This is a genomic window from Metabacillus arenae (genome assembly GCF_014773385.1).
GTDB lineage: Bacteria > Bacillota > Bacilli > Bacillales > Bacillaceae > Metabacillus_D > Metabacillus_D arenae.
The window spans coordinates 115,343-230,685 of the sequence record NZ_JACXAI010000001.1; the positions used below are offsets into that span (position 1 = coordinate 115,343).

At 38.5% G+C, this 115,343-nt stretch carries 113 protein-coding genes, 5 pseudogenes, 2 riboswitches and 1 other annotated feature (1 of these 121 cut by a window edge); of the genes and pseudogenes, 28 read left to right on the forward strand and 90 right to left on the reverse strand.

Annotation, left to right across the window (positions count from 1 at the left end; genetic code table 11):
• The 3 genes from IC621_RS00595 to IC621_RS00605 form a co-directional block, all read right to left on the reverse strand.
• Positions 1 to 904: the 5' portion of an NAD-dependent succinate-semialdehyde dehydrogenase gene (locus IC621_RS00595; protein WP_191155044.1), read on the reverse strand. The gene continues 506 nt to the left of window position 1, outside the view; the window shows 904 of its 1,410 coding nt (coding positions 1-904); it begins with the start codon at positions 902 to 904; the stop codon falls past the left edge of the window.
• 165 nt (positions 905 to 1,069) lie between these two features.
• Complete coding sequence (locus IC621_RS00600) at positions 1,070 to 2,236, reverse strand: TIGR00375 family protein (RefSeq protein WP_191154710.1); 1,167 nt, start codon at positions 2,234 to 2,236, stop codon at positions 1,070 to 1,072.
• 1 nt (position 2,237) lies between these two features.
• Positions 2,238 to 2,789, reverse strand: coding sequence for an NUDIX hydrolase (locus IC621_RS00605; protein WP_191154713.1), 552 nt, complete (start codon positions 2,787 to 2,789; stop codon positions 2,238 to 2,240).
• 78 nt (positions 2,790 to 2,867) lie between these two features.
• Here IC621_RS00605 and mciZ point away from each other — a divergent pair, with 78 nt between their 5' ends.
• Both mciZ and IC621_RS00615 read left to right on the forward strand, forming a co-directional pair.
• The gene (gene mciZ, locus IC621_RS00610) at positions 2,868 to 2,990 is read left to right on the forward strand and encodes a Z-ring formation inhibitor MciZ (protein ID WP_191154715.1); all 123 of its coding nucleotides are present in this window, start codon (positions 2,868 to 2,870) and stop codon (positions 2,988 to 2,990) included.
• A gap of 75 nt (positions 2,991 to 3,065) precedes the next feature.
• A complete protein-coding gene (locus IC621_RS00615; RefSeq protein ID WP_191154717.1) occupies positions 3,066 to 3,986 on the forward strand; it encodes an aldo/keto reductase in 921 nt (306 codons plus the stop codon).
• Between the two features lie 406 nt (positions 3,987 to 4,392).
• Here IC621_RS00615 and IC621_RS00620 read toward each other — a convergent pair whose 3' ends face one another.
• From IC621_RS00620 to IC621_RS00640, 5 genes are all read right to left on the reverse strand, one after another.
• Positions 4,393 to 4,977: a GNAT family N-acetyltransferase gene (locus tag IC621_RS00620; RefSeq protein ID WP_191154719.1), complete on the reverse strand. Its 585-nt coding sequence runs from the start codon at positions 4,975 to 4,977 to the stop codon at positions 4,393 to 4,395.
• Between the two features lie 37 nt (positions 4,978 to 5,014).
• Positions 5,015 to 5,251 (reverse strand): YqkE family protein, encoded by a 237-nt coding sequence (locus IC621_RS00625; protein WP_191154721.1) that lies wholly within the window; start codon positions 5,249 to 5,251, stop codon positions 5,015 to 5,017.
• 269 nt (positions 5,252 to 5,520) lie between these two features.
• The gene (locus tag IC621_RS00630; protein WP_191154723.1) at positions 5,521 to 6,189 is read right to left on the reverse strand and encodes a CoA transferase subunit B; all 669 of its coding nucleotides are present in this window, start codon (positions 6,187 to 6,189) and stop codon (positions 5,521 to 5,523) included.
• Between the two features lie 13 nt (positions 6,190 to 6,202).
• Positions 6,203 to 6,898, reverse strand: coding sequence for a CoA transferase subunit A (locus IC621_RS00635; protein ID WP_191154725.1), 696 nt, complete (start codon positions 6,896 to 6,898; stop codon positions 6,203 to 6,205).
• A 16-nt stretch (positions 6,899 to 6,914) separates the two neighbouring features.
• Positions 6,915 to 8,102, reverse strand: a complete 1,188-nt coding sequence (locus tag IC621_RS00640; protein ID WP_191154727.1) for an acetyl-CoA C-acetyltransferase — start codon at positions 8,100 to 8,102, stop codon at positions 6,915 to 6,917.
• 128 nt (positions 8,103 to 8,230) lie between these two features.
• Between IC621_RS00640 and IC621_RS00645 the strand changes: the two genes are divergently transcribed.
• Positions 8,231 to 9,145 (forward strand): hydroxymethylglutaryl-CoA lyase, encoded by a 915-nt coding sequence (locus IC621_RS00645; protein WP_191154729.1) that lies wholly within the window; start codon positions 8,231 to 8,233, stop codon positions 9,143 to 9,145.
• A 303-nt stretch (positions 9,146 to 9,448) separates the two neighbouring features.
• On the opposite strand, the gene IC621_RS00650 is transcribed toward IC621_RS00645, so the two are convergent.
• The 5 genes from IC621_RS00650 to IC621_RS00670 all read right to left on the reverse strand — a co-directional run bounded on the left by IC621_RS00650 (position 9,449) and on the right by IC621_RS00670 (position 15,461).
• On the reverse strand, positions 9,449 to 10,480 hold the full coding sequence (locus IC621_RS00650; protein ID WP_191154731.1) for a Gfo/Idh/MocA family protein: 1,032 nt from the start codon (positions 10,478 to 10,480) through the stop codon (positions 9,449 to 9,451).
• 151 nt (positions 10,481 to 10,631) lie between these two features.
• Complete coding sequence (locus tag IC621_RS00655; protein WP_191154733.1) at positions 10,632 to 11,606, reverse strand: LacI family DNA-binding transcriptional regulator; 975 nt, start codon at positions 11,604 to 11,606, stop codon at positions 10,632 to 10,634.
• A 174-nt stretch (positions 11,607 to 11,780) separates the two neighbouring features.
• Positions 11,781 to 12,620: a sugar ABC transporter permease gene (locus IC621_RS00660; protein ID WP_191154735.1), complete on the reverse strand. Its 840-nt coding sequence runs from the start codon at positions 12,618 to 12,620 to the stop codon at positions 11,781 to 11,783.
• Complete coding sequence (locus IC621_RS00665; RefSeq protein ID WP_224752251.1) at positions 12,617 to 13,879, reverse strand: carbohydrate ABC transporter permease; 1,263 nt, start codon at positions 13,877 to 13,879, stop codon at positions 12,617 to 12,619. The genes IC621_RS00660 and IC621_RS00665 overlap by 4 nt, the downstream gene beginning before the upstream one ends.
• A 256-nt stretch (positions 13,880 to 14,135) precedes the next feature.
• On the reverse strand, positions 14,136 to 15,461 hold the full coding sequence (locus IC621_RS00670) for a sugar ABC transporter substrate-binding protein (RefSeq protein WP_191154737.1): 1,326 nt from the start codon (positions 15,459 to 15,461) through the stop codon (positions 14,136 to 14,138).
• A gap of 926 nt (positions 15,462 to 16,387) precedes the next feature.
• On the opposite strand from IC621_RS00670, the gene IC621_RS00675 reads away from it, so the two are divergent.
• On the forward strand, positions 16,388 to 17,311 hold the full coding sequence (locus tag IC621_RS00675) for an alpha/beta hydrolase (RefSeq protein WP_191154738.1): 924 nt from the start codon (positions 16,388 to 16,390) through the stop codon (positions 17,309 to 17,311).
• Between the two features lie 205 nt (positions 17,312 to 17,516).
• On the opposite strand, the gene IC621_RS00680 is transcribed toward IC621_RS00675, so the two are convergent.
• The 4 genes and pseudogenes from IC621_RS00680 to IC621_RS00695 form a co-directional block, all read right to left on the reverse strand.
• On the reverse strand, positions 17,517 to 17,993 hold the full coding sequence (locus tag IC621_RS00680; protein ID WP_396652952.1) for an SgcJ/EcaC family oxidoreductase: 477 nt from the start codon (positions 17,991 to 17,993) through the stop codon (positions 17,517 to 17,519).
• 88 nt (positions 17,994 to 18,081) lie between these two features.
• A pseudogene (locus IC621_RS00685) lies at positions 18,082 to 18,499 on the reverse strand (bleomycin resistance protein).
• Between the two features lie 50 nt (positions 18,500 to 18,549).
• Complete coding sequence (locus IC621_RS00690; RefSeq protein ID WP_191154740.1) at positions 18,550 to 18,792, reverse strand: DUF2552 family protein; 243 nt, start codon at positions 18,790 to 18,792, stop codon at positions 18,550 to 18,552.
• Positions 18,793 to 18,801: 9 nt separating this feature from the next.
• A complete protein-coding gene (locus tag IC621_RS00695) occupies positions 18,802 to 19,119 on the reverse strand; it encodes an iron-sulfur cluster biosynthesis family protein (protein WP_191154741.1) in 318 nt (105 codons plus the stop codon).
• Positions 19,120 to 19,263: 144 nt separating this feature from the next.
• Between IC621_RS00695 and IC621_RS00700 the strand changes: the two genes are divergently transcribed.
• Positions 19,264 to 19,476, forward strand: coding sequence for a CDGSH iron-sulfur domain-containing protein (locus IC621_RS00700; RefSeq protein ID WP_191154743.1), 213 nt, complete (start codon positions 19,264 to 19,266; stop codon positions 19,474 to 19,476).
• 119 nt (positions 19,477 to 19,595) lie between these two features.
• Here the strand turns inward: IC621_RS00700 and IC621_RS00705 are convergent, their stop codons facing one another.
• The 6 genes from IC621_RS00705 to IC621_RS00730 form a co-directional block, all read right to left on the reverse strand.
• Positions 19,596 to 19,925: a YolD-like family protein gene (locus IC621_RS00705; RefSeq protein WP_191154745.1), complete on the reverse strand. Its 330-nt coding sequence runs from the start codon at positions 19,923 to 19,925 to the stop codon at positions 19,596 to 19,598.
• 30 nt (positions 19,926 to 19,955) lie between these two features.
• Positions 19,956 to 21,221 (reverse strand): Y-family DNA polymerase, encoded by a 1,266-nt coding sequence (locus tag IC621_RS00710; protein ID WP_191154747.1) that lies wholly within the window; start codon positions 21,219 to 21,221, stop codon positions 19,956 to 19,958.
• A gap of 382 nt (positions 21,222 to 21,603) precedes the next feature.
• Entirely contained in the window at positions 21,604 to 22,575 is a 972-nt protein-coding gene (locus IC621_RS00715; protein WP_191154748.1) for a bile acid:sodium symporter family protein, read from the reverse strand.
• A 308-nt stretch (positions 22,576 to 22,883) separates the two neighbouring features.
• The gene (locus IC621_RS00720) at positions 22,884 to 23,066 is read right to left on the reverse strand and encodes a hypothetical protein (RefSeq protein ID WP_191154749.1); all 183 of its coding nucleotides are present in this window, start codon (positions 23,064 to 23,066) and stop codon (positions 22,884 to 22,886) included.
• 132 nt (positions 23,067 to 23,198) lie between these two features.
• Positions 23,199 to 23,984, reverse strand: coding sequence for a glucose-1-dehydrogenase (locus tag IC621_RS00725; RefSeq protein WP_191154750.1), 786 nt, complete (start codon positions 23,982 to 23,984; stop codon positions 23,199 to 23,201).
• 13 nt (positions 23,985 to 23,997) lie between these two features.
• On the reverse strand, positions 23,998 to 24,852 hold the full coding sequence (locus IC621_RS00730) for a GRP family sugar transporter (RefSeq protein ID WP_191155048.1): 855 nt from the start codon (positions 24,850 to 24,852) through the stop codon (positions 23,998 to 24,000).
• Between the two features lie 284 nt (positions 24,853 to 25,136).
• Between IC621_RS00730 and IC621_RS00735 the strand changes: the two genes are divergently transcribed.
• Positions 25,137 to 25,343 carry a YqzH family protein gene (locus IC621_RS00735; RefSeq protein ID WP_191154751.1) on the forward strand — a complete coding sequence of 69 codons (207 nt, stop codon included), beginning with the start codon at positions 25,137 to 25,139 and terminating at the stop codon, positions 25,341 to 25,343.
• A 56-nt stretch (positions 25,344 to 25,399) separates the two neighbouring features.
• Here the strand turns inward: IC621_RS00735 and IC621_RS00740 are convergent, their stop codons facing one another.
• The 3 genes from IC621_RS00740 to IC621_RS27120 form a co-directional block, all read right to left on the reverse strand.
• Positions 25,400 to 26,194: an SDR family NAD(P)-dependent oxidoreductase gene (locus IC621_RS00740; protein WP_191154752.1), complete on the reverse strand. Its 795-nt coding sequence runs from the start codon at positions 26,192 to 26,194 to the stop codon at positions 25,400 to 25,402.
• A gap of 200 nt (positions 26,195 to 26,394) precedes the next feature.
• Positions 26,395 to 27,099, reverse strand: coding sequence for an MBL fold metallo-hydrolase (locus IC621_RS00745; RefSeq protein WP_396652953.1), 705 nt, complete (start codon positions 27,097 to 27,099; stop codon positions 26,395 to 26,397).
• Positions 27,083 to 27,349 (reverse strand): MBL fold metallo-hydrolase, encoded by a 267-nt coding sequence (locus tag IC621_RS27120; RefSeq protein ID WP_396652954.1) that lies wholly within the window; start codon positions 27,347 to 27,349, stop codon positions 27,083 to 27,085. Before IC621_RS27120 ends, IC621_RS00745 begins: the two co-directional genes overlap by 17 nt.
• A 392-nt stretch (positions 27,350 to 27,741) precedes the next feature.
• Positions 27,742 to 27,950: a binding site (T-box leader), on the forward strand.
• Positions 27,951 to 28,188: 238 nt separating this feature from the next.
• Here IC621_RS27120 and proC point away from each other — a divergent pair.
• A complete protein-coding gene (proC, locus tag IC621_RS00750; protein WP_191154753.1) occupies positions 28,189 to 29,031 on the forward strand; it encodes a pyrroline-5-carboxylate reductase in 843 nt (280 codons plus the stop codon).
• A gap of 88 nt (positions 29,032 to 29,119) precedes the next feature.
• Here the strand turns inward: proC and IC621_RS00755 are convergent, their stop codons facing one another.
• Positions 29,120 to 30,760: a M20/M25/M40 family metallo-hydrolase gene (locus tag IC621_RS00755; RefSeq protein ID WP_191154755.1), complete on the reverse strand. Its 1,641-nt coding sequence runs from the start codon at positions 30,758 to 30,760 to the stop codon at positions 29,120 to 29,122.
• A gap of 284 nt (positions 30,761 to 31,044) precedes the next feature.
• On the opposite strand from IC621_RS00755, the gene namA reads away from it, so the two are divergent.
• Complete coding sequence (gene namA / locus IC621_RS00760; protein ID WP_191154757.1) at positions 31,045 to 32,067, forward strand: NADPH dehydrogenase NamA; 1,023 nt, start codon at positions 31,045 to 31,047, stop codon at positions 32,065 to 32,067.
• A 104-nt stretch (positions 32,068 to 32,171) separates the two neighbouring features.
• On the opposite strand, the gene rnz is transcribed toward namA, so the two are convergent.
• The 3 genes from rnz to IC621_RS00775 all read right to left on the reverse strand — a co-directional run bounded on the left by rnz (position 32,172) and on the right by IC621_RS00775 (position 33,882).
• Entirely contained in the window at positions 32,172 to 33,104 is a 933-nt protein-coding gene (gene rnz / locus IC621_RS00765) for a ribonuclease Z (RefSeq protein ID WP_191154759.1), read from the reverse strand.
• A 193-nt stretch (positions 33,105 to 33,297) separates the two neighbouring features.
• Entirely contained in the window at positions 33,298 to 33,642 is a 345-nt protein-coding gene (locus IC621_RS00770; protein ID WP_191154760.1) for an FtsX-like permease family protein, read from the reverse strand.
• Between the two features lie 33 nt (positions 33,643 to 33,675).
• Entirely contained in the window at positions 33,676 to 33,882 is a 207-nt protein-coding gene (locus IC621_RS00775) for a hypothetical protein (protein WP_191154762.1), read from the reverse strand.
• Between the two features lie 391 nt (positions 33,883 to 34,273).
• Between IC621_RS00775 and zwf the strand changes: the two genes are divergently transcribed.
• The gene (gene zwf / locus IC621_RS00780; protein ID WP_191154764.1) at positions 34,274 to 35,767 is read left to right on the forward strand and encodes a glucose-6-phosphate dehydrogenase; all 1,494 of its coding nucleotides are present in this window, start codon (positions 34,274 to 34,276) and stop codon (positions 35,765 to 35,767) included.
• Between the two features lie 22 nt (positions 35,768 to 35,789).
• Positions 35,790 to 35,905 (forward strand): annotated as a pseudogene (locus IC621_RS00785) (YpiB family protein); the annotation flags it as partial.
• A 500-nt stretch (positions 35,906 to 36,405) separates the two neighbouring features.
• On the opposite strand, the gene msrA reads toward IC621_RS00785, so the two are convergent.
• The 6 genes from msrA to mce all read right to left on the reverse strand — a co-directional run bounded on the left by msrA (position 36,406) and on the right by mce (position 44,024).
• On the reverse strand, positions 36,406 to 36,936 hold the full coding sequence (gene msrA / locus IC621_RS00790) for a peptide-methionine (S)-S-oxide reductase MsrA (RefSeq protein WP_191154766.1): 531 nt from the start codon (positions 36,934 to 36,936) through the stop codon (positions 36,406 to 36,408).
• A gap of 200 nt (positions 36,937 to 37,136) precedes the next feature.
• Positions 37,137 to 38,549, reverse strand: a complete 1,413-nt coding sequence (gene gndA, locus IC621_RS00795; protein ID WP_191154768.1) for an NADP-dependent phosphogluconate dehydrogenase — start codon at positions 38,547 to 38,549, stop codon at positions 37,137 to 37,139.
• A gap of 216 nt (positions 38,550 to 38,765) precedes the next feature.
• Positions 38,766 to 40,016 carry a DNA polymerase IV gene (locus tag IC621_RS00800; RefSeq protein ID WP_191154770.1) on the reverse strand — a complete coding sequence of 417 codons (1,251 nt, stop codon included), beginning with the start codon at positions 40,014 to 40,016 and terminating at the stop codon, positions 38,766 to 38,768.
• Between the two features lie 886 nt (positions 40,017 to 40,902).
• Positions 40,903 to 42,027: a M20/M25/M40 family metallo-hydrolase gene (locus tag IC621_RS00805; RefSeq protein ID WP_191154772.1), complete on the reverse strand. Its 1,125-nt coding sequence runs from the start codon at positions 42,025 to 42,027 to the stop codon at positions 40,903 to 40,905.
• Positions 42,028 to 42,057: 30 nt separating this feature from the next.
• Positions 42,058 to 43,611: an acyl-CoA carboxylase subunit beta gene (locus IC621_RS00810; protein ID WP_191154773.1), complete on the reverse strand. Its 1,554-nt coding sequence runs from the start codon at positions 43,609 to 43,611 to the stop codon at positions 42,058 to 42,060.
• The gene (gene mce, locus IC621_RS00815) at positions 43,608 to 44,024 is read right to left on the reverse strand and encodes a methylmalonyl-CoA epimerase (protein WP_224752232.1); all 417 of its coding nucleotides are present in this window, start codon (positions 44,022 to 44,024) and stop codon (positions 43,608 to 43,610) included. The genes IC621_RS00810 and mce overlap by 4 nt, the downstream gene beginning before the upstream one ends.
• Positions 44,025 to 44,202: 178 nt before the next feature.
• Between mce and prli42 the strand changes: the two genes are divergently transcribed.
• The 5 genes from prli42 to IC621_RS00840 all read left to right on the forward strand — a co-directional run bounded on the left by prli42 (position 44,203) and on the right by IC621_RS00840 (position 47,194).
• Complete coding sequence (gene prli42, locus IC621_RS00820; RefSeq protein WP_191154774.1) at positions 44,203 to 44,295, forward strand: stressosome-associated protein Prli42; 93 nt, start codon at positions 44,203 to 44,205, stop codon at positions 44,293 to 44,295.
• A 285-nt stretch (positions 44,296 to 44,580) separates the two neighbouring features.
• The gene (locus IC621_RS00825) at positions 44,581 to 45,318 is read left to right on the forward strand and encodes an alpha/beta fold hydrolase (protein WP_191154775.1); all 738 of its coding nucleotides are present in this window, start codon (positions 44,581 to 44,583) and stop codon (positions 45,316 to 45,318) included.
• A 98-nt stretch (positions 45,319 to 45,416) separates the two neighbouring features.
• Positions 45,417 to 45,845 (forward strand): cell wall hydrolase, encoded by a 429-nt coding sequence (locus IC621_RS00830; protein WP_191154776.1) that lies wholly within the window; start codon positions 45,417 to 45,419, stop codon positions 45,843 to 45,845.
• Between the two features lie 762 nt (positions 45,846 to 46,607).
• Positions 46,608 to 46,775 carry a hypothetical protein gene (locus IC621_RS00835; protein WP_191154777.1) on the forward strand — a complete coding sequence of 56 codons (168 nt, stop codon included), beginning with the start codon at positions 46,608 to 46,610 and terminating at the stop codon, positions 46,773 to 46,775.
• A 239-nt stretch (positions 46,776 to 47,014) separates the two neighbouring features.
• Positions 47,015 to 47,194 carry an H-type small acid-soluble spore protein gene (locus tag IC621_RS00840; RefSeq protein ID WP_191154778.1) on the forward strand — a complete coding sequence of 60 codons (180 nt, stop codon included), beginning with the start codon at positions 47,015 to 47,017 and terminating at the stop codon, positions 47,192 to 47,194.
• Between the two features lie 49 nt (positions 47,195 to 47,243).
• Here the strand turns inward: IC621_RS00840 and IC621_RS00845 are convergent, their stop codons facing one another.
• The 7 genes and pseudogenes from IC621_RS00845 to IC621_RS00875 all read right to left on the reverse strand — a co-directional run bounded on the left by IC621_RS00845 (position 47,244) and on the right by IC621_RS00875 (position 54,782).
• On the reverse strand, positions 47,244 to 47,699 hold the full coding sequence (locus IC621_RS00845; protein WP_191154780.1) for a CBO0543 family protein: 456 nt from the start codon (positions 47,697 to 47,699) through the stop codon (positions 47,244 to 47,246).
• Positions 47,700 to 47,838: 139 nt separating this feature from the next.
• Positions 47,839 to 48,132, reverse strand: a pseudogene (locus IC621_RS00850) (L,D-transpeptidase); the annotation flags it as partial.
• A gap of 85 nt (positions 48,133 to 48,217) precedes the next feature.
• The gene (locus tag IC621_RS00855) at positions 48,218 to 49,168 is read right to left on the reverse strand and encodes an aromatic acid exporter family protein (protein WP_191154784.1); all 951 of its coding nucleotides are present in this window, start codon (positions 49,166 to 49,168) and stop codon (positions 48,218 to 48,220) included.
• A 157-nt stretch (positions 49,169 to 49,325) separates the two neighbouring features.
• Entirely contained in the window at positions 49,326 to 49,763 is a 438-nt protein-coding gene (locus tag IC621_RS00860; protein WP_191154786.1) for a BrxA/BrxB family bacilliredoxin, read from the reverse strand.
• A 66-nt stretch (positions 49,764 to 49,829) separates the two neighbouring features.
• Complete coding sequence (gene meaB, locus IC621_RS00865; protein ID WP_191154788.1) at positions 49,830 to 50,852, reverse strand: methylmalonyl Co-A mutase-associated GTPase MeaB; 1,023 nt, start codon at positions 50,850 to 50,852, stop codon at positions 49,830 to 49,832.
• Entirely contained in the window at positions 50,842 to 52,995 is a 2,154-nt protein-coding gene (gene scpA / locus IC621_RS00870) for a methylmalonyl-CoA mutase (RefSeq protein WP_191154790.1), read from the reverse strand. The genes meaB and scpA overlap by 11 nt, the downstream gene beginning before the upstream one ends.
• Complete coding sequence (locus IC621_RS00875; RefSeq protein ID WP_191154792.1) at positions 52,995 to 54,782, reverse strand: methylmalonyl-CoA mutase family protein; 1,788 nt, start codon at positions 54,780 to 54,782, stop codon at positions 52,995 to 52,997. Before IC621_RS00875 ends, scpA begins: the two co-directional genes overlap by 1 nt.
• 261 nt (positions 54,783 to 55,043) lie before the next feature.
• Between IC621_RS00875 and IC621_RS00880 the strand changes: the two genes are divergently transcribed.
• Complete coding sequence (locus tag IC621_RS00880; RefSeq protein ID WP_191154794.1) at positions 55,044 to 55,937, forward strand: diacylglycerol/lipid kinase family protein; 894 nt, start codon at positions 55,044 to 55,046, stop codon at positions 55,935 to 55,937.
• A gap of 166 nt (positions 55,938 to 56,103) precedes the next feature.
• Here IC621_RS00880 and IC621_RS00885 read toward each other — a convergent pair whose 3' ends face one another.
• The 8 genes from IC621_RS00885 to IC621_RS00920 all read right to left on the reverse strand — a co-directional run bounded on the left by IC621_RS00885 (position 56,104) and on the right by IC621_RS00920 (position 67,100).
• Positions 56,104 to 57,390 (reverse strand): dihydrolipoamide acetyltransferase family protein, encoded by a 1,287-nt coding sequence (locus IC621_RS00885; RefSeq protein ID WP_191154796.1) that lies wholly within the window; start codon positions 57,388 to 57,390, stop codon positions 56,104 to 56,106.
• 29 nt (positions 57,391 to 57,419) lie between these two features.
• Positions 57,420 to 58,403, reverse strand: coding sequence for an alpha-ketoacid dehydrogenase subunit beta (locus IC621_RS00890; RefSeq protein WP_191154798.1), 984 nt, complete (start codon positions 58,401 to 58,403; stop codon positions 57,420 to 57,422).
• A 13-nt stretch (positions 58,404 to 58,416) separates the two neighbouring features.
• Complete coding sequence (locus IC621_RS00895; protein WP_191154800.1) at positions 58,417 to 59,409, reverse strand: thiamine pyrophosphate-dependent dehydrogenase E1 component subunit alpha; 993 nt, start codon at positions 59,407 to 59,409, stop codon at positions 58,417 to 58,419.
• A 345-nt stretch (positions 59,410 to 59,754) separates the two neighbouring features.
• The gene (gene lpdA / locus IC621_RS00900) at positions 59,755 to 61,176 is read right to left on the reverse strand and encodes a dihydrolipoyl dehydrogenase (protein ID WP_191154802.1); all 1,422 of its coding nucleotides are present in this window, start codon (positions 61,174 to 61,176) and stop codon (positions 59,755 to 59,757) included.
• Between the two features lie 16 nt (positions 61,177 to 61,192).
• The gene (buk, locus tag IC621_RS00905) at positions 61,193 to 62,302 is read right to left on the reverse strand and encodes a butyrate kinase (protein ID WP_191154804.1); all 1,110 of its coding nucleotides are present in this window, start codon (positions 62,300 to 62,302) and stop codon (positions 61,193 to 61,195) included.
• Between the two features lie 433 nt (positions 62,303 to 62,735).
• Positions 62,736 to 63,830, reverse strand: coding sequence for a branched-chain amino acid dehydrogenase (gene bcd / locus IC621_RS00910; protein ID WP_191154806.1), 1,095 nt, complete (start codon positions 63,828 to 63,830; stop codon positions 62,736 to 62,738).
• A 173-nt stretch (positions 63,831 to 64,003) separates the two neighbouring features.
• Positions 64,004 to 64,903 carry a phosphate butyryltransferase gene (gene yqiS / locus IC621_RS00915; RefSeq protein ID WP_191154808.1) on the reverse strand — a complete coding sequence of 300 codons (900 nt, stop codon included), beginning with the start codon at positions 64,901 to 64,903 and terminating at the stop codon, positions 64,004 to 64,006.
• Positions 64,904 to 65,027: 124 nt separating this feature from the next.
• Positions 65,028 to 67,100, reverse strand: coding sequence for a sigma 54-interacting transcriptional regulator (locus IC621_RS00920; protein ID WP_191154810.1), 2,073 nt, complete (start codon positions 67,098 to 67,100; stop codon positions 65,028 to 65,030).
• Between the two features lie 156 nt (positions 67,101 to 67,256).
• Here IC621_RS00920 and IC621_RS00925 point away from each other — a divergent pair, with 156 nt between their 5' ends.
• Positions 67,257 to 67,511, forward strand: coding sequence for a DUF2627 domain-containing protein (locus tag IC621_RS00925; protein WP_191154812.1), 255 nt, complete (start codon positions 67,257 to 67,259; stop codon positions 67,509 to 67,511).
• A gap of 50 nt (positions 67,512 to 67,561) precedes the next feature.
• On the opposite strand, the gene IC621_RS00930 is transcribed toward IC621_RS00925, so the two are convergent.
• Entirely contained in the window at positions 67,562 to 68,293 is a 732-nt protein-coding gene (locus tag IC621_RS00930; RefSeq protein ID WP_191154814.1) for a glycerophosphodiester phosphodiesterase, read from the reverse strand.
• Positions 68,294 to 68,562: 269 nt separating this feature from the next.
• Between IC621_RS00930 and IC621_RS00935 the strand changes: the two genes are divergently transcribed.
• Positions 68,563 to 68,730, forward strand: a complete 168-nt coding sequence (locus tag IC621_RS00935; protein WP_191154817.1) for a hypothetical protein — start codon at positions 68,563 to 68,565, stop codon at positions 68,728 to 68,730.
• A gap of 167 nt (positions 68,731 to 68,897) precedes the next feature.
• Here the strand turns inward: IC621_RS00935 and spo0A are convergent, their stop codons facing one another.
• The 25 genes from spo0A to IC621_RS01060 all read right to left on the reverse strand — a co-directional run bounded on the left by spo0A (position 68,898) and on the right by IC621_RS01060 (position 92,427).
• Positions 68,898 to 69,683 (reverse strand): sporulation transcription factor Spo0A, encoded by a 786-nt coding sequence (spo0A, locus tag IC621_RS00940; protein WP_191154819.1) that lies wholly within the window; start codon positions 69,681 to 69,683, stop codon positions 68,898 to 68,900.
• A 261-nt stretch (positions 69,684 to 69,944) separates the two neighbouring features.
• Positions 69,945 to 70,586 (reverse strand): HAD-IA family hydrolase, encoded by a 642-nt coding sequence (locus tag IC621_RS00945; RefSeq protein ID WP_191154821.1) that lies wholly within the window; start codon positions 70,584 to 70,586, stop codon positions 69,945 to 69,947.
• Between the two features lie 131 nt (positions 70,587 to 70,717).
• The gene (spoIVB, locus tag IC621_RS00950; RefSeq protein ID WP_191154823.1) at positions 70,718 to 72,007 is read right to left on the reverse strand and encodes a SpoIVB peptidase; all 1,290 of its coding nucleotides are present in this window, start codon (positions 72,005 to 72,007) and stop codon (positions 70,718 to 70,720) included.
• Positions 72,008 to 72,361: 354 nt separating this feature from the next.
• Complete coding sequence (gene recN, locus IC621_RS00955; protein WP_191154825.1) at positions 72,362 to 74,062, reverse strand: DNA repair protein RecN; 1,701 nt, start codon at positions 74,060 to 74,062, stop codon at positions 72,362 to 72,364.
• A gap of 204 nt (positions 74,063 to 74,266) precedes the next feature.
• Positions 74,267 to 74,716 carry a transcriptional regulator AhrC/ArgR gene (ahrC, locus tag IC621_RS00960; protein ID WP_191154827.1) on the reverse strand — a complete coding sequence of 150 codons (450 nt, stop codon included), beginning with the start codon at positions 74,714 to 74,716 and terminating at the stop codon, positions 74,267 to 74,269.
• Positions 74,717 to 75,159: 443 nt separating this feature from the next.
• Positions 75,160 to 75,984 (reverse strand): TlyA family RNA methyltransferase, encoded by an 825-nt coding sequence (locus IC621_RS00965; RefSeq protein WP_191154829.1) that lies wholly within the window; start codon positions 75,982 to 75,984, stop codon positions 75,160 to 75,162.
• Positions 75,985 to 75,987: 3 nt separating this feature from the next.
• The gene (gene dxs, locus IC621_RS00970; protein WP_191154831.1) at positions 75,988 to 77,877 is read right to left on the reverse strand and encodes a 1-deoxy-D-xylulose-5-phosphate synthase; all 1,890 of its coding nucleotides are present in this window, start codon (positions 77,875 to 77,877) and stop codon (positions 75,988 to 75,990) included.
• Positions 77,878 to 77,887: 10 nt separating this feature from the next.
• Complete coding sequence (locus IC621_RS00975) at positions 77,888 to 78,505, reverse strand: hypothetical protein (protein WP_191154833.1); 618 nt, start codon at positions 78,503 to 78,505, stop codon at positions 77,888 to 77,890.
• A 931-nt stretch (positions 78,506 to 79,436) separates the two neighbouring features.
• Positions 79,437 to 80,333: a polyprenyl synthetase family protein gene (locus tag IC621_RS00980; RefSeq protein WP_191154835.1), complete on the reverse strand. Its 897-nt coding sequence runs from the start codon at positions 80,331 to 80,333 to the stop codon at positions 79,437 to 79,439.
• A gap of 1 nt (position 80,334) precedes the next feature.
• The gene (locus IC621_RS00985) at positions 80,335 to 80,580 is read right to left on the reverse strand and encodes an exodeoxyribonuclease VII small subunit (RefSeq protein ID WP_318152989.1); all 246 of its coding nucleotides are present in this window, start codon (positions 80,578 to 80,580) and stop codon (positions 80,335 to 80,337) included.
• Positions 80,573 to 81,925, reverse strand: a complete 1,353-nt coding sequence (gene xseA, locus IC621_RS00990) for an exodeoxyribonuclease VII large subunit (protein ID WP_191154836.1) — start codon at positions 81,923 to 81,925, stop codon at positions 80,573 to 80,575. Before xseA ends, IC621_RS00985 begins: the two co-directional genes overlap by 8 nt.
• A 21-nt stretch (positions 81,926 to 81,946) precedes the next feature.
• Positions 81,947 to 82,810, reverse strand: coding sequence for a bifunctional methylenetetrahydrofolate dehydrogenase/methenyltetrahydrofolate cyclohydrolase FolD (gene folD, locus IC621_RS00995; RefSeq protein WP_191154837.1), 864 nt, complete (start codon positions 82,808 to 82,810; stop codon positions 81,947 to 81,949).
• Between the two features lie 18 nt (positions 82,811 to 82,828).
• Entirely contained in the window at positions 82,829 to 83,224 is a 396-nt protein-coding gene (gene nusB / locus IC621_RS01000; protein ID WP_191154838.1) for a transcription antitermination factor NusB, read from the reverse strand.
• Between the two features lie 525 nt (positions 83,225 to 83,749).
• Positions 83,750 to 84,136, reverse strand: a complete 387-nt coding sequence (locus IC621_RS01005) for an Asp23/Gls24 family envelope stress response protein (protein WP_191155053.1) — start codon at positions 84,134 to 84,136, stop codon at positions 83,750 to 83,752.
• Between the two features lie 86 nt (positions 84,137 to 84,222).
• A complete protein-coding gene (gene accC, locus IC621_RS01010; RefSeq protein ID WP_191154839.1) occupies positions 84,223 to 85,575 on the reverse strand; it encodes an acetyl-CoA carboxylase biotin carboxylase subunit in 1,353 nt (450 codons plus the stop codon).
• Between the two features lie 10 nt (positions 85,576 to 85,585).
• The gene (gene accB, locus IC621_RS01015) at positions 85,586 to 86,089 is read right to left on the reverse strand and encodes an acetyl-CoA carboxylase biotin carboxyl carrier protein (protein WP_191154840.1); all 504 of its coding nucleotides are present in this window, start codon (positions 86,087 to 86,089) and stop codon (positions 85,586 to 85,588) included.
• A gap of 559 nt (positions 86,090 to 86,648) precedes the next feature.
• The gene (locus tag IC621_RS01020; RefSeq protein WP_191155056.1) at positions 86,649 to 87,359 is read right to left on the reverse strand and encodes a SpoIIIAH-like family protein; all 711 of its coding nucleotides are present in this window, start codon (positions 87,357 to 87,359) and stop codon (positions 86,649 to 86,651) included.
• A 3-nt stretch (positions 87,360 to 87,362) separates the two neighbouring features.
• Positions 87,363 to 88,037, reverse strand: coding sequence for a stage III sporulation protein AG (gene spoIIIAG / locus IC621_RS01025; RefSeq protein ID WP_191154841.1), 675 nt, complete (start codon positions 88,035 to 88,037; stop codon positions 87,363 to 87,365).
• Positions 88,037 to 88,666, reverse strand: coding sequence for a stage III sporulation protein AF (spoIIIAF, locus tag IC621_RS01030; protein WP_191154842.1), 630 nt, complete (start codon positions 88,664 to 88,666; stop codon positions 88,037 to 88,039). Before spoIIIAF ends, spoIIIAG begins: the two co-directional genes overlap by 1 nt.
• Positions 88,667 to 88,676: 10 nt before the next feature.
• A complete protein-coding gene (gene spoIIIAE, locus IC621_RS01035; RefSeq protein ID WP_318152990.1) occupies positions 88,677 to 89,915 on the reverse strand; it encodes a stage III sporulation protein AE in 1,239 nt (412 codons plus the stop codon).
• A 40-nt stretch (positions 89,916 to 89,955) separates the two neighbouring features.
• Entirely contained in the window at positions 89,956 to 90,354 is a 399-nt protein-coding gene (gene spoIIIAD, locus IC621_RS01040; RefSeq protein WP_191154844.1) for a stage III sporulation protein AD, read from the reverse strand.
• 7 nt (positions 90,355 to 90,361) lie between these two features.
• Positions 90,362 to 90,568 carry a stage III sporulation protein AC gene (gene spoIIIAC, locus IC621_RS01045; RefSeq protein ID WP_191154846.1) on the reverse strand — a complete coding sequence of 69 codons (207 nt, stop codon included), beginning with the start codon at positions 90,566 to 90,568 and terminating at the stop codon, positions 90,362 to 90,364.
• A gap of 26 nt (positions 90,569 to 90,594) precedes the next feature.
• The gene (spoIIIAB, locus tag IC621_RS01050) at positions 90,595 to 91,110 is read right to left on the reverse strand and encodes a stage III sporulation protein SpoIIIAB (RefSeq protein WP_191154848.1); all 516 of its coding nucleotides are present in this window, start codon (positions 91,108 to 91,110) and stop codon (positions 90,595 to 90,597) included.
• Positions 91,107 to 92,030 (reverse strand): stage III sporulation protein AA, encoded by a 924-nt coding sequence (gene spoIIIAA, locus IC621_RS01055; protein WP_191154850.1) that lies wholly within the window; start codon positions 92,028 to 92,030, stop codon positions 91,107 to 91,109. The genes spoIIIAB and spoIIIAA overlap by 4 nt, the downstream gene beginning before the upstream one ends.
• A 115-nt stretch (positions 92,031 to 92,145) precedes the next feature.
• Positions 92,146 to 92,427 (reverse strand): YqhV family protein, encoded by a 282-nt coding sequence (locus IC621_RS01060; protein WP_191154852.1) that lies wholly within the window; start codon positions 92,425 to 92,427, stop codon positions 92,146 to 92,148.
• Positions 92,428 to 92,690: 263 nt separating this feature from the next.
• Between IC621_RS01060 and IC621_RS26800 the strand changes: the two genes are divergently transcribed.
• On the forward strand, positions 92,691 to 92,813 hold the full coding sequence (locus IC621_RS26800; RefSeq protein ID WP_263575974.1) for a hypothetical protein: 123 nt from the start codon (positions 92,691 to 92,693) through the stop codon (positions 92,811 to 92,813).
• A 154-nt stretch (positions 92,814 to 92,967) separates the two neighbouring features.
• Here IC621_RS26800 and efp read toward each other — a convergent pair whose 3' ends face one another.
• From efp to IC621_RS01080, 4 genes are all read right to left on the reverse strand, one after another.
• The gene (efp, locus tag IC621_RS01065) at positions 92,968 to 93,525 is read right to left on the reverse strand and encodes an elongation factor P (protein ID WP_191154854.1); all 558 of its coding nucleotides are present in this window, start codon (positions 93,523 to 93,525) and stop codon (positions 92,968 to 92,970) included.
• 46 nt (positions 93,526 to 93,571) lie between these two features.
• Positions 93,572 to 94,633, reverse strand: coding sequence for a M24 family metallopeptidase (locus tag IC621_RS01070; RefSeq protein WP_191154856.1), 1,062 nt, complete (start codon positions 94,631 to 94,633; stop codon positions 93,572 to 93,574).
• The gene (aroQ, locus tag IC621_RS01075) at positions 94,623 to 95,075 is read right to left on the reverse strand and encodes a type II 3-dehydroquinate dehydratase (protein WP_191154858.1); all 453 of its coding nucleotides are present in this window, start codon (positions 95,073 to 95,075) and stop codon (positions 94,623 to 94,625) included. Before aroQ ends, IC621_RS01070 begins: the two co-directional genes overlap by 11 nt.
• Before the next feature lie 443 nt (positions 95,076 to 95,518).
• The gene (locus tag IC621_RS01080; protein ID WP_224752234.1) at positions 95,519 to 96,070 is read right to left on the reverse strand and encodes a YqhR family membrane protein; all 552 of its coding nucleotides are present in this window, start codon (positions 96,068 to 96,070) and stop codon (positions 95,519 to 95,521) included.
• Between the two features lie 468 nt (positions 96,071 to 96,538).
• Here IC621_RS01080 and IC621_RS01085 point away from each other — a divergent pair, with 468 nt between their 5' ends.
• Both IC621_RS01085 and IC621_RS01090 read left to right on the forward strand, forming a co-directional pair.
• Entirely contained in the window at positions 96,539 to 97,483 is a 945-nt protein-coding gene (locus tag IC621_RS01085; RefSeq protein WP_191154860.1) for a DUF1385 domain-containing protein, read from the forward strand.
• 31 nt (positions 97,484 to 97,514) lie between these two features.
• On the forward strand, positions 97,515 to 97,892 hold the full coding sequence (locus IC621_RS01090) for an SA1362 family protein (protein ID WP_191154862.1): 378 nt from the start codon (positions 97,515 to 97,517) through the stop codon (positions 97,890 to 97,892).
• On the opposite strand, the gene IC621_RS01095 is transcribed toward IC621_RS01090, so the two are convergent.
• From IC621_RS01095 to IC621_RS01115, 5 genes and pseudogenes are all read right to left on the reverse strand, one after another.
• The gene (locus IC621_RS01095; RefSeq protein ID WP_191154864.1) at positions 97,889 to 98,767 is read right to left on the reverse strand and encodes a patatin-like phospholipase family protein; all 879 of its coding nucleotides are present in this window, start codon (positions 98,765 to 98,767) and stop codon (positions 97,889 to 97,891) included. The two genes, IC621_RS01090 and IC621_RS01095, sit on opposite strands and share 4 nt — an antisense overlap.
• Positions 98,768 to 99,089: 322 nt before the next feature.
• Positions 99,090 to 99,521 carry a transcriptional regulator MntR gene (gene mntR, locus IC621_RS01100; RefSeq protein ID WP_191154866.1) on the reverse strand — a complete coding sequence of 144 codons (432 nt, stop codon included), beginning with the start codon at positions 99,519 to 99,521 and terminating at the stop codon, positions 99,090 to 99,092.
• Positions 99,522 to 99,728: 207 nt separating this feature from the next.
• Positions 99,729 to 101,504, reverse strand: a pseudogene (locus tag IC621_RS01105) (vitamin B12-dependent ribonucleotide reductase); the annotation flags it as partial.
• Between the two features lie 331 nt (positions 101,505 to 101,835).
• Positions 101,836 to 102,630: pseudogene (locus IC621_RS01110) on the reverse strand (ribonucleotide reductase N-terminal alpha domain-containing protein); the annotation flags it as partial.
• Positions 102,631 to 103,078: 448 nt separating this feature from the next.
• Entirely contained in the window at positions 103,079 to 103,915 is an 837-nt protein-coding gene (locus IC621_RS01115) for a lipoate--protein ligase family protein (protein ID WP_191154868.1), read from the reverse strand.
• A gap of 198 nt (positions 103,916 to 104,113) precedes the next feature.
• Between IC621_RS01115 and IC621_RS01120 the strand changes: the two genes are divergently transcribed.
• Positions 104,114 to 104,485 (forward strand): rhodanese-like domain-containing protein, encoded by a 372-nt coding sequence (locus IC621_RS01120; protein WP_396652958.1) that lies wholly within the window; start codon positions 104,114 to 104,116, stop codon positions 104,483 to 104,485.
• A gap of 274 nt (positions 104,486 to 104,759) precedes the next feature.
• Here the strand turns inward: IC621_RS01120 and gcvPB are convergent, their stop codons facing one another.
• Genes gcvPB through gcvT form a run of 3 tightly spaced genes read right to left on the reverse strand, consistent with a single transcriptional unit; the run spans position 104,760 to position 108,690 of the window.
• Positions 104,760 to 106,220: an aminomethyl-transferring glycine dehydrogenase subunit GcvPB gene (gcvPB, locus tag IC621_RS01125; RefSeq protein WP_191154870.1), complete on the reverse strand. Its 1,461-nt coding sequence runs from the start codon at positions 106,218 to 106,220 to the stop codon at positions 104,760 to 104,762.
• Positions 106,213 to 107,559 carry an aminomethyl-transferring glycine dehydrogenase subunit GcvPA gene (gene gcvPA / locus IC621_RS01130; protein ID WP_191154872.1) on the reverse strand — a complete coding sequence of 449 codons (1,347 nt, stop codon included), beginning with the start codon at positions 107,557 to 107,559 and terminating at the stop codon, positions 106,213 to 106,215. The genes gcvPB and gcvPA overlap by 8 nt, the downstream gene beginning before the upstream one ends.
• Before the next feature lie 27 nt (positions 107,560 to 107,586).
• Complete coding sequence (gcvT, locus tag IC621_RS01135) at positions 107,587 to 108,690, reverse strand: glycine cleavage system aminomethyltransferase GcvT (RefSeq protein ID WP_191154874.1); 1,104 nt, start codon at positions 108,688 to 108,690, stop codon at positions 107,587 to 107,589.
• Between the two features lie 682 nt (positions 108,691 to 109,372).
• Positions 109,373 to 109,476, reverse strand: a riboswitch (glycine riboswitch).
• Positions 109,477 to 109,759: 283 nt separating this feature from the next.
• On the opposite strand from gcvT, the gene IC621_RS01140 reads away from it, so the two are divergent.
• The 4 genes from IC621_RS01140 (at position 109,760) to IC621_RS01155 (ending at position 113,160) form a co-directional block, all read left to right on the forward strand.
• Positions 109,760 to 111,436, forward strand: coding sequence for a DEAD/DEAH box helicase (locus IC621_RS01140; protein WP_191154876.1), 1,677 nt, complete (start codon positions 109,760 to 109,762; stop codon positions 111,434 to 111,436).
• 12 nt (positions 111,437 to 111,448) lie between these two features.
• A complete protein-coding gene (locus tag IC621_RS01145) occupies positions 111,449 to 112,240 on the forward strand; it encodes a YqhG family protein (protein ID WP_191154878.1) in 792 nt (263 codons plus the stop codon).
• A gap of 229 nt (positions 112,241 to 112,469) precedes the next feature.
• Positions 112,470 to 112,560, forward strand: a riboswitch (cyclic di-GMP riboswitch).
• A gap of 30 nt (positions 112,561 to 112,590) precedes the next feature.
• Positions 112,591 to 112,728: an anti-repressor SinI family protein gene (locus IC621_RS01150; RefSeq protein ID WP_191154880.1), complete on the forward strand. Its 138-nt coding sequence runs from the start codon at positions 112,591 to 112,593 to the stop codon at positions 112,726 to 112,728.
• A gap of 96 nt (positions 112,729 to 112,824) precedes the next feature.
• Positions 112,825 to 113,160 (forward strand): helix-turn-helix domain-containing protein, encoded by a 336-nt coding sequence (locus tag IC621_RS01155; protein ID WP_191154882.1) that lies wholly within the window; start codon positions 112,825 to 112,827, stop codon positions 113,158 to 113,160.
• Positions 113,161 to 113,201: 41 nt separating this feature from the next.
• Here IC621_RS01155 and IC621_RS01160 read toward each other — a convergent pair whose 3' ends face one another.
• Positions 113,202 to 113,417, reverse strand: a complete 216-nt coding sequence (locus IC621_RS01160; RefSeq protein WP_191154884.1) for a hypothetical protein — start codon at positions 113,415 to 113,417, stop codon at positions 113,202 to 113,204.
• 386 nt (positions 113,418 to 113,803) lie between these two features.
• On the opposite strand from IC621_RS01160, the gene IC621_RS26270 reads away from it, so the two are divergent.
• A complete protein-coding gene (locus IC621_RS26270) occupies positions 113,804 to 113,941 on the forward strand; it encodes an anti-repressor SinI family protein (RefSeq protein ID WP_318152991.1) in 138 nt (45 codons plus the stop codon).
• A 346-nt stretch (positions 113,942 to 114,287) separates the two neighbouring features.
• Positions 114,288 to 114,605 (forward strand): DUF3889 domain-containing protein, encoded by a 318-nt coding sequence (locus IC621_RS01170; protein WP_191154886.1) that lies wholly within the window; start codon positions 114,288 to 114,290, stop codon positions 114,603 to 114,605.
• The last annotated feature ends 738 nt before the right edge of the window (positions 114,606 to 115,343 follow it).

Consider the following 115,343-nt stretch of genomic DNA (forward strand, 5'->3'; position numbering starts at 1 on the left):
ACTGACCAACTGCTTCTTTGAACTGAGAAATAAACTCTTCATAAATAGCTTCATGTACATAGACACGATTCGTGCATACGCATGTTTGACCGGCATTTCTAAATTTGGAAGCGACCACAGCCGCCACGGCTTTTGAGAGATCCGCATCCTCACACACAATGAAAGGTGCATGGCCGCCAAGCTCTAATGAAAGCTTCTTAACAGTATCAGCAGCACCTTTCATTAACACTTTACCTACTTCAGTTGAACCTGTGAAAGAAAGCTTTCGTACCCGTGAATCAGAGAGCCATGCATCACCAATATCTTTTGCGCCGCCAGTTACAATATTTAATACCCCTTTTGGAAATCCTGCTTCATCTGATAGTTCTGCTAGTTTTAACGCTGTAAGTGGCGTCTGTTTAGCTGGTTTTACTACAGCTGTGCATCCGGCAGCTAAAGCTGGTCCTACTTTTCTCGTAATCATTGCCGCTGGAAAGTTCCAAGGTGTAATGGCAGCGATTACTCCAACTGGCTGTTTAATGGCAAATAACCGTTTATTAGGATGGGATGCTGGAATTGTCTCCCCGTAGATTCTTTTGCCCTCCTCTGCATACCATTCTATAAAGCTGGCCGCATATTGCACTTCACCCAACGCTTCCTTAAAAGGCTTTCCTTGTTCCTTTGTCATAAGTGTCGCAATTTCCTCTTGATCCCGAATGATCAGCTCAAACCATTTTCTCAAGATAGATGAACGATCAGCAGCAGTCCGTGCAGCCCATTCAGGAAAAGCGGCATAGGCAGCATCTACTGCGTCCTTCGCTTCCGTTTTTCCTCCGTTTGGTACTGAAGCAATTGTTTCCTTAGTAGCAGGGTTGTCGATCTCAATCGTGTCCGCTAAGCTTACCCATTCATTGTTAATGTACATTGCCTTTTTTTCCACCAGCTCCTACCTCCCCTATTTTTTCTATACAATGTGGAACAGTTTTTTGTACTTTTCTATCATGATGTTATTAAAATAGTATCATCTCAAGAACTCACGTGCACAATATATGATCTAAGCTGGAGGGATTTAGGCATGTCTGCTTTTCCCTTATTCTTTTGTTACTTTCCCATAAACCCCACCGCCGCCAGCTTCCAGGGAGAGCTTCCCTTCTCTTGCAGCCTGGATAAGCTTTGCTGTTTTTTCCGGGATAACATTTTTGAGTTCATCAACTGAAACATAGTGAAGAATGTTCATTTCCGTTCCGAAATGATTTTTCAACTTTTCAAGGGTTTTCGGACCAACTCCAGGAATAAAGGACAACGGTACTTGGTGGATATAGGGCGGTCTGCTTTTTGTTTCATCCTTTTGGTCTGCCAGCTCTGCCAATCTGTTGCTTACTCCTTTAGTAAATCGTTTGCTTTGACAAATTAAACATTGAGAGGATTGTGAATCAGCTTGAGCTCCGCATTTTGCACAGGTTGTCAAATAATACTTGCCTAGAAGCGGATTTAATCCATAATTGCTTTCTATATACCTGCCTTCCCTTTGCTCTAAGGCCAGTTTGAATTCTTTAAACGTAGGCTCGTTCAATATGATCTTCTGATATTCTCTGCCAATACGGGGAAGAGAGTGTGCATCCGAATTTGTCAAAAATGGGTATCGTGACAACTCAGAGATTTTCGATGCCATTTTTGTGTCTGAACTTAATCCTAATTCAACCGCATCAATTAAATTAGGATCAAATACTTCTTTTAAAGATGCTTTTACCCCGCTGCCATATAAGCCTTTGTGGGGAGTAAAAATATGTGCAGGAATAAATAAACCATTAAGCTCTTTTACTTTACGCTGTAATGTTAGTCCGCTTTCATAAATTCTTTGCGAACTTAAATGAATGTTTTTCAACCGCTCACTCATCCAATTTGAAAATTGCTTCATTTTTTCAACGGATGGCATAAAAACGAGCGTATGTATAGGGGCAATACAGCGTTCATCATTAATTTCGATTTCTGAACCTAACAGTAAGGTTGTTTGCTCATATCTAACCCCGCCGTCCTCAAGCTCTTCATACCGTCCATCCTTTATTCCATTTTCAATCTCAATCAGCACTTCGGGCGAATGACAGTCAATGATCCCGATGATATCCATCCCTTTATTTCTACTAGCTTCGATAAGAATGTTGTCGAGCGTTAAATTATTGGCAGCCGTAATTTTTACTGCCCGGTAAGATTGGGTTCTGCCAATATGTATATGTAAATCAGCAAAATATGTTTTCATCTTATTTTTGAAGGGCTTGCTGCAGCTCTAAGTACTGAAGGGCATAAGCTGTCTTTGCATCAAATATTCTTTGATCTTTTAAAAGCTGCTGCGCCTCGTCTAAAGACACCTCCAATAATTCTACAAACTCATCCTCGTCTAATTCCGCTTTAACTTCTAGTTTCTCTATTTTTTCAGCTAAATATAAATGAACAAGTTCATCTGCAAAGCCTGGGGACGTATAAAAAGAGATCAAATGCTGCAGGGAAGACGTTGTATAGCCTGTTTCTTCTTCTAATTCTCTTTTTGCTGTATATTCCGGATCTTCTCCTTTTTCAAGCTTGCCGGCTGGAATTTCAACAATCGCTTTTTCTAATGCTTTCCGATATTGCTCTACCATTAGGATCTTTCCTTCAGGGGTTATCGCAATGACTGCCACAGCTCCGGGATGTTTAATAATTTCACGCTTGCTCGTTTTACCGTTTGGAAGTTCCACATCTTCTAAATAAAGGTCAATCACTTTTCCTGTAAATAGTTTTTCAGAATGAAGGGTTTTCTCTTTTAAATGCTCCATACAATCAGCTCCTGTTCTACTCAAATCCTAATCTTCATATATTCTATCATACACGTTGGACGAAAGCAGGGTGGAAGAATGAAGGTGTATCGTATCGAAAAAAGGGTCGTAATGGTAGGAAAAGCGTGGGAGATTCGTTATATGCTGAAAAAATACAGCCGGCAATTTAAAACGGTAAAGGAATGGATAGAAAAAACCTAATCAATTCGTTTGCTTTTTCCTCCTCGTTATACTAGTGTCAAATTAATAGTAAGACTATTTAACAGGGGTGAAAGCATGCAGAAACGACAGCTTGGTCAATCTGATCTTTTTGTTAGTGAAATTGGACTAGGGTGTATGTCACTTGGAAAAGAAGAAATAAAGGCTCTTTCTATTGTAGATGAGGCACTTGATCTAGGTATTAATTATTTGGATACGGCTGATTTGTATGATTTTGGTTTGAATGAAGAGTTTGTTGGAAAAGCGGTAAAAAACCGCCGTAAAGACGTGATTCTCGCCACAAAAGTCGGCAATCGCTGGGAAGAAGGGAAAGATGGCTGGTTTTGGGATCCTTCCAAGAATTATATTAAAAAAGCTGTGAAGGATAGCCTCCGCCGTTTGCAAACAGATTATATTGATCTATATCAGCTGCATGGGGGAACAATAGAAGACAACATAGATGAAACAATTGAGGCATTTGAAGAACTAAAGCAAGAAGGTGTCATCCGTTATTATGGTATTTCTTCAATCCGTCCAAATGTGATTAAAAAATATGTAGAAAAATCTTCAATCGTATCGATTATGATGCAATATAGCTTACTTGACAGGAGGCCAGAAGAATGGTTTTCTCTTATTCATGAGAATCAAGTGAGTGTTATTGCGAGAGGGCCCATGGCAAAAGGGCTGTTATCTGAGAGGCCATTAAATAAAGCAAGCGAAAAAATTAAGAATGATGGTTATTTAGATTATTCTTTTCAAGAGCTTGATAAGCTTCTTCCGAAAATCGATCAAGTAACACCTGGACATACGCTGACAGAAGCTGCCATTCGTTACTGTTTACAACAGGAGGTTATTGGAGCAGTCATTCCAGGGGCTAGTAAGATTCAACAATTAAAAGAAAATGTCAATGCCGTAAATGCTTCTCCACTTTCTAAAGATGAATATCAAGAGCTTCAAAGCATCACAAAAAGTTCTAAGTATGAACAGCATCGCGGATAAATAATAGACCGGAACCTATGAAGGTTTCGGTTTTTATATTTTAAGCTTTATAATTATCAATGTTCTAACCTCAGGCTTACTCCAAAGATAATCTGCATCCGCTTGTAAAAAAAGGAGAAAGCGAGAATCATGAAAATGGCACCTATAAACACTTTTACCGGACAATAAATTTCATTTAATGAAAATAAAATGGAACAATCAGATAATAAATTCTCAGAATCGGAAAGTAAATATCGTGATAGGGACAGAAAGAAGCTATTTTTGGACAATAAAAAGGCTTAGCAGCAAGTAACATTAAGACAATCATTTTTTTACATTTGAAAAAACACCGTTCCCTTAGTCCTGCTTGAAGGATACAGGTCATTGAAGGGGTTGCATAATTGCGGCTTTATCATTTATTCCTTTGTTAAAGCCGCTTTCGCTTCTCGTTTCTTTCGTACTCTTCTCTTAGAATCGAATAAACCATCACATCTCGATGTTGCCCTTTTGTATAAAGGGCTTGTCTTTCAACTCCTTCAAACATCATTCCAATTTTCTTCATCACCTTTTCAGAGGCTTTGTTTGTTGAGAAGCATCTTGCTTGGATTCGGATTAGATCCATATTGATAAATCCATATTCAATTATTTTGTTTGCCGCCTCTGTTGTTAACCCTTTATTCCAATAAAAAGGAGAAAGGACATAACCAATTTCAGCTTTTTTATGTTTTGGATGCCAGTTTACAAAATCTATCGTACCAATAAGAGAGTTTGTTTCTTTAAGCTCTATCCCCCATGGGGCTACGGAAGAGCCTTCATATTGAGCAAATGCAAAATCTAGATATTCCTCCGTATCTGAAAGTGTGAGGTGAGCATCCCATGTTACATTCCTCGCTACCTCCTCTTTAGATGCATATTGAAATATATCTTCCGCATCTTCTCTTCTTAGCTTTCTTAAAAGCAATCTGTCGGTTTCCAAAATTGGCAGCTCTTTAAAGATTTGCTGAATCTCCATTTTAATCTCCCTTACTATCTCAGTTTTCTTATGTCATTTATTTAAATTGCTTCCAATCCTGATTGCTTTCCGCTAACAATTCCTCAAAGCTTTTATTTTTCTCGCGTTCACGCTTCTCTTTTATTTTCTGTTCGCGCTCTTTTTCCGTTTTTTCAGTTTCTTTTTCCTTTAATTCCTTCTTCATCGATTGCAATTGCTGAAACAATTGATCATTAAGCGAATCCTTTAGATGGAGAGACCCTTCATTGGATTTCTTATTCTTCTTAGTTGCCATTTGATCCACCCTCTCATCCTATTTTTTCTTATTATAAAATAATACGCTGGGATTGAGAAATCTTTTACATAAAAAGAGTTGAAGCTTTAAAAAACGATGAAGTGTTATACACCTTTTTGAAAAATGGAAGGTATCTCCTAAACCGAAAGCCCTATCTTCGAAAATTTGAATAGATCGATTATTCGATATAAATCGATTATGTTAATTGTTTCAATTAATATGTTCCTTTCTGAACAAATTAAAAGAGAGAACAATAAGTTCTCTCAAAGTTAATATGCTTCCAGCTCTACATCATCTGAAATAATGAGTTCAGGTGCAGTCGATTTCTTAATATCCTCTATTGTATAGCCTTTAGCTACTTCTATAAGCTTTAGTCCTAGTTCTGTAACATCCAGCACAGCACGATCTGTGATAATCCGGTCAACAACGGCTTTTCCTGTCAACGGAAGAGTGCATTCCTTGAGAATTTTAGATTCTCCTTTTTTATTTACGTGCTCCATGATAACAATGATTTTTTGGGCACCGTGGACAAGATCCATTGCACCCCCCATTCCTTTAATCATTTTCCCTGGAATCATCCAGTTGGCAAGGTCACCTGTCTCGGAAACCTCCATTCCTCCCAGGATTGCTACGTTTACATGGCCTCCGCGTATCATCGCAAACGATTCAGCACTATGGAAATATGAAGCTCCGGGAATAGCTGTAACTGTTTCTTTACCGGCATTAATTAAGTCAGGATCAACTTCAGACTCTTTCGGATAAGGACCGATGCCAAGAAGGCCATTTTCTGATTGCAAAACAACCTGTTTGTTATCACTAATATAATTAGCCACAAGTGTCGGCATTCCGATACCTAGATTTACATAGAAGCCGTCCTCGATTTCTTTTTCTGCTCTTCTTGCAATTCGTTCACGTATCATTATTTTATCTTCAATCATCTTGGGTCACCTCTTAACCAGTTTTTTGAACCGTTAACCGCTCAATTCTTTTCTCTTGTTCGCCTATTATTAAACGTTGAACATAAATTCCTGGAGTATGAATGCGGTCTGCTTGAATGCTTCCAGTTTCAACGATTTCTTCTACTTCAGCAATCGTTATTTTTCCAGCCGAGGCAATCATTGGATTAAAGTTTTGAGCTGTTTTATTGTAAAGAAGGTTACCCATTTTATCCGCTTTAGCAGCTCTCACTAAACTAAAATCTGCAGCCAGCGCTTCCTCCAAAACATAGTCCTTTCCGTTAAAAGAACGAACTTCCTTTCCTTCTGCAATTGGTGTTCCCACTCCAGCAGGTGTATAAAAAGCGGGAATTCCCGCCCCTCCTGCCCGAATTTTTTCTGCAAGCGTTCCTTGAGGTACGAGTTCAACTTCTAACTCACCCGTTAAAACCTGTCTTTCAAATTCTTTGTTTTCACCAACATAAGAACTAATCATTTTTTTAATTTGTTTATTCTGTAGGAGCAGCCCCAGACCCCACTCGTCTACTCCACAATTATTAGAAATGATCGTTAAGTCTTTCACTCCTGTCTCTACGAGAGCGATAATAAGATTTTCAGGAATACCGCAAAGACCAAATCCTCCTACCATTAGTGTAGAACCATCTTGTATATCCTTTACAACTTCCGTAAAAGACGTGTAGATTGGCTTCATCTTTGACATCCCCCTTTTAAACATTTTCAATGATGGTAGCGACTCCTTGGCCGCCGCCAATACATAAGGTTGCCAGACCTTTATTGGCCCCGCGTCGTTTCATCTCATGAATGAGCGTGACTAAAATCCGGGCTCCGCTGGCACCAATCGGATGACCGAGAGCAATCGCTCCTCCATTTACGTTTAAAATATCATGATTCAATTGCAGCTCACGATCAACCGCAATCGTCTGAGCAGCAAAAGCCTCATTGGCTTCGATTAAATTCAGTTCATCTAAGCTTACATTTGCCTTTTTTAATGCTTTTTTTACTGCTTCAACCGGACCAATTCCCATCATGCTCGGATCCACCCCCGCATTTCCGTTCGCGACAATTTTGACTAGCGGGGTTACTCCTAGTTGTTCAGCTTTTTCTTTGCTCATTACTAATACAGCTGCCGCTCCATCATTAATACCAGAAGCATTTCCAGCTGTTACCGAACCATCTTTTTTGAAGACAGCTCTTAATTTTCCTAACTTCTCCGCTGTTGTTCCTTCGCGGGGAAATTCGTCAGTATCAAATACAAGCGGATCCCCTTTTCTTTGCGGTACTTGAACAGGCACAATTTCATCCTTGAACTTCCCTTCTTTTATGGCTGCAACTGCTCTTTGCTGAGATCTAGCTGCATAATCGTCTTGTTCCCTTCTATTAATCTCATATTTCTCACTAAGGTTTTCTGCAGTAACTCCCATATGATATTGATTAAAGACACATGTTAAACCATCAGAAATAAGGGTATCCTCAAGCTTTTGGTCTCCCATTTTAAAGCCTTCTCTTGCTCCTTTTAATATGTACGGGGCTTGACTCATATTCTCCATTCCGCCTGCAATCACAACTTCCGCATCCCCTGATATAATGGCCTGCATCGCTATATGGACAGCTTTTAACCCTGAACCGCATACTTTATTAATCGTCATAGACGGGCATGTTTCAGGTAAACCAGCATGGATTGCTGCCTGTCTCGCTGGATTTTGTCCCAGCCCAGCCTGCAAAACATTCCCCATGATGACCTCATCCACTTCCCATTCTTCTACTTCCGCCCTCGCCAATACTTCTTTGATTACAGTACCGCCTAAACTGGCAGCAGATATATTTTTTAAGGATCCCCCAAAACTGCCTAGTGCTGTCCGAACCGCGCTTACAATCACGACTTCTTTACTGCTCACTACTTCATCCCTCTTTTCGCCTGCATTGTAATATGGTTAATTATTCAAATTAGTCATTGCATTTAATTGTATTATCCTACTAAAATATAAATATGTAAACCCTTTCATTAATTGGAGAAGGTGATAAAGTGCACTTGCCAAAAAACGTTACAATTATTGAGGTTGGACCAAGAGATGGCTTGCAAAATGAGGCAAAATTTATAGAAACACCTGTTAAAATTCAATTTATTGAAAAGCTGAAAGAAGCGGGCATAAAGGAGATGGAGCTTACAGCCTTTGTTTCGCCAAAATGGGTACCACAAATGAAGGATGCCGATGACATTATTGCTTCAAACTCTGGTACCAGCCGAAACATCGTCCTTACACCGAATGAAAAAGGGGTGGAACGTGCGTTAGAGGCAGGCTGTAAGAGCATCGCTTTTTTCGTTGGTGTCAGTGACACCTTTAATCTGAAAAATATCAATAAATCGACTAAGGAAAGCATGGAAGCGATTCTGCCAATGATTAAAAAGCTGAAAGACCAAGACTTGTTTATAAGAGCTTGCATTTCAACTGCATTTTACTGCCCCTATGAAGGAAAAATGAAGGAAACGGATGTCCTTGATTTGTGCGGGCAGTTCTCAAAAGCCGGTGTCGACGATTTAAGCGTTGCTGATACGATTGGACTAGCTAATCCTCTTGAGGCTTACAGCTTATTTTCTAAGTTAAAAGCTTCCTTCTCGGAAACTTTGTTAACAGCACATTTTCATGATACACGCGGGATGGCGCTTGCCAATATTTTTGCAGCTCTTCAAGCAGGTATCGACCGGTTCGATAGTTCTGCAGGGGGGCTTGGAGGCTGTCCATTTGCCCCAGGCAGCAGTGGAAATATTGCAACCGAGGACGTTGTCTTTATGCTTGAGCAAATGAACATTTCTACAGGCATAGACCTTTCAAAGCTATTTGAAGCGATTGAACTTGTGGAAATCTCCCTTTCCAAACCTATTTTAAGTAAACAATATTCTTTATTAAGCAAACGCCTTGGTCAGCCCCGACAAGCATAAGACGCAAATGAAATGAAGGTGTTCTTTACCTTCAATTCATTTGTGGCTTATGACCTCAGGCGGGCTAGTCGCTGGAGCTAGACACGAAAACTTGGTAAAAAAACTTATACTTATCTTTGTAAAAAAACTTATACTTATCTTTGTAAAAAAACTTATACTTATCTTTGTAAAAAAACTTATACTTATCTTTGTAAAAAAACTGCACATAAAAATGTGCAGTGATTAGAAAAGCGGGGATAAGACGTCCTTCCTTGTGCGTTACCCCCGCCACCGATTAATCTATTTTGATTTTATTCATAAAAATCACTCAAAAACTTTTGCAATTGTTTTTGTTTCGTTCGATTTAATCGCTGCAAGAATGACTGCTAATGATTTCATGCCTTCCTTGCCATTGATTAGTGGCTCTGTATTATCTATGATAGAAGCTACGAAGTGATCAATGACATGTGTTGTATTTTGTCCGCCTTCTTCGTTTGATTGAATTTTGCCAAGTTCGTAGTTTACAACTTCACCATTTGTATATTGAACAACAAGCGAATATGTAGGGTTATCTTCTAAACGAATAATCGCTTTTTCACCATAAATAATCGTAGAATTATCTTCTTTTGCTGTATAAGACCAGCTTGCTGCAAGTGTTCCAATGATGCCGCTTTCAGTTTTTAATGCACAAACAGCTGTATCATCTACATCTGCAAAATCCTTTGCAGATGTTTCAATAAATGCACCAACCTCAACAATCTCTTCTCCAAGTAAATAGCGCAGTAAATCTGACTTATGGACACCTAAATCACCCATTGCACCGATATATGCCTTTTCTTTTTCAAAAAACCAGCTTTCTTTACCGTCAACACTCCATCCTTCTGGTCCAGGATGTCCGAAAGCTGTTCTAAAGCTATAAATTTTCCCAACGGCACCGCTTTCAATTAATTCGCGGGCAAGCTGATGTGAGCGAACAAAACGTTGGTTATGTCCTATCATTAATTTTTTGCCACTTTTATTTGCTGCCTCAATCATACCTTCTGCTTCTTCTTGTGAAGTTGCCATAGGCTTTTCACATAATACATGAAGTCCATTGTTTAGTCCTTCAATTGATATAGGAGCATGTAAGTAATTTGGTGTACACACGCTAATGGCATCTACTTCACCGCTTTGGATTAGCTCTTTATAATCTGTATAGATTTTCGCATTATATTTGCTTGCTACTTCCTCTGCACGATCTTCGACAATGTCACAAACGGCCACTAGCTCAACATCTTGATTTTCTGCATATTCCGGAAGATGACGATACTGTGCAATACTTCCACATCCAATAACACCAATTCTTAATTTACTCATACTTATTTCCTCCCGTTTGGATTTATATTGAAATATACTAATACTACTATAGTAGTCTATTTCCTTTACATTCTAATCGCATAAGCTTCGCATCCGGCTGAGCATTTTTCTTCAGCTTAACTTTATTATAGCGACCATTTAATTGAATTCTTCATTTTCTCCTTAATGAACGAACAGTATCTCGTTCAATAATATGATGAGGATAAACCTTATTTCCTTCCGAAGAGGGATCCAATAATAAGTGGATTGCAGATTCCCCCATATCGTATAAAGGCTGGGCTACTGTCGTCAGTGGCGGGACAGCTTTTTTTGCCGCTGAGGTATTATCAAAACCTACGATTGATATCTTTTCCGGAACACTTATCCCATGTTTATATAAACATGATAATGCACCGACAGCCATTTCATCACTTGCACAAAATACCCCTGTAATAGATGGATAATTCTCTATTAATTCGGCCATCCCTTGAACACCACTATCAAAGTGATAGTCCCCATATGTTATCATGTGATCAGTGACGGTTATTCCAGCGTCATTTAACGCATCTTTAAACCCTTTTATTCTGTCATCTCCTTTTGTGCCTGCAATCATCCCGATATGGGAATGACCCTTTTCTACTAAATATTTTATGGCATCGTAAGAAGCTTGATATTCGTTAATATTAATAGATGGAATTTTGGGATAGTTTGGTTGGGCTGCAACTACTACAACTGGTACATTCATCATTTCAATCTCTTTATAAGAATCTGGGTTAATTGCTCCACTAACCATAATAATTCCGTCCACTCGTTTCTCATAAAGGGTTCGTAAATAATCTCTCGTACGATTATTTGTTTTACATATCATTACACTGTAACCTAAGTCCTGAGCTTGTTCCTCAATCCCTGCTAAAATTTCGCCGGCAAATAAATCCGATACTCTAGGAACCAGTACGCCAATTATCTTTGTTTGACGATTAATCAAACCTCGTGCGATAGCATTGGGTTGATAACCCAGTTCTTCGATCACTTTTTCTACTTTCTGCCTCGTCTCTTCTGAATATCCCGGCAAGTTATTGAGAATACGAGAAACAGTAGACGCAGATACATTTGCTTTTTTTGCGACGTCTTTAATCGTAATTGACATATTGACCCAACTTTCTAATCGGACATTTCTAAAAAAAACCCTTTCATTCCATACACTAACTAAATTTTACAGCGTCTACTGAAATTTATCATCAATTAATTGATAAAATTTTCATTGTTCACTCCGTTTGTAAATTGCAGAACACCTCCATTCGAAGGCAGAACCATTTGCTTATTATCCCTTATTTGCTCCTGCTTTTAACCCTTCAACCAAATGATCTTGAAATAAGAAAAATAATATCGTAATTGGTAATGCAACCAAAACGGCACCTGCTGCAAAAGTCGTAAACTCAGTATTTTGACGTCCTGATACCATTTCAAACAAACCGATTGCCAGCGTTTTCTTTTCACTAGATCTTAATACAAGGCGTGCAAATATAAAGTCCATCCAAGGGCCGATAAAATTGTTTACTGCTATAAAAATTAAAATTGGTTTAGAAAGCGGCATCATAATTTTATAAAAAATTTTAACATGACTTGCTCCATCTATTTTTGCAGCTTCCTCAAGACTCTTTGGCAAACCATCAAAGTAGCCTTTTACAAGCCAGGCACCAAATGGAATTGACCCTCCGGCATATACTAAGATTAGCCCCCAATGGTTATCCAATAAATTCATCTGCAGCAATAAAATATAGATCGCTATCATTCCCATAAATCCAGGAAACATTTGTAATACTAGCATTGTCATAAGTCCTTGCTTTCTACCTGGAAAGCGGAATCTTGAAAATGCATAAGCTGCTGTAACGACTAATAGTGTTGAAAAAATCATATTCCAAAATGCTATTTTTAGTGTGTTTTTATACCATAACAAATAATCTGTTTCTTGGAATAAATGCACATAATGTTGTAATGATAATGACTCAGGTAGTAATCTTGTTGAGAATAATGAGTCTCCTGGATTCATTGATCCTGTAATTACCCAAATAACTGGGTATAGTACAAAGATTGCTGTAATAGTCAAGATTAGATAAATGATCACATTACTGATTTTTTTTCTTAAACTTAAACCCATCATGACATCATATCCTCCTCTTTAAATGCTCTTGTTTTTCTAAAATTCCAAATAGAGAAGAAAGCAATAACGACAAAAATTAAGATTGATACGACTGAAGCCATAGCAAATTGATTATTGTCCAAGGTTAATTTATAAATCCAGCTTATTAAAATATCTGTTGAACCAGCATAACTATAATCTATATTTATCGGCCCGCCCTCTGTCATAAGATAGATAATATTAAAATTATTAAAGTTCCCTGCAAAAGACATAATGGCAAGTGGAGCTGTTGCAAACATAATTAATGGGAATGTAATTTTACGGAATCTTTGGAATGGAGAAGCCCCATCTACCTCAGCAGCTTCATATAATTCTTTGTCAATACTTGTCATTACGCCGCTCATCAGAACCATCCAAAATGGAAAACCAAACCACATATTTACGATAATTAAGGTGATTTTCGCTAATAGAGGATCAGATAACCAGGGAACCGCTTCCGCTGTAATACCGAGGTCCATTAAGTACCTATTTATTGGACCGAATTGTCCATTAAAAATATTTCGCATGATCAAAATAGAAACGAACTGAGGGATTGCCCACGGTAAAATAAATATACTTCTCCAAAACTTCTTTAGTTTTATTCCCTTCTGATTGATTAATACTGCAAAAATCAGCCCTAGGAAAAACGTTGTAAGAGTTGATAAAATCGCCCAAATAACTGTCCATGAAAACACTCCATAGAAGGTAGCACTCCAGGTTTTCATCTGGAAAAGCTGGATAAATGTATCAAAACCTACCCATTCCACTAGAGCCTTAGGAGGCAAGTGATTTGGTGCAGAATAATTTGTAAAGGCTATTAAAATTCCAAAAAGTAATGGAAGGATTGTTAAGAAGGATGTAAACAGCACAGAAGGTGTTAGTAAAATATATGGAAAGCCGTTCTCCCAGATGTTCACAAACATTTCTTTAGCACTATTTGGTTTTATTCCATTTTCTTTTTTACTAGCAACCTTATATGCATCTCGGATATTCAAGTAATAAAACCAAACAAAGAGTAGGAAAGAAATCAAAAATAGGAGTCCTTCAATCATTAAAAATATAGAATGGTCACCTTGAACAATCGTAAATCCGTCTCTTTTTTGCGGGGTTTCACCTAATGTTGTTAATCCCCACATTGCCCATTGAAATGGTACTGTCCAAAAGATTAAAAGATATAGTTCTAGTAATACAAAGCTAATCCCTTTAAAATATTGGCGGTTATATAATTGACCAAAGCCCATAAAAATAAACGAGAAAAGAGCAGCTATTCTAGGCCTAGTAAAATAGGTGTTTGATGAAGGAACAGGTGGTTTTGGTTTTTTTGAAGAAACGTAATCTTTTTCTGCATTTTCATTTTTAGCGATCTTTGCAATTCCCATTTTAATACCTCCATTTTAAATAGTGAGGATGACTCATAAGGGTCAAGAGACCTAAATATCCCTTCTATAATCCGAAGTCGATAGAAGCAATTAAAGCATGAGTCATCCTCATTTCTGACTATTTAGTTTGAGAATTAATTGCTTCCTGTATTTGCTGAACCCCTTTATCTAGTGCTGGTTTAGATTCTTCATCGTTGTTCCAAATAGCCGTTAAAGCTGCATCCATGCCGCCCCAAACAGAATCCATAGCTGGGATATTTGGCATCGGAACTGTATGCTCAGCTTGTTCTATAAATGGCATTTTTAACTTATCCGATTTAAGCTTTTCATTCTCAAGCAGTGCTTTTGTTGGAGGCAGATTACCCGTTTGTTCAAAAAATTTCAAAAGCATTTCATCACTAGTAGCGAATTTCGCAAACAATGTAGCCGCTTTTGGATATTTACTATACGAATTTACATACAGACCTTTAACTCCGAGGAATGTTGTGGGCACTTTACCATTTTCAAGCTTCGGCATTACAGTTACACCTAGGTTTATGCCTGCATCAATACGCCCGTTCACACCCCAAGACCCTTCCATCGTATATAATTGTTTGCCTTCATTAAAGTAAGAGTTGATGACATCCGCAGTTAAATCTTCTTTTTTAAGCGGAAGGATCTCATCCCGAATTTTTTCTAATAATTCTGCAGCTTTCAATGCCGGTTCCTTGTTCAATCCAATGTCCTCAGGGTTTGTATTATTTTCTCCGAAAATATATCCCTCATATCCACCGATAAATGAATAATTACCATAAAAATTACCAGGTTCTAACATAAACCCATATGTACCAGGATTTTGAGCCATAAACTCTTTCGACTGTTCGATTAACTCGTCCATTGTTTCGGCAGGCTTAAAACCCATTTTGTCTAGTAGATCTTTGTTATAAGCCATGGCAACGGTTTCAATTGCTAGAGGAAATCCGTACATTTTTTGTTCTCCCTCTTCATTCAATGAACTTACAGCCTCAGCCACTCCATCAATCAACCGTTCTTTATATTCACTAGCATAATAATTATCATATATTAAACCTGCTGTAGTCATTTGCCCAACGCGGTCATGTGGAGCCATGAATACATCGCCGCCAAGCCCTGCCGGCCCGTCTGTTTCTAACTTTTTAGCTGCGTCACCATGTGCAACTTCTTCAAATGAAACTGGGACATCATATTTTTCAGTGAATTGTTCAGCGACAGATTTCATCCATTCACCTTCAGCTTCTCCGTTACCCCATATTACTAATTCTGCTCCTTCCTCTGGTTGTAACTCTTCTGCAGCAGCGTCGTCTCCCCCATTACTGGAAGCTGCTTCATTTTTAGTTGATGCTGTTTGTTGTGAACCTGGCTTACTGCATGCTGCTAATACAAAAATCAACAATGCAATCACGAAAAAATGAATACATCTTTTCATTGCAATCCCCACCCTCTTTAATTTTTTGATAAATATATGTCAATGTCTATTGGATGCTTTGACCCAAACTGACAATTGAGCATTGCTTTTTGTTGTTTTATAAACAATAAAATTTAAACTTCATAGCAAACGTTTGCGTTCATTTCAAATAACCGTGGAGATCTTTTTTGGCAAACGTTTGCGTTAATCCAAAAGATGGTTTAGAGTTTTCTTAGCAAACGTTTGCGTTTTCTCCATAAAGATAGTCTAGAGTTTTCTTAGCAAACGTTTACGTTCCTCCAATAAATTGTCTAGGGTTTTCTTAGCAAACGATTGCGTTTTCTCCAATAGATTTTTCTGGTTTTTTTAGCAAACGTTTGCGTTCACTTCAAAAAGACTATGTAGGTTTCTATCAGAAAACGCTTTCATCTAACATCTATAATCCTACCTTTTTCTGTTTTATATGTCAATAACTTTTTTTGTTAACATTTATTTCTATTATTCTTCTATTATTTTATATTACATCAATATACATAGTTAGATCCCCTTCAAACTCTGGTACCCTCCGGAATGACACAAAAAGCTGAACTAATTGACCTTACAGACGCTATCCCACATTCGTCATCTTTGTTTCCTCTTCAAATTGAAATAAGGGTTTTACTCACATTTAATGGTGGGGATAAAAGAAGCCTTTTTGTTAAAACCTAATAGGCAGAAATCTGAAAGGGGTGTGCCTATGTCTCAAAAAGGAAAGCCAAAAGCCGATACTGTAAAACAAACAATTGCTGCTGAAGATGTTGAAAAGGCTGTCCGTCCTACAAAAAGACAAAATTCTAAACAATGAAGAGCGATCATAAAGAGCCTGACTCCTGGTTTCAGGCTCTTTATTTTTAAATATGGCTTCCCTTTGATAAAATGGGAATAAATGAACTAAAGAGGGAATGTTGATGAAAAGCTCAAAGAAATGGTGGATCGGTCTCGGAATCGTATTGTCTTACATTTTTATTGTGGGATTTTTTTTCACTAATAAGATGATGTACATAAAAAAGAAAACAGATGAGGATATCCTTGATCGTGAAGTAAAAGACGGCCACTACGATCAGAAAAAATACGATGCATATAGAAAGCAGGATATATCAATCCCTTCCTCCTTCGGCTATTATATAAAAGGACACCTCATTGAGCCGAATGAAACAAACCGCTATATCATTATTTGTCATGGTGTGACAATGAATCGGTTTAACTCAGTCAAATATATGAATATCTTTTTAGAACGCGGCTTCAATGTTCTTCTTTATGATCATCGGCGTCATGGTGAATCGGGCGGTAAAACAACAAGCTATGGACACTACGAGAAATTTGATCTCCAGGCTGTTGTGGGCTGGCTTAAAGAGTATGTAGGTGAAGATCTTACCCTTGGTATTCATGGAGAATCGATGGGGGCTGTCACGACCTTATTGTATGGCTCAATGGTCGAAGACGGAGCTGATTTTTATATCGCTGATTGTCCATTTGCTGACCTTGAAGAGCAATTGCGCTACCGTTTAAAAATAGAATTCAGGCTGCCTGCCTTTCTTGTTATGCCAATTGCCAAAGCCTTTCTAAAACTGCGGGACGGCTACACATTTAGGGATGTATCTCCTATTCAAGTAATCGACCGTATTCATAAACCCATTTTATTTGTTCATAGCAAAGATGATGACTACATTCCCCTGCAATCATCTGAACTGCTGTTTGAAAAGAAGATCGGTCTAAAAAAGCTTTACGTAGCTGAAAAAGGGACACACGCTATGTCTTACACGGAAAATCGCGAACAGTATGAAAAAATTATTGATGAGTTTTTAGAGGAAGTGAATGGGATTAAAAATTAAATTCTTGACATAGATTGGGGCACATAGGGTCCGCTGTCTCAGCACCGGACATTTTCCCAACCGTTCAGAAGTGCTCCCCTTTTTTGCTTTTAATCCCACCTCTTAACAGAAATCCATCATACTATTTATTAAAATGGTTGTTCAATTTCATTATGTGTTAACTAACCCCTTTTGCTTATCAACATTTGTATTTTAGTGCGTAAACTCACTTGAGTAAATCTCTTAACTCTTCCGTCATTTGCTCGACTAACTCAGGTCTTCCATGAAACTGAGCTGGGGTATTCTGATAAAGTTGGATACGCCAATTTCCTTCATTTTTTACAGCAACAAGAGTGTGATGTGTGTTTACTTTAGGGTTAATGTCTGATTGCCCAGGCGGCACCATACTTGCAATTGCTCGTAAAATGGCTATCTCAGCGCCCAGATAACGCACATCTTTAATTTTGCTTACGAATGGAGCAGTTGGGTGGTCTTCAAAAATGGGTTGAAGGTGCGAAAAAATTTCCTCACGTCCAATCGATTGACTCCCATCAAAACCAATACTTTCACCATCCTCTGTAAATAGTTCAGCCATTCCATGGGCATCACGGTTATTCCACGCATCTATTAATTGTTGATATAGTGCTTGAATTTCATTCGACATAGTCATAATCATTCCTTCTTGAACGTTTATTTTATGCATTTTTATAAACCACGTTCCTTTAATAAAGAAGATGAGCTATACACTTCTCAACCTACACTATCGTTGCAGAAAGTACTGACATTTATCATTACCTTGTTTTTTCGGTTTTTAGGTTCTCAAAAAACGCAATCAGGTTATTGTCGGGGTCAGTTACTCCAAAATCACGTTCGCCCCACCACTGGTCACGCAGCCTGAGCATTAGGGTGTAAAATACCCAATGGCTGAGTGCGTTGATACAATTCCTCAACACCCTCTACTTCTATCCTACAGCTGGCTGTACCGGCAATAAACGATTCGGCGCCTGAAACAACTGGCACTGAGTTGCTGCGAGTACGCCAGTTCTCATCACTGGCTTCCCAAAGATGAATACGAACCTCATTGCAAAGAAGTACAGCAAAACCACCTTCTTGGTGGACTAGGGTAAAACCCAGTTTATCACAATAAAAATCTATGCTTTGTTTCATAATCCTCACCGGCAATGCTGGAATGGCTTGTATCATTCTCATATTTTAATTCCCCTTTTACAGGCATTAAAATCCTCTAATTGAAGTTCACCTTATCCTAATATATCTGATATTTCCTTCATATTCTCGCGAATCCACTCAATCGCAAGATCTATCGTTTCAAATTCCTGTGCTTCAAACGTCATTTCGTCCTGAAGCAGCCAAACATCTTTTTGATCATTATGTAAGCCGCCAATAGACCAGTGCATTAAACTATATGGATGGTTTTCATTTATAAAAGAAACCCAAGTTTTATTTAGTGCTGCATTTTTAAGTGAAGTTAGCCGATTTTTCATTCTTGCACCTCACTTTTTTATGAAGCTCATACGCGGATTTAAAATTTGAGATGGGCATTTTAGAACAAAAGTATTTACTTTATCTTGAAAGTCAATAGTCATTTGCTCATCCAAAAAGACCATTTTTGATTTTTCCACATAAATAGGAAGATCATTTGTTTCAACTAAGAGGTCATCCTCCTCCTCTTTCTCAATCGCCCATAATACGGTTACCCCGCTGACGACACATCCGCATCCATCTGTATCGTATTTTAACTTTAGCTTATGATTTTCTGTTAATTTTTCATGTATTTTTTGAATTGCTTTATCTGTCAATGTAATTTGCATAATATGACTCCTTCACATTCATCATGCGCTCATTTTATCATAAGATCGTTTATCCTGCATTTTCTAATGCTTTAGCCAAGAGTTGCTTTTCTTTGCGGAAACAATTACCATATTATCAAAAGATGAATAGGAGTGTGTTTATGTATGACAAAGGTACAAATAAAGGTAATGGATAATGGTCCGTTTCGCGTTACAGGAGAGGTTGAACTAATTGATGTAGACGGCAACAAATTTCAAACAAAACAAGCCTTCTCCCTTTGCCGATGCGGACATTCTAAAAACATGCCATTTTGTGATGCTTCCCATAAAGGATCGTTTGATTCCTGTGTGCGTGCTGAAAAAGAACTTGATGAATAATTTCCTCTGTCCTAACGGGTGATACCCCATCCTTCTATAAGGTTGGCTACTACTTTCAATGAACGATGAAGAAACCCCCTCCTGCTGGAACTTTCGCTTTATTCTAGCAGGAGGTACATTTACTTTGCTTCAATATGAACAATATCCTGAAAAGGAAGGTCTATTCGTTCATCATTTTCTGTCACAATACGAATGGTCTGCTTGATCGTATCAATATAATGTACATGTCCTGTGCAATGATGAAATTGGTGTTTGTCATAATATTTAAATTGGAGGGGATGATGAAATTCCATTGCATTGCAAATGATTTCGTTAAATTCCTCTAGCTGCTGTTCATCGAGAGCCGGCTTCGTTTGATATCGCTCCTCCTCTTTCCATTCACGTAAAAGCTTTACATGCTCCGGCAGCATCATCGATGTCCATTTGATGTTTCCTCTATCACGAATCACGGTTTTCACCTCAGGTTTCTTATTTTCCTATTACGCTTTATGACCTCCAAGAAGCTTCGCCCGCTGTTTCGCCGTCCCGGCTTTTGTATAAGAAACGGCCCGCAAAATGGCATCAGATCCATGTTTATACCGAATAGAATCCATCACATAGCCAAGTGTGCGATCTTTTTCACGCCGCGGCTGAAACAAGTCGAGCTGCATCTCCGTATCTTCTTCAATATTGGACAAAGCAATGGAAAGCTTGCGAACCGTTTTCTGTTCATAAAATGTTTCAAACAGCTCAAGGCATGTTTTATACAAATCCATGGTAATATTTGTCGGCTGCTCCATCGTCTTCGAACGATAAAATCCCCCGCCAAGCTCATCTCGGCTGTACCCCACTCCTAAGCTCACTGTACGTCCAGCCTTTTGATGACTTCGGGCTCTTCTCGCCACTTCTTCGCAAATTTCCAAAATGACATGTTTGACTTCTTCAGGGTCGGGATAGTCTCTTAAAAGAATTTGACTTTTTCCAAAACTAATCTGCCCCTGCATAATCGGCGCGCCGATATCAGAAAGATCCACACCCCAGGCGTGATAATGAAGCTGATTGCCCATAATGCCAAATTTCTTTTCCAATCGTTCAAGAGGATATTGAGCAAGCTGTCCGACTGTGAAAATTCCCATGCGGTGCAGCGTTTTTTCTACTCTGCTCCCAATCCCCCACATTTTTCGCAAAGGTTTCAAATTCCATAGCTTTTCTTGTACATCTGCATAAGTCCACTCCGCAACTCCTTTTTTCTTCGCCTCGAGATCCAGGCACAACTTAGAAAGAAGCATATTCGGACCAATGCCGATCGCGGCGGGCAGCTGGATTTCACGTTCTATGTCATCCCTAATTTTATGGGCAATTGTTTCGGCATCTCCCCATATATGCTCAACCCCATCAACTTGAATAAAGCTTTCATCTACACTATAGGTATGAATGGCATCAGCTGGGACATAGTGATGCAATAATTTCGTTAACTCAGTTGAAATACGGATAAATACCGCCATCTTTGGATTTACTAATTGGATACGAGGATCATTTGGAATTTCAAACAGTCTAGAGCCGGTTTTAATTCCAAATTCTTTTTTTAATCGTGGAGATGCCGCTAACACAACACTTCCCTGCCGCTCTGTATCCCCTACTACAGCCAAATAGCAATTAAGCGGGTCTAATCCGTACAGAACGGCTGCACAGCTTGCATAAAAGCTCTTCATATCAATACATAAAATTTTCTTCTCTGGCATTTGTGCATAGTCTACCGCAACCATAGGTCATTCTCCTCAAAACAGAATGTGTGTTCGTTTTATTATATGTTAATAGTAAGCGAATATGCGTTCGTATTCAATGGTATTTTTCACCACTAACAGTAAAAAAGATACAAAACAAGGAAAGTAATCAGTATAAAAGACCTTTTTCTAAAGTGGACAATAAACTTTTTTGGGACTATAAAGAAATCTGGTAAATCGGTGGGGAAAAATAGTGATGAATGTTTTTGAAATAATCGCATCGTTTTCCAAAATGTTGCGAGGGGGCACCTAATATAATTGCTGCTATGATGCCCGGAAATTCTTATGGTGAATATAAAAACTCACTAACAAAAAAAGAAAAGCTGACCTCCTTTATGAAGGTCAGCGCGATAAAGCTATTAGCCTAAGTTACAGGTTTATCAGTAACATGAACATCTTCCGTTTTCTTGTTAAGCCCCTTCTTGCTCCAATAGGTAGCTAACAATGGACCGGAAAGGTTATGAAATACGCTGAAAATAGCACTTGGCACAGCTGCGAGCGGTGAAAAATGTATGGTTGCCAAGGCTGCACCAAGTCCTGAATTTTGCATACCTACTTCAATAGAAATCGCCCGCTGATCGGCTTCATCAAGCTTCAGCAATTTGGCAAGAAAATACCCGATGGCCAATCCTAAAAGATTATGCAAAATAACGACTAAAAAGATCAGAAATGCTGTTTCAACTAATCGTTCTTTACTGCCTGCCACAACAGCGGCTACAATAGCAACAATTGCCACAACTGATACAAGCGGGAGAGCTTTTGCTCCTTTTTCTACTTGCTTTTTAAATAACATTTTGGCTGCTAAACCCAGGAAAATTGGGACTAAAACGATGGTAACAATCGACAAAAATAAGTCTCCTGCGGAAACGGGTAACCACTTACTCGCAAACAGCAATGTTAAAGCAGGTGTTAGAAACGGGGCAATCAAGGTGGAAACAGATGTAATCGCCACAGAAAGAGCCGTGTTTCCTTTTGCCAAATACGTCATAACATTAGAAGCCGTACCACCTGGGCAGCAACCAACTAAAATGACACCAACCGCAATTTCAGGTGGAAGCTGCAAGGCAACTGACAGCACGTAAGCTAAAAGCGGCATGATGGTAAACTGGGCAAGAACACCGATCAACACTTTTTTCGGCTGTTTAAACACTGCTTTAAAATCAGCAACAGATAAGGTCATCCCCATTCCAAACATAATCACTCCAAGCAACAAAGGAATATAAGGGGCAATCCATACGAATCCGCCCGGGAATAAAAAGCCCAAAGCAGCCAAAAGCAAAACCCAAATCGCAAATGTATCTCCAGCAAACTTACTAGCTCTTTCTAAAGCTCTCAAAAATCAACACCTCCGGGATATAGTAAAACTTCGATTGTTCTAAAAATCAGATGACAAGAGGCTCTGATTTGTTCTCACCTCTGACCTCCAACCTCCTAACCTCTTAAGTAGTCCGGCTAACTCCTTAGGTAACGGATTCTCCTGAGGCGGATGTACCAGAGGTTATTTTCTAAGGGCCAAGGCCTTTTCTCATGTAAACGAATTCTGCCATCTGGCAGAATCTCTGGAAAATAACAACAAAAGCCGCCCTTTATTTCATGATTCTTATTTACATACTGATAACAAAAATGCAGCTTGCCCTCTTCTTTTTACAATCCAACAAGGGAGCCAAATAGAATTTCACCGCCGCTGTAAGCAGCGTGAAGAAGCTTTCGTTCTTGGCAGTAATAAAAGGTTATCCTCCATGGCACTTTTTCGTTATCAGTATTAGACACCGCTCGAAAAACGTTATCATGATAGGGAGTCAAGCTGTCCGCTTTCCAATTCAACATTCAAACATTATAACTTCAAAAACTATTTTTGTAAAATAAAAATTTTTAGAATTTTCACATTTAACCTTTTCTGCACTAAAATTTCTTTAAAATAAAAAAAGCCTGCAAAAAGCAGACTAGATTCTGAGTTTTTTACCCTCTTCCAGCTTGAAAGCCTGGATATTTAGTCATTCCGCCATCAGCATAAAGAGTAATACCCGTTACATAACTGGATTCGCTTGATGCAAGCCAGGCAGCAGCAGCCGCAATCTCTTCCGGCTTTCCTATGTATCCCATGGGAATTAAATCGACCACTCCTTTTTTCAGTTCAGGATCTGAAAATTTTTCAGCATTAATCGGCGTATCGATTGCACCAGGGCCGATATTATTAACACGGATGCCTTTTGGCGCGTATTCAAGTGCTAACGTTTCTGTCATTAATTTAATTCCGCCCTTACTTGAAGCATAATGAACAAAATGCGGCCAGGGGATCATTTGATGAACAGAGGACATGTTAATGATCGATCCTTTAATATTATGGTCAAGCATGTAGTTGATCGCTTCACGACATCCTAAAAAGGAACCGGTTAGGTTGGTAGAAATTACCTTATTCCAATCGTCAAGTGATAAATCTTCCGAAGGAACCTCATTTTCAATACCTGCATTATTAATCATTACATCTAAGGAACCAAAGGTATTTACAGCATGCGAAACGATTTTTTTCACATCATCTTCTCGTGTTACATCCCCTTGAACCTTTGTCACCTCTCCGCCCATTTCCTTGATTTCTTTTACAACAGCCTCTTCCTTTTGATCTTCAGAATGAAAATTGATGACAACCTTTGCCTTTTCCTCAGCAAACCGAATGGCCATCGCTTTTCCAATACCTGTTGCTGCACCAGTTATAAGCACAACTTTCCCTTCTAAATCTTGATACATAAATCTCATCCTCCTACTCTTTTGTATAGCCTAATAACACACCGCCAGCAATAATGAGCAAACAGCCAATGATTACATATACAATTTGTTTCCTTGTCGCTTTTTCATTTAAAAGAAAAATTCCGCCTAATGTCGAAATGACAATACCTGTTTGTGATAAAGAAAAGCTTGTGGCAACTCCGACAAGGGGAAGCGAAAGCAGTAAGCCAAGATTTCCTGCTGCCCAAATAAGGCCAGTCACTATATTTCGAAAAGCATAGCGGTTATAGGGGCGATGCTTAATTGTCAGAATTGTACCAGCTGCCACCATTCCGAGCGCCTGCGGCAAAATCGCTGCCCAGCCATTTATATCAAACCACCGGATAATGACAATATAGCCTACGTAACCGATAGTTGAAATCAACAGCTTCATCATTCCCCTTTTCAAATTCTTTTTATATTCTTCATCTTCTGCTTTTTGGCCCAAGGAAGTAAACACAACCCCGATAATAATGGCCAAAATGGCTATGCTTCCTAAGATAATTGTAGTTTGATTACTCCATTCATGAAAAACGAGGACACCAAACAAAGTGGTACCAAGCAATTGCATTCCTGTTGAGATCGGTAAGGTTTTGGATACTCCCATGTATTTAACACTGGTAAATTGATTTTTTTGGCCAACTGCCCAAAACAAACCTGAAATAAAACCAATAATCCAAACAAGCATACTCATTTCAGGTTGTGAAAAAATGAACACACCTATTGAAAAAAGAAGTGCACCCAAAGTGGTGCCAACAGTCTTACTATAATCATCTCCCCCCAGCTTAGAACTTACGAGCAAAATACTTCCCCACGTAACCGCGGGAATTAACGCTAATAAAATACCAATCATAATTCTTCACACTCTCAGTCTTAGTTGTGTTTATTTTCCTCAAAGTTGATAAAACTATCCGGTAAGTTTTTCTTACCCTGTAAAAAAGGTTTTTAATCCTAAAGAAATTATGCTAACTTGAAAGTAAACCTTCCATAAGTGGGTTTTCTTGGAGCCCGCCTAAGTTAGCTAGGGAAAATCAGAAATCTGCTTGCACCACTCCACCTATCTTCACAGCTAAAGTATGAGATTTTACTCCCCCGCCTAAAAGTTGGGTACATAATAAACAGAAGGAGATCGAAATGGAACAACTGCTTCTAAAAAAGGTACAAAATTCCTTTTTACAATATGGCCGCAATCTGAATATTGATCCGCTACTGCCTGAAGAAAAACAGTGGATACTCGAGAAATTAGAAAAAGCTAAATTGAAAGATCCATCTGCAGAATGGTATGAGCTGGTAGAAGATGTGGTATATGATTATGTGACGAACCAAGACGGGGAGTTTTGAAAACTGGGTAATAAAAAGCCAGCTTTCCAAAAGGAAAACCAGCTTAATTAAAGCTGCTATTTTTTATTAAATGATTTTCTGGCTATTTTTTCAAAAAAAGCTGGCATTAGTTGGTAGACAGCACTTCCCATATTCATCCAAGTTGGGAGATTAATTTCCCGCTTTGATGTAAACATACAAGCGATAATTTTATCAGCGACGACATCAGGCTCCAGCATCCATCGATCAATGTTCTTTACATACTTACCGCTTTTGTCAGCTATATCAAAAAACTCAGTTTTGATTGGTCCTGGATTTACTGCTGTTACAAAAATATTCGTGTCATGCAGCTCCATTCGTAAACTGTTCGTAAATCCTAAAACCGCATGCTTTGTCGCAGAATATAGACTTGATTTAGGTGTAGCCATTTTCCCAGCTTGGGAGGCAATGTTAATAATATGACCTTGATTTTGCTCAAGCATTTTAGGCAGCACCATTTTTGTGCAAGCAACTAGTCCGAAAACATTTACTTCAAACATGGCTTCCATTTCTTCAAGTGTAGCATCCACTACTTGATTGAACATCCCAAAACCAGCGTTGTTTACAAGTACATCGATATTTCCTAGCTCATGAAAGATTTGCAGAAATACTGTTTCAATTGAAGCTGGCTTTCTAACGTCCAATTGGTAATAAGGACAATCCATTTTATATTGTTTTTTTATATCCTCTGCTATTGCTCTTAACCGATCCTCTCTTCTGGCCGCAAGTATCGGCCTTCCCCCGCTTGCTGCTGCTTTACGGGCAATTTTTTCGCCAATTCCGCTTGATGCTCCAGTAATCAGAACGTTTTTTCCTTTAAGCTGATGAGACAAACATCTCCACCTCGTTTACTCTAATAAAGTGAATCTTCCAACAGCAGGGTTTTCTTCATCCCGACTGATGGTTTTAAATGAGGCCCACAGGATGTGGGTCACACAGACATTGCTATGGAAGTAGTGCTTTTACTTTTTTCGGACACCTGGGGCAGTTTTTTGCTTCCACTGAAGCCTGCGCCAGAAGGTTGTACTGACCGTTATGAGTGGGATAAAGAATAATAATCTACGTTATTTATGGCTTCCTTTTTAATTTCACCTATTTCTTCTAGATAGTCAAGCTGACCGATTGTTTCCGACATTGTTAACATAAGCTGCTTTATATATTCGGATGGAAAGAGCCTTGCACAAATTTCAAACGAGGTCATTGGCTTTTCTTTTAAATATGACAGGATGCTAAACGCTCTTTCCTTTTGTCTTTTCAACCGATAACGAATCAATCCATGTGAATTTTTGACCGTTTCTCCATGTCCTGGTAAAACTGTCTTAATCGGAATAGATAATAACCTTTTGAGTGATTCGTTATATTGAAGCTGGGGCCTCGGACGATCTTTTCCCTCCATAGGCGGCTCTAATAAAGGATTAGAAGAAACTTTCGGAAGCAACAAATCTCCGCCTATCAAAAGCCCTTCATTTTTATAAAACAAACTGATATGTGATTGGGCATGCCCTGGTGTTTCGAGTGATCTCCATCCTTTAAGACCTGGAACTTCATCTCCTTCTTCCAGAAATCGATCTAAATTTCGGTTACATGAGTACGCTAATATCCGGTCCACTAGTTTTAACTTAGATAAATAGCGTTCGGCAATTCCCGATTGCTTAAATACCTTTAGAAAAAATTGATTTTGCTCTTTCATAAAAACTTCGTTCCTTGAAATCCAAGGTTCATTATAACGATGTCCCAATACAGTTACATCCTGAATCAAGCATTCCAACATGGTCAGGGTGATGATGGGTTATAATAATCTGTTCGATATCATGAGCCTCATAAGGGGTGTCTTTAAGCTGTTCTAAAAAGGCGTGATAGGCTGCATCTGTTTTTGGACCAGCATCGACTAGTGTAAGAGAATCGCCGGCTATTAAATAGAGCCTGACATCCCCGACAGGAAACGGAGTAGGTAAAGTTAACGGATAAATTTTTTGATGGCTCATCATTTTTGTTTATTCCATCTCTCTTTTTTATTATTTTTATATAAAATAATATTTCCAAAATAAGTAATTTTTATCTCTTGTTAATAGTTAGCCCGAAGCCCGCAGGAGACGGCGCTCGTAGTCTGTGTTCCTTTTCCCGGACACCATATCATCTTACTATCTCCTGTTTTACCTTAGAAGCATGTTAATACGGGTTAAAATAAGCAGCTCTTTTATCTTCTTGTATTCTTTATATTTTACCTTTAATAAAGAGAAGTGTCATTATATTCAAATAATTAGGCAAAAATAAGTTTTTAATAACACTTGACAACAGCTTGTCCTGGGGAGGATAATGAGGAACAAATCAACTCGTTTAAGGAAATTTTATAAACTGATCAGCATTATTGGACAATATAAAGTAAGCAATGATAAGGAATAGTAAATCAAAAATGGTAACAAGAGAGTGAATTTCAGAGGCTGAAAGAATTCACAACCCGCTTTTTGGTCGAACCTGCCCTTAGAGCTGTTAGGAAAACCTAAACGAATCTCCCGCGTTAAGGGAGCTAAAGTTGAGTGTTCTATACACTAATGAGGGTGGTACCGCGGAAACCTTTTCGTCCTTTTTTACAGGATGAAAAGGTTTTTTTATTTTATTGTCAGAAAGTTTAAGTTAATTAAAGTATTAACGTGGCAAAGAGAGTAATCGTTGTCAAGTTCAGAGTGCTTGCACGCCTCTGAGCTTTCGTTCTATCCTACTAAAACCCTCACCTCGGGGAGACCTCTTAACTCTTTTGATGTGATAGTCTCCGCAGCAGATAGCAACGATGTTTAAAACAAATTTTTAATAAAAGGAGGATTTAATGATGAACAAAATTGCTTTTATTGGAGCAGGCTCAATGGCTGAAGCGATTATTCAAGGATTAATTGACGGGGGCATGTACCTGCCGGAGCAAATCATCGTTACAAACCGATCAAATATAGAGCGTTTAACCTATTTAAAAGAAGAATATGGAGTCAATATATCAGCAAATAAACAGCAAGTTGTCCAAGAGGCATCGATTGTGATGCTGGCGATGAAGCCAAAGGATGTATGTGAAGGAATTGAAAGTGTTCGAGAATATATCGGGGATCAACTCGTTATATCCGTTTTGGCAGGAATATCTATCCAAACTATTCAAGAAATATTCGGCAGCAATATACCGATCATTCGGTCCATGCCAAATACATCTGCCTCTATTAGAATGTCAGCTACAGCAATTGCCGCAAGTGATCGAGTTACAATGGAACAAATAAAAATAACAAAACACCTATTTGAAACAATCGGTTTAGTTACAGTTGTTGAAGAAGACCAGCTAGATGCAGTAACAGCACTTTCAGGAAGCGGACCTGCATACATTTACTATATGGTGGAATCATTGCAGGATTCAGCAGAGAAGCTGGGGCTTGAGCGGGAAGTGGCAAATAACTTAATCCTGCAAACACTGGCAGGTGCGGCTGAAATGCTTATGCAAACAAATAAACCAGCAGCTCTTCTCCGTCAGGAAGTGACTAGCCCTGGCGGAACAACGGAAGCAGGCATAAAAACACTCCAAAGTTATCACTTTAGTGAGGCTGTTATTCATTGTGTAAAACAGGCTGCGGTAAGGTCATGTGAATTAAAGGAAATGTTTCGCGACCAAGCAATGAAGGAAAAATCTCGAAGATAAGTCCTAACATATTTCACGAGCTTAAGTCTTCAAAACCATAAATAAAGCTGTCTGGGATTATCACCACAGACAGCTTTTCTTTTGCTATTCATTCACCTGAATTAACCTTTTCAAAGAGAGTCTTTAATGTAAACGTAAGCAATTTAGGAAGTGTCTCAAATGTATAGGGCAAGTGCAGCCTTTCCGTCCATTTATGTGGATCTCTTCCGACAGGGCCAACGTTTACAATCGGGATATTTAATGCCTTCATTTCATTAATAGGAAGAAAATAATCATTCCCATATAGCGGCATATTGGAAACAAGCTGTCCAATAGCATGATCTGAATCATTTAATTGTAAAAAGCTTAAATCAGACAACCCCGCAAAATAATTTTGATTGACAAGAGGAATGGAAAATTGATTTTTTGCATATTCAATTAAGCCCTCGACTGTTTGATTAATAAGCGGATCTTGACTAGAGGATACAGCAGGATAAAACGGCGGACTGTAAAACGTAACAATCATGGGTGAATGATCTTTGCAAAGTGCAGCGACCTCAGCAACAATCTTAGTAGAGAAATCACGATCCCCTATATCTCCCCGATTTGCCGATAAATAGTTTAACCGTCTCCCTACCTCGGCCTCCCCAAATTTGCTAATGGCTAACTTGACTAATTCATCATATGAAAAAACATGAATGGAGTAATCTCTATAATCAAACTGGACGAATTCCTGCATTTCTTTCACTCTATTTTTCATATACTTTTCAATATTTTCAGCCGCCTGCTCAGCTGTAGAAAATAACATTGCGTGCAGATCCTCTGCAGACCTTTTCATAACAAGTAAGTTAAATAGAGAAACAGAAGCATGCGGAATTTGAACAGAATATTGTTCCTTTAAATCCTTTTGCATCAAATTTGTCGGCGGAGGAGTAACTTCATCCTTAACCTTTTCGCAGAATTCTGAATTAAGTTCTAATAACCGATTGATCTCTGAGACCATTAAATTTGAGTTCAAACCTGAAAATGGTTCTCCCACATGGGTTTCAACACCGCTGCAATAAAACCCTGCAAGCACCTTTCCAATTGAGCCTGTATAAACATAATAGTTTTGATCGTTAGGATACCTCGCAAACATAGGCTCAGAGTTTACACATGCTGTGTACGAGAGGTTTTCTTTCAGCTTCATATCCTCCAGAACCGGCACAGCCCCAATCATACCTGCAGAATTGGCCTCTTCATCCGGGACTGTAAGCAGAAGGATATTCCCTTCAAACTCACCTTTCATCGCTTTTTCAAGCATAGAAAGCTGAACAGTTAATCCTGCTTTCATGTCCATTGTTCCACGACCGAACAGCCATTCCTGGCTTTCTGCATCCTTTCTTGCCGAATCTGGTAAAAGTTCTTTCCTAAGCAAAAATTCGCTTGTAAGCTCATGAGGCCTGAAAGCTAAATTCTTAAACTCTCCATAGTCCAAAACCTCAACGACATCAAAGTGACTAAGCAAAACAATTGTGTCAGATGTCGCTGGTTCCTTTTTCACTAGCGCTGATAAAAAATATCTTCCGTCACGCAAAGGATGCAGCTGTAAATACTCCGGATTCTCCCCAAAATAAGGAAAGTCTTTTAAAACATAATACAAGTATTCGGCTAGAGCCACCTCTCCCTCTGAACCAGTAATACTTGCATATTGGACGAGATCTGTTAACAAATCAATCATCTGTTCTTTTGTCTGCCATTTCTCGTTCATCAAATCACTCCCCTCGCCAATATTGTTATTAATTGTATACATTTTTGGAAATTTTTCAAGTTCTGTCCCCTCTTAATGAGCATTATCCCTCTGAAAAAAGAAAGAAAAGATGAATGTAAGAAATCAGAAGATGATCGTCTAGCATATTGTATGTTCAAAATCCCCATCTTCTCTTGTCCTTACTACTTTTTTAATAAAGCTTTTAAACATAAGACAAGATAAATGACTGATAACTACCTTCCTGTTATAATCACAGTGAAAAATAATTTCCGGAGGCGAAAATCTTGAAAACAAAACTTTTTGAACCTTACCGAATAAAAAATGTCGAGGTGAAAAATCGTCTCGTTATGTCCCCAATGTGCATGTATTCTTCTCATAATGAAAACGGAGTTGTCGAGGATTTCCATATGACTCATTATATAAGCCGTGCAGCAGGGCAAATCGGTCTCATTATGGTAGAGGCAACAGCTGTTACCCCAGAAGGCCGTATCTCCTCAAAAGATTTAGGCATTTGGAATGATGAGCATGTACCAAAACTAAAAGTGCTTGTAGAGGGTATTAAACAGTATAGAGCAAAAACAGCCATTCAGCTTGCACATGCTGGACGCAAAGCAACAGTTGATGGTGATATTTATGCTCCTTCTGCGATTGCGTTTAATGATAAAATGAAAACTCCTGTTGAAATGACTAAAAAAGATATTCAAAGAACAATCACTGCTTTTAAAAAAGGAGCAATAAGGGCCAAAGAAGCTGGCTTCGATATCATTGAAATCCATGGCGCTCATGGTTATTTAATTAATGAATTTTTATCCCCTCTTTCGAATAAACGGAACGATGAGTATGGTGGAAGTAAAGAAAATCGTTACAGATTCTTAAAGGAGATTATCGATGAGGTGAAAACAATATGGGAGGGTCCTCTTTTTGTCAGAATATCTGCTTTTGATTACCATGATGAAGGATTAAATATCGATGACTATGTTAAGTATGCAGCATGGATGAAAGAACAAGGTGTGGATTTAATTGATGTTAGTTCAGGGGCCGTAGTACCAGCTCAAATTCCTGTTTACCCTGGCTACCAAGTCAAGTTTGCCGAAAAAATCCGCAAGCAGGCCAATATTGCAACCGGGGCAGTGGGTCTTATCACACACGGAGTGCAAGCGGAAGAAATTTTGCAAAATGAGCGTGCAGATTTAATCTTTATAGCCCGTGAACTTCTCCGTGACCCTTATTTTGCTAGAACAGCTGCTAAACAGCTTGGCGAGGAAATTGAATCACCTGTTCAATATGAAAGAGGCTGGGGGGTCTAGAGGGGAGAAGTTAGAGGTAGGAATTGATGAAATCGGTGAAGGAGCCGGTTTCTTTTTTTATTATAAACAACTTTGAGTTAGTAAGGGGGGCTCAAGTTTTTTCATCAAGCTTCCTCCCCTCTCCTTACCTCAAAAGAAGCAAAATCATAGGCAAGATAGCTTTCTGAAAAATGGTCTCTCGCTTCCTTAATCAATTCCTGGCATAATTCTCCTTGATAGCGCGAACTTATGTGAGTTAAGATAAGCGTTTTTGCATTAGCCTCATTTGCGATTGCTGCTGCTTGGGAAGTTGTCGAGTGAAAATAATCAAAGGCTAAAGCTTCATCTTCTAAACCAAACGTTGCTTCATGCACTAATATATCAGCATCAGATGCTAATTCCAAACTTTGACGGCAAACTCTTGTGTCTCCCAAAATAGTCACTATTCTTCCTTTTTTTGAAGGACCTATGAAATCATGGCCATTGATCATTCTTCCATCCTCTAACATGACGACCTCCCCCTTTTTTATCTTTTGATAAATGGGGCCTGGTGCTATATTCATTTTTCGCAGCTTCTCAACAAGCAGCGGACCTGGCACATTTTTCTCGACCACCCGGTACCCATATGAAGGAATTCCGTGCTCGAGTTTTTTCACAATAACCTTAAATGTGTCATCTTCAAAAATGATGCCTTCTTCTATTTCAATAATCTCAAGCGGGTATTTCACGTAAGTACAGCTGACTCTCAATGTTACCTCAACAAATTCTTTAATTCCTTTCGGTCCATAAATAGTGAGTTTCGATTCCCCCCCTTGAAATGAGCGGCTCCCAATTAGTCCCGGCAATCCATAGATATGGTCCCCATGCATATGAGTGATAAAAATCTTTTCGATTTTACGAGGTTTAATTGATGTATGTAAAATTTGATGCTGTGTTGCTTCTCCGCAATCGAACAACCATACTGCCCTTCTCTCCTCAAGCAGCTGCAAGGCTACCGAACTAACATTTCGTTCTTTTGCCGGTATCCCTGCCCCAGTCCCTAAAAATAATAAATTCACCTTAACTCCTCCACAATACGATACTAAATCGTGATAGTCCGCATTACTTTATAAAAAGCATACATGAATAGAGAGCAAAGGGCTAATAAAACAACCCTTTGCTAATCTTGTTTTTTCAGCACTTCCTGCAAGGAAACTCTAGTAAGCTTCCTCTTTGAAATCGCAAGCGAAAACCAATAAATAAAGTAGATAATCAGAAAATCTCCAAGAACATGATCGGCTGAATTTCAGCTGGCAGCGTAAAGCTTGTTTCTTCTGCGATACTCTTCATCATTGTTTCAAAACTGAAAATCCCCAATGGAACACCCAATAAATAAGCGAAAATGACAACTGGAGTGTAAAGATTAAGCATGAGGCTGGAAATTCTTTTATTTTCATATCCTATCACTTTAAGCAAGGCAATAGTTGATGTGTTTTCTTCAATCATCAAGTTGGTTACGAGGCGAATGATAATAAAGCCGATAACAAAAGCAAAGGCACTAATGATGATAATCGAATACCTCATCGGCCCGATTAAAGCCTCAAAAGCATCAATCATGGCATGCTGATCTTCAACAGTTAAAATATTTTTCTAATCATCCGGATTTTCAATAGACCAGATACCAGTATATCCATTTTCAGGAATTCCAATAAATTTATTAACAATGATTTTTTCTAAGTAAACTTGATTGCCTATATAAATATCAGCTATCCCTTTTATAATCCATGTTTCTTCTTTATTTGTCCAATCATTCTTTAGCGTAATGGAATCCACCTTGATCAGGCTTGTCGATTCCACCTAGAACATTTAATACCTGAACCAGAAGGTCCTAAAATAACTACAAATTCTCCGCTGTCAACTACTAAAGAGAGCTTTTTTAATGCTTGAACAGAGACTTCACCAGCGATACGTTTTTGAAAGTTCTTTAATTTGAATACCCAAAACTGTCACCCCATTTAAAATATGAAATAAAATAAACGATCTATTTCATTTCTTTATTTTACTCTCTTCTTAAAATGCTTCAATATATTTTGTAATATTTTTAGTTTATTATTTCAAAAAATAAATAAAATGACATTTTAAAAAATTTTTTATTTCAAATGTTTGCTTTGTTCGTAAATTACCTATAAAATTATGTAGTTGAACAGGTTACTTATTTAAATTGTCTTAAAAAAGTGAGGTACTTTCAGTGAATATTGAACATAACCCAAAGGCTGTAATAGTCATCTTCGGGGCAACCGGAGATTTAGCAAAAAGAAAATTATTTCCATCTATATACCGTTTGTTTCAAAATAAAAAAATCGGCAGAGAATTTTCTGTTGTCGGAGTAGGCAGAAGAGCCTGGACAAATGACTTTTTTAGAGAGAACGTGAAAGAGTCAATCGAAAGCTCTATTCATGCTCCTGAAGCACTTGAGGAATTTTCTTCTCATTTTTACTATCATCCATTTGACGTGACGAACCCCTCTTCTTATTTGGAACTAAAAGACGTATTACATAATTTAGATCAGAAGTACGATATCCCTGGAAACCGAATGTTCTATCTTGCGATGGCGCCAGAATTCTTCGGAACTATTGCTTCAAATCTAAAGAAAGAGGGTCTTACAGATACTCAAGGTTGGAGCCGTCTAGTCATTGAAAAGCCGTTTGGCCATGATCTGCCAAGTGCCGAGCAATTAAATAACGAAATCCGTGAAGCCTTTTCAGAGGATCAAATTTATCGAATCGACCATTATTTAGGGAAAGAAATGGTGCAAAATATTGAAGTCATCCGCTTTGCTAATGCTATTTTTGAGCCGCTCTGGAATAGTCGCTTTATCTCAAATATTCAAATTACATCAAGTGAGTCATTAGGAGTAGAAGACCGTGGACGTTATTATGAGAAATCAGGAGCATTAAGAGATATGGTGCAAAATCATCTGATACAGATGGTTGCCCTTCTTGCAATGGAACCTCCCATCAAATTAACAACCAATGAAATCCGCTCCGAAAAAGTAAAAGTGCTGCGGGCTCTCCGTTCAATTAGCGGAGGAGAAGTGAATGATTTCTTTGTTCGCGGTCAATACGGAACTGGTCAAATGAACGGAAAAGAGCTGCCAGGCTATCGTGAGGAAAACAATGTAGATGATATCTCAAATACAGAGACATATGTTGCCGGGAAATTAATGATTGATAACTTCCGCTGGGCAGGAGTACCATTTTATATTCGGACTGGAAAACGAATGGCTGCCAAATCAACAAAGATCGTCGTTCAGTTTAAAGATATTCCTATGAATCTCTATTACCGAGATGGAGAAAATTTGGATCCAAACCTTTTGGTTATTCATATTCAGCCTGATGAAGGCATTACACTGCATTTAAATGCTAAAAAAAGCGGCGGTGGTATTTTCACCCAACCAATTAAAATGGACTATTGTAATAATTGTATTGATGGAATTAATACGCCTGAAGCTTACGAGAAATTAATATATGATTCACTTTGCGGTGATGCAACAAATTTCACACATTGGGATGAAGTAGCTCTATCATGGAGCTTTGTCGACTCGATTTCAGAATATTGGCAAACGCAGATAGCTGACTTCCCTAACTATGCATCTGGTTCAATGGGCCCTAAAGCAGCAGACATGCTCTTAGAAAAAGACGGTTTTCACTGGTGGCCGATAACCGATATCGTTGAAGAATAGGCTTGTTAATGAAAAGAAGAGAATGGTTTGGATCTTAAACGATTTGATGAATCATAAATCATTGATGGAGAGAGTCCATTTTGTGAAGCAAAGCACAAATCCTGTGCAAGAGGAATCGTCATGTCAACCCATTTTGTCATTTAAACATTAATGAAAAAGACAGTGTAGTTGCTGAGAACACTCTATCCAAGCATTCCAAAAAGAGATCTTGGTGACGATGATTGACAAGCACAACGAACAGGAAAAAGCAATTATAGAACTATAAAAAAACAGAGTTTTCATTAACTCTGTTTTTTATAGCTTCCAGAAATTTTAAGTTGATCGCATTAAATGTTCAGCTGCAGCGCTACCCTCCTGGAGTCACAAGCCAATCAACACTGCACGTTTGGTTTGAGAAGGAAACCGGACAGTGATAAAGTTGAGAATTGTTACCGAAAATACAAGAACTGGGACTTATATAAGAAATCTCGCTCATTACAGAGTCGGCACAAAAAAGTTTTACTTGGCTTGTAAAAAGAGTATTTGGATCATATACATTAAAACTTCGCTCAAACCACTCAACACTGGCTCATTCGACTAGGAAACCAGACAAAAATAGCCGACCCGCTATTGAGAAATCTTGGGTCAGCTATCTTGAATTAATTTCTCCAGTGAGCCTTAATGAAATCATCCCTGCCAGACTTTTTCCGGTCTCCCTTATATTCGTTTGGCTCCTTTTTATAGAAATCTTGATGATAATCCTCAGCAGAATAAAAAGCTGCTGCATTCAAAATATTTGTAACAATTGGTTTAGTAAATTTCCCGCTCTTTTCGACCTCTAGAAGAGATTGTTCTGCTAAAGCTTTTTGCTCTTCTGAATGATAAAAAATAGCTGTTCGATATTGATCTCCACGATCATGAAATTGCCCCCCATCATCTGTAGGATCAATTTGGGGCCAGAATAATTCTAATAATTTTTGATAAGGAAAAAGAATTGGATCAAATTCAATCTGCACCACTTCATAGTGGCCTGATGTACCTGTTTTTACTTCATCATACGTTGGATTTTCAATATGGCCCCCCATATACCCTGAAGTTACCCGATTAATTCCAGGCAGTTCATCAAATGGTTGAACCATACACCAAAAACAGCCCCCTGCAAATGTTGCTAGCTGATACTTGTTTTCCATTTTGATCCCTCCCAATTTGAAAAGCGAAAAACATTAGTCCTCCGGTGACAAGCATTCGAGCGAGCTTCACAGATTCCTTTCTGTGAAGATTGTTCTTGTGACCTCATGTGGACTAAGCGCCGCAGCTGGACAACAACATCCTTTCTTACCCTATTAAAAAACAGCCAAAACCTATAATGGAATTGGCTGTTTTCATCCTATTATTTCGACATCCACTCTGTATGGAAGATACCTTCTTTATCAACTCGCTGATACGTATGAGCACCAAAGTAATCCCGTTGTGCTTGAAGCAGGTTTGCCGGCAGCGTTTCTGTTCTGTAGCTGTCATAATAGGCAAGTGCTGCAGAGAAGCAAGGTACCGGTACGCCTCTTTCAATTGCAACCGCAATCGTTTTACGTAGTGACCCTTGATAGCTTTCTACTATTTCTTTGAAGTAAGCATCTAATAGAAGGTTTGTAAGGTCACCGTCACGGTCGTATGCTTCTTTAATTTTTTGTAAAAACGCCGCACGGATAATGCAGCCGCCACGGAAAATCATAGCAATTTCCCCATATTTCAAGTTCCAATCATACTCTTCAGACGCTGCTCTCATTTGAGCAAACCCTTGAGCATAAGAACAAATCTTACTCATATAAAGAGCTTTGCGAACAGCTTCAATTAATTCTTGCTTTTCTCCGTCAAACGCTTTATGATCTGGACCGGACAGGACTTTGCTTGCTTTTACACGCTCGTTTTTCATTGCTGAAATAAAACGAGCGAATACGGATTCAGTAATAATTGGCAGAGGAACTCCTAAATCCAAAGCAATTTTGCTTGTCCATTTACCTGTTCCTTTTTGACCAGCTGTATCTAAAATCATATCAACTAGTGGCTTGCCAGTTTCTTCATCTGTTTTTGTAAAAATATCAGCCGTAATTTCAATTAAGTAGCTGTCTAATTCGCCTTTATTCCAGTCAGCAAACACTTCATGCAGCTCTTGAGCCGATAGCCCAAGAACATTTTTCAGAATAAAGTATGCTTCAGAAATTAATTGCATATCACCATATTCGATTCCGTTATGGACCATTTTCACATAATGTCCGGCTCCATCTGGGCCAATATAAGTTGTACAAGGCTCTCCGTCAACTTTAGCAGAGATTGCTTCAAGGATAGGCTTAACTAGCTCATGAGCCTCTTTCTGCCCTCCTGGCATGATAGATGGCCCTTTAAGCGCTCCTTCTTCCCCGCCAGAAACACCTGTCCCGATAAAATGGATTCCGCTTTCAGCCAGCATTCTATTACGGCGCTGAGTATCTTCGAAATATGTATTTCCACCATCAATTAAGATATCACCTTTATCTAAATGAGGAAGCAGTGAATCAATCGTCGCATCTGTTGGAGTACCCGCCTTAACCATAAGTAGAATTTTGCGAGGTGTTTCCAGTGACTGTACAAATTCTTCAATGCTGAATGTACCTACAACGTTTTTGCCCTCTGATTCTTTTAGAAACTCTTCTGTTTTTTCAGAAGATCGGTTGAATACGGAAATGGAAAATCCTCGGCTTTCAATATTTAAAGCTAAGTTTTTACCCATTACAGCTAAACCAATTACACCAATTTGTTGTTTTGCCATTGCTTCGCGTCCCTTCTTGAATCTAATTCATATATTTACAAGCTTGAAAATAACATAAATAACAAGCTATTTTCAAGTTATTGCCCTTGAATTCAATTGTATTAAGGAAAAGCTCGGCGCGCCTTGCATAACCTTGAATCAGCTCTCTAGGGGTTATGAGCTGGAGCTAGACACCGATAATTTACCTATATACTATACGTAAATATTTTACTTAACTTAATCTTTTTTATCTCTCAAAAAATCTTTATTAAAACTTGTTTCGCTTGTTTCATTGTGTTGTGTGTTTGTCTTTATTCCTTTAATAAGAAGATTATCTCCATATTTCTTATTAATTTTTGCTATTACATTCAGAATTGGCTCTTCTCCTGCATCTGTCTCAAACGAAAATAAATCAAGCTGCTTATATGCTTCCTGCTTTTCAATAAGATCTGTACTCGTAATTCCAAGGAGACGAATCGGCTCCCCTTCCCAATGCAGCTCAAAAAGCTTTTTTGCTTGAAGGAAAATCTCTTCTTCCTGACTGATTGGATTGTTCAATTTTTCGCTTCTAGTAACTGTCCGGCGGTCCCCATACCGTATTGTGATAAAGATACGTGTTCCCAGAACCTCTTTTCTTTTCAGCCTGTTACTTACAGATTGTGATAATCTTTTTAAAACAGCTAAAAGCTCGTGTTCATTTGAACTATCTTTGGGGAGTGTAGTGGAGTTTCCAACACTTTTAAATTCATAAATTGATTCAGGGTCAACGGGTCTTTGGTCAAGACCGTTTGCTCTTTTTTTAAGACGCTCTCCGTTCACTCCTAAAAGGGACTTTAATTGGATCGTATCTGCCGCAGCTAAATCTTTGATCGTTAAAATATTAAGTGTCTTTAACTTTTCAGCTGTTTTTTCTCCTACTCCATGCATCTCTCCGACCAGCATTGGCCATAATTTTTCCTGTATCTCTCTTTTTCGCAATACAGTAATTCCCATTGGCTTTTTCATGTTGGAAGCCATTTTTGCTAAAAACTTATTTGGTGCTATCCCAATACTTGAAGGAAGCAGCAGCTCCTCCATTAAACGTGATTGAATTTCACGGGCGATAACAAGAGGATTTTTGTCAGTTGAGATGTCTGTAATATCAATATAACCCTCATCAATAGAGACTGGTTCCACAAGAGAGGTATATTCCCTTAAAAGGGTAAACATCGCTTTTGAGGCTTGCCGGTAGCGATCAAAGTTAGGTTTTTTTACAATAAGCTCTGGACACAATTTCCTCGCCTGCCATAAAGGCATGGTGGTTTTCACACCCTTTGCCCTGGCTTCATAGCTGCATGTGACAATTATTCCTTTTCTTTCCTCTGGATTGCCTGCTATAGCAAGGGGCTTCCCATTTAAAGCAGGGTCGAATGCCATTTCAACGGATGCATAGAAGCTGTTCATATCAATATGAAAAATGATTCTCCCATGAACTTGATTCGTTTTCATTTGATATCCACCCCGAATCTATAACAATAATACCATATATTTTATTATTTGTTCGAATAAGCGAGCAGACAATTATTAACATACTATAAGCCAGTTATTTTCACCCTTTAGTAAGGACAATTTCCTTTGGACTTAAACAATTAAGTATTTGAGGGAGGTGAATAGGATTCTAGTCTTAAAATAAGCCAATTGGCTCCTTCCTGAGCGAATCTCTTCCGACAACACTCTTTTACACGTTAATACTTTAATTAGCTTAAATTTTCTGATCTTATAAGAAAAACGCTACGCGTCATTCTGAAGGTGTGAGGTCGGAGGTGGAAATTGTTGCAATCAGCGAAAGAGATGATTTTTTTTCTATACTCTTTAACCAGTTCTTTAGGGTGCTCGCGTCATTTTGGCCATATTTCAAACGATTTCTGTTTTTTCATTCCATAACAAATAGCTTTTTGCTCTTGATTATCCACCGATCGTTTACTTATCTTCGATTTTTCCCCTTATATCTTCGAAATCTGAAATTTATCTTCGAAATCGGCAGACTTATCTTCGAAAATTTCAAAATATCGATTATTCGACATAAATCATCAAATCTAAGTAGTATACAGATTACAAATATTGTTATTAAACCGCCAATAATGAGATGACATATAAATTCTGATATTATAAGTAAAGCGCAAGGCGCTAGTCCTTTGGCGACAAGCATAAGACGTGCCGGCAGAAAGGTTGTTCTTTAACCTTTTTGACGGATTGGCTTATGACTTAAGGGCCGATGGCGCCTGGAGTGGACAATGATAATTAACTTTAATGCGTTAATACTTTAATTTACTTAAATTCTCAGAAAACATGAAAAAAGCTTGAATGCACAAATACATTCAAGCCTTAATCATCATTAATTACCTTTTGCCACTTCTTCAATAACAGCAACGACCAGTTCTGCCGTTTTCACTAACTCCTCAATGGGCATTCTTTCATTTGTAGTATGGATTTCTTCATAGCCGACTGCAAGGTTAACGGTTGGAATTCCGTGTCCGGCAATGACGTTTGCATCACTGCCTCCACCGCTTTTTAACAATTCACTTGTCCGTCCAATGCTTGCTGCAGCTCTCCTCGCTACCTCTACTACATGATCGCCTTCGCCAAATTTGAAGCCGGGATACATAACTTCAACCTCTACCTCCGCTTTTCCACCCATATCAGTTGCGACTGTTTCAAATGCGGATTTCATTTTATCTACCTGTGCTTCCATCTTTTCAGCTACTAATGAACGCGCCTCAGCAAGAATTTCAACATGGTCACATACGATATTTGTTTGTGTGCCGCCTTCAAACCGCCCGATGTTTGCGGTCGTTTCTTCATCAATCCGTCCAAGTGGCATTTTTGCAATCGCCTTAGCTGCAATCGTTATGGCAGATACCCCTTTTTCAGGAGCTACCCCAGCATGCGCTGTTTTACCAAGAATCGTTGCACGAATTTTCGCTTGAGTAGGAGCTGCTACGATAATATTGCCGACTTTGCCATCACTATCAAGTGCGTATCCAAATTTAGCTGTCATCAATTTAGGATCCAATGCTTTTGCCCCGACTAATCCAGATTCTTCACCAGCTGTGATGACAAATTCGATTTTACCATGTGGTATATTATTTTCTTGCAGGACACGAACAGCTTCAAGCATCGCTGCAAGTCCTGCTTTATCATCCGCCCCTAAAATAGTTGTTCCGTCCGTTACAATAAACCCATCTTCAATAGCTGGCTTTACTCCTTTTCCCGGAACAACTGTATCCATATGGGACGTAAAATATATTGGATCAACATTTTCTTTAGTAGCTTCTAGTGTACAAACAAGATTTCCGGCTTCATGACCTGTTACACCTGTTGTATCGTCTTCTACAACCTTCAAACCTAATTCAGAAAATTTTTCTTTTAAAACGCTTGAAATTTTTGCTTCGAATTTTGTTTCTGAGTCTACTTGAACAAGTTCTAAAAATTCATCTACTAATCGATTTTGGTTAATCATTTCAATTCCCTCCGTTTGATTTGAATGATGTTAGAGCGGTATATTGCCATGTTTTTTTGTAGGTCTGTTTTCTTTTTTTGTACTTAACATATCCAATGCTTGGATCAGTTTGATTCTTGTTTCCCGAGGATCGATAACATCATCCACCATTCCCTGGCTTGCTGCCACATATGGATTGGCAAATTTCTCGCGGTATTCCTTGATTTTTTTTGCTCTTGTCTCTTCAGGATCAGAGCTTTCATTAATATCTTTTGCAAAAATAATGTTGGCAGCTCCCTGAGGGCCCATTACTGCAATTTCTGCATTGGGCCAAGCGTATACTAAATCAGCCCCAATCGATTTACTATTTAACGCTACATATGCACCGCCGTATGCCTTTCTTAGAATCACTGTAATCTTAGGAACGGTTGCCTCTGAATAGGCATATAATATTTTTGCCCCATGACGGATAATTCCGCCATGCTCTTGCTTCACACCAGGAAAAAACCCGGTGACATCCTCAAATGTGATCAGCGGGATGTTAAAGGAATCACAAAACCGGATAAATCTCGCCGCTTTGTCAGAAGAGTCAATGTCTAGTCCTCCAGCCATATATTTTGGCTGATTACAGACAAGCCCTACCACTCTTCCTTTTATCCTAGCAAAGCCAACGACGATATTTTTCGCAAAGTTTTGCTGCACTTCAAAAAATGTTGAGTCATCAACTACCTCTTGAATAACCGAGCGGACATCATATGGACGTACCGCATCAAATGGAATCATTTCTGTTAAATCCGGACGATAATCTTTCTGTTCTTCGGTCTCTATCACCGTTGCTTGTTCCTCATTATTTTGCGGCAAATAAGAAAGCAGCTTTCGAACCTGTGAAAGAACCTCAGTCTCTGTTTTTCCGGAAAAATGGGCATTTCCGCTAATTGAATTATGTACTGCTGCTCCTCCTAAATCCTCGGAGCTAATTTTTTCTCCGGTGACTGTTTCAATGACTTTAGGACCTGTAATAAACATTTGGCTTGTTTTCTCTACCATAAAAACAAAGTCAGTAATAGCTGGTGAATAAACCGCTCCACCTGCACATGGCCCTAATACAACCGAAATTTGAGGGATGACTCCTGAATAAATGGAATTCCTGTAAAAAATCTGACCATACCCATCTAATGATACCACACCTTCTTGTATACGAGCACCGCCCGAGTCATTCAATCCAATAAAAGGAGTTCCATTTTGTGCTGCAAGATCCATAACCGCCGCAATTTTTCTTGCATGCATTTCTCCTAAAGCCCCACCAAAAACGGTAAAATCCTGAGAGAAAAGATAGATCGGCCGCCCATGAACCTTTCCATATCCAGTAACTACCCCATCACCTGGTCCTTTTTTATCCTCTAGACCAAAATCATTGCAGCGATGTTCAATAAAAGGGTTCAGTTCAACAAATGTTCCTTTGTCAACTAACAAATCGATACGCTCTCTGGCGGTAAGCTTCCCTTTTTCATGCTGCTTCGTAATTTTCTCGTCACCTCCGCCTAATTCCACTTCACGGCGTTTATCATATAATTCGTTGATCTTTTCATATATATCCCCTGTCATGAACATCCACCTCCACGCTTTTCACACAATTCAACTAAAACGCCGTTCGTCCCTTTTGGGTGCATGAAGGCAATGTTCGCTCCACCTGCTCCTTGACGTGCAGCTTCATCGATCATCGGTATACCATTTTTAATAAACTCTTCAATTCTATCTTCTATTTTGTCTACACCGATTGCAAGGTGATGAATTCCTTCTCCACGTTTGTCAATAAACTTGGCGACAGCACTTTCATTGCTTGTTGGTTCCAAAAGCTCAATTTTACTTTCTCCAATTTGAAGGAAAGCAACTTTAACCCTTTGTGATTCGACTACCTCTTCTCCAAGAAAGGTAAGCCCCAATGTCTTTTCATAAAAAGGCAGCACCTCTTTGATTGATCGTACAGCTACCCCTATATGGTCGATTTTTTTCCCCATGATGATCTCTCCCTTTGTGTTATGAAATCGAATTCAAACCATATATATCTTCTCCGCTAAAGACGAAAAACCCTCCATTTTAACAGGAATACTTCATATATCGACATGATTATTTCTTGTCCGAGTGCTAAATTCACGATAAAATAATGATATGCTTAGAAATAGGAGTGAACCTACTATGCCTCGCAAGTTTCAAAAATTAATCGTTTATTTGATGATAGCGACGATGTTACTGACTTCTTTGTTGGCAGGAGCATCCATATTTTTATAAAAAGTAATTGGTTTGGCAAACTAAACGCTAGGGCTTCCCTCATAGGCCCTAGTGTTTTTTCATTAAATATGTTTTAAATTTTAATGAACGAGTGCTCGTTAATTGACGTACATTTCTAAACTTCAGCTTTCTTTTGTAGTTTTCTTTTTCAAAAAAGCTGCCGGAACATCCTAAAATCCATGATAATATTTACATAGTTTTAACTATATCTTAAAAAGGGTTTTACAATCTCGCGTTATGTTTTAACGAGAGGAAATAGATAGAATCTTTGATGCTGGAGGAAAAATGAAGGAAAATATCGTATTTATACATGGCCTTACAGGCAGTAAACGTGCCTTTCATAAGGAAATTGATTATTTTGGTCATGACTATCATACGTACGCTTATGATTTAGTTGGCCACGGTAAGGAAAGAGGAAAAGCAGTAGAATTCACATTGGATAATTTAGTTAAACAATTAGATATTCTTTTTGAACAGGAAGAGATAGAAAAAGCTCATATATGTTCATTAAGCTATGGTTGTTATCCTAGTACAATTTTTTCAAGCAAGTGGAAAGAGAGAGTGTTAAGTCTTTGTTATATAGGAGGCCATTATAACTCTAATTCTCCTTTATTTGAGGTATTCCGGCATTATTGGGATTCCAGCAATGAAGATTATTCGAAATGGTTAAAAAACTATTCCGAGGATTTATTTCCAAAAGAAGGGGTCCTTGATCCGTATTCATTTATTTCAGCAAAGCTGTATTATAAATACGGTCTTGAACTGGACAAGGGAATTTTAAAAAAAGCGATCGGGCATAGGCTCGAGTATGATTTACGAAGTGATCTTAAAACAATAAATGTTCCAGTTCTTTGGGTAATGGGTGATCATGACTCTCTTTATAAGTCTAGTATTGAAGATTTAACGACTGTGATCCCACACGTGCAATATAAGGAAATTCATCATGCAGGTCATGCAGCAAACCTGTTCCGTCCTACTGCCTTTAAACGAATATATGAGGAATTTCTTAAAGGAATCAACTGACAGATTGAGTCCATTGTGAATATAATGGTCATTACCCTAGCTGAAATGCAATAGTATTAAATAAAAACATCATTAGGGAAAAGCAATGAGGTGACATCATGGCAGTTGTTAAGGCTACGGAGTCAGATATAGATCTTTTAGCAAGATTGCTTAGGGCAGAAGCTGAAGGCGAAGGGCAAATGGGTATGCTGCTTGTCGGTAATGTAGGGATTAACAGGATGAGAGCAAATTGTTCCGATTTTAAAGGAATCCGTACAGTTCGGCAAATGGTTTTTCAGCCACATGCATTTGAAGCGACTATTAAAGGATACTTTTACCAAAGAGCAAGAGAAAAGGAAAAGCGATTAGCACGCCGAGTTGTTAACGGAGAAAGATTCTGGCCGGCAAAATTTAGCTTATGGTATTTTAGACCGCCGGGAGATTGTCCTGCTCAGTGGTATAATCAGCCTCATGTAGCTCGATACAAGCTTCACTGTTTTTATGAACCAACAGCTGGAACTTGTGAGAATATTTATAACACGTTTTAATAGTTTGTTATTCACTTATTCACCCATGTGAAGTTGGAAGATTTCAATTAGCAAACAATAGGTACCCCCTTGAAGCAATCTGACTTTATCCCCACCTTTCTTATTATTTCATCTGAAAATCGAGGTGGGGATTTTTACTCTCCCCCATTCAGTTATTTACTTATATGAATATATGGAAATATTTGTAAATATAATGTCAATACTAGTAACCAGATTAAAATTAGGAGAAAGTAAGATGCACTTAGTCCTTGTAATCATGGATTGCACCATGTTCATAAACTGGGGGCATTAATTCTATCTGTGCTCTTTGCCGTGTTCTATTTGTTTATTTTTGATTATATTTGAGTGTTAACTAAAAACGGCAGCTTTTTACAATATTGGTTACACCGCAAAATTTGTATTTTTTCATTAGAATCCTCTACATATATTTCCTCCAAAAAGAAATTTCCAGTTAATTGTGATCGACTAATTCACTCCACCCATTTGAATAAAGTAAAACTTCCATCAGTGGGGGTTTTTTCACCCCAACTAATGGTTAGCCTGCGGCCAACTGATGAGGGTCAAACTGATGTTGCCACGAAAGTGACGCTTTTTAGTCAGTGTTCCTTTTCTCGGACCTTTACAGGCAGTTATCTCCACCAAATTATATTACTTTTCCGAAGATTGAAGTTAGAGGTAGTACAGTCCGTAAAGAGTGGGATAAAAAGCTATCATATAGGGAAATTTACACATATATCACCAAAAGGAGCTGTTACAAAAATAATGAATGAAAAAGAAAAGAATAACAAGGTTCATCCCGCCAATGAATCTGAGAGTCAACAGCAGAAGCAATACCCTCCCTATTTCGAAACCTCAACCCCAGACCATGTAATCTTACTGGATGAGGATTCAGCAAGCAATGTTACAAATGTGGAAGAAGAAGACCTATGAGAAATTAAAACCTTTATCAGCGGGTGTTTGATTCATCCTTAGACTGAGGCGTTTGCAGGCAATCATACCTTCTGAGGTGTGAGACGAGTTTTACAGTTTGTTAAAAGAGGGATAATTCAGGGACGGCAGAGATCAATTTAGCCTGCTTCTTTTTCTTTAATGGTTCCACCTGCCAATAAACAAAACACATTCAATTTCATCAAAAAATTAACTGATATTAACTAATAGGAGTGACTGAAATGGATATTAAGCGTATAAAACAAATTCTTTCATCCTCAGCTGATATTGATGTTAAGTATAATGAATCGTCTGTATGGATTGATAAAATTAATGAAGACGGTAAAACAGCTACAGTACATTTAAGAGGGCCTTTAGAGGAAAGAACAGAAGTAGAAATTTCTGAGCTCAAAGAAGTTTAGCGATTGCGGTAACGGTACCAGAAACCTCTGGTACCTGGTACCGTTAATTTTATTTCTTCTTATTTATCATTTGGATAAGGAAACGGATAAACATCATTAGAATAAAAGTGCTTATAAACGTGTGCATCCATGTCCATGAATGGTATTTAATTAAGTCGGTATTTTTTTCAAAGAAAACTTCCGTTATCGTTAACGCAGAAGTATACAATATACATTGAAAAACAATGCTGAGAAATTTTGATGTATAGGTTGTTTGACAAAAATAAACACAAACAACCGGAAATAGCAGATATTCGTAAAGAATGCTGGATGAGAAATATGAACTTAAAAACCTTTTGGGATATTCGAGCATTTTCTCTTCTACAACTAAAACACCAAGAAATTCTGCGAAGTAAGAGGTCAATAAGAAAACGATTATCCAGTTTTTAAATGGTGGTTTTTTAAAACTGATAACAAATAGGATGATTCCGATTATGACCAGCAACCACAAAATGATTTTTTCCATGGATAAATAGCTCCTCATTGTGAAGATAGAAATAACTTCCCCAAAATTTTTCATGTATCCTATCGAAAAAAAGATAGTAAGACAAATTTTTCCTTACTATCTAAGCTGTTACTATTAATGTGTCTCTGAAAAGTTGTTTTTATGATATAGCACCATATTGTTTTGCCAAAGCTTCAAAGGAAGCTGTCTTCGAATTCACAATAAGCACTTTAGTTCCTAACGGGATTTTACTAAAGAGCTTTTCCACTTCCTTGTTATGCATCCTTATACAGCCTTGAGTGACAAATAACCCTATCGAGCTGTCCCGATTCGTTCCGTGAATTCCAAATGTTCTTCCATCCGAGTTGTCTGCGTCAAATCCAATCCAGCGGGTTCCTAATGGATTTTTTGGATCTCCCCCTGGGATATCCTTTTTCCGATAATTTGGAAAAACAAAAGTCAATAAGATGATGAAAATGTGCATGTCTTTCACCCTTTTTTTGTTAGTGTAACCTGAAGGTGAAAAGACATTCTCTCATTTACTTGATCCCTTTAAAATAACTTTTTAGAACAAGATATTGTTCCATTTCACGAACGAAATGCAGCAAGGCAGCTCTAGTTTCAAATTCTCCTCTCGTTTCTGGTAAAGGCATATTAACAAATTCCTCATTCATTTCCGCCAGTCTTTTTAGGAATTTATGTGCAGTATTACCCGGATGAATATTCTCTCTTAGATCTTGAATAAACTCCGCAAGCATTTTCCCTTGTTCTACTGAAACTGAAATAGTGGTGACGATCGGCAAAACTCGTTCAATGATCTCAAATTGCTTTTCCCGCATTTTAAAATAATGATAGTATAAATTTTCGTGCCTCAAAAAATGATTTTCCACATCCCTAAAAGAAAGGGTTTTGGCCTCTGCCAATAATCGTGAGGTTTCGGTAATTTCCTTTCCGTCCCACTCACTGTCATGTGTTAATAAATAATGTTCGATTTCTATAAATATTTTCGCAAAGTTTCCCTCGATTCTCTCTTGATAATCCTTCAGCTTTTTATCAACACTCGGCATATAAAGATTCATGATTAGAGCAACTCCAATACCTATAACGATTAAAGCAAACTCATTAAAGACGAGTGACCATGTTATATGCTCTGATGTAAATAAATGCAAAATAATAACTGTGCTTGTCACGATCCCATCCTTCGCTTTTAGGATAACCATTGTGGGAATAAACACAAGCAGCATTATTCCGATTACTAGCGGATGGTAAGTAATCCATTCAAAGAATAGATAGGAAAAAGGAATGGCCATAGAACAAGCAAGGAATCGCTCCCAAGAGCTTTTGAGCGATTTTTTCTGGGTTACTTTGATACATAAAATCGTAATAATCCCTGCTGAAGCAAAGTTCTCAAGCTGCAGCAATTGAGCGAGACAAATGGCTATTGTAGTCCCAAGCGCAGTTTTTAACGTACGGTAACCAATTTTAAACATGTTATTACTCCAATTCGTTCCATTTCTGGATTATCATAAAACTAGAAAGAAGATGGCTGTTTAACCATCTTCTCTTTCAACTGTATATTTTATAACATTTTTTCTAAAAAGTCTTGTGCACTTTTTGACCTAGCCATTTCAGAAAAGCTAATCCTGCTTATACTTCTTCACAATGTTTATCAAATGCTTCCTGAAGCTTTGTCACCACTGACATTGGATCATGACCTTCAATCTCATGACGTTCAACCATGGTTAAAAGCTGACCATCCTTTAATAAAGCAAAAGATGGTGAGGATGGTGGATAACCTACAAAAAACTCACGGGCTCTGGCAGTTGCTTCTTTATCTTGTCCTGCAAAAACAGTAACTAAATGATCTGGACGTTTATCATAATGGACAGAATGAGCTGCTGCAGGGCGGGCTATCCCTCCTGCACAGCCACATACAGAGTTAACCATTACTAATGTAGTACCTTCTTTTGCAAATGTTTCTTCTACATCTTCCGGTGTTGTTAATTCTGTATATCCAGCAGCAACAATTTCTTGTCTAGCTTGGCGAACGACATCGTTCATAAATAAATTAAAATCCATATTCACGCAAATCTCTCCTTTAGACCATTCTTTCTTAATATTATCAAGCTTTTTATAGTATGTGCAAATATATCATCCCAGGCCCTTAGCATTCATAAAAGCGGCAATTAGCTGTTCGACACTATTTGCAACTGTTTTCTCACCATCGAGCACACCCTTCTCAATAAAAGGAATCTTCTCTTTTATAAGTGGATGATGAAAAAATTGATAGGCCAGCTGTTCTTTTATCATATCATACAGCCAATCTTTTTTTTGCTGCATTCTTCGATTTGAAAATACCCCATTTTCCTTTGTAGTGGAAAAAAAACGTTCAACCGTTTTCCAAATCTCCTCAATTCCAATCTCTTTTAATGCAGATGCTCTCATTGCTTTTGTTGTCCAGCCTTCTGTATAAGGCTTTAAAAAATGAAGGATCGTATTATACTCATGCTCGGCCTTGATTGCTTTATTCAGGTTGTCCCCATCTGCTTTATTTACGACAATTAAATCAGGTAATTCCATAATGCCTTTTTTCATTGTTTGAAGCTCATCACCTGCTCCGGTTAGAACTAACAACAAGAAAAAATCGACCATGCTTCTTACAACAAATTCTCCTTGTCCAACTCCTACAGTTTCTATTAGAATAACATCAAACCCAGCAGCTTCACAAAGAAGTATCGTCTCTCGTGTTTTTCGATTTACGCCGCCAAGTGTTCCGCTGGAAGGAGAAGGTCTAATAAATGCCTGCTTATGTCTTGCCAAGCGTTCCATTCTTGTTTTATCTCCAAGGATGCTCCCTTTTGATACTTGGCTGCTAGGATCAACCGCTAAAACGGCTACTTTAAGGCCCTTTTCACACAAATACATGCCAAACGTATCGATAAAGGTGCTTTTCCCAACTCCAGGCACTCCGGTAATCCCGATTCTTACAGATGGATTGGCTGGATTAGTTATAGACTGCAAGATGTCCTGTGCTTTTTCAAAATGATATTCTGAATTGCTTTCTACAAGAGTTATAGCCTGGGCAAGGGCGACTCTTTCTCCTCCTTGGAGCCTGCTTACTAAGTCATCTACCGGGATTTCTTGCTTTCTTCGATTGTACTTTTTATATCTCATCTTCCACTTCCTCGTACCCGAGACGTTCGAGGATTGTTTCAATAACCCTGGTTGCAGCAACCGGGATCACTGTTCCTGGTCCAAATATTTCAGCTGCCCCATTCTCCCGCAAAAATTGATAATCCTGCGGGGGAATGACTCCTCCAATAATGACGATAATATCTTCTCTTCCAAGCTTTTTTAATTCCTTAACGACTTGAGGAAGGAGGGTTTTATGTCCAGCAGCTAAAGAGCTCATTCCAATCACATGCACATCATTTTGGGCAGCTTGGATCGCTGTTTCGGCAGGAGTTTGAAAGAGCGGGCCGACATCTACATCAAACCCTAGATCAGCGAACGCCGTTGCAATGACTTTTGCACCACGATCATGGCCATCCTGTCCCATCTTGGCAATCAAAATTCTGGGACGGCGGCCTTCAAGCTCATAAAATTGATCAGTCAAGGATCTGACCTGTTGAATTTCTTCTTCATTAGAGTATTCTGAGCTGTACACTCCGCTTATTGAACGAATCACTGCCTGATGCCGTTTTGAAGCTTTTTCAATCGCTGAAGAAATTTCACCCAAAGTTGCCCGAACGCGAGCTGCCTCTACAGCAAGCTCCAGCAAGTTCCCTTCACTGCTCGAAGTTGCCGCAGTAATCACATTCAGCGCAGCTTCTACCTTTTTTTCATCTCGGTTTTCTTTTACCCTTTGAAGACGGGCAATTTGATTATTTCGAACTGCTGTATTATCAATACTTAAAATGTCCAGCGGTTCCTTATCGTTCAATCTATATTTGTTCACTCCAACAATCGTTTCCTTTTTTGAATCAATTCTAGCCTGCCGTTTGGCCGCTGCCTCTTCAATTCTCATTTTCGGCAGACCTGTTTCAATCGCTTTTGCCATTCCACCAAGCTCTTCAATTTCTTCAATGTGCGTCCATGCCCGTTCCATTAAATCATGTGTTAATTTTTCAACAAAGTAAGAACCCCCCCATGGATCAATAACATTACAAATTCCTGTTTCTTCCTGTAAGTAAAGCTGCGTGTTTCTGGCAATCCTAGCAGAAAAGTCAGTGGGCAGGGCAATCGCTTCATCTAATGCATTTGTATGCAGCGACTGAGTATGCCCCATTGCTGCAGCATGAGCTTCCATACAAGTTCTAATCACATTATTGAAGGGGTCCTGCTCTGTCAAGCTCCAGCCTGATGTTTGAGAGTGAGTTCGAAGGGCAAGGGATTTATTGTTTTTCGGGTTGAATCGCTTCATAATGGATGACCACATATAGCGCGCAGCTCTCATTTTCGCCACTTCCATAAAATAATTCATGCCAATTGCCCAGAAAAAAGACAGCCTTGGAGCAAAATGATCAATGTCGAGTCCTGCCTTCAAACCTGTTCGAACATATTCGAGTCCATCAGCAAGTGTATATGCGAGCTCCAAATCAGCTGGTGCCCCTGCCTCTTGCATATGATAGCCGGAAATGCTAATGCTGTTAAACCGCGGCATCCATTTAGAAGTATAGGAAAAAATGTCTCCTATTATTCTCATTGAAGTTTCGGGCGGATAAATATAAGTGTTTCGAACCATGTATTCTTTTAAAATATCATTTTGAATGGTCCCCATCAATTTTTCTTTTGAAACTCCCTGCTCCTCTGCAGATACAATATAAAAGGCCATTATTGGCAGAACAGCGCCATTCATGGTCATGGAAACTGACATTTCATCTAACGGGATACCGTCAAATAAGATGTTCATATCAAGAATTGAGTCTATTGCCACACCAGCTTTACCGACGTCTCCTTCAACACGCGGATGATCCGAATCATAGCCTCTGTGTGTGGCCAAGTCAAAAGCAACCGACAATCCTTTTTGGCCCATGGCAAGGTTTCTCCGGTAGAATGCATTACTCTCTTCAGCAGTAGAAAAACCGGCATATTGACGAATCGTCCATGGCCTGTTTACATACATTGTTGCGTATGGGCCTCTAAGAAATGGAGGAACTCCTGGAAAAGTACCTAAATGGTCCAAGCCCGCTATATCTTCTTTTGTATAAGTATTTTTTACGGAAATATTTTCATTTGTTAAAAAAGACTTTTCATCACTTCCAACACTTTTACTGGATGTCTTTAACTCGAGGTTAGTAATAGTTAATCGTCCCATTATTCACTCACCTCCAGCAATTCAGAAACCACTTGCAAAAACTGATACACATTCATTTTATTCGTTATAGATTTCCATTCTCTTAAATGGCGAGGCGGAGCACCTACGATCATTATTTCTTTTACCTGGAGGCTGTTCTTAACTTGTGTAATCGATTTTTCATCAAGTTCTTCATACGCACGATCTTGTCCGCATAGGAGAACCAGAGGAAATCCCTTAATAATTTCTAAATCATTCTCTATTGCTGCTACTGTTTCAAACCCGCCCGCAGATAAAATTCCCTGAATGAAGTCTAAACGGTGCTTATAGTCTTTTAATCTACCCAAAACGATAACTCCCACTTTTGGGAGATGGCCTTTTTTCTTCTTATAGGAAAGCGCATTTATTCTTAGCTGCTCAAAATGTTCAGCTAAACGTAACGGTTTTATCGGAGCTATAAAATTTGGTTTTTGATTTATCATTTTTTTGAATTGAAAGCCCTTACATTCCTGGATGTCATCTTCCAAGTTTGCAAATATAGTTGTTCCTACCATTCCTTTTACCCTAGTATTAATATCACCTATTCGAGTACTAGCCATCGCATTGATTTCTACTTGGATCTTTCCACATTTGAGAGTTTCCAAAAAACCGCCCTTGTCTTCAATAAAACCTATTTTATTCCATGCTTTTTCGGCTAATTCATTGGTGAGGTTCTCCACATAATAAGAGCCTGCAACAGGATCTGTCACTTTCGTTAGATAACTTTCTTCTTTAAGAATATAATGTGTATTCCTGGCAAGTCTTTCAGCTTTTTGGTCAAATTTGCCGCAAATCTCCCCATATGGTCCAATATTTAAACTGGTTATACCAGCTAATGCTGCTGAAAAGGCTTCGGTTGTTGTTCTTAATAGGTTCACATGGACGTCTGATAGTGTTTTGTTTAAAACGGCTGTGTTACAGTGGATGTATGGATCATCTAACTCTTCATGTCCTTCAAACCCCTCAATAATAGTCGCCCATATTTGTTTAGCAGCCCTTAGTTTTGCAATTTCTGTAAAAAATTCTGAGCCGATCGAAAAGCTAAATACGGTTTGTTTGGCAAGATATAGGTAGGAAAAGCCTCTTGAAGATAAATGATCAAGTACTTCCAGCCATGATGAGAATGTATAGGCTATTTCCTGAACAGAAGAGGAACCGCTCCTATTATAAAGGTCCCCTTTCGTAAATATCCCTTTTAAGCTTGGAGATTCTTTTTCGATCCATTGCAGATGCTCTGCTAATTCATCATAAAAACCCGCTCCATTCCCTCGAAGCATGAGCTTCTCAAGAGGATCAAAGGCGATTACACCTTTTAATGCTGAAAGATCTGACACCTTTTCTTTTAAGAACTGCCGGAATATCGATAGTTTTTCAACATGATGAGAAAAATCGAAAAAGAAATGAATTTGCGTTAAGTCAATTGACTTGAAAGCTTTACCCAGTTCCTCTCCAGATTTTACGAAAGAAAAGTCTTCTAAATAAATTGTCGTCAATCCGTTTTCTAAACGATTAAGAATTTGATTGTTTAAATCTTCTGCAGATGAATAAAACTGAATTTTTTGGCACACCGTCCAATCATGTCCGGTTTTTTTACCAAAAGAAAAATTCTTATGCCTGCAGTCCGCTTTTGTATATAATGGTTTAAGCTTGATGCCTTCATATGTTAATGTCTCAATACTTGCAACGTTTTTCCCCTTTAACGCTCGTTCAACTTCTTTTAACCACAGTTCGACCGTCTTTTGATTTTCTTTCCCCCAGCCCTTGTTCATTCTATGCCTCCTAAAGAATGCGTTTTCATTTTTGGATATTTTAGAATGCTGTGCTATTTTTTATTTTATTACATATTAATTATTCCAGCAATTAGATGGAATAGACGAACAAGAAGCACAGGCTGTTTAGAGATATTACACACAGGGGAAAAAGAATAAAAAGTGGTTTTTCTATCATATAGAATTCCGCGAAAAGGTGTGCATTTAAATGCCACATTTTGTCTAGAAGCAGCTATCCCGGAAATAAAGAGGAGACGAAAAATGTTTACTAATAAAAGCGCTTTATTACTATACAATGGCAACGCAGGTCAGAAGGATATTGAAAAAGTAATTGGCATGACAGTACCTCTCCTATCTCAACAAGTTGGAGAATTGGTCATTAGAGCAACGCAAAATAAAGATGATGCAAGGAAATATTGTTTTCAAAATGGGGAACTATTTGATTTCTTGTTTATTTTAGGCGGAGATGGAACCATACACGAATGCATAAATGGGCTTGCGAAATTGGAAAAGAGACCAGTCATCGGAATTATTCCAGGAGGAACATGTAACGATTTATCAAGGTCACTTGATATCCCTCAAAATATACGAAAAGCAACAGAAACACTTTTGGAAGGAAGAGTACAGGAAATTGATGCAGCTCGAGTCAATGATCATTTCTTTATCAACTTTTGGGGAGTTGGCTTGATTGCGGAAACCTCTGCAAATATCGATGAAACAGAAAAGTCGATTTTAGGAAAAATTAGTTATTTTACTAGTGCCATAAGGACTTTACAAGATATGACCAAATTTTCATTCCATTTGGTCATTGATGATAAAGAACTAATTGATGATGGTGTTATGGTACTTGTATCTAACGGAAGATATATAGGGACAAACGAACTGCCTTTTTCTTTAAATAGTTTAAGTGACGGCTTACTTGACGTGTTAGTGATTAATGAAGCAAACTTAAAAATGATCAAGGAAATAGTCAATTTAAAAGACGAACGACAATGGGATAAAATATATTCTGAGATCCAGCGCTACCAAGGAGAAAAAATATCTTTTCATACTGATCCGCCTAGAGAAGTGGATACTGATGGAGAAGTTTATTTAAAAACACCGGCTGAAATTAATATACTGAAAAGGCACTTTAAGGTGCTGGTTTCAAATTAAATAGAAAAATGTGCCAGGTTAGTGATTGGCACATTTTTCAAAACTATTTTCACAAACCTTTTTTCTGCCTAGGGCAAAGTTTGTCACTTTGAGAGTTCAAGTATCTCCCTAAGATGAAACTAGAATCGATCGGCGCTTTAACCATCTCTTCAAAAAAAGACTTATATTAATAAATTGAAGTATTTTCTTTAGAGGTATTTTCAAGAATTTCCTTTACTCTTCCTAAGAAACGTCCGCAAATGAGACCGTCGAGTATTCTATGGTCTAATGACATACAAAGGTTTACCATATCCCGAACGGCAATCATGCCATTGATTACAACCGGGCGTTTCACAATGGATTCAACTTGCAGAATGGCTGCTTGCGGATAGTTAATAATTCCCATCGATTGAACGGAACCGAACGACCCTGTGTTATTAACTGTAAATGTTCCTCCCTGCATATCATCAGACGTTAATTTACCTGCACGTACCTTGCCAGCAAGTTCTGTAATTTCACGAGCAATCCCCTTGATTGTCATTTCATCTGCATTTTTGATAACGGGCACGAATAGAGCATCATCAGTAGCTACTGCAATTGAAAGATTGATCTCTTTCTTTTGAACGATCTTGTCCCCTGCCCACATTGAATTAATTTGCGGATATTCCTTTAAAGCCTGTGCTGCAGCTTTTACGAAAAATGCGAAGAAGGTTAAGTTAAACCCTTCTTTTTGTTTGAATACATTTTTCACACTGTTTCGGTATTCTACTAAATTAGTTACGTCAACCTCCATCATTGTCCAAGCATGCGGCACTTCGTGTTTACTCCGTACCATATTTGCTGCAATTGCTTTACGGATGCCGCTGACTGGAATTTCAATATCGCCGGCTAAGGCAGGGACATTCGCAGAAGCTTGTTTAAGCTCCTCTGAAGGTTTTGTTTCTTTTTCCTCGGCGCTTGGTTTCGCCGCAATTGAAGCTGCATCTCCTGTTTTCGAAGCTTTTCCGCTTTCTAAAAGGGTTTGCAGATCCTTGCGTGTAATCCGTCCACCTGCTCCTGTTCCGGCTACCTGCTCTAAGTCAATGTCATTTTCTTGAGCAATTCTTAATACAGCCGGTGAATATCGTTTCTTGTTAGAAGTGTCTTTAGGAGGTTCAGCTGGGGCAGCTTCTTTTGGTTGTTCGTTTACTTCTTCGTCTTTCGGCTCAGCGTCAGATATTCCCCTAGACGCGCCCTCGACTTCAATTTTGCAAATGACTTCTCCGACTGAGAGCGTGTCACCTTCAACAGCCACAAGCTCTTTGATTATACCTTCATACGAGGATGGGACCTCTGCATTTACTTTGTCTGTCATGACTTCAGCGAGAGGATCATATTTATTTACTTTATCGCCAACTTGAACAAGCCATTTACTAATCGTTCCTTCTGTAACACTCTCACCAAGCTGGGGCATCGCCATTTGTTCGATTGTCATTTTAAGTACCTCCTCTTTCCATAGCCGCTTTAAAACTCGGCTAATTTTCTCATCGCTTCTTCGACTTTGTCAGGGTTGATCATAAAATATTTTTCCATAGTCGGTGCATAAGGCATTGCTGGGACATCCGGGCCAGCTAAACGCATGATTGGAGCATCAAGATCAAAAAGACAATTTTCCGCAATGATGGCAGAGACTTCACTCATAATACTGCCTTCTTTGTTATCTTCCGTTAGAAGCAAAACCTTACCCGTTTTTGAGGCTGCTTCTATAATCGAATCTTTATCGAGCGGATAGACTGTACGCAAATCTAAAATATGAACAGAAACCCCATCTTTCGCAAGTCGTTCTGCAGCCTGCAAAGCAAAATGAACACATAAACCATATGTAATAACCGTTAAATCTTCTCCCTCTCGTTTAACGTCCGCTTTTCCGATCGGCAGTACATAATCATCCTCCGGCACTTCCCCTTTGATTAGCCGGTATGCACGTTTATGCTCAAAAAACAATACTGGGTCCTCATCACGTATGGCAGCCTTTAATAATCCTTTTACATCATATGGTGTGGAAGGCATGACAATTTTCAAGCCAGGCTGATTGGCAAATATGGCTTCAACTGATTGTGAATGATATAAGGCACCATGAACCCCGCCGCCATAAGGTGCGCGAATTACCATCGGACAGCCCCAGTCATTATTTGAACGATATCGTATTTTAGCTGCTTCTGAGATAATTTGGTTGACAGCAGGCATAATGAAATCTGCAAATTGCATTTCAGCAATCGGCCTCATCCCGTACATTGCTGCCCCAATACCAACTCCTGCAATTGCCGATTCTGCAAGCGGGGTATCAAGAACTCGATCTTCACCAAATTGATCATATAAACCTGCAGTTGCTTTAAATACTCCACCTTTACGGCCAACATCTTCTCCTAATACAAAAACACGTTCATCACGTTCCATTTCCTCACGAATGGCCAATGTGACGGCATCAATATATGAAATAACTGGCATTTGTTTTTCCCCCTTACTCGGCATATACATATTTCAGAGCTGACTCTGGTTCTGCATATTGAGCACTTTCTGCATAATCAGTCGCTTCATTGACTATGTTCATTATTTTATCAAGGATTTCTTTTTCTTTCTCCTCTGTCAATACGCCTGTTTCTTTTAAATAAGCTGAGAACTTTGTAATTGGGTCATTCTTTTTCGCTTCAGCAACTTCCTCTCGCCCACGGTAGCTGCGATCATCATCATCACTTGAATGAGGAGTTAAGCGATAGGAGATCGTTTCGATCAATGTAGGACCTTCCCCTTTGCGTCCGCGATCAGCCGCTTCCTTTACTGCTTTATATACTTCAAGCGGATCGTTTCCATCTACCGTTATACCATGCATGCCATATCCAATTGCACGATCAGATACTTTTTCACAGGCAACCTGTTTTTCATAAGGGACAGAAATTGCATATTTATTGTTTTCACACATAAAGATAACAGGGAGTTTATGTACTCCTGCAAAGTTTGCTCCTTCATGAAAGTCCCCCTGGTTAGAAGAACCCTCACCGAATGATACAAAGGTTATAATATCTTTCTTTTCCATTTTCCCTGCAAGTGCGATGCCTACAGCATGTGGAACCTGAGTAGTTACTGGAGAGGAACCTGTAACAATTCGATTTTTCTTTTGCCCAAAGTGACCTGGCATTTGCCTGCCTCCTGAATTTGGATCTTCTGCTTTGGCAAAGCCAGATAACATTAATTCTTTTGCAGTCATTCCAAAAGTTAGAACAACTCCAATATCTCGGTAGTATGGTAAAACATAGTCGCTTTGACGATCTAGAGCATAAGCTGCACCAACTTGGGCCGCTTCTTGTCCCTGACAAGAAATAACAAATGGAATTTTACCAGAACGGTTCAACAACCACATCCGCTCGTCAATTTTTCTAGCCATGAGCATTGTTTTATATATTTCTAAAACATCTTGATCAGTTAACCCTAATGATTCATGACGCTTTTCAGCCATTTTTTATACCTCCTATAAAGTGAAACTTCCATCAGAGAGCTTCTGATGGTTTGCTTGAGACCCACAAGAATGTGGGTCACACAGACGTTGCCACAGTAAGTGGCGTTCTGTCTGTGTTCCTTTTTCCGGACTCTTACGTGCAGTTTGTTGGCTTACTGTCCGTTAGAAGTGGGATATGTAAGAAGGACTTGTCCTCTTTTCAATTGGCTCATTTCTAAAAGATTATCGCTTCTGCTTAGAATAGACGTTGATATAAGCAAGTAATTATTTGTAATTGCACTCGTCTCCCCTTTAACCACTCATTTTGGAAGATAAACCTAAACGCCTATCTAATTAGTTAAAAAACTATGAATGAATTGCTTTACCATCTACTGCAAGCGCCGCCTCACCAATTGCTTCTGATAAAGTAGGATGAGGGTGAATGGTATGAGCCACTTCCCATGGAGTAGCATCGAGTACTCTTGCAAGACCTGCTTCAGAAATCATATCTGTGACGTGAGGCCCTATCATATGTACGCCCAATAAATCTTCAGAATCTTCATCCACTACAAGCTTGACAAATCCATCTGATTCTCCAAACACTAAAGCTTTTCCAATTGCTCGAAAAGAGAATTTTCCTATTTTCACATTCCGGCCTTGATCCTTTGCTTCTGCTTCTGTATAGCCAACACTAGCAACTTCTGGTGTACTATAAACACATTTAGACACGAGTGAGTAGTCAATTGGACTGGGATTTTCATTTGTCATATGTTCAACCGCTGTAATTCCCTCGTGGGATGCTACATGTGCAAGCTGCAGCCCGCCAATGACATCCCCGATCGCATAGATGTGAGATTCTTTCGTTTGAAAATATTCATTTGTCAAAATATACCCATTTTCAACTCGTATATCAGTGTTCTCTAAACCGATGCCTTCGACATTTGCTTGTCTGCCAACAGAAACAAGCAGCTTTTCAGCTTTAAATTGTTTTTGCTCACCTTTGTGTTCCGCATTAATTACCACATCATTATCTTTTTGAATCGTGTCGGGAAGCACTTTCGCTCCAGTTACAACATTGACACCTTTCTTTGTTAATAAACGCTGCATCTCTTTTGAGATATCCTCATCTTCTGTTGGTAAAATCCTTTCAGCAAATTCAAGCACTGTTACGTCTACCTCAAAATCTGAGAGCATAGAGGCCCATTCAATTCCAATAACACCTCCGCCTACTATTATAATTGATGCCGGCAAGCTTTCTAATTGAAGAGCCTCATCAGAGGACAGCACCTTTTCTCCATCAATATCGAGCCCAGGTAATGATCTTGGCCGAGAGCCTGTAGCAACAATAACATTTTTAGGAATTAGCATTTCATTTTCTTCACCATTATTCATCTCAACAGAAACAGTTCCAGGCATCGGAGAAAAGATTGATGGTCCAAGAATTCTTCCAATTCCTTCAAATACATCAATTTTCCCTTGCTTCATTAAATGTTGGACACCTTTATGAAGCTGGTCTACAATTCCTTGCTTCCTCTCTTGAACTTTTAGAAAATTCAATTCTACACCAGAAGTTGTTACACCAAACTCCTCTGATCTTTTCGTAGTTGCAAAAACTTCTGCACTGCGAAGCAATGCTTTACTTGGGATACACCCTTTGTGAAGGCATGTGCCTCCTAATTTTCCTTTTTCAACTACTGCAACCTTTAATCCTAATTGAGAAGCACGGATTGCGGCAACATAACCGCCTGTACCGCCGCCAAGGATGACGAGATCATATTCTGTAGCCATGGCTTCTAGCTCCTTTCTAGTTGAACACTTTTAGTTGTATTTGGTTGTTCGGATATACTTTTGCCTTTTCCTCATTGGTAAGTACACGCAGGGCCCCTTCTGCAAGAGCCTGAAGCTCGTTTTCTCCTGGATACACAATAATATCAGCGATCCAGTCGATATAAGAAGAAATATCTTGAATAAAACCTTTTCCGTAAGCAAGTCCGCCAGTTAACACAATTGCATCTACTTTCCCTTTTAAAACACAGCTTGCAGCTCCAATTTCTTTTCCAATTTGATAGGCCATCGCTTTATAAACAATTTCTGCTTTTTCATCATCGTTAGCGATCATTTTTTCTACTTTTACCGCATCATTTGTACCAAGATAACCAACGAGACCCCCTTGTCCCACAAGCATCTTCATAACCTCTTCACGGAAAAATTCACCTGAAAAGCACATTGCCACTAAATCACCGGCAGGTACAGTACCAGCACGCTCTGGACTAAATGGACCATCACCGTGCAATCCATTGTTCACATCAACAACCTTCCCTTTTTGATGGACTCCTACTGTTATACCGCCGCCCATGTGAGTCACAATTAGATTTAGTTCTTCATATTTTTTGTTGTACTTCTCAGCAACCTTTCTTGCCACTGCTTTTTGGTTTAATGCATGAAAAATACTTTTTCTTTCAATTGAAGGGAGGCCTGATATTTTTGCAATCGGGGCCATTTCATCGACTACAACAGGGTCAACGATATAGGCTGGAATGTTTAATCCCTTGGCAATTTCATAGGCAATAATCCCCCCCAAATTAGATGCATGCTGTCCGGCAAACCCTCTACGTAAGTCATTAAGCATCATTTTATTAACCTCGTAAGTACCTCCTTCTATAGGACGCAGCAATCCTCCACGTCCGCAAACAGCACTTAGCCTTGAAATGTTAATACCCTCACGATCAAGGGTTTCGAGGATCGCTTGCTTACGAAATTCATATTGGTCAATAATACTAGTATATTGCTCAAGCTTTTCTATGTCATGACGGAGGGTTTTTTCAAAAATAACCCGATCGTGGTCAAATACTCCAATTTTTGTTGAGGTTGAGCCTGGATTGATGACTAATATTCGATGTTCATTCTCTATCAATGTCTATACCTCCATTTTAGAAGTGAGAGGTCAGAGGTGGGTTTGGATGAAATCGGCGAAAGAGCTGATTTCTTTTTATCATTAGCCACTTCTACCCTTTTTCCTTTGGTGAACTTAGACAGTTGAATGTATGGCAATCGGTAGTTCGCCGATTGCTTCTACTCCTACCTCCCACTTCTCACCTCCAGAAGTCAGAGGCGGGACTGGTTGAAATCAGCGAAAGAGCTGATTTTTTTATAATTAATCACTAATCCCCTTTTTCCCTTTGGTGAACTTAAACATTTGAACGTGAGGATTGGATGAAATCGGCGACAGAGGCGATTTCCTATTCAAATCAACACCTTATCCAATTTAGCGTTTTTCTTCCCAATTGAAAAAGGAAAAAGCGGAGAGAAAAGATTATCCGCTGCCCTCTACACTATTAAACCAATTTTTAGCGACGGCTTAAAATATGGTGGCCATTTTGCAAAAATTGACTTCTTGAATTACGTATTCTTTCAATTCTTTCTTCCGCTAAACGATCTGCTGCTTTGTAAGTTGGTATATTATCACGTTTTGCGATTTCAATGACTTTAGCAATATTATCGTATATTCCGTCGACTTTTTTCATTGCACGGTCACTGTTGTATCCTTGTAATTCGTCTGCAACATTGATGACTCCACCAGCGTTGATGACATAATCCGGAGCATAGACAATGCCCATTTCATGAATGGTATCACCATGCCGAATATCTTTTAATTGGTTATTTGCTGCACCAGCAATGACTTTTGCTTTTAATTGTGTGATTGTTTCGTCATTGATCGTTGCACCAAGAGCACATGGAGCATAAATATCGCAGCTCACACTGTAGATTTCGTTTGGATCGACAGCCTTTGCCCGGAAATCTTCTACTGCACGTTGAACCGCTTCCTTGTTAATATCTGTTACAATTAATGAAGCTCCCTCTTCGTGTAAATATTTGCACAAGTTGTAAGCTACATTTCCAACGCCTTGAACCGCAATGACCTTCCCTTCTAATGAATCTGTACCAAATGCTTCTTTAGCAGCAGCCTTCATTCCCTTATATACTCCGTAAGCTGTCACCGGCGACGGATTTCCAGATGAACCAAACGCAGGTGAAATACCTGTTACAAAGTTTGTCTCTTCATGAATAAGGTCCATATCCGCAACAGTTGTACCAACATCCTCCGCAGTAATATAGCGGCCATTCAACCCTTGGATATAGCGGCCTAATGCTCTGAACATTTCCTCATTTTTATCCTTGCGAGGATCACCAATAATAACGGTTTTTCCACCGCCTAAATTCAATCCTGCTGCAGCATTCTTATAAGTCATTCCTCTTGATAATCGAAGGGCATCTTCAATGGCTGCCTCTTCAGAATCATAAGTCCACATCCGTGTACCACCCAATGCAGGTCCAAGAGTTGTATCATGAATTGCGATAATTGCTTTTAATCCAGATTGTTTATCTTGACAGAAGACCAATTGCTCATAATCATATTGCTCCATATAGTTGAAAATTTCCATGTGAAATCCTCCTTGAATGTTTAAGATCTAGCAAATTAAGATGCTATCTTACATCTTGTTGCAATTTCCGAGAATCAAGTATCTCTTGATGTTAGACTTGCAGAAATTCGCTATGTACCGATTGAAAAAGCAACGATCTCTTGCAAAGGACCTTATTTTAATTAAATTTCTCGTTAATGATTGGTGGAAGAACAAATCGCCAATGCGATGGAATATAACTTGCTTTCAGCAGAATCTGATCTGCTTGTTAGAACAATCGGCGCTTTTGCACCAGCTATAACAGCACCTACCTTCGCATCCGCGAAATAAATAAATGATTTGTAAAGTACATTTCCTGCTTCTATTGATGGAACTAATAAAATATCGGCTTGTCCTGCTACATCACTTTTGATCCCTTTATGCTCAGCCGCGAGTGAAGATACAGCGTTGTCTAAAGCCAAAGGACCGTCTACTATGCAGTTTTTTATTTGACCCCGCTTATTCATCTGCGTAAGGGCAGCTGCATCTAACGTAGCTTGCATTGCAGGATTAATGACTTCTACAGCCGCAAGCGGTGCTACTTTTGGTTCAGTTATACCAATGGATTTAGCAATTCGCACAGTATTTTCAATAATTTGTACTTTTTGCTGCAAATCAGGTGCGATATTCATTGCAGCATCGGTAACAAAGAGTAATTGTTCAAATCCATTTACCTCAAAAGCAGCAGCATGTGACAAAACCTTTTCAGTTCTAAGTCCAAACTCTTTATTTAACACGGCTTTTAAAATAACAGATGTTGAAATGTTTCCTTTCATCAAAACATCTGCCTCATGCTGGCGAACTGCTTTAACTGCAATTTCACAAGCTTGCTCCTTTGATCTTGCATGAATTAGAGTAATGTGATCTTGAGGTATGTTCTTCTCTTTTACCATAAAATCAACTTGTTCTTTATCACCTATAAGAATAAACTGTGCTAAATTATTCTCTACCGCCATTTTGACAGCTTCAAGAACTTCTTCATCCTCCGCTGAAGCAACTGCAACCTTTTTACCTTCTAGCTGAGCAGCTCTTGTGATGAGATCTTTCAATTTCATTTTGTTTAACTCCCCCCATTTGCTGCACCTACTAGTAATAAAGCAAGAACTGTGCCAACACAAAATGGTTATAAAAGCTTTAATGATTGAAACGCAATATGCATTCTTTTGCAATTCATGCAATTTATTGCATGCTATTTTTTGCGAGTTTGTATTTTTCTATTTTATAATAAAGATTTCTAAGCGATACCCCTAGGCTTTGAGCAGTTTTTGTTCGATTGTAGCCATGCTTCTTTAACGTTTCTTCAATCATTAACTTTTCTAAACGCTCAACCGCATCAGCTAATGTGTCTTCTTTATTATTGACAAATAAAGAAAGGTTTGTTTCTTTTTTTTCAATTTCGCCTGAGTCTAATATTGGCAAATGCTCAAAATCAATATAGACTTCATGGTGATGCATAAAGATAATCGCTCTTCCTAATACATTTTCAAGCTCACGGACGTTTCCAGGCCAATTATAATTGAGCAGTATATGTATTGCTTTTTGTGTGAGTCCCTTAATATTTCGTCCGTAGTCTTGATTAAGCTTCTGGATCAAATGCTCACATAAAGCAGGAATATCCTCTTTTCTTTGCTTTAATGGCGGAATGGAGATAGGATATCGATTTAACCGGTAATAAAGGTCTTCCCGGAATGCACCATCTGCCATCGCTTTTTCAATATTTATATTGGTTGCTGCGATAATCCTTACATTTATCGATATTGGTTTAGTTCCGCCTACACGAACAATTTCTTTCTCTTGCAATACTCTTAATAATTTTGCTTGCATGTTTGGAGGCAACTCGCCAATCTCATCAAGGAAGATGCTTCCGTTATTCGCTTCTTCAAAATATCCTCTTCTTCCTCCCCTGCTTGCTCCCGAGAATGCTCCTTCTTCATATCCAAACAGTTCACTTTCCAGTAAATTCTCAGAAATAGCCGCGCAATTTACCCTGATAAATTTGTTGTACTTTCGGTCACTTGCGTTATGAATGGCATGAGCAAATAATTCTTTTCCTGTTCCAGATTCTCCTCTTAGCAGCACAGTCGCAGGGGTTTTAGCACCTAATTTAGCCTGTTCTATCGCCAGTTCCATTTGTTCGCTGCTGCCAATAATGTCTTCAAACGAATATTTCGCCTCAAGTGTTCGGATAATTTGTCTTGCTCTATTTAATTCGGTTGTCAGCTTCTTGATCTCAGATACATCTTGAATGACACCGACGCTTCCTTTTAGCTTCCCATCTACAATTATAGGAGCGACATTGACGATAACATCCTTTTTCTTGGGTCCTACTTTCATTCTCACTCCACGGACCGGCCGCCTTGTTTGCAGCACCCTTAAATGCATGCTCTCTCCCTCTGATATATCTGCTGTCGCTGGCTTGCCGATCACTTCTTCCTCTGTCAGCCCTGTCATTCTGGTATAAGCCGGGTTAATCAAAATCCCTCTGCCTTTTTCATCTACAACTGAAATTGCTTCATCAGATGATTGAATAATTGCTTGAAGCATGGTTTGAATTTCCTTTAAATTCGTCAGCTCTTCAGCAAGTTGAACAACTTCGGTAATATCTTTAAATACAGATAACGCCCCGAGCAGCTTTCCTTCATCATCATAAATTGGCAGTCTAGTTGTTATGATTTTGACCCCGCTTTCAAGGATTTGTTCCTGGTTATATTCCGCCTCTTGAAGCCTGAGAGTCTCAGGAAGACGACTAGATGAGATAGCATGATAAATATTTTTTCCTAACACATCTTCTTTTTTCTTATTGGTTAAAGCTTCAGCCGTTTTATTATATAAAATGATATTTTCATTCGTATCAATGACAATCATGCCATCGTTCGTTGTATTAAAAATCGTTTCTTGCTTATATGTTTCTTCTTTTAATTTAGAAATTAAATTTTCTTTTTCATCAATCAACTTTGTAACAATATGAGCAACTGAACCGGGAATAATGACTGTTTTTCTGCTTCTTTTCTTTAATAACTTCTGCAGAACTTCTTCACTTCCCGTTGCTTCCACAACGATATCTATCTGTTCAGAAAGAATTGGCTCCCAATCAAGACTTGTTAATATCCCCTTGTTTCTTGCATACGCCAAGCCAGGTGCTTGTTCATTTTTATCTATTACTGCTGCAACTTCCATTACATTTGTTTCAATTAACATCTTCAGTAGAGCTAAGCCGCCTTTACCGGCACCTACAATCATCACACTTTGCACACGAAGAACCCCTTTGAAATTGAACATTTTTGCACGTCGTTGATTTATTTGCAAAATATTGCACTTCTTTATCATACCACGATTAGCTTTCTTGACAAATATTTATTTCAACATGAAAATAAATAATACAATGAACTATTGGAGAGGGATCATATTATGTCCAGAATCTTTGCACTTATCATAATGGTCATCCCAGGAGTATTTGCAGCATTTGGCATTAAACTCATGCGGGACATGGTTTTTGGAATTTTGCAGCCACCTATTCCTTTTTTATGGATGCAGTTTTTATTAGGTCTATTGATGTTTTTAGGAGGACTTGGGTTTATTGGAGGATTTGTCCTTCATCGAGACCGTAAACGGGATAAGGTGCAGAAAAGATTTGTAAAAAGACCAGTTAATAGCGGAAAATGAAATGTTAACATTCTGTACTGACAAAGGAGCCTGGAAATCCAGGCTCCTTTCTAATTGTATTTACTTAAAATTTTAACTGCTTTTTCGGGATAGTCTGTAATGATTCCCCCGCACCCACAAGAGATATACTGTTTCATAACTTCTACTTTATTGATCGTAAATGGTCTTACTTCTATTCCATTGTTTTGAGCAAGTGTTACTGAATGCGGAGGGGCTGAAGTATATTTTGGGTGCAAGGAAAGCGCGCCAACCGTTTTCGCATAGTTCCATGGTTCATATAACCCCTCCATGTAAAGAATCGCTTTTTCAATGTCCTTCGTAATTTGGTGGCATTTAACTAGGCTGTAATGGTTGAAAGAGGAGATGATGACCCTTTCTGAAAGATTATATCTATAAATAAGCTGGATAACTTTTTCCTCGATCCCTTCATATGGAAAAAGAGTATTCTTTAGCTCAACATTTACTAGAAAGCCTCCTGAATGTTCTGCCCAGCTGAATACTTCATCTAAGGTTGGTATTTTAGTTTTTCCTTTGAATTGTTTGAATTTGTAACAGGCATCAACAGCTTGAAGATCCCGATATAAAAAATCTTTTATAAAACCTGTAGAATTTGTTGTTCTTTCAACCGACTCATCATGAATGACAACTAATTCACCATCTCTAGTCATTTGCACATCAAGCTCTATCCCATCTGCACCTGCTTCGATTGCAGCTTGAAAGGAAGCCATTGTGTTTTCGGGATAAGTACCAGCAGCTCCACGGTGTCCAAAAATTTTCGTCATGTTATGCAGCACCTCAATTTTTTTCAATTTACACTGTAAACAATATCATTTAGACATAATCTCTCCAAGAAAAGCATTTGACGAACCCTGCCTATAAGGAATCCTTAAACCTGTTAAAAGATGGGCTCTACCTTAGCCATACGATTATGTTCTTAAGAAGGAAATCAAACCAGTCAGCCTTAAACCAGAGTATTGCTTGTAAAATTACTTGTTTTACATAATTTCTATGCATATTCGAACACTAAAAATAGTTGAAAGGAGTGAAGACAGTGCATAATAAACAACAGCTTCAAGAGTGTATTTCTGAGTGCGAAAGCGCATTAACTCATATTATCAATGCAATTGGTAAATTGGAAGTGCCCGAATCTATGCAAAGCCTTATTCATGCAAAAAAAGACCTGCAAGAATGTATTTCGGCTTGCCGCAGTATGTTGTAATGATGTTTTTTGTAAAAAAGTAAAAACCTCCCTTAAAATAAATAGGAAGGTTTAGCATTTTTCTGATTTAATTAAGCTTTGTTGACCATTTAAAGGAACTGTGACAAGCACCTATTTCACTTTAACTATGTCCAATCTCCTTCATCTCTTTAGCGAGTCGAACTCTTTCAAGAAGCCTTATGTTCTAATCTTAATTTATCTGCAACCATCGCGATAAACTCTGAATTCGTTGGTTTGGCTTTAGACATGCTTACTGTATAGCCGAATAGGGAGGAAATTGATTCAATGTTACCTCTGCTCCATGCTACTTCAATGGCATGGCGGATAGCTCGTTCAACCCTGCTCGCAGTAGTGTTAAACTTTTTAGCAATATCAGGGTAAAGAACCTTTGTAATAGATCCTAATAACTCAATATCATTGTAAACCATTGAGATGGCTTCACGTAAATATAAATATCCTTTAATATGGGCAGGTACACCGATTTCATGAATAATATTTGTGATGCTTGCATCCAAGTTTTTCACTTTTGGTTCAGAGCGATAAGAAGAGCTTGCAGGACGTTTTAAAATTGGTGACGATTTACCACTTACTTGGCGAATATGGCTCGCTAAATTTTCCATGTCAAACGGCTTTAAAATAAAATAAGCAGCCCCTAAGTCGACCGCTTTTTTCGTAACATCTTCTTGTCCGAAAGCAGTTAACATAATGACATTAGGTTGTTTATCCCGATTCATTTCCCTTAATCTCTCCAGAACTGCTAATCCATCTAGATGAGGCATAATGATATCTAAAACTAAAACGTCTGGCTCTTTTTCCTTTAACATCGTTAAACATTCTTGTCCATTATAGGCTACCCCAAGAACATCCATATCTTCCTGGCTGGAAATATACTCTTCTAATAGGCCAACTAATTCACGATTATCATCCACAATGCAAACCTTGATATTTTTCAACACAAGTTCCTCCTCAAACTTCATTTGCCTAAATATAGCTAATAGATGTAAATTATGCTATTTGATGATTTCGACAATTGTGTGAAAATTCCTTTTGTTATTTTCAAAAAAACTCAAAATATTTATTTACCCAAGTATTTCTTCAAAATGCTCTTTTTTTCGACCTAAACTGTCATTTGACAAATGAGATATGTACAGGTTTTGTCGAAAAATCTTTCTAGTTTTATTTTACAGGATAAAATTTGATATTAAAAGCTATTTTCAATCGTTATTAAAAACAAATTCGGCAATTTTCAATATGTCTTCAGGCTTTTTAGCAATGTATGCAGGTTCTTCTTTGATAGCGGTTTTTAAATCATCGTATCCCCATTCTACCCAAATAATATCTATGTTGCTTTTTTTACATGCTTTAATATCCCTTATTTCATCTCCCACATATAAGACATCCGTTTTCGTTAAGTTATGGGACTTCATAAATTTCTGTATGATTTTATCTTTACCAAAAATATTATTCGAACATAGGATATTAAAAATCCCGTGCAATTCGTTGCATGCTAAAAATTCTTTAATATTTTTCTTAGTATTGGAGGAGATGAAAACAAGCTTATACTCTGCTATATCTAATTGTGCTAATACTTCTTTCATACCAGTGATGGGGCTAATTTCTTTTAACGAGCTATAATAAAGTTTTGCGAATTCTGCTGCAAGAACTGGAAGCTTATATAGTGGAATATTAAGGAACTCGCAACTTTTTTTAATTGACCATTTTTTTAACGTATTTACATCCTTAAGCACTACCTTTTTGAAATTGTGCTTTTCAGCAAGGGTGTTGTAAATTGTAAAAACAACATTTTTGGAATCGGCAAAAGTTCCATCAAAATCAAGAAGAATATATTTTTCCATCCTATCTCTTCCTCCCTTTGAATACCACTGGTTCATATATGTAGTATAGGTTCCGGAAGTTTAAATGTGATTAAAAAATAAGAGCATATCTCCAAAAGCGGACTGCGCCTCTTTCAGGGATATGCTTAGGTTTAGCTTGCTTTTTCCATTTCTTTATCATAAATATTAATGCCTGCTTCATTCAACATCCACTCAATGTGAACTCCGTATCCTGATGTAGGATCGTTTACAAAAACATGTGTCACAGCACCAATTAATTTGCCATTTTGTATGATAGGGCTTCCACTCATGCCCTGCACAATTCCACCGGTTTCTTTCAAAAGTTCAGGGTCTGTGATTTTAATAACCATTCCTTTGGTAGCTGGGAACTTTTGAGGGATAGTACTGACAACCTCTACATCGAACTCTTTCACTTGATCCTTATTTACGACTGTTAAAATTTTTGCAGGGCCTTCTTTTACTTCATTAGACAAAGCTATTGGCATTGGCTTATCCGAAATTCCGTTTCTCATCTCTTGATTAAGCTTACCAAATATTCCAAATGGACTGTTTCTCGTTATGTTTCCGATAATTTCACGTGTACTTGAAAACCGGGCAAGCTTTTCACCGGGATTACCATTACTGCCTTTTTCAATTGACGTAACAGTCGATTTTACGATTTGACCATCTTCTACAACAATTGGTTTTTTTGTATCCATATCAGAGATGACATGACCTAATGCCCCATATTTTTTCGATTGAGGATCATAAAAAGTCATTGTACCAATTCCAGCTGCTGAGTCACGAATATATAAACCGATTCGATAAGCATGATCGTTATTGTCTTTTAACGGTACTAATTTCGTTTTGAACTTTTTATTATCTCTTGAAATGACGAGATCTAATGGTTTTCCAGTTTTTCCTGCGTCTTGGATAAACGGTGCAACATCACTCATCTTCTCAATGGATGTCCCATTGATTTCAGTAATGATATCCCCTATCTGAATATTTGCAATCTCTCCAGGTGATTGTTTTCCATTTTCTGTGTTGATTTGATGGTGGCCAACTACTAAAACACCTAAGCTGTTTAGCTTTACTCCTATTGATTGTCCACCTGGAAGCACTTTAAAATCAGGAAGCACTTTAACATCCACTTTTTTAATTGGCATTCCAGCTAAATCAAATACCAGTTCACCTTCACCTGAATTTTGGCCATTAATTTTCAATTCGTTTGTCTCATGCTGAATAGTAAAGGCCTCTTTTGCACCATTTTGTTTTACAGCTGCCTGGGCGGGAACCGCAATTTTTGAATATTGAGTTTCGAAAACTGTAATTGAATTTGGTAATTGAATGTATTCTTTAACGGGCTTAATAAAAACTAAACTGATTAAAGAAACAAGGAGAATTACACCTATCATTTTTCTAATTTTCTCTGTATGCAACTTTTTCACTCTCCTCGCTCTAACCCACACCATACGTATGGCTACATTCATTAATTTTGCCTAGCCAGAGCTTCTTTATAACCGAATTCACAAGAAAAAGAAACTTCCATGTGAATAAAAGGAACGGATTTTTACAAAATTGAAAGAAAAGCGTAAGGCGCCCGCTTATCGGCGACAAGCATAAGACAAGCCGGCTGGAAGGTTGATCTTTAACCTTTTAGACGGATTGGCTTATGACCTAAGGGCCGATGGCGCCTGAAGCTGGACAACGACAGCTCCTTTTAATACATTAACACTTTAATCAACATAAATTTTCTAACATAACAAAAAGCTGCCGAATGGCAGCTTTTAAGGCTATTTCTTAATAGAGTTTGCTAAAGCTAATAATTCTTTCGCATGCTGCTTAGTTAGGTCAGTCACTTCCACACCAGCAATCATACGTCCAATTTCTTTTATCTTTTCTGTCTCTTTTAAAGCTTTTACCTTTGTTTTTGTTCGTCCGTCCACTGTTTTTTTTGAAATGAAAAGGTGAGTATCAGCCATGGCAGCAACTTGAGGTAAATGAGTGATGCACAAGACTTGAGATCCAATTGAAACACGATAAATTTTTTCCGCAATAGCTTGAGCCACTCGCCCACTTACACCTGTATCGACCTCATCAAAAATGATGGAAGTCACACCTTGATGCTGAGAAAAAATACTTTTCATCGCCAGCATCATTCGGGAAAGCTCACCACCGGAAGCTGTTTTGGAAAGTGCCTTTAAAGGTTCACCTGGGTTTGTTGAAATAAAAAATTCAACTTGATCAATTCCATCATTGGTAAATGGCAAATTTGCAGGTTCCATATTACTTTCCTCTTTAAAATAAACCTCAAATTTTGTTTTCTGCATATAAAGCTCTTTTAGCTCTTGGAGAATATCTTTAGTTAATTGCTTTGCCCATTTTTTTCGTAACTCGGTTAAATTATTAGCCTCAAGCACAAGATCCTTTGTAATTGATTGCAATTCCTTTGTTAAAGAATCAATATGACTGTCTCGGTGTTTAATTGTATCAATTTCCTCTTCAATTTTTGCAGCATATTGTAAAATTTCTTCTACTGATTGTCCATACTTCCTTTTCAGTTGATTTATTTCTGTTATTCGAGATTCAATTAAATCGAGCTTATCTGGGTCAAATTCCAATTGTTCTAATTCGTTTCGAATATCAAACGATAACTCTTCAACAAGATAATATTGGCTGCTTATAGCCTCACTCATTTTTTTGAGATTATCATTTATAGATGAAACATCACCAAGATGAGTCATAGCAAGATTCAGCCAGTCAAGTCCTTTTCTTTCACCATGAAGAGCATTATATGAATTATTTAAGGCTTCATAAACTTTTTCATAGTTAGAAATTTGATTTCTTTCTTCCATGAGCCTTACATCTTCATTCGGTGTCAGCTCTGCAGCTTCAATTTCTTCCAATTGAAACTGCAATAAATCAAGGCGATGAGCCATTTCTTGTTCATTTTCAGAAAGATTTTTGATCTTCTTATGTAATTTCACATAATCCTGATAAATATCTCTATAATTCATCAAGGCATCTTGTATTACAGGGCTTCCAAATTGGTCTAACAAAGATAAATGATTTTCTTCATTCATTAATTCCTGATTATCATGTTGGCCATGAATATCAACAAGATGTCTGCCAACTTCTCTTAAAATGGCAATCGTAACAAGCTTACCATTAATACGGCAAATACTTTTACCTGCTGCCGAAATATCACGTCTTAAAACGACCATTCCGTCACTTACACTAATCCCAAATTCCTCACATGTTTTAGCAACTGAGTGATCATCATCCAGTAAAAAAAGGCCTTCCAGCTCGGCACGTTTTTCACCGTAACGTACAAATTCAGAAGAGCCTCTGCCACCTGCTAATAGGTGGATAGCATCTATTATAATCGACTTTCCAGCTCCGGTTTCCCCAGTTAAAACAGTTAATCCCTTTTCAAAAGAAATCGTAAGTTCTTCAATAATCGCAAAATTACGTATTGTTAATTCCGCTAACAAACAGAATCACACCTTATATTATTATTGGCTGTTTTCGTTGCTATTTCCTACGTTTGGAAAATCTTTAACCCTGAGGACTTTTGTATACTTCAAAAGGTAAGAGGAGGGAGGTGAATCTTTAAGCAATCAGAGACAAACCCGATTGCTTTTATTTAACAATCTTTTAAACATCAATAGCAACAATATTGGAAAAGAGCCTTATTATTAAAGCATTTCTAAAAAACGGTCTGTTATTAATTTTGTATCATCCGGTTTACGACAAATAACCAAAATAGTGTCATCACCGCAAATGGTTCCCAATATTTCTTCCCAATCTAAATTATCGATTAATGCACCAATAGCATTTGCGTTCCCTGGTAAAGTTTTCATTACCAGCATATGTCCGGCTGAATCAATTTTTACGAAAGCGTCCATCAGTGATCTTTTTAGCTTCGCAAGCGGGTTGAATCTTTGATCAGCAGGCAGACTGTATTTATACCGACCATCTATCATTGGAACCTTTACTAAATGTAATTCTTTGATATCCCTGGAAACTGTAGCTTGAGTAACATTAAATCCCATCCCTTTTAAAAGATCGACAAGCTCGTCCTGGGTTTCAATTTCTTCATTTGTAATAATTTCTCGTATTTTAATGTGTCTTTGCCCTTTATTCATTTGGCACCCCTCAAACAAAAACTTCTGTTGACTAGTATGTTTATCCCACTCTTAACGGGCAGTAGATCTCCATCTAAAGGTTATGAAGAAGCTAAGAAAATTTGTGGGGATAACTTGCCCGTAAAGGTCTGGAAAAGAGGAACACAGACTTTAAGCGCCACGTTTTTGGCAACGTCTGTGTGACCCACATTCTGTGGGCCTCATCTAACCAATCGTGAAATCTCCATATGTGGAAATTTCACTTTTATACTCACCATGTTATATGAAATCATTTAAAAAGTACACGCTTTTATCATAAAAATGCCCAATCAGAACGGAAAAGAAACAGGAATATTTGAAAAAACATTAATTGCACTGTCATCAAGATATTTGGCATCGGTCAGCCAATTATTTGCACCGTCATCGAGATATGCACCGTCAGTCAATTATTCCTGCCCTATTCATTATTTTGTTATCGCTTGAACATGGGCCTGTTCTACAACATTTTCAACCGAGATTGCGGTAGAGATTTTCCCAATTTCCTTTTCACCGCTCCAGTATAAGTGAAGAAGAAATTCGATATTTCCGTCTCCACCTGTGATTGGTGAAAAAGATAAATCTAAACAGTCATAGCCTTCCTTTACCGCAAAATCGATAATATGTCTCACAACTGATTGATGTACGCTTTTATCTCTGACAATTCCTTTTTTTCCGACAAGCTCTTTCCCTGCTTCAAATTGCGGCTTCACTAAAGCAACACAATCACTATTAGGAGCTAGAATGCTTTTTAATGCAGGAAGGATCAGCCTTAATGATATAAAAGAGACATCAATAGTAGCAAACTGCGGCAAGCCTTCTTGAAAGTCGTCCGGCGTAGAATAACGGAAGTTTGTACGCTCCATTACGATTACCCGCTCATCCTGGCGGAGCTTCCATGCCAATTGATTATAACCTACATCTACAGCATAGGACCGCTTTGCTCCATTTTGAAGCGCACAATCTGTAAAGCCTCCTGTTGAGGATCCAATATCAATAAGAATTTTATCCTTTACACTAAGATCAAATTGCTGCAGTGCTTTTTCAAGTTTTAATCCTCCGCGGCTGACATAAGGAAGAACCTTCCCTTTAATGGTTAAAGGAAGGTTACGGTCAATTTTTTCTCCCGGCTTGTCCAGTCTTTGCTCATTTGTATAGACTAATCCTGCCATTATCGCACGTTTTGCCTTTTCTCTTGTTTCAGCCAAACCTTGTTCAACTAATAAAATATCTAATCGTTCTTTTTTTCCCATTTTTTATAGCCCTTTTGCTTTTGATGGTACCATAGCTTTAATCTTTTCAATTGCATGCTCGGTTGTAAACCCAATTTCGTATAGTAATTCTGATACATTTCCATGCTCTATAAACCGGTCAGGGATGCCCATGCGATCAATTAATACTTGATGCTTGTGATCATGGGCGTATTCAAGCACGGCACTTCCAAAGCCGCCTTGGAGGACGGCCTCCTCCATTGTCAGAATAGGCAAGTCTTCTTTCATAATTCTTTCAAGCATTTGTTCATCAAGGGGTTTAATAAATCTCGCATTTACTACTCTAACGGAAAGATCTTCTTTTTCTAATGTGTCTGCTGCTTCCAGCGCCATTTGTAATGTCGGCCCAAATGTTAAAATGACAGCATCTGACCCTTCACGGACTATTTCCCACGAACCAATGGGAATTTCTTTTAATTCTTTATCCATCGGTACACCAATCCCGTTCCCGCGCGGGAATCTCAGCGCGATTGGTCCCTCATTATATTTTATAGCCGTATAAACTAAATGCTGACCTTCATTCTCATCCTTGGGCATCATTAACACCATATTTGGCAGGTGTCTCAAAAAAGCGATATCAAATACACCTTGGTGTGTCTCCCCGTCTGCCCCGACAAGCCCAGAACGATCGATACCAAAAAATACATTAAGGTTTTGCCTGCACACATCATGAACAACCTGATCATATGCTCTTTGCAGAAATGTTGAATAAATGGCTAAAAATGGTTTCATGTTTTGAGTTGCGAGTCCTGCTGCCATCGTAGTGGCATGCTGTTCAGCAATACCTACGTCATACATTCTTTCAGGAAACTCACTTGCAAACCCTTCAAGCTTAGACCCAACTGGCATAGCAGGAGTAATAGCGACAATTCTTTCATCTTCCCTAGCAAGATTTCTGACCGTTTCGCTAACAAGCTTACTCCAACCAGGCGCTTGTACTTTAGGTTTTAAGAAATCCCCAGTATCGATCTTATATTGGCCTGTTCCATGCCATTCACCAATTTTATCCTGTTCTGCAGGGTGATAGCCCTTTCCCTTTTTCGTAATTACGTGGATCAGGACCGGCCCTTTAGTTTTCTTTGCGTATTGCAGGTTTTCAAACAAATCCTCGTAGCTGTGGCCGTCAATCGGACCCAAATATGTGAACCCCAATTCTTCAAAGAACATACCTGAAACTAGTAAATATTTCAAGCTGTCTTTTACACGCTCTGCTGTTGCAGCAAGCTTTCCTCCGACAGCAGGTATCCTTTTAAGTAAGTACTCCAATTCATCTTTGACCCAGTTGTATTTCCCGCCGGTTCTCAGTCTTCCAAGCATATTATGAATTGCCCCTACATTCGGAGCAATTGACATTTCATTATCATTTAATATTACAATTACATCTTTTTTCTCATGTCCAATATGGTTTAATGCTTCTAATGCCATTCCGCCTGTTAATGCGCCATCACCAATGATTGGAACGATATGGTCTTTTGTCCCTTTCAAATCTCTAGCGACAACCATTCCCATTGCAGCAGAGAGCGAGGTTGAGCTGTGTCCGGTTTCCCAAACATCATGTTCACTTTCATTTCGTTTTGGAAATCCACAAAGGCCTTGATATTGACGTAATGTATCAAACTCACAAGCACGCCCTGTCAATACTTTATGAACATAAGATTGATGGCCAACATCCCATATAAATTTATCCTGGGGACTGTTGAATACTTTGTGTAATGCGATCGTTAATTCCACGACACCTAAGTTCGGACCAATATGTCCACCGGTTGAGGAAAGCTTTTCAATAAGGAATTTTCGGATTTCAGCACTCAATTGTTCCAGCTCTGGATTTGACATTTTTTTAAGAAAGTTTGGGTTTTCAATTGATAAAAGATCCAAGAGGACCAACTCACTTTCGATTCATATTTCTCTGTTTGTTTATCTTTTTATATTTTTTATCCTTTAAAACCGGAATTTTAAACTTATCTTCGAATAGATAAATGATCTTCCCAACTTGGAATATTATATCAGTTGAGAAGTTAATTGCAATGGATTTACCGAAAGCTTTACCCCCAACTGTCAAAGCAGCAACCAAACTTGTGAAAGCAACATTGATTACAATTTGCAGCAAAGACCCCTCTTTTATCGCCATATCCAGTGTTAGTTGAATCACAACAATAGCGGAAGCGGTTCCGCTAATAATTCCTGAAATATCTCCAATTACATCATTGCAAAAGCTTGCAAATCGATCTGCGTTACGAACAATTTTCAGTGATTGCTTGGCACCAATTACCCGATTCGATGCCATTGAATGAAAGGGAACCTCGTCTGCGGCAGCGGCAGCAATCCCAAGCATATCAAAAAAAATTCCTACCAAAACGATAATAAAGACAATCAACATTCCCAGAGCCCAGCCGACACCGCTTAGCATAGAAGTAGAAATGATTGTAAAAAGAGCCGCTAACACAAACGTGATAACGGCTATTCCTACGCTCCAGTTTAGTGACTGACGTAACAAGTCTTTCATCTATAAGTCCGCACCTAACTTTATATTTTATGTATAGGCTTTTTTACCCGCAAAGACTAATTGTAAAAAGTCTGACACGCTGGAATTAGGGTATCTCTTGAAATAAAAAGCGTGAAGTAGACTAGAAGCAATCGGCTTAACACCGATTGCCTTTTAAAATCTCCTATAAATTAGTTTTATAAAAGCCTATGTATATTTTTCTCAAAAATGTTCCATTCTATGTAAATGATAGTGGAGTGGTCATACATAGAGTTAAAATTACGGCTTAGGTCCAGTAGGTTTTCCCAAGTGAATACCAGGTGTTGCCACACTGGCGGTTTCCCTTTAAATCCACCTTAACAATGTCACCATGTGCTAGACTGGATTGCCACTTAGTCCGTACTGTAATCCTCTATTTATGTCGTTTGGAACAGTCTAGGAGGTTTCCTCGGGCAGCCCTTAACTTGTTCTTAGCCTCTTTTGCAGAGTTGATTTCATACAAAGATCAAAAGCTCCTTCATTGGCCTTATGAAAGAGTTTCAGGTTAAGTTGTAATCCCCTCAAACTCCACTCAAGGCAGGCTACGCTGCTCGTACCTTTCCCATTTGTACAATAGAGATACGATAGCAGGTTCACACAATCATGTTTTAACCGACCAAGCTATAACATGAAAGCCTCCACGGAAAGAGGGTCCTCGCCCACATGCCATTGTGGATCGCCCTCTAACCTTAACTCCCTGTGTAAGCCCAAAGCTGGGCGCCTCAAGCCAACACAAGGAACTTCATCGATGTGCCCTTTAGCGGATTTTTAGGCCCGCCTTCAAAACAAGTGGACCGACTAGAATACTGCACCACTCCAAGTCATTATTAAAATTATATCATAATACTTGTTTTTTCTCAATTTCGATTTAGCTTACCATATATAAAAAGACACGCAATAATTATACGTGTCTTTAATGATCTCTCATCGCAATTAAATCACATAATCCTTCAAGCAGGGTAGTTGTAATTAGCAATTGATGTAAATTCATTTTAGCCAATTGAATATGGGTTACAAGTTTTTCTTTTGCCCCTTCCAGCGTAAGAAGTGCCGGGTAAGTTGTTTTTTCATTTTCTTTATCAGAACCAACAGGTTTTCCTATTTTTTCTTGGTCACCTTCAATATCTAAAATATCATCACGAATTTGGAAAGCTAGTCCAAGGTGGAAGGAGAACTCTCTTAATTTTTCAATTTCCTCTTTCGAAGCTCCCGCTAAAATGGCTCCGGCAATGATACTGTATTCTAGAAGCTTGCCTGTTTTATGCTCGTGAATGAATTCTAGCTCTTCCAAGGAGAGAGACTTCTTCTCTCCTTCCATATCTGCAACTTGTCCTCCCACCATTCCTTTTATTCCTGCAGCATCTACCAGCTCTGTTATTAATTGCAGCTTCATTTCAGCGGTTACCTCGGGGTGGTCAATTGTTGAAATCAGCTGAAAGCTTTGGGTAAGAAGGCCATCCCCTGCCAGAACAGCTAGAGCTTCGCCAAAAACTTTATGGTTAGTCGGCTTGCCGCGGCGCAAGTCATCATCATCCATACAAGGAAGATCATCATGGATAAGAGAATATGTATGTATCATTTCAATTGCACAACCAACGGGGATGCCCAGGCTCTCACTTTTACCAAATGAAGATAATGTGGCAAGTACAAGTACAGGGCGTAACCGTTTTCCTCCCGCCTCAAGCGAATAAAGCATAGATTCCTTCAATGATTCAGGTATGGAAAGAGATTGTATATAGTCAGGCAGGGCTGACTCAATTGTTTGTTTACGAGTAGATAAAAATTCACTAGTGCTGATAACTTGGGTCACCCTAATCCTCCCCCTGAATATCAAAAGGCTCTAACTGATCGTCTTCACGCAAAATAAAGTCCATCTGTTTTTCAACCTTTTGCAGCTTATCATGACAAAGCTTTGAAAGCTTCATCCCATCCTGAAAAAAATCGATGGCCTTCTCTAACGGCACATCACCTTCTTCCAGCTTTTCAACAATTTTTTCTAATTGCTCCATCGCTTCCTCAAAAGAAACTTCATTTTCCATATTCTTTTTATCACTCATTTAACTTTCGCTCCTCTTTCCCTAAAACTTTACAATGAAGAGAACCATCATTTATCCGAACAAACACCTCATCACCATTTGTTAATTGATTAACACTTTTCACTAAGTGATCTTCCTTATAAACGAGGCTGTAACCACGTTCCATAATGGTTAAAGGGCTCAATGCATTTAGTTTAGCAACAATCGTTTGAAATTGCGAGTTTTTATGTGCAAAAAGGATGTTCATTTCTCTTGCCATTTTTTTCATGATTTGGTGATGGTCATCGAAAGCTCGTTTTACTTGCTGCCTTGGATGAACTTGATTAAGCCTGCTCTTCAGCTGGATAAATCGGTCATTTTTGTAGGTAACAGTCCTTTTCCCTTCCCTAAGAAGACGTTCAGTTAATAGATCGAGCTGCTGTTCTTTCTGGGCATGCAGCTGTTTCGGATAACGAAACGCATAAGAATTCCGTTTATTGGTAAGACGCTCTTTCTCGATTGATACTTTTTCCTGTATTGCACGAACAAGCCTTGTTTTCCGGGCAGATAATCTTTCTGCTAGATCTGCAAAGTGGGGGACAGCTAATTCAGCAGCACCAGTTGGTGTCGGAGCTCTTAAATCTGCAACGAAATCAGCAATAGTATAATCCGTTTCATGCCCAATTGCTGAAATAATCGGAATCCTTGAGCTAAAAATCTCTCTTGCAACAATTTCCTCATTAAATGCCCACAACTCTTCAATTGAGCCTCCGCCGCGTCCAACAATTAAGACATCTAAATCCTCTATAGCATTTGCCTTAGAAATAGCTTGGGATACGGACTTGCCTGCATTTACTCCTTGAACTAAAGCAGGTAAAATAATAACCTTCGTCATTGGATAACGCCGCTTTATTGTGATCAATATATCTCTTACCGCAGCACCGGTCGGGGAAGTGATCACCCCAACCTGTTTAGGAAAGGCAGGTATTGGCTTTTTATATTTCTCGTCAAACAATCCTTCAGCAGAAAGCTTTTTTTTCAATTCTTCATAAGCCAAGTAGAGACTGCCTAAACCATCCGGCTGCATTTCTTTTACATATAATTGATAATTTCCGTTAGGTTCATAGACTGTAATCTCAGCACGGAGAATCACTTTCATGCCATTTTCAGGCCTGAATTTCAGATTCTGGGCCTGTCCATTAAACATGACACCTTGTATGCGCGCATTTTCATCCTTAAGGGTAAAATACATATGCCCTCGGCTGTGTATTTTAAAATTGGATAATTCCCCTTTAACCCAGATATCCCTCAAATGAGGGTCAACGTCAAACTTTCGGCGAATATATTTTGTTAAAGCTGATACCGTGACATACTTTTGTTCACTCATAAAAATCCCCTTAACTGTGCTTTAGACGTGAGATTTTTGAAGCGTCTGTTTTGCAGATTTAACCGTATTGTGAGCAAGCATCGTAATGGTCATAGGTCCTACGCCTCCAGGAACAGGCGTTAAGTAGCTGGCAACTTCCTTTGCCTCATCAAAATGAACATCTCCGCAAAGCTTCCCGTTTTCTAAACGGTTTACCCCTACATCAATAACAACTGCTCCTTCTTTAATATCTTTTCCACCAATAAAATTAGCCCTTCCTACTGCTACGATTAAGATATCAGCCTGTTTTGTTAATTCTGAAAGGTTCTTGGTTCTGGAATGACAATAAGTTACAGTTGCATTTTCATTCAACAGCAATTGACCAACTGGTTTCCCAACAAGGTTGCTGCGTCCGATCACTACAACATGCTTACCAGTTAACTCAACATTTGTTATTTTTAATAATTCTACGATACCAGCAGGAGTGCACGGCAAAAATGTATCCTGCCCAGTTAACATTCTCCCAACATTAACAGGATGGAAACCATCCACATCTTTTTCAGGTGAAATTTTCTCAATTACTGCTGTTTCATTAATATGCTTGGGCAGAGGCAGCTGTACCAAAATACCATGAAACCTAGAATCTTGGTTATAATTTTCTATGACATCCAATAGTTCTGTCTCAGAAAGTGTTTCCTCAAAATGCTCCAATTTAAAGTGTACACCAATTTCCTCTGCTGCTTTTTGTTTCCCTCTTATATAAGAAAGAGAAGCAGGATCATTCCCGACTAAAATCACAACAAGACCAGGAGTTAGACCTTGTTGTGTTAATTTAGCGACTTCATTTCCAAGTTCTTCTCTCTTGTTTTTTGCTACTTCCTTACCATTAATAATTTCTGCAGTCATATTTTCTCCTCCTAAACGTTATTGAAGTTCTAAACTTTTCTTAATGTTAGAGAGGACGCCATTTATAAATCGACTTGATTTATCGTCACCAAACGTTTTGGCAAGCTCGATCGCTTCATCAATCGAAACATTATGGGGTATTTCTCCAACAAATATCATTTCATAAGTTGCCATTCGTAAAATAGCTCGATCTACATTTGCGATCCTATCAATCGTCCATTTGACAAGATGGGGCTTAATTTGATCATCGATTTCTTGTTTGCGCTCTAACGTTCCGTAAACAAGCTGTTCCATAAATGGATCAGATTCTGCTTCGTCTAATGCATGCTCAATCGCTTCTTTTGGTTCGATATCACTTACATCAATTTGAAACAACGCCTGTAAAGCCTTTTCTCTCGCAGTTCTACGCTTCATTTTTTTTACTCCTTCAAAAAAATGTCGAAATGTCATAAAGTGAATCTTCCATTAGTGATGGTTTGCCAGAGGCCCACAGGATGTGGGTCACACAGACGTTGCCACGAATGTGGCACTTTTAGTCTGTGTTCCTCTTATCAGACCTTATAAGGCAATTTTCCTCCCAATTTCCTCTGAAGATTTGAACCCTGATGTCTATTAAAAGGCATAAAAAGATCATATCATATATCATAAAATGTAGCATATCAAAAATAAAGGGTTATCAGTAAAAACCGAATATTCAATAGAGCTTCCCTCTAAATATTCGATTCCAGAGTTGATAAGCAGAAATAAAGGGAGGTCCCTGCATATATCGACAAGAATATGAAAGCGTTGTTCTTAAACCCATATTAAGGATTAGCTTATGATATATATCCTTTAGCATGACATAAATAACAATATGCTCTTTTTTATTTAGTCCCAACCAATAAATTCTTATCCTATTTAAAAAACCAAAGGAAACTTTTCCTTTGGTTTCAGACTCTCCTACATTTCTTGGTCAATCTCAATTTCCGTACTTTTCATTGATTCAAATTGAACTCCGACCACATGAATATTAATTTCGTTTATTTCAAGAGCCGTCATGTTTAATAAAGCTTGACGGATATTGTCCTGAATTCCTTGTGCCACATTAGGAATGGACACACCAAAATTCATGACACAATAGACATCTATCACGATACTATCATTAGATAGTTCGACTTTGACACCCTTGCCGTGATTTTTCTTTCCTAAACGCTCCACTACTCCTGAGGCAAAATTACCTCTCATTTGTGCTACTCCATCAACTTCAGAAGCCGCTATACCTGCAATGACCTCTATGACCTCAGGAGCGATTTCTACTTTTCCTAAACCGGTTTCTTCAGGGCTCATCTCTAACAATTTGTTTGTTTCCTTCAAGGTGAAGCACCTCCAGATTGTATTTAAACAATTAAGAAGGGAATATATCCCAATTTAATTTAGGATTCCATCACTTTATGCAATTCTAAAAATTTCGTATTGAAATCTCCGCTGACGAATTTTTCATGATTTAATAGCTTTAAATGAAAAGGTATCGTAGTATGAATACCATCAATAACAAATTCACTTAATGCCCGCTTCATTCTCGCGATTGCTTCATCTCTTGTTGCTCCATATGTAATTACTTTCGCAATCATTGAGTCATAAAAAGGCGGGATCGAATAGCCTGGATATACTGCTGAATCCACTCTAACACCTAAACCACCAGGCGGCAAGTACATGACAATCTTACCAGGGGAAGGCATAAAGTTCTTCTCTGGGTTTTCAGCATTTATTCTGCATTCTATTGCCCATCCGTTAAAGGTAACCTCTTGCTGCTTAAGCGAAAGCTCTTGCCCAGATGCTACTAGAATTTGTTCTTTGATCAAATCTGTCCCAGTCACCATTTCCGTAACAGGATGTTCTACTTGTATTCGAGTATTCATTTCCATGAAGTAGAACTTTTGCTCCTTGTAGTCAAAAATGAATTCAATTGTCCCCGCCCCAGTATAATTGACAGCTTTTGCCGCTTTAATGGCTGCTTGCCCCATTTTATCGCGTACTTCAGGTAATAATGCCGGTGAAGGCGTTTCTTCAATTAGTTTCTGCAGACGTCTTTGGATTGTACAATCACGCTCACCAAGGTGAATAACATTTCCATGGGAATCCGCCATCACTTGAATTTCAACGTGTCTGAAATCTTCGATATATTTTTCAATATAAACTCCCGGATTTCCGAAAGCTGTAGCAGCTTCCTGCTGTGTTATTTGAATGCCTTTTTTCAATTCAGCTTCGTCCCGCGCTACACGAATTCCCTTTCCTCCACCTCCGGCAGTTGCTTTAATAATAACTGGAAAACCAATTTCTTCGGCTAATGAAAGTGCTTCTTCAGCGTTTTTAATAATACCTTTTGAACCAGGTACTATCGGTACACCAGCTTCACGCATCGTTTCACGTGCGATATCCTTTGTGCCCATTTTTGTGATCGCATCGGCACTTGGCCCGACAAAAATGACATGGCATTCCTTACATAGCTCTGCAAAATCGGCATTTTCAGCAAGGAATCCGTATCCAGGGTGGATCGCTTCACTGCCTGTGAGCTTCGCAACACTTACAATGTTTGTAAAATTTAAATAACTATCTTTTGAAGAAGTTGGTCCGATACAATATGCTTCATCAGCTAACTGAACATGCAGTGATTCCTTGTCAGCCTCAGAAAAGACTGCGACAGTTTCAATTCCAAGCTCTTTGCATGCCCGAATAATACGAACGGCAATTTCTCCTCTATTTGCTATAAGTAGTTTCTTAATCATAAACTCGCTCCTAATCTTCCTTAACAAGGAATAACGGTTGGCCATATTCAACTAGCTGCCCGTTTTCAACAAGAATCTCAACGATTTCCCCTTTTACCTCAGCTTCGATTTCATTGAACAGCTTCATTGCTTCCACAATACAAACAACAGAATCTTCTTTTACTATCGTTCCAGCGGATACATACGGATCTGCCTCAGGTGAGGAAGAAGAATAAAACGTTCCTACCATCGGGGAAGTAATTTTATGTAAATTTTCATCCTCTTTTACAGGACTCGGTTCAGGTTTAGCAGCCTGAGTTTCTGCTGTTCCTTGATTCGGTTGTCCCATTTGAGGTTGTACAACCGGCTCAACAACTGGCGCCTCCGAAGCTGCCACACTGCGCACAACTGTTTCTGTTTCTTTAGACTGCTTTTTCAATTTAATTTTTGAGCTCTCATACTCGTATGTAAACTCATCGATTGATGAACAGTCAATCAGTTTGATCAGTTCACGAATTTCTTGAATTTTTAACATGCTGGGCACTCCTTCAAGTTCTTATTCTAAGCCATTAATATTATAGGCTAGTACTAAAAGTAAGTTCTACACCTACATCTTACGCTATTTATTAAGTATAATTCAATATGAAAACTTAAAAAGTGGTCTGACCACCTAAAAAGCCTGCTCCTCCTTATTATAAAATAGTTCAATGAATTTTAAAATGGTTCGTCAAAGAAGCCGCAAATTAGGAGGCTTTCCGCTTTGCATTGGTGCCCTATATAAAGGTTTGGGCGTTCAATTGAAATATTGTGCTGTTATCGGAATAATTGCATTGTAATCGATTTTTTGCACCGTTACCAGAATATTTGTACCGTCTTCGGATTTTTTGCTCTGTTCAACCGCTATAATTGGTTTGTTAGAAAAATAATTAAACACAATTGCAAAAAAATGTTTAACTATACAATAATCTCGGTTCAATCGCCATGCAGATTTATAGCTTAGAACTTCTGATGGACTTTAATGTATTAATGATTTATTTATTCTGTAAAACTAAAAAAGGCACCTGAGACTTCATCAGGTACCCATAATAAATTTATTATTCAACGGGATCAAATTGAACGGCTACATCCTCTAAGTCATCGATCTCTTTATTGACAAGCATGATAATGTCATTTGCTTTTGAAGCGGAAAGTTCTTTTGCTTTTACTGTGATTTGCACATCTTTTCCATCTGCGCGTACTAAAGCATCTTCATAGCCCTCTGATTTAATTAAAGTTTCCAAAACATTTTCTTTGTTTGCGATTTCAGAAAGTTCTTTCATGTCGTCATATGCCCGGCTTTTTTCAGCAGCAGATGCTTCACTGCTAACCACTATTGCTTGAAGTTCCTCTTTTAAGCGATTTCTGGAGTCTTCCAGCTCTAAACGCAAAGTTGTAAACAATTCATCATCAGATATAGTCGAGAATTCACCGCCATTTTCAAGCTCTTCCGTGTTCACTTCAGATTGCTCTTTTGTTCCTTCTTCTTCAGGCTGTTTACCTTCTTTATCTTCTTTTCCTTCCTCTGCTCCTTCTTCTGCGCCCTTATCTGCTCCTTCTTTTTCTCCTTCAGCTTCTCCTGCTTCTTTTTCACCTTCAGCTTCCCCAGCTTCCTTTTCACCTTCTGGAGCTTCCTCTTCCTCTGCTTTTTGATCTCCTGTCATCACTAATTCGTTTGATGGATCCTCAGGAGATGTAATGTAATAGACCGACAGGACAACCACTAAACTAAGCATTGTAAGTAACCAAACTGTTTGTTTCTTTAACATCATTTATGAATCCTCCTTCATTTTTTTCGGTGCAACTGCCACACGGTGGCTGGCAACTCCAAGCGACCTCGTAACAGCTTCCACGATCGTTTTTTTTATTTGAACGTTGTCAGCTCCTTTAGCGACAACGAGTACACCCCTGATTTCAGGTTTTTTTGTTTGCAGCACAATTGGCGACTCATTTTCCCCATCTCTTATAATGACAACTTGTTCATCTATTGATTGGTCCTCCACTTTTCGCTCGCCGCCGCCTTTGTCTGTTTCATTTGTGACTTGGCTTTGTGTGACTCTGTTTTTTTCAAGTACTTTTAACGAGGAAGCATCTACATTCACAACAACTGATACGTCATCAACTCCGATGATTGTCTCTAAAGTATCTTTTAATTGATTTTCATATTCTTTCTCATAGTCTCCAATTGTGATAGAGTCCCCGCCTTTTGTTTGCTTAAAAACTTCCTTATCTTCCTTTGCTTCTTCAGATTCAAAATTGGCAGCTGGCAAGGATGAGGAGGCCTCTTCGTCTTTCGTTAGGAGGTTTCCTACCAGCATAAAAGCAATTCCAATTACAAAGACAATGATTAAATAGTGAAATTTTGATAGTTTTTTATTTTCACCCTCTGTTTGAGGTGGTGAAAATAATTGTTTAAGTTTATCTAGGAAATTTTTTTTATTGTCCATTACCTCTCTTCTCCTCCTTTCATAAAGACTGTAATTTGTTCTTGTTCTAGTTCCCAGATGTTTGCCAAGTGAGAGGTTATTTGGGCTTTTTTCTTTTCCTGCCGATGATGAACTGATTCATTTTCTTTAGAAGGATTTATTTCAATCGGCTGGATTGCTTCAACAGCGGCTGAATCCTGTTTTTCAGAAATGTGGACTTCAATAGCAGCTAATTCTAATTCCTCTTGAGAAGTAATGTCAGGCTGTTTCTCTTTTGATGTAAGGATGACTTTATCAATCGTTGCATCATAGGAATCCGCAAGCTCCTTATTTGCCGCATTTTCCATTTGGACAGCCATTTCTTCTAAAATATATGCACGTTGTGAAGCTTGTATTTCTTTTTTCTGTAATTCAATTGAATTTTTTATTTCATTATTTTGAGCTGACTCAAATTTTATCTTTGAAGCTATTTCGTTAAAATCCATAGAGAAGATTTGAAAGATGGGGGTTAGAATGACGACAATGAGCAGTAAGCTAATCACCATCTTTGCATATTTTTGCATACTTGAGTTTGGAAGCAATAACTCTATGATGATCGCTAATAAAATAAAGAGAATAATACTTGTGATCCATTCAGTTAAAAAGCCCATAAATCCCCACCTACCTCACCATAAGGGTTAAATTCCCTGCAGCAATAATAACGGTCAAACATAGAAAGAACATGAGAGAAACGATAGCAAGCGCAGCAAAAATATAAATGACACTTTTACTAATAATGTCCAAGCAAGCGATAATGGGACCCCCGCCTAATGGCTGCAGGATCGCCGCAGCAAATTTGTAGATGAAAGCAAGCGTTAATACTTTTAATGCAGGAAATGCGGCAATACATAAGAGAATGACAACACCCACAATCCCTACTGTATTTTTCAAAAGAACGGACGCACTGATGACTGTATCTGTTGCATCTGTAAACATCCGTCCGAGAACTGGAATGAAGTTTCCGGTAATAAATTTTGCTGTTCGAATGGTAATGCCATCTGTTACAGCTGCAGATGCTCCTTGCACAGAAATGACACCTAAGAAAATAGTTAAAAATGTTCCAAGTAGACCGATCCCAATATTCCGAAGCAATTGGGCAAGCTGAGTTACTTTGTATTGATTCGTTAATGTACTGACTATACTGAGAAGTGCAGATAAAAATAATAGAGGTAAGACAATATTCTGGATTAGCAAACCGCTTGTATTCATCAGGAAGAGAATGACCGGATGAAAAAAGGCAGCCGATACAATCCCGCCTGATGAGGCCATTAATGCTAACAATAATGGAATTAATGCGAGAATAAAGCTGGTCATTGTCTCTATTGCTTGAGAAGTATATTGGATTGCGATATGAAAGCTATTTAAAGCAATAATGATTAACACCATATATACGATCGCATATGCAACCTTGCTAACAGTACTTTGCTCAAATGCATTTTGCAGCAGCTGCAGCAGCATACTAAAAACGGTTAATAGAATGAGAGTCCCCAGAAGCTTCCAATTCGCCACCAATTCGTGAAAAAGATAATGTAAAAGTGCCTTAAACCATTCCTGTGGTGAAAGCTCTTTCTCTCCACTTAAAAATTGCAGCAAGCTCCCTTTTTGGCTCTCTGGTAAGAATCCGCCATATTCTGTCATGATGTCATCCCAAAATTGCCGAATCTCATCCACACCCAGGTTGTCCACTTGCTGCTGGACAAAGGCTTGGTCTATTTGATCTTCACCCTGCTCTTGTTCAATAGTCTCATTCGTTTGGGCTTCACGCTGCTCTTGCTCCAAAGTCTCATTCGTTTGGGCTTGTACATTTGTTGGAAATAAGAAAAAAAACGCTAATAAAATAAGTCCGCCTATTTTTTTCACCTTGTCACCCCCCTTCAGCATTTACTTATCCAGACAGTATTTAAGCAGGTGGAATCAAATTAATAATCGTTTCAATAATGACCGTTAAAATCGGTATTGCCATGGCGAGAATTAAAATTTTGCCTCCTAATTCTATTTTTGATGCTATCGCACCTTGCCCAGCATCCTTTGTTATTTGGGCGCCAAATTCCGCAATATAAGCAATCCCGATAATTTTCAAAATAGTTTCTACGTAGATTAAGTTGACATTTGCATTCACCGCTATTTTTTCGACCATTCGGATGATGACGTATATTTGATCGACTAAAAATAGAAATATCACGCAGCCAGTAAAAACGACTAACATAAAAGCAAAGGTTGGTTTTTGCTCTTTTACAATCAAAGCTAAAAAGGTAGCAACAAGACCTAAGCCGACAATCTGAATAATTTCAATCGTCAAGCCCCCCTTATCCTTGGAACAAGAAGACTGCTTTTATTTTTTTAAATAAATCATCTACGATCGTAGCAACCATAAAAAGAATATAAATAAAACCTAGCAAGGTAACCCATTGGGCATACTCCTTTTTGCCCATTTGATCTAAAATAGTGTGTAAAAACGCGACTACAATGCCTACTCCTGCAATTTGGAAAATAATATTGACGTCGACTCCCATCGCTCGTTTTTCCCCCTGACTATTCACTACATCAGTAAAATGATTAAGAGTAAACCAGATAAAAACCCTAAGCTTTTCACCATCCGCTCGTATCTTTGCTGCTTATCGATTGCATCTGCCTCTTCTCTTTCCAAATGAGTTAAGGCAAGACGGATATGTTTTTGCTGCGAAACCCTGTCATGCTGGCCTAATGTCTCGCCAAACTGCCTTAAAACCTCAAGTTCTCCTTTTTTAAAAGCTGTTAACTTCCAAATTTGATCCAAGCTGTCATCCCACGCTGTTTTTACACTTGTGTGCCCTTTAGTCAGTCTTTTGGCAAATCGTTCAAAAAACCATGATAGCGGTTTTGCTGTTTGTGATGCGATATGCTCTGCTGCATCCTTTAATGGTGTATGGCCATACATAATTTCAGCTTCGAGGGATTGGAGCGCCGCCTTTAATTGTCTTAACTGTCTTGGTCTTTCACTTAGGTGTCTCGCAGCTTCAAATCCTGTCCAAGTAGTCGCCAGTACAATGAATACTGCTCCAAGAAGTTTTATCATGTTGTCACACCCATTTCGTTAGAGAGGAGATTTGCTCCATCTTGATTTAAAATCCTTTTCACAGTACCTGGACCTTTTATCCTCGATAACTCGATGTATCTATCAAACACTTTGTTTTGAATAAGCGGCTTTAAAGTCGGCCGTTTATATAAATCTTCAATTGAATACCCATGGACACTGACAAATAATTGAACTCCAGCATGGACACATTCCATAATCGCTGCTGTATCTTCTTCTCTTCCAATCTCGTCTACTACAAGAACATCGGGACTCATGGAACGGATCATCATCATCATCCCTTCAGCTTTTGGGCAGGCATCAAGGACATCAAGACGTTCCCCAAATGAATGTTGAGGTATGCCGTGGACGGAACCAGCAATTTCTGATCGCTCATCCACGACCCCTACCTTGTGAGCAGGGCTATGGTTTGTACCTATGCTAATTAAGCGGGCAAAATCTCGCAGCAAGGTTGTTTTCCCTGTTTGGGGAGGACCAATGATGAGAGTATTCAACCACTTCTTTTTAAAAACATAGGATTGAAGCGGATCTGCTAACCCTAATTTTTCTTTTGCCACACGTATATTAAATGATGTGACTTCTCTTATAGCCTTTACTTTGCCTTCCTCTGTAATCACTCGTCCTGACAGTCCTACTCTATGTCCGCCTTTAATCGTTACATAACCTCTTTTTAACTCTTCTTCAAGAGTGTATATAGAGTAACCACTTAATTCGTTCAAGATCATAAGGCCGTCTTCCAATGTAGTTCTATAGGAGAGAAATACTGGTTTACCCCCTGTGATAACTTCGACTCTCTTCGTTAATCGGATCCTAATTTCTTCAATTTGCTCTATTTGATCCAGGCGAAGGCTCAGCAAATGATCACGTATATTAGCAGGCAACATTTCAAGGATTGTATTCAAGCTTAATGCCCCCCATCCCGCCGTCTATTATTTTCAATGTATGCGAGCTTGGCCGCAATATGCCAAGCTCTTGTAACAGTGAATTTAAAAAAAGATAGTGAGACTCACAGAAAATTTATTTGTATATCCCCACTAAAATAAAAACAACACCGATAAAGATAAATAGCAGCTTTGAATATGAGATGGAATCAGCTATTTGAAAAATTCCGATCGTCATAGTCGCGATAAATATTAGCGGACCTATAATGGCAAGCGCTGAATTCACAACGATCGCTTTTCGTACATCGTTTAATAGAAGCATGACTACTGCTGCTGCTAATTCGATTGTTGCAGATAAAAAGCGAAGCCCTGCCATTGCTAAGACCGTATGATCGATTGAAGAAAATAGTCGTCTCATCATATCCTCCTATTACACGGCTAGTACATGTTATGCAGGAAGGACAAGTTTTAGAAAGAAAAATAAAATATAGAATTTTCTGAAAATGTGGTAATATAAGAAAAAGGGGGAAAACATGTTGAATAATGGCTTTGAATTATATTATCTCTATGAGGCACTGCAGTGGATTTTATCAGCTATCATTTACCTTGTTTTACCATGTGTTTTTATTTTCAGAAAGGTAAAGAAAACTTAATGATTCAAACGGAGCTCAGGTGGCCGTTATGTACTTTGATCGAGGGCAGGTCAAGCCTCATGAAGATGCATTAGAGGATTGCCTTGTAAGGCCTGGGCTCCGGCCGGCCGTACCGTTTTTATTCCTGACTGCATTAAAATCTCGTCCATAAGAACGGGACAACAACAAAAGCGAAAGTGTTTTGTACAGCCTAATGATGGAATGGCCGCTGGAGCTGGAAAAGATTAAGCCATTTAAATAAAGACCACATATTAAAGAAACCTCTCTGCAACACATGCAGAGAGGTTTCTTTAATTTATGACTAATTAAGCACGGGAAACATAAGAACCATCTGTTGTATTAATGACTAGACGATCTCCCTCATTTACGAAGAATGGAACGTTAACTACAAGTCCTGTTTCTACGGTTGCCGGTTTAGTACCGCCGGAAGCCGTATCACCTTTTATACCAGGTTCAGTTTCTGTTACTTCAAGCTCAACTGTATTTGGAAGTTCTACACCTAATGTCTCACCTTGAAACATCATAATTTGAACTTCCATGTTTTCTTTTAAAAACTTTAACTCATATTCAATTTGAGCTGCGTTTAATTCTAATTGTTCATATGAAGCTGTATCCATGAATACATGCTGATCTCCATTTGCATATAGATATTGCATTCTTTTCGTTTCAATTTGTGCTTTTGCTACTTTTTCACCAGCACGGAAGGTTTTCTCTTGAATCGCACCTGTACGAAGGTTGCGAAGCTTTGAACGAACAAATGCCGCTCCCTTTCCAGGCTTAACGTGTTGGAAATCTACTACACGCCAAATCCCCCCATCCACTTCAATTGTCAAACCAGTGCGAAAATCGTTTACAGAAATCATTTTATTTCCTCCTATGTACCTGTTGTTTCAGTTAAAATTCACCCGTTTATAAAATAATCAACTCTTTTGGAGAATGAGTTAAGCATTCGTTGCCGGTTGCAGTTACAACCGTATCATCTTCAATTCGAACTCCGCCGATCCCGGCTAAATAAATCCCTGGTTCTACAGTCACAACCATGCCCGGTTCTAAAACAGTATCAGACTTTATAGAAAGAGCAGGCCCTTCATGAACTTCAAGTCCAATCCCATGTCCTGTAGAGTGTCCAAAATACTCTCCATAGCCCTTTTCTGTAATATAGTCTCGTGTTAATGCATCTGCTTGTTTACCTGTAAGACCAGCTTTAATGCCGTCCATCCCGCTGATTTGAGCTCGCAGAACAATCTCATATATCTCTTTTAGTTTTTCAGAAGGTTCTCCGACAGATATAGTTCTGGTAATGTCTGAACAATATCCGTTATAGTATGCACCAAAGTCCAGTGTTACAAAATCCCCTTTTTCAATTACTTTGTCACTTGCCACACCATGAGGAAGAGCAGAACGGTGGCCTGATGCAACAATGATATCAAAAGAGGAAGAAACGGCACCTTGCTTTCTCATATAAAATTCAAGTTCATTTGAGACATCTAATTCCTTTAAACCTGGTTTTATAAACTCGAGGATATGTTTAAAGGCTGAATCCGCAACCTTAGCTGCTTCCTTTAATATCTTAATCTCTGCATCAGTCTTAATCAAGCGTAATTTTTCAATTGCTCCTGAAACCGGAATAAGCTCTACACCCTCAAATGCCCTTTTATATTCTGCAAAGGCTGAAAATGTCACATGGTCTTGTTCAAAGCCAAGCTTATTTATCCCAAGATGTTTCACTTGCTCTGCAATTTCTTCTACAATCGGCCCTCTATGTTGAACAATGTTAAAGCCTTCTATCTGCTTTGAGGCTTGCTGGACATATCTAAAATCTGTAATAAAAGCTGCTCCTGATTTAGAAATAACAGCTACGCCGGCAGTTCCGGTAAAGCCTGTCATATAACGACGATTATAACTGCTTGTAATTAATAGTCCATCAATTCCTAACCCCTCAAAAGACTCCCGAATTTTCTCAATCTTCATCCAAATCTCCCCCTATTTTATCCAACAATGCCAGTAATGCCAGCTGATACCCGAAAAATCCCAATCCGACAATTTGTCCTTCAGTAACTGGTGCAGTCACCGAGTGATGACGGAAGTCTTCACGCGCATGAACATTTGATATATGGACTTCAATAACCGGCAGTGCGATGCTTGCAATCGCATCTCTAAGAGCATAGCTATAGTGAGTGAAGGCTCCCGGGTTTATGACGATCCCATCGTATTGATCCTCTGCTTCATGAATCGAATCAATTAAGTCTCCTTCATGATTTGACTGAAAACATGTCATATCAAAACCATATTCTTCTGCTAACGAAAATAAATCTTGTTCTAAATCCACCAGCGTTTTACTTCCATAAACACCTGGTTCTCTTAACCCTAGACGGTTTAAATTAGGTCCATTTATTACAAGAAAATGCGGCATAACATACTCCTTTTGATAGATTCTATGGGCGGACAATATAAATAAATGCGCCTTTTTTAAGCAATATCTAATTAGGGCAAAGCGCCCTCCTACCGGCGAGGCATTATAATTATTCTGTAACCTTCTTGTCAGATTGGTTTTGTGGACCTCAGGGGGGCTAGGCGCTGGAGCTGGACAGCAATAACTACTTTTATTGTGTTAACAATTTAATCAACTCAAACTTCTGAAACTATAAAAAAGAATGTTCACACAATGAACATTCTACCATAAGTTACCTTCAACAGACTACTTTATCCCACTCCTATCGGGCATACAATTTCAGCTCAAACTTTTAATTAAAACAAAGAGGGATCAGTTTGAGACTTACTATTATCAGTGAGGGCATTAGGAACGAACAAAAATCTATTGGCGTTTTTTCTGGCTCTTCCCCATCGATGGAAGCTTCACTTAATGCCAGGGTTTGTTGCCCTTTCTAATTTTTCTGTTGTAAGCTCGTTGTATTCAAATGAAATCGAGTATCCTACAAAAACACCGAACAAAATATATAAACAAACGGTTGTGACAATTGTTTCTCTTTTTAGCTCCATTACTGTTTTTAAATCTGGAAAGATCGGATTTAGAACAAAATATACAAGTCCCCATAATGCAATCCCATAGCCAATTCCAATCCATAATTTATTAAATCTTTTTAGGACAGCATAGTAGGCAATTGCTGCCCCGACACCAAGAACGCCAATTAGTACGATACTAACAAAATTCCCCAACGTCCCATCTTTCCACGAACCAAGAATAAATGGCTGAAGCAGCAAATTCGGACTTACCTCAGAAAAATTAAATATGTATGCAATATACCCAAAAAGACTCCATAAAATGCCGCCAAAAAAACCTGTAACCATCACTCGGCCGAGAAAAGAAATTGGTTGTTCTTGTTTATTCTGTTCAAATCTCGGATTTTCTTTCATTTCTTCATTCTGATGTTTTTGTTCTTCTGACATCAAAAGCACCTCCTTATCGTAGTATGTCCATCTTTTTCAGATTATTAGGATTTAAATGCTGGAGCTAACAATAAATTGGAGGATCTTTTTATTTATTCTAGGCCCAGGTCGTAAACTAATCAGTAAAAAACAATCTTTCTTTTTGTTATTCTTATGCTTGTTGGTTTTTGTTAAAGGCGGTTCCGCTTTTCGATGGCCCATTCCAGCGCTTTGTTCAAATCGGACCATGATCTTCTCCGAGTTTTTATATTTAAATGAAAAAACTAAAAAAATAAATGATAAAATGAGTAAGTTTTTTTCTCGTGGGAATAATGATAGGTAAGAAAACATTTCCAACTTTGGATTTCTTCGAAGAAACTGTCTCCTCTGCCCTAGAGGTTTCCACGACTTTTTTGTAGAATAGATATAATAGAGAATTCTATAGGATTCTCTTAAATAAAAGCGTAAGGCTAGGCAGGTTGGTGTTGCATGACAGATAAAAAAAGAGGAGCCTATGGCGGGCAGGCTGTAATTGAAGGGGTAATGTTTGGTGGAAAGCATCATTATGTGACGGCTATTCGCCGCAAGGATGAAAATATTGAATATTTCCATCTTCCCAGAAAGAAAAACAAACATTTAACAGCACTAAAAAAGATTCCTTTTATAAGGGGGATTGTAGCCATTTTAGAGGCAAGTGCAAATGGGACGAAACATTTAAATTTTTCTTCAGAACGTTATGAACTAGATCCGAGCGAAGACCATACAATAAAAGAAAATCAAAAAGAGTCAAAGCTGACAATGATATTGGGTGTTGCCGCAGTTGGAATTCTTTCATTCCTATTCGGTAAATTTATTTTCACACTTGTCCCGGTATTTTTAGCCGACCTAACAAAACCTGTTATTCCTTCTCATTTGGGACAAATAGTAGTGGAAGGTTTCTTCAAACTTATTTTGTTGCTCGCATATATATATGCTATATCGTTTACGCCGGTTATTAAGCGTGTTTTTCAATATCACGGAGCTGAGCATAAAGTAATCAATTGCTACGAAAGCTCTCTACCTTTAACAGTGGAAAATGTACAGATGCAATCACGGTTGCATTACCGGTGCGGCAGCAGTTTTATTTTGTTTACAGTGATTGTAGGTGTTTTTGTTTATTTGCTTGTTCCAACTGATCCATTGTGGGTTAGAGTTTTAAATAGAATAGCTCTTATTCCGGTTGTTTTAGGAATTTCATTTGAAGTATTACAATTAACGAATAAGCTTCGCAATATTCCAGTCTTAAAAACATTAGGCTATCCTGGTTTATGGCTGCAGCTGCTTACAACGAAAGAGCCTGCTGATGATCAGGTAGAAGTGGCAATCTCAAGCTTCAACGAGTTGCTTCGAATGGAAAATGAAACAGAGAAAGGCCACTCTGAGCAAATCGTTTAAATTTTTTATAAGTTATTTGGGAGGTGTTTGAATGAAACGTCGTTTACATCCTTTAGTTCTCATCCTGATTGGTTTTGCTTTATTTGGCTTTGGCTATCAATTAATATTTAACCCCGGCTCAATTGTGCGAATGCTGGCCGTAATTGCAGCTGTTGGTGTGATCATTTATTTAGTCGTCCGATATATGATGAAAAAAAGAATGGGAAAAGATTATTCTTCCTATGCAAAAGCAGCCAAACAATCACGAAAACGATTGAAAAAGCGAACTCAGGCAGCGCCTACCCCGATAAAATCTATACAAACTCATAAACGCACTCAAAAATCATCGGCCATAAAGAAGAAACGGCAAACTCATTTGACCGTAATTGAAGGAAAAAAAGGAAAAAAGAAAAATAGAGCGTCCTTTTAGAACGCCCATCTTTTTAAAAAATCCTCTGTTTTTGCTTTGCCTAGCTCAATAAGAGCTAGTTTTTTTTGTTCTGTCATTTCAAATTCAGTAGATAAAATTGTATCTACAGGGATAAACACAATATTCCGCTCATGTCTCGAGGCAATATGTCTAGAATCATGAGCATCCTTCATTGTTTCAAAAAGCGCTCCATACATTTCGATTGCATTTTGAATCTTATTTTTAGGCCGTTCTTCTTCGTTAGCACTTAATTTCACCCCAATGATGGGGCGTAGAGATTTCTTTTCCTTAAAAAGCCAGATGGGGAAATTACTCAATACTCCACCATCAACAACAATACTTGTTCCATCTGGGGTGGTCAGTTTGACCGGTTCGAAAAAATAAGGCAAGCTGCAGCTCATTCTTACGGCTTTTGCAACAGAAAATTGTTCTGGAATAAAGCCGTATGATGGTAAATCATCAGGCAAAACAATCATCCTGCCATTCGTTAAATCAGAAGCAATAACTTTTAGAGTTCCTCTTCGCAAATCGCCAAACGTTGAAACCCCTTTGGAGTGAAGCTTTTCATCGATCCATTCTTCCAATTTATTACCTTTGTACAACCCCAGCCGCCAGTATAACGAAAGCCATTTCATGAACTTAAAGGGAATCATCGTTCTCCTCTCATCAAGAAACTGCTTCAAATCCAGTTCTTCCATTAAATGCAGAACTTCAGTACTGGTATACCCCGCTGCAATAAAAGATGAAATAATGGAACCCGCACTTGTACCTGCAACACGGACAAATCGGTAGCCGCTGCTTTCCAAAGACTGATAGGCACCAACCAAAGCAAACCCTTTAATTCCCCCACCAGAAAAAACCCCGTCAATATACATCCTGGTCCCTCCCACGGCCACTCTTCTTCCCTACAGTGTAGTTTAGGGACAATTTTTTTAGACCTTGACAAGTTTAAGTTTCTAATGTAGGAAGAATCTATGGATCATATTTTGAGTCAATTAGTATGTAAATGAACGAATAGCTCTTGGTAACTTGAAAAGGATTAGGAGAACTAATGACAAGTCTCCCTGAAATCCCGCTTTCCCTTTTGGGAAGGATTGACTTACGTGCAGCTCAGTTTCGGTTAGACGCTTGAGATGGAAAACGAAGGATTCGTTTCATTCATGTTTTTTAACCTGAATCTAAAAAAACATGGGAGCTTCAGCCCATGTTTTCCTCTTCATTTCCTTTTTGTACGAGACGCAATGCTTTCACACGATGTTCCTCTTCTTCAAAATATTGAACAAGATCACCTATTCTATCGATTGCATTCCAGCTAATGTGATGTTCAATACCCTCGACATCATTATAAATCTTATCTTCATCTACTCCGATAATACGCATAAATTGTTCGAGAAGCTCATGGCGATAAACAAGTCTCTTACCAATTTTTTTGCCTTTTGCTGTTAAAACGAGACCTCTGTATTTTTCATAAACTAAGTATTCGTCTTTATCAAGCTTTTGAACCATTTTTGTAACGGAGGAGGGATGGACAGACAATGCTTCAGCGATATCAGATACCCTGGCATAGCCCTTATCTTCGATTAATATGTATATTTGTTCAATATAATCTTCCATGCTTGGTGTTGGCATGCGTTCCCCTCCAATGCTTTGCCAATCATAAATTTTACCGAGAAATCATTACAAGTGTACAATAGTTTCTTTGAAAAAACAAGCAATGTAAAGGGGTGAGCCTGCAAAGATAAAAGGATATTCATAACCACAAGAATAAAAATTCATAATAGATTATGCTATAAGGAAAAGGGTTGGACATTTTTCTCCAACCCTTCCTCTGTTATATTAAAGCCCGCACTTCAATTGTGCGCCGCAGCTTGTACATGTATTACAGCCGCCGATATCTTCAATTGTCCCTTCACGGCATACAGGGCATGTGTTGCCTACTTCATTTCCAATTGTGACGTCTGTAGAACGAAGATCACGGATTGTATCTACCAGGACAACTTTGCCTTTTTCCGTTTGACTGGATACTTCTTCAACAGCAGCTTCCTCATCAAACGTGTTTTCTTCCGCTTTCAGGGTAAGCACCTGAGAGTCCCGGCTTCCGTCAACATAGACAGTCCCGCCTTTTGCTCCCCCTTTGTATAACCGTTCATAAACTTTTTTAACCTGATCTACTGTATACCCTTTTGGTGCATTTACAGTTTTGCTGATCGAGCTGTCGATCCAGCGCTGAATAACACATTGTACATCAGCATGTGCCTCTGGGCTTAAATCCATCGCGGATATAAACCAGCTTGGTAGTTGGTTAGGATCTGCATCTGGGTTACGATCAAGATATTCTTGCACAATATCAGCTTTCACTTCAATGAACTTCCCTAAGCGTCCGCTTCTAAAATACGAAAAGGAAAAATACGGTTCAAGACCTGTTGAAACTCCGACCATGGTTCCTGTGCTACCAGTAGGAGCAACCGTCAATAAATGAGAGTTACGAATCCCATATTCTTTAATGCCATCACGTATATCTTCAGGCATTTTTTTCATAAAACCTGTCTGTATCATGGCTTCCCGTAGATGAGCTGTTTCCTCTTCAGACTCCCCATTTAGGAAAGGATAACTTCCTTTTTCTTTTGCAAGTTCGATCGAAGCTCTATATGCTGTTGTTGCGATTGTTTCGAAAACTTTATCGACCAGCTCATTCCCTTTCTCTGTCCCGTATTCTGTTTCACAATAAATGAGCAGATCGTGAAGACCCATCACACCTAGACCGACACGGCGTTCACCTAATGCTTGCTTTTTATTTTCCGCAAGGAAGTATGGAGTTGCGTCAATAACATTGTCTTGCATTCTTACTCCGACTTCAACAGTTCTTTTTAACTTCTCAAAGTTTACTTGCTTTGTTTCTTTGTCAGCCATTTCAGCCAGGTTAACTGCAGCTAAATTGCAGACAGAGTACGGTGCGAGCGGCTGCTCTCCGCAAGGATTGGTTGCAACTACTTTTTGACCATATGCTTTTGCGTTTGTCATGTCATTTGCGTTGTCAATAAAGAAAATACCAGGTTCAGCTGAATAAGTTGCACAAATATTTATTAAGTTCCAAAGCTCTTTTGCTTTGATCTTTCGGTATGTGCGGACTTTATGGCCAAGCTCTTCCCATTCGCGAACATCGCCAACTTTATGCCATTGTTCATTGTAAATTTTCATTTTTTCTTCGTCATAGCTTTCAACGTCTGGGAATCGAAGCTCGTATTCTGAGTTATGATCAACAGCTTCCATAAAATCTTTTGTCAAACAGACAGAAATATTAGCACCAGTTAAGAATTCAGCATTGTGAACGGTATATGTTCCACCTATTTTTAGCTTTAATTCTGCTTCTTTAATAATTTTCCCGCTGAATCCACCTGATCCTGGAATGCTTTTATAGTTGACAATTCCTTGATACATTTCAATTTCTTGCTGAGTTAGCGGTGTGAATTTCAATTTTTCCTCTGCTATTTTACGGATTGTTTCATCTTCTGTATTTTCAATTAAGTATCTTAAGATACGGGGATTTTGCATTTTAGAAATGATGAATTCGATGATATCAGGATGCCAATCAGCAAGCATAATCATTTGAGCCAAATAATGTTACGTTGATTCGTTAGATCAACTCTCTATGTCACCACAGAGTTCAGACCATATCTCACACGGTACCCGTGCCCCCGCACTTCGGAATCACTTGATCCCTACTCTACTTCCTTCCGTTTTAAAAACGTGGTTTCGATGGTCGTTGAACCTTTTCCTTATTCTAATGAAGAACTTAGGAACTTGGCTGCTGATTGTCTTTGTCTACTCACCGTTTTTCAAACCATACGTATGCTGTTTCCAGCTCCGCTTTGGCAGATAAGCCATCTAAAGACTTCCCAGCAATTCACGGGGATTTATGTCGACGGGCACTCTAAATGACCATACCGCGCCGTGAACCACCCTGCTCAACAAGATGGGTCAATTTAGCTATATCATCTAACCAGGAGACAGATCCTGATGATTTTCCGTTCACACCACGTGCCAAAGTGTTACGAGGACGAAGGGTTGAACCGTTTGTTCCGACGCCTCCGCCACGGCTCATAATTTCCATGACTTGTTTACGGTGCTCGGAAATTCCTTCTCGCGAGTCCTGCACAAATGGCATTACATAGCAGTTAAAGTATGTAACATCGGTTTCTGCGCCAGCACCATATAAGACACGTCCAGCTGGAATAAAGTTTAGGTTAACAAGTTCTTGGTAAAACTTTCCAAACCATTCTTTCCGTTTCTCTCTAGTAGTTTCAACAGATGCTAAACCTGTTGCATTACGTTTGGCAATTTGTTCATAATAGATCTCCAGTGGTTTTTCAATTACATCCAGGGATCGTTTGACAATACCGCTCTCTGTTTCTTCGGGCTTATCCAAAGCATGTTTATACTCTTCTTCCACTAGTACTTTTGCTGTTTTCTCTTCCCAGTTTATTTCTGTAATATATCCAAGGCCCCTGGCTGGGAATTTCGGATCCTCTTTCACAGTTAAAACGACAAAATCGCCAACAGACAAAGTAATTTTCTCCGTATCCTTGAAGGTATAGCGATCAAGCATAACAAGACGTGAAACCCCTTTATGGGTAATCTTCATGTCTTCAGTAATTGGATGAACCTGCGGGAAAACTGAGATATCTTTATTAAGCTTCTCAATATCCCATTTCATCCTTTCCGAAAACGCAACACTCATTGTAACAACTCCTTAGTGCTCTATATCTTTAATTACTTTTAAAAGATTATCATACTAGAGTTGTAAAATCAACGAAATACAACTATATATAGTAGTTCGTTTTTGGCAAGTAATACTATATATTGATATCGAGTCCATTCTTTATTATTTTGTCAAATTTAAAAGTAACTAATTGTATGAGAAACAATAAGAGAATGAAAGGAAATCGGGAGAAAAGACGATTTATGAAGAAATTTGTCAGTTGCAAAAGTCCTAGAGAATATGACACAGAAAACATTTCGCACAAAAAATTTTCTTTAAATATAGAACAAATGTTCTTGTTTGTCAATACAAAAAAGCAGCTATTTTTAAACGGGTTTTATAAAAGACCACGAAAAAGAAGCCTAATTCATACCCGAATTAAACTTCTATAATTATTACTTTTACAATTTTGTTCTTTTCCATTCGCTTATCTTTTATAATTCCATTCATCTGTTGCATATTTAACCATTGCTATATCTTCTACCTGTTGTCTTTCTTCGGATGATAATTCATATGGCTCTAACTCAATGTTCAACCCTTTTTCAAAACCTTCTTTAAAGGCTGCTTTCGCTTCCTCCATCGAAACCGGTTCGGCTCTTAGGGCATTAACCGCTACTGCTTTGTTTTTAAAGTTTCTCTGCATTCTTTCCCTTACACGATCGCTCGGATATTTAAAGAGGTCAAACAGCATATTTTCATCAATATCGAGCAGGATAGAACCATGCTGCAGGATGACCCCTTTTTGGCGTGTTTGTGCACTGCCTGCTACTTTTCTACCCTCAACAACCAGTTCATACCATGATGGAGCATCAAAGCATACAGCTGAACGCGGGTTCTTTAAACCTTGTTTTTCTTCTTCAGAACGGGGAACAGCAAAATACGCATCCAACCCTAATTTTCTAAATCCCTCGAGAATTCCTTCCGAAATAACTCTATATGCTTCTGTTACCGTTTGAGGCATTTCTGGGTGCTCTTCACTTACGATCACACTGTATGTAAGTTCTTTGTCATGAAGGACCCCGCGTCCGCCAGTTGGTCTGCGGACAAAGCCCAGCCCATATTTTTTCACAGCTTCCATATTGATTTCTTTATCTGCTTTTTGAAAATATCCTATCGAAAGAGTTGCTGGATTCCAACCATAAAACCGAATTGTCGGCGGTATCTTCCCTTCACTATGCCATTCCAATAGGGCCTCATCAAGCGCCATATTGTAAGCTGGAGAAGCATTTCCAGAATCGATGTACTTCCATTTTTCTATTGTCATAGATCATACCCTCTTTTTAAACGTTTTACACACTACATTTCAGTCTATCAAAAGTCTGAGAAATAGAAAATAAATGAGTCCTTAGCTAATGACTTTTTAACAAAGCTTTTATATAATTATCTTTGTCGATTTGTCTAAGTTCACTTGAACTTTCAATATAAATCTAGAAGGAGTCGAATTAGATTGTCACCAACATTTATTGTGCTTTACATTATTTTAGGGGCCATAATTGCTTATTCACTGTTCAATTTTTTTAATCAACGCCGAATTATGAAAACTTTAACAGAAGATGATTTCAGGGCAGGCTATAGAAAGGCTCAATTAATTGATGTTCGGGAGCCAAACGAATATGAAGGCGGTCACATCTTAGGCGCCCGGAATATACCCCTATCTCAAATGAAACAGCGGCATAAAGAAATTCGACCTGATAAGCCTGTTTATCTTTATTGCCAAAACACTGTAAGAAGCGGCAGAGCCGCTCAGCTTCTTCGCAAAAAAGGTGTTCAAGATTTATATACCTTAAAAGGCGGTTACAAACAGTGGACTGGAAAAATTAAGACAAAAAAATAACATTTTGACTGTTCCTGGATGGGAACAGTTTTTTAATTTGTTAGAAGGTATAAAATTTTGACCTGCTGCAGACCCTCAGCATCGCGCTCCAGCTTGGACATAGGCTGTAATCAGAATAACCACTCAACGATCTATTTTTAACAAAAAGGGTTCGCCGGAAAAATTGGCGAACCCTTATCATTGCTAAGGAAGTTATCAATTACTTGCCTTAATCCTTTATCTCATACGGTTCAGTCCTGCGTCTGCTATGCCGGCACCCTGTGAGCTTTTGCTCTTATCCTTTTTGGTATCGTAAGATCGGTTTGCGGGCAGCTGTTGTTTCATCCAATCGTTTAAGAACAGTTGTATGCGGAGCTTCTTGAACGATTTCAGGATTATCCTCTGCTTCTTTTGCAATTTGGATCATGGCATTAATGAATTCATCTAATGTTTCTTTTGATTCTGTTTCAGTAGGCTCTATCATGATACACTCTTCAACATTTAAGGGGAAGTAGATTGTTGGCGGATGATAGCCGAAGTCCAACAGTCTTTTAGCAATATCTAACGTACGAACGCCTAATTTCTTTTGACGCTTTCCAGATAGAACAAACTCATGCTTGCAATGCTTGTCAAATGGCAAATCAAAGTATGGTGCCAGCCTGCGCATCATGTAATTAGCATTTAATACGGCAAATTCTGTCACAGCTTTTAATCCATCAGGGCCCATCGTCCGAATATACGTATAAGCACGCACATTAATTCCGAAATTTCCGTAGAAAGGCTTCACTCGGCCAATCGCTTGCGGGCGGTCATAATCAAACTGATATTCTCCGTCACGTTTCATTAAAACCGGCTTCGGTAAATATGAAATTAAATCTGCTTTAACACCTACTGGACCTGAGCCTGGTCCACCGCCGCCGTGAGGACCTGTAAAGGTTTTATGAAGATTTAAGTGGACAACATCAAAGCCCATATCTCCAGGACGTGCTTTACTTAATACTGCATTTAAGTTGGCACCATCATAGTATAGCTTTCCGCCTGCACTATGAACTATTTCAGCCATTTCCAAAATATGCTCTTCGAAAAGTCCAAGTGTATTAGGGTTTGTCAACATTAAAGCCGCAGTATTTTCATCAACCACTTTTCTTAAATCATCTAAATCTACTAAGCCTTGATCATCAGATTTAACCGTGACAGTTTCAAAGCCAGCTACTGTTGCTGATGCTGGATTTGTTCCATGAGCAGAATCCGGAACGATTACTTTCGTCCGATTCGTATCTCCGTTTGCTTCATGAAAAGCACGAATCATCATCAGACCTGTCCATTCTCCATGGGCTCCTGCCGCAGGCTGAAGGGTTACTTCGTCCATCCCTGTTATTTCTTTTAAGTGCTCCTGCAAATCATATAACAATTCCATAGCACCTTGAACTGTGCTTTCGTCTTGGAGGGGGTGAATATGGGCAAACCCAGGGATTCGTGCGATATTTTCATTGATTTTTGGATTATATTTCATTGTACAAGATCCTAATGGATAGAATCCTGAATCAACACCATGATTGCGTTTTGATAAAGCTGTATAGTGACGCATAATATCAAGCTCTGAAACCTCTGGTAATTCAGGTTCCTCTATACGAATATAATCAGAAGACAAAAACTCTTCTAAAGCAATCTCTGGTACATCATTTTCGGGTAAGCTGTATCCTACACGTCCAGGTTTCGTTAATTCGAAGATTAATGCTTGATCTTGATTACTCATGGCCATCCCCCAATTCTCTCACAAGTGTGTCAATTTCCTCTTTTGTACGAAGCTCTGTTACAGCAACAAGCATGTGATCTTCAAGTGTTGGGTTACTTTGACCAAGGTCATAACCGCCTATCAGCCCTTTTTCAAGCAGCTGTAAATTGACTTCTTTAACAGGCTTATTCAGCTTAATGACAAATTCATTAAAGATAGGTCCCTCAAATGGAACTTCAATACCTGCTGCCTTAAAAGCATTCCGAGCATAGTTTGCTTTTTGGATGTTTTGATAAGCGATCTCTTTTACACCTTTTTTTCCGAGAGCCGTCATCGCAACAGATGCAGCCAATGCATTTAAAGCCTGGTTTGAACAAATGTTAGATGTCGCTTTATCACGGCGAATATGCTGTTCACGAGCTTGCAGCGTTAAAACAAATCCACGTTTTCCCTCTTCATCTGTCGTTTGACCGACAAGACGCCCAGGTACTTTACGCATAAGTTTATTTGTTACTGAAAAATAGCCACAGTGCGGGCCGCCGAACGCTGCAGGAATTCCAAAGACTTGAGCATCTCCGACAACAATATCTGCACCGAATTTTCCAGGTGGTGTCAATACCCCTAAAGCCAGCGGGTTAGAGGAAACAATAAATAAACTTTTCCCAGTATGGGCGATCGGCTCAATTTCTTTTAGCTTTTCGACCTGACCATAGAAATTTGGATATTGCACCATGACAGCCGCAACATCTTCATTCATTTCCGTCTTCAAAGCTTCTATATCTGTCTCTCCATTTTTAACTGGAATTTCAACAACTTCAATATATTGCCCTTTTGCATATGTTTTTAACACATCAAGAGATTCCGGATGAACAGCACCTGAAACTAGAATTTTTTTCTTTTTTGTATGCCCTGCAGCCAGCATGGCAGCTTCTGCAAAAGAAGTACCGCCATCATACATAGAAGAGTTAGCAATATCCATTCCTGTCAATTCACATATCATCGTTTGAAATTCAAAGATCGCCTGCAGCTCTCCTTGAGAAATTTCTGGCTGATAGGGTGTATAAGCTGTGTAAAATTCAGAACGAGAAATAACATGGTCCACTATTACCGGCATATAGTGGTCATAAACACCTGCCCCTAAAAAAGATGCATATTGTCTTAAATCTTTATTCTTTGCAGCTAATCGAGAAAGCTCCTTTGTTAATTCAGTTTCCGATTTCGCTTTTTTAATGTTGTACTCACCTTGAAAACGAACACTTTCAGGTATATCAGAAAATAGATCATCCATTGACTCCACACCAATAGCTTTTAACATTTCCTGCTTGTCTTGGTCTGTCATCGGTAAATAACGATGCTTCATGGCTTTATCCCCCTCTTAGTTGTGGTTTTATTTTTTCGGTCGTTTATAAAATGGAGTTGCAGTTACAACAGCCTTCACTTTCTTTTTGCGAACTTGTACATCAACTTCTGTGCCAAGCTCAGTCAATTCTTTTGGCAGCAGAGCTAATCCTACATTCTTCTTTAAAGTTGGGGACTGTGTGCCTGTTGTCACTTCTCCAACCAACTTATCATTGAAATAAACCTCATACCCATGACGTGGAATTCCCTTTTCCACCATTTCAATTCCAACGACTTTACGGGTCGGACCGTTTTCCTTCTGCTGTTTTAGCACATCTTTTCCAATGAAATCCACGTCTTTATCTGGCTTCACGGCAAAACCAATTCCTGCTTCAATCGGGGTAATATCTTTAGATAGCTCTTGCCCATATAACGGCAAGTTCGCTTCAAACCGCAATGTATCGCGAGCTCCAAGTCCGCAAGGCAATACGCCATCCTCTGTCCCTGCTTCTAAAATTCCATTCCAGACAGTTATCGCTTGATCTGATGAGCAATAAAGCTCAAAACCATTTTCCCCTGTATAGCCTGTTCTTGACACGAGAACTGGAACACCTAAAATGTCAACATTGTCTTTAAATTTAAAAAACTTAATTTCTGACAAATCAGTCGAGGTTAAGGTTTGTAACACTTTCTCAGCTAGAGGACCTTGGAGAGCGAGCTGGGCGATTTCAGGCGAAACATTCTTCACTTTAACATCGCCGCTTGCATGCTGCTGTAACCAGTCCACATCTTTTTCAATGTTAGAAGCATTGATAACTAACAAATAATCATGGTCCGCTTTTTTATAAACTAATAGATCATCGACTGTTCCGCCGTTTTCATAGCACATCGCGGTATATTGTGCACCGCCGTCTTTTAATTTCGAAATATCATTCGTCATCATTTTTTGTAAATAATGCAGACTTTCTGTGCCTTTGACTTCTACCTCTCCCATATGGGAAACATCAAAAAGTCCCGCTCTTGTCCGAACTGCTTCATGCTCATCTTTAATAGAAGAAAACTGAACCGGTAAATCCCATCCGCCAAAATCAATTGTTTTTGCTCCAAAGTCTTTATACACATCAAATAAAGGGGTTCTTTTTAATTCACTCATTGATCTACCTCCAAACAAATTGGGAAATTAGAAAAGCATTGACTAGCGAGCTGATAGTTGTTCATTCATCTTTTTGACAGATTGCCATATGTCTCGCTCTCAGCATGACATCAACAGTCACTTGATATACAAACTTTTTAATCTTTTGTAACTAGAACGAAAAGCTCAGGGGCCCTAGTCCTTCGGAGACAAGCATTCGAGCGAGCCGGCAGAAAGTTGTTCTTTAACCTTTTTGACGGATTGGCTTATGACCTAAGAGCCAATGGCGCCTGGCCTGCAATGACGTCCTGTGCGCCTGCATTGGACAATGATAACTAACTATCATGCGTTAATACTTTACTCTACTGAAACTTTTTGTAACCACAAAAAAGGACAGAGCCCTCCCCTAGTTTCCTAGTGAAGTCTCTGTCCTGGCACCTGAAAGTTTATCTTATGCTAATCACAAGATTTTCCTCGTGGGTGGTTTGTACCTGAATAACATTAAAGGCTGTTTTCAAAAACTTTGTTGCAATTGAACATCCATCACCCTTGCGAGACCTATGTCTCTCCTTGAGGTGAGTTGAGACTTGAAGCAAACTGTGAGTCACAGGCTGCTTGATCCAATCTCTTTTTATATCATTAGCAACAATTTTTTTGAAATGAGCCATTAAATAACATTTAAGTCAAACTCTCTCCAGAGTTGCGTCAAACAAGAGTCTTTTTGCCTGAGAGATTCACTTCTGTTTGCTCCTTCGGCGCTACAAAGCTTTTGGACGATAAACTTGTAGTCTCTCCCCTTGTTCTCATTCGCACATATTCTTTTTTAAAAAGGACATACTACTTAAAAATATGACATTTCGTAAAACAGCAAATTTGTTAGGCTTTCTCTAACACTCTTACTTATAAACATCCTACCATTAACACATTCATTTCCGCAATGAGAAAATACACAAATAATTAACTTTTTTTCGATATGAATGTTCGGTTTTTACTTGATCACTATGTCAACTATAGATATTTTTCATTTTCAGAAGCTAAAAAGTGAACGATTAGAAAAAACAACAAAGTAAACGAAAGGGCTGTCAATCCTATGAATGTACCAATCCATTTTGACCCTAGCTGGGAAGAAGGTTTCTTTGAAAAACTAGACCAAGATGGTCCATGGGCCAACTGGGAGCTCTACAAGCTTGCCTATCAAGTGCAAAAAAACACTGCAATTCCAACGTTTGAAGGACTTCAGGCACCAATGCACTTGACAAACTTTACCCCCCTTCCTCATCAGCTTGAAGTTGCTAGACAAGTAGTTGAGGCGATGAACGGAAAGGCCATTCTTGCCGATGAAGTAGGTCTAGGGAAAACGATTGAAGCGGGTCTTATTTTAAAGGAATATATGATAAGGAATCTAGTTAAAAAAGTGTTGATCCTTGTTCCTGCCTCACTTGTTTCTCAATGGGCTCGAGAATTAAATGAAAAATTCCATATTCCTGCAATTGAACAGAAAAAAAGCTATGTGTGGGAACAATGTGATGTCGTGGTTTCTTCAATTGATACGGCAAAGCGAAGTCCTCACCGCGACATTATTCTAGATTTAAACTATGACCTTGTCATTATTGATGAGGCTCACAAACTGAAAAATAATAAAACGAAAAACTATGAATTCGTCCAAAAGTTGAAAAAGAAATATTGCTTACTGTTAACCGCCACACCGATCCAAAATCGCATTGAAGAAATTTTCAACCTCGTCTCTTTGCTAAAACCGGGCCACCTCGGAAACGAAGCCTATTTTACAGAGGTTTTTTCAGCTAAAAAACGTTCACTTGAGCACCATGAGCATTTAAGAGACCTGATTAACAAAGTCATGATTCGAAACCGCCGCGGGGATACGGGGATTGAATGGACAAAACGGCATGTCGAGACAGTACCGATTACTTTCTCTCCGACTGAACAAAATCTGTACGATGCGATATCCAGCATCAGGCCATTAGCCCCGAGCATGTTTGCAATTATGACGTTGCAAAGGGAAGCCTGCAGCAGCCGAGAAGCGGTTTATATGACACTTAAAAAAATGGTTGAACGCCCAGAGGAGGCGGCTGACTCTTCACTTCCTGATCATATTATTCAAGAGTTGATGCAAGCGATTGATGAAGTCACCCAAAATACAAAAGCGATTAAGACGGTTGAGCTGATTCAAAAAATTGATGATAAAGTTATTATTTTTACGGAGTACCGGGCAACACAGTTTTACCTGCAGTGGTATCTACAGCAGCACGGTATTTCCTCTGTTCCATTTCGCGGAGGCTTCAAACGCGGAAAAAAGGATTGGATGAAAGATTTATTTAAAAATCGTGCACAAGTGTTAATTGCTACCGAGGCAGGCGGCGAAGGGATTAACCTGCAGTTTTGCAACCATATCATCAATTATGATTTACCGTGGAATCCAATGAGACTTGAACAACGGATTGGACGTATCCATCGTCTTGGGCAAGAACGAGATGTTCATATATATAACATGGCCACCAAAGGGACTGTAGAGGAGCACATTTTAAAGCTGCTTTACGAGAAAATTAACCTGTTTGAAAAAGTCATTGGCGAACTGGATGAGATTTTAACAAAGCTTGAAGTTAATAATTTCGAAGAGCATCTTCAAGACATTTTATTTAACTCGTCAAGTGATGGTGAGATGAAGATTAAAATGGAGAACCTTACTTCTCTTATTTCCTACGGGGAACAAATGGACGAAACAAAACAAGCAAGTTCAGATGCCTAGGAGGGTAATAAAATGCAGCAACAGCAAATCGCTAACTATTTAGAACGTTTTTTCACAGCAAATTCCTGTGATATTTTAGAGAAAAGCTTAGGACATATGAAAGTACAGCTTACAATTGAAATGGACAAGGAATTAATGAACAGGCCTTTCTACTGGCATTATCTTGAGAAGACTGGCGGAGTTCCAAATCCAATGCAGCTTACTTTTATTACGAATAAATCCTATGTATCATCAGATTTAAAGGGTGAGCACATGCATTTCGGCGCACCACGTTTGCACCAGATTTTTCGCTCAACCCAGCAGCTCGGAAGCTACATCCGTCTATATGAAAACTCTCGACCACAGGAAAATACGCCTTTACATCCATGGCTGGGCGTAAATGTTACCGTATCCTATCAATGCGATATGAAAAAAGACATGATTTATTCAATCGGATTGCATTTAATTAGCGGAGCCATTGTAGAAAACTTTCAAGAACAATTAGAGAAGATGGAGTTGACTCCGAAAATTCCAGATATGTGTTTTACAATCTCCCCCATCATCAAACCGCAAAGCGGATTAACAAGAATAAAGCAGTATATTCAGTCCCACATTGAGCAAGATGATCATGAATGGGCAGGTGATGCCAGACAGCGTATGAATGCTGACTTAATGCTTCTTAGCCATTTTTATGAAGATTTAGAAGAGAAACCTGAAATCTATTATTTAGAAAAAGAAGCACTAAAAGACCTATACGAACCAAAAGTTTCGGTAACCATTCACAACGGTGGGATATTTTATTTGACTAAAAAATCCATGTTTTAAAAAATGTCGAACGAAAATTGGGAATAAAAACTGATTTTCGTTTTTTAAATAGGAAAATCCTCTTTGTTTACATAGAAAAAATAAAGATGGCAAAAAAAATTAACTTTTGAGTTAATCGACAGATTTCAGCACTCTTTCTATTTATTCCCTTTTATACTAATAGTACATAAGAATTACATACATTAGGGACTAAAGATTTGTCCTATTTTGTCGGAATAAAGTCCGCTTGTTCAGATAAAGGCAAACCTACCTGAAAAATAGGATCGCAAAGTCACGGGTCTAAGGTTCTGATCACGAGCCATGATGGCCGGGTCGCCTAGAATACACTGTGGTATTTTGGGAGGGTAAACATGGGGGTAAAAGAAATCGAAACAGCTGTATTAGATCAAGAATGGAAGGAGCTGATACTCTCTGCACTTGAAATGGGCATAAGTCCAGAAGAAATACGATATTATTTAAGAAATCATCCTAATGTTTCTTTTAATTGACTTCAATCAAATTACAAAAAAATCGTTCTACATATCAAACACTCCCTTCAACTTATGCTATAATAAAGAACAATAGCAACTGGAAGGTGATCACATATGATTGGCGAACGTATTCGAAAATACCGTAAACAAAAAAGACTATCACTATCCGAACTAGCAGAAAAAGCAGGAGTCGCAAAATCATATTTAAGCTCTATTGAACGAAATTTACAGTCAAATCCTTCTGTTCTGTTTTTGGAAAAAATCTCAAACGTTCTCGGTGTAACAGTTAACACCCTATTAAATGAAGAAGATGAAACTATATATGGTAGAGAACTTGATAACGAATGGTCCTCACTTGTGCGGGAAGCAATGAAATCCGGGGTCACAAAAGACCAGTTCAAAGAGTTTCTGGAATTTAATAAATGGAAAATGAATCAGGAAAAGAAATAAAGCGTTTGGATGGATCATCATCTAAGCGCTTTATTTAATCATTATACATAGTATGAAAAAGTAGAGTCTTTAAACAAGCTAGATTTATTGAATTTTTGCTGATATTTTTTATATTGAATCGAAAGGCTCAATTTATTGCCAGCCGTAACAGATTTTGCTTTTGTTAAATCCTGCTGACAAATCGGGCGCTTCCAAAGCCGGTCAGCTGTACTGCTAAAGGAAGCCTTGTAACACCGTGTACAGAGCTTTTTGTACATGTTATTGCTCCTTTCAGATATAAATCCATTAGCTACGGCATAAGATGATTGTAGTGAGATGAATTTATTCAAACGCTATAATTCTTTATAAAGAACAAAAGTATTAGGAATGACTACATACATAATATTTTCCATCGATAAACATTTATTAGCTTACTTCCATTACCACCACTATTATAAAAAATTTGAAAAATACGGAAATTTATGTTTATTTCGTTTTAGAGAACAACTAAAGACAGTTTTCTTCGTTTTACTCGATTTTTCTTACTATATTATCATTTTATTAAGAACGAATTGTTTTATATAATGAACATATGATAATTAGTAGATTGAAAGGTCCCACAATACAGACCTTATTAAATTTGTACTTTACAGGAGGCAGGGTTGTGAAACAGGCAGAGTTAGTGAATGTGGAGATATTAGATGATGAATGGCTCCAGTTAATTATCGAGGCACAAAGAATTGGTTTAACGATTGAAGAAATCCAATCATTTTTAGAACATAAATCTCCCCTCCATAAATAAAACCAGCCTGCAATCTGAGCAGGCTAGCTTTGAGATGAGAAGATACCTTCATTATTCTGTAGCTCATAAGCAGTACCTTCTGAAAATCCTAAGAATCTAAAAGATTTGGAATGACCTTAAGAAAACCATTATCTAATTGAAACTTCTTTGAATCTCCAAAAAATGATGGGAACTTCCTGTTTATATCCATCTTTGAATTATGGATCACCATATTTGATTATACGGAATATATAACATCGAAAAATAAAGTTGAAAGCCTTTATCATCTGTTGCCTATACCTATCCTTTTAATAGTAATGAATAAAGAAACAATACATGGTAAATAGTAGGAATAAGGCGGTGATCTATGATGAAAAAAATTCTGATTGCAACAACCCTTATCCTCTTATCCGTTTCTCCACTGGGAAATGCTTCATTTGCTGAGGAATATTATGTGAAACAAACGGATTGGAAATCAATAGCCATGAAGGAAACAAAGAAGCGTTACCCATTGGCGCAAGTCCTTTTCACTCAAAAAATATGGGATAAAACAAGGAAAAACATGACTGTTAAACAATATAAGCTTACATTAAGAGAAGGAAATAAAGACTTTGGTGTGTATGTGACTATTTCCTATCATCCTGAAACAGAAAAAATTAAAAGTGTACAAATTCTGGAAGAATAAAGCTGGCTATCGAGTTATAACGGGTTTACTTGTGAGGTGCAAAACGGCAAATCACAAACCTAATCACATAGCAAAACTCATAAATTTTACAACACAATAAAAAAGGGGCTTAGAGATGCAAATATCTCTAAGCCTTTATTAAATTTTCACTTTTTTAAGTTGTACAAGTTAATTAACCGCTAAAGCGAGTTTGATAAATAAGCGGAGAAATTTCTCTTATTTATCTAATAGCACTGAAAATAGCCAAAATAGACGGAAAGATTCCGACTATTGACTCGAAAAACGTGAAGATGGGTACATTTGCTTTGCTTAATCGGAAAACCTCCGCTTATATACACCTAACTGAGCTCTATTCTACAGTTTAACCGGAAAACCTCCGCTTATTTTAACTATCACTGGTTCCTCTATTAAGGATAAGACTTCTTATGTTTCAAAAAAACCAAGTGAACCTCATTTTGATGCGTTGTGGGGAGGCTTCCATCTGTTGGGTCTCCTCAGCCCCACTAATCCTGAAGAAGTCTAAGTGCTCGTGAACGTTACCCATTAAAATTAAATCCAACAATCTTTGTCATCGCAACATAATCCATGTACTAAATCACAAAGAATTCACAAACTCTCCAATAATTATTTCATACCCTATGATTTCCTATGTGAATTAGGAAATGATAAGCGATGAAAATTCGCCAAACGCACTGTGAATTATATTGTGAATTCAAGTGCGTTTTCCTATGTGTTTTA

Coding starts and splice junctions, on each gene's coding strand:
- IC621_RS01150 (WP_191154880.1), top strand. CDS start 112,591: ATGGGGGTAAAAGAAATCGAAACAGCTGTATTAGATCAAGAATGGAAG.
- IC621_RS01020 (WP_191155056.1), bottom strand. CDS start 87,359: ATGTTAAAGAAACAAACAGTTTGGTTACTTACAATGCTTAGTTTAGTG.
- ahrC (WP_191154827.1), bottom strand. CDS start 74,716: ATGAATAAAGGGCAAAGACACATTAAAATACGAGAAATTATTACAAAT.
- accC (WP_191154839.1), bottom strand. CDS start 85,575: ATGATTAAGAAACTACTTATAGCAAATAGAGGAGAAATTGCCGTTCGT.
- gcvPB (WP_191154870.1), bottom strand. CDS start 106,220: ATGAGTAATCAAGATCAAGCATTAATCTTCGAATTAACGAAACCTGGA.
- xseA (WP_191154836.1), bottom strand. CDS start 81,925: ATGAGTGAACAAAAGTATGTCACGGTATCAGCTTTAACAAAATATATT.
- IC621_RS01145 (WP_191154878.1), top strand. CDS start 111,449: ATGCAGCAACAGCAAATCGCTAACTATTTAGAACGTTTTTTCACAGCA.
- IC621_RS01060 (WP_191154852.1), bottom strand. CDS start 92,427: ATGAGACGACTATTTTCTTCAATCGATCATACGGTCTTAGCAATGGCA.
- IC621_RS01085 (WP_191154860.1), top strand. CDS start 96,539: ATGACAGATAAAAAAAGAGGAGCCTATGGCGGGCAGGCTGTAATTGAA.
- IC621_RS26800 (WP_263575974.1), top strand. CDS start 92,691: ATGTACTTTGATCGAGGGCAGGTCAAGCCTCATGAAGATGCATTAGAG.
- bcd (WP_191154806.1), bottom strand. CDS start 63,830: ATGGAAATTTTCAACTATATGGAGCAATATGATTATGAGCAATTGGTC.
- IC621_RS00635 (WP_191154725.1), bottom strand. CDS start 6,898: ATGAAGCCAATCTACACGTCTTTTACGGAAGTTGTAAAGGATATACAA.
- IC621_RS00890 (WP_191154798.1), bottom strand. CDS start 58,403: ATGCCAGTTATTTCATATATTGATGCCGTCACATTGGCCATTCGTGAG.
- IC621_RS01160 (WP_191154884.1), bottom strand. CDS start 113,417: ATGTACAAAAAGCTCTGTACACGGTGTTACAAGGCTTCCTTTAGCAGT.
- IC621_RS01140 (WP_191154876.1), top strand. CDS start 109,760: ATGAATGTACCAATCCATTTTGACCCTAGCTGGGAAGAAGGTTTCTTT.
- IC621_RS00735 (WP_191154751.1), top strand. CDS start 25,137: ATGGAACAACTGCTTCTAAAAAAGGTACAAAATTCCTTTTTACAATAT.
- IC621_RS00605 (WP_191154713.1), bottom strand. CDS start 2,789: ATGGAGCATTTAAAAGAGAAAACCCTTCATTCTGAAAAACTATTTACA.
- IC621_RS01095 (WP_191154864.1), bottom strand. CDS start 98,767: ATGTATATTGACGGGGTTTTTTCTGGTGGGGGAATTAAAGGGTTTGCT.
- mce (WP_224752232.1), bottom strand. CDS start 44,024: ATGGGGAAAAAAATCGACCATATAGGGGTAGCTGTACGATCAATCAAA.
- efp (WP_191154854.1), bottom strand. CDS start 93,525: ATGATTTCTGTAAACGATTTTCGCACTGGTTTGACAATTGAAGTGGAT.
- msrA (WP_191154766.1), bottom strand. CDS start 36,936: ATGGAAAACAAGTATCAGCTAGCAACATTTGCAGGGGGCTGTTTTTGG.
- IC621_RS00885 (WP_191154796.1), bottom strand. CDS start 57,390: ATGACAATCGAACAAATGGCGATGCCCCAGCTTGGTGAGAGTGTTACA.
- IC621_RS01090 (WP_191154862.1), top strand. CDS start 97,515: ATGAAACGTCGTTTACATCCTTTAGTTCTCATCCTGATTGGTTTTGCT.
- lpdA (WP_191154802.1), bottom strand. CDS start 61,176: ATGGCTACAGAATATGATCTCGTCATCCTTGGCGGCGGTACAGGCGGT.
- prli42 (WP_191154774.1), top strand. CDS start 44,203: ATGCCTCGCAAGTTTCAAAAATTAATCGTTTATTTGATGATAGCGACG.
- nusB (WP_191154838.1), bottom strand. CDS start 83,224: ATGAAGCGTAGAACTGCGAGAGAAAAGGCTTTACAGGCGTTGTTTCAA.
- IC621_RS00710 (WP_191154747.1), bottom strand. CDS start 21,221: ATGGTTGCGGTAGACTATGCACAAATGCCAGAGAAGAAAATTTTATGT.
- IC621_RS00805 (WP_191154772.1), bottom strand. CDS start 42,027: ATGATTAACCAAAATCGATTAGTAGATGAATTTTTAGAACTTGTTCAA.
- IC621_RS00725 (WP_191154750.1), bottom strand. CDS start 23,984: ATGTATCAAGATTTAGAAGGGAAAGTTGTGCTTATAACTGGTGCAGCA.
- IC621_RS01155 (WP_191154882.1), top strand. CDS start 112,825: ATGATTGGCGAACGTATTCGAAAATACCGTAAACAAAAAAGACTATCA.
- gndA (WP_191154768.1), bottom strand. CDS start 38,549: ATGGCAAAACAACAAATTGGTGTAATTGGTTTAGCTGTAATGGGTAAA.
- spoIIIAB (WP_191154848.1), bottom strand. CDS start 91,110: ATGATAAAACTTCTTGGAGCAGTATTCATTGTACTGGCGACTACTTGG.
- IC621_RS00880 (WP_191154794.1), top strand. CDS start 55,044: ATGTTTACTAATAAAAGCGCTTTATTACTATACAATGGCAACGCAGGT.
- IC621_RS00965 (WP_191154829.1), bottom strand. CDS start 75,984: ATGGGAAAAAAAGAACGATTAGATATTTTATTAGTTGAACAAGGTTTG.
- IC621_RS00930 (WP_191154814.1), bottom strand. CDS start 68,293: ATGACGAAAATTTTTGGACACCGTGGAGCTGCTGGTACTTATCCCGAA.
- IC621_RS00945 (WP_191154821.1), bottom strand. CDS start 70,586: ATGGAAAAATATATTCTTCTTGATTTTGATGGAACTTTTGCCGATTCC.
- IC621_RS00655 (WP_191154733.1), bottom strand. CDS start 11,606: ATGTCAATTACGATTAAAGACGTCGCAAAAAAAGCAAATGTATCTGCG.
- IC621_RS00875 (WP_191154792.1), bottom strand. CDS start 54,782: ATGAACAAGGGCTGGGGGAAAGAAAATCAAAAGACGGTCGAACTGTGG.
- IC621_RS00600 (WP_191154710.1), bottom strand. CDS start 2,236: ATGAAAACATATTTTGCTGATTTACATATACATATTGGCAGAACCCAA.
- mciZ (WP_191154715.1), top strand. CDS start 2,868: ATGAAGGTGTATCGTATCGAAAAAAGGGTCGTAATGGTAGGAAAAGCG.
- IC621_RS00855 (WP_191154784.1), bottom strand. CDS start 49,168: ATGTTTAAAATTGGTTACCGTACGTTAAAAACTGCGCTTGGGACTACA.
- accB (WP_191154840.1), bottom strand. CDS start 86,089: ATGTTAAAAATTCAAGAAATTCGTGAACTGATCAAACTGATTGACTGT.
- folD (WP_191154837.1), bottom strand. CDS start 82,810: ATGACTGCAGAAATTATTAATGGTAAGGAAGTAGCAAAAAACAAGAGA.
- IC621_RS01070 (WP_191154856.1), bottom strand. CDS start 94,633: ATGAAGATTGAGAAAATTCGGGAGTCTTTTGAGGGGTTAGGAATTGAT.
- IC621_RS01170 (WP_191154886.1), top strand. CDS start 114,288: ATGATGAAAAAAATTCTGATTGCAACAACCCTTATCCTCTTATCCGTT.
- IC621_RS00975 (WP_191154833.1), bottom strand. CDS start 78,505: ATGAAAGACTTGTTACGTCAGTCACTAAACTGGAGCGTAGGAATAGCC.
- IC621_RS00840 (WP_191154778.1), top strand. CDS start 47,015: ATGGATATTAAGCGTATAAAACAAATTCTTTCATCCTCAGCTGATATT.
- scpA (WP_191154790.1), bottom strand. CDS start 52,995: ATGGGACGATTAACTATTACTAACCTCGAGTTAAAGACATCCAGTAAA.
- proC (WP_191154753.1), top strand. CDS start 28,189: ATGAACAAAATTGCTTTTATTGGAGCAGGCTCAATGGCTGAAGCGATT.
- IC621_RS01005 (WP_191155053.1), bottom strand. CDS start 84,136: ATGAGCCCTGAAGAAACCGGTTTAGGAAAAGTAGAAATCGCTCCTGAG.
- IC621_RS00770 (WP_191154760.1), bottom strand. CDS start 33,642: ATGATTGATGCTTTTGAGGCTTTAATCGGGCCGATGAGGTATTCGATT.
- IC621_RS00650 (WP_191154731.1), bottom strand. CDS start 10,480: ATGAGTAAATTAAGAATTGGTGTTATTGGATGTGGAAGTATTGCACAG.
- gcvPA (WP_191154872.1), bottom strand. CDS start 107,559: ATGAAGCATCGTTATTTACCGATGACAGACCAAGACAAGCAGGAAATG.
- IC621_RS01115 (WP_191154868.1), bottom strand. CDS start 103,915: ATGACAATAGAAAAATGGAAGTACATCGATTCTGGAAATGCTTCTCCA.
- IC621_RS00615 (WP_191154717.1), top strand. CDS start 3,066: ATGCAGAAACGACAGCTTGGTCAATCTGATCTTTTTGTTAGTGAAATT.
- IC621_RS00925 (WP_191154812.1), top strand. CDS start 67,257: ATGTCCAGAATCTTTGCACTTATCATAATGGTCATCCCAGGAGTATTT.
- spoIIIAC (WP_191154846.1), bottom strand. CDS start 90,568: ATGGGAGTCGACGTCAATATTATTTTCCAAATTGCAGGAGTAGGCATT.
- IC621_RS00675 (WP_191154738.1), top strand. CDS start 16,388: ATGAAAAGCTCAAAGAAATGGTGGATCGGTCTCGGAATCGTATTGTCT.
- IC621_RS00665 (WP_224752251.1), bottom strand. CDS start 13,879: ATGGGCTTTGGTCAATTATATAACCGCCAATATTTTAAAGGGATTAGC.
- IC621_RS00700 (WP_191154743.1), top strand. CDS start 19,264: ATGACAAAGGTACAAATAAAGGTAATGGATAATGGTCCGTTTCGCGTT.
- IC621_RS00845 (WP_191154780.1), bottom strand. CDS start 47,699: ATGGAAAAAATCATTTTGTGGTTGCTGGTCATAATCGGAATCATCCTA.
- aroQ (WP_191154858.1), bottom strand. CDS start 95,075: ATGCCGCATTTTCTTGTAATAAATGGACCTAATTTAAACCGTCTAGGG.
- IC621_RS00680 (WP_396652952.1), bottom strand. CDS start 17,993: ATGCATAAAATAAACGTTCAAGAAGGAATGATTATGACTATGTCGAAT.
- IC621_RS00720 (WP_191154749.1), bottom strand. CDS start 23,066: ATGTTGAATTGGAAAGCGGACAGCTTGACTCCCTATCATGATAACGTT.
- IC621_RS00660 (WP_191154735.1), bottom strand. CDS start 12,620: ATGATGGGTTTAAGTTTAAGAAAAAAAATCAGTAATGTGATCATTTAT.
- spoIIIAG (WP_191154841.1), bottom strand. CDS start 88,037: ATGGACAATAAAAAAAATTTCCTAGATAAACTTAAACAATTATTTTCA.
- IC621_RS00620 (WP_191154719.1), bottom strand. CDS start 4,977: ATGGAGATTCAGCAAATCTTTAAAGAGCTGCCAATTTTGGAAACCGAC.
- IC621_RS00985 (WP_318152989.1), bottom strand. CDS start 80,580: ATGAGTGATAAAAAGAATATGGAAAATGAAGTTTCTTTTGAGGAAGCG.
- IC621_RS00670 (WP_191154737.1), bottom strand. CDS start 15,461: ATGAAAAGATGTATTCATTTTTTCGTGATTGCATTGTTGATTTTTGTA.
- IC621_RS00810 (WP_191154773.1), bottom strand. CDS start 43,611: ATGACAGGGGATATATATGAAAAGATCAACGAATTATATGATAAACGC.
- IC621_RS00630 (WP_191154723.1), bottom strand. CDS start 6,189: ATGATTGAAGATAAAATAATGATACGTGAACGAATTGCAAGAAGAGCA.
- IC621_RS00835 (WP_191154777.1), top strand. CDS start 46,608: ATGAATGAAAAAGAAAAGAATAACAAGGTTCATCCCGCCAATGAATCT.
- IC621_RS00755 (WP_191154755.1), bottom strand. CDS start 30,760: ATGAACGAGAAATGGCAGACAAAAGAACAGATGATTGATTTGTTAACA.
- IC621_RS00895 (WP_191154800.1), bottom strand. CDS start 59,409: ATGGCTGAAAAGCGTCATGAATCATTAGGGTTAACTGATCAAGATGTT.
- IC621_RS00690 (WP_191154740.1), bottom strand. CDS start 18,792: ATGAAAAATCGGCTAACTTCACTTAAAAATGCAGCACTAAATAAAACT.
- IC621_RS00800 (WP_191154770.1), bottom strand. CDS start 40,016: ATGAAAACGAATCAAGTTCATGGGAGAATCATTTTTCATATTGATATG.
- IC621_RS00830 (WP_191154776.1), top strand. CDS start 45,417: ATGGCAGTTGTTAAGGCTACGGAGTCAGATATAGATCTTTTAGCAAGA.
- mntR (WP_191154866.1), bottom strand. CDS start 99,521: ATGCCAACACCAAGCATGGAAGATTATATTGAACAAATATACATATTA.
- IC621_RS01080 (WP_224752234.1), bottom strand. CDS start 96,070: ATGTCAGAAGAACAAAAACATCAGAATGAAGAAATGAAAGAAAATCCG.
- yqiS (WP_191154808.1), bottom strand. CDS start 64,903: ATGAAATTGAAAGATCTCATCACAAGAGCTGCTCAGCTAGAAGGTAAA.
- spoIIIAF (WP_191154842.1), bottom strand. CDS start 88,666: ATGGGCTTTTTAACTGAATGGATCACAAGTATTATTCTCTTTATTTTA.
- gcvT (WP_191154874.1), bottom strand. CDS start 108,690: ATGAGTGAATTAAAAAGAACCCCTTTATTTGATGTGTATAAAGACTTT.
- IC621_RS00825 (WP_191154775.1), top strand. CDS start 44,581: ATGAAGGAAAATATCGTATTTATACATGGCCTTACAGGCAGTAAACGT.
- IC621_RS27120 (WP_396652954.1), bottom strand. CDS start 27,349: ATGATGAGCCATCAAAAAATTTATCCGTTAACTTTACCTACTCCGTTT.
- IC621_RS00625 (WP_191154721.1), bottom strand. CDS start 5,251: ATGGCAACTAAGAAGAATAAGAAATCCAATGAAGGGTCTCTCCATCTA.
- IC621_RS00695 (WP_191154741.1), bottom strand. CDS start 19,119: ATGCAAATTACATTGACAGATAAAGCAATTCAAAAAATACATGAAAAA.
- meaB (WP_191154788.1), bottom strand. CDS start 50,852: ATGAGATATAAAAAGTACAATCGAAGAAAGCAAGAAATCCCGGTAGAT.